At 71.1% G+C, this 115,343-nt stretch carries 99 protein-coding genes and 1 other RNA gene (2 of these 100 running past the window's edge); 60 read left to right on the top strand and 40 right to left on the bottom strand.

All coding sequences use genetic code 11. The features are described from left to right. Positions 1–702, top strand: the 3' portion of a protein-coding gene (locus ACH34S_RS03875) for a glycosyltransferase family 4 protein (RefSeq protein ID WP_395950966.1). 390 nt of this gene lie to the left of the window's left edge; only the last 702 of its 1,092 coding nucleotides appear in the window; its start codon lies off the left edge, out of view; the stop codon is at positions 700–702. Here ACH34S_RS03875 and trxA read toward each other — a convergent pair. Next, positions 683–1,006, bottom strand: coding sequence for a thioredoxin (gene trxA / locus ACH34S_RS03870; RefSeq protein ID WP_132178201.1), 324 nt, complete (start codon positions 1,004–1,006; stop codon positions 683–685). The two genes, ACH34S_RS03875 and trxA, sit on opposite strands and share 20 nt — an antisense overlap. Continuing rightward, positions 1,003–1,983 carry a YbhN family protein gene (locus tag ACH34S_RS03865; protein WP_395951431.1) on the bottom strand — a complete coding sequence of 327 codons (981 nt, stop codon included), beginning with the start codon at positions 1,981–1,983 and terminating at the stop codon, positions 1,003–1,005. Before ACH34S_RS03865 ends, trxA begins: the two co-directional genes overlap by 4 nt. Positions 1,984–2,048: 65 nt before the next feature. On the opposite strand from ACH34S_RS03865, the gene ACH34S_RS03860 reads away from it, so the two are divergent. From ACH34S_RS03860 to ACH34S_RS03840, 5 genes are all read left to right on the top strand, one after another. Further along, entirely contained in the window at positions 2,049–2,753 is a 705-nt protein-coding gene (locus ACH34S_RS03860) for a class I SAM-dependent methyltransferase (protein ID WP_395950965.1), read from the top strand. Positions 2,754–2,884: 131 nt separating this feature from the next. Further along, complete coding sequence (locus tag ACH34S_RS03855; protein WP_395950964.1) at positions 2,885–4,018, top strand: glycosyltransferase family 4 protein; 1,134 nt, start codon at positions 2,885–2,887, stop codon at positions 4,016–4,018. Positions 4,019–4,046: 28 nt separating this feature from the next. Further along, positions 4,047–5,114 (top strand): sugar phosphate nucleotidyltransferase, encoded by a 1,068-nt coding sequence (locus ACH34S_RS03850; protein WP_395950963.1) that lies wholly within the window; start codon positions 4,047–4,049, stop codon positions 5,112–5,114. 49 nt (positions 5,115–5,163) lie between these two features. After that, positions 5,164–6,075, top strand: a complete 912-nt coding sequence (locus tag ACH34S_RS03845) for a DNA-3-methyladenine glycosylase family protein (RefSeq protein ID WP_395950962.1) — start codon at positions 5,164–5,166, stop codon at positions 6,073–6,075. 311 nt (positions 6,076–6,386) lie between these two features. After that, positions 6,387–7,307, top strand: a complete 921-nt coding sequence (locus tag ACH34S_RS03840) for a LysR family transcriptional regulator (RefSeq protein WP_395950961.1) — start codon at positions 6,387–6,389, stop codon at positions 7,305–7,307. On the opposite strand, the gene ACH34S_RS03835 is transcribed toward ACH34S_RS03840, so the two are convergent. The 3 genes from ACH34S_RS03835 to cofD form a co-directional block, all read right to left on the bottom strand. Further along, the gene (locus ACH34S_RS03835) at positions 7,308–9,857 is read right to left on the bottom strand and encodes a bifunctional FO biosynthesis protein CofGH (RefSeq protein WP_395950960.1); all 2,550 of its coding nucleotides are present in this window, start codon (positions 9,855–9,857) and stop codon (positions 7,308–7,310) included. Positions 9,858–9,948: 91 nt separating this feature from the next. Continuing rightward, positions 9,949–11,235, bottom strand: coding sequence for a coenzyme F420-0:L-glutamate ligase (locus tag ACH34S_RS03830; protein WP_395950959.1), 1,287 nt, complete (start codon positions 11,233–11,235; stop codon positions 9,949–9,951). Then, entirely contained in the window at positions 11,232–12,185 is a 954-nt protein-coding gene (gene cofD / locus ACH34S_RS03825; protein ID WP_395950958.1) for a 2-phospho-L-lactate transferase, read from the bottom strand. The genes ACH34S_RS03830 and cofD overlap by 4 nt, the downstream gene beginning before the upstream one ends. Before the next feature lie 260 nt (positions 12,186–12,445). Here cofD and ACH34S_RS03820 point away from each other — a divergent pair, with 260 nt between their 5' ends. From ACH34S_RS03820 to ACH34S_RS03805, 4 genes are all read left to right on the top strand, one after another. Then, positions 12,446–13,441 (top strand): hypothetical protein, encoded by a 996-nt coding sequence (locus ACH34S_RS03820; protein ID WP_395950957.1) that lies wholly within the window; start codon positions 12,446–12,448, stop codon positions 13,439–13,441. A 246-nt stretch (positions 13,442–13,687) separates the two neighbouring features. Further along, positions 13,688–13,903, top strand: coding sequence for a WhiB family transcriptional regulator (locus ACH34S_RS03815; protein ID WP_171064042.1), 216 nt, complete (start codon positions 13,688–13,690; stop codon positions 13,901–13,903). A gap of 288 nt (positions 13,904–14,191) precedes the next feature. Further along, entirely contained in the window at positions 14,192–17,476 is a 3,285-nt protein-coding gene (locus ACH34S_RS03810) for a glycosyltransferase family 2 protein (protein ID WP_395950956.1), read from the top strand. Next, a complete protein-coding gene (locus tag ACH34S_RS03805) occupies positions 17,473–19,008 on the top strand; it encodes a DUF5719 family protein (RefSeq protein WP_395950955.1) in 1,536 nt (511 codons plus the stop codon). Before ACH34S_RS03810 ends, ACH34S_RS03805 begins: the two co-directional genes overlap by 4 nt. Before the next feature lie 2 nt (positions 19,009–19,010). On the opposite strand, the gene ACH34S_RS03800 is transcribed toward ACH34S_RS03805, so the two are convergent. Continuing rightward, positions 19,011–19,439: a metallopeptidase family protein gene (locus tag ACH34S_RS03800; RefSeq protein ID WP_395950954.1), complete on the bottom strand. Its 429-nt coding sequence runs from the start codon at positions 19,437–19,439 to the stop codon at positions 19,011–19,013. Positions 19,440–19,606: 167 nt separating this feature from the next. On the opposite strand from ACH34S_RS03800, the gene ACH34S_RS03795 reads away from it, so the two are divergent. The 7 genes from ACH34S_RS03795 (at position 19,607) to ACH34S_RS03765 (ending at position 26,561) form a co-directional block, all read left to right on the top strand. Then, positions 19,607–19,987, top strand: coding sequence for a DUF3499 domain-containing protein (locus tag ACH34S_RS03795; RefSeq protein WP_132173385.1), 381 nt, complete (start codon positions 19,607–19,609; stop codon positions 19,985–19,987). A 114-nt stretch (positions 19,988–20,101) separates the two neighbouring features. After that, positions 20,102–21,457 (top strand): phosphomannomutase/phosphoglucomutase, encoded by a 1,356-nt coding sequence (locus ACH34S_RS03790; protein ID WP_395950953.1) that lies wholly within the window; start codon positions 20,102–20,104, stop codon positions 21,455–21,457. Between the two features lie 61 nt (positions 21,458–21,518). Then, on the top strand, positions 21,519–21,701 hold the full coding sequence (locus ACH34S_RS03785) for a Trm112 family protein (RefSeq protein WP_395950952.1): 183 nt from the start codon (positions 21,519–21,521) through the stop codon (positions 21,699–21,701). Beyond that, positions 21,698–22,852 (top strand): SIS domain-containing protein, encoded by a 1,155-nt coding sequence (locus ACH34S_RS03780; RefSeq protein ID WP_395950951.1) that lies wholly within the window; start codon positions 21,698–21,700, stop codon positions 22,850–22,852. The genes ACH34S_RS03785 and ACH34S_RS03780 overlap by 4 nt, the downstream gene beginning before the upstream one ends. A 2-nt stretch (positions 22,853–22,854) precedes the next feature. After that, the gene (locus ACH34S_RS03775; protein WP_395950950.1) at positions 22,855–23,814 is read left to right on the top strand and encodes a cation diffusion facilitator family transporter; all 960 of its coding nucleotides are present in this window, start codon (positions 22,855–22,857) and stop codon (positions 23,812–23,814) included. Positions 23,815–24,260: 446 nt separating this feature from the next. After that, positions 24,261–25,847, top strand: coding sequence for a sensor histidine kinase (locus ACH34S_RS03770; protein WP_395950949.1), 1,587 nt, complete (start codon positions 24,261–24,263; stop codon positions 25,845–25,847). Between the two features lie 42 nt (positions 25,848–25,889). Further along, positions 25,890–26,561, top strand: a complete 672-nt coding sequence (locus ACH34S_RS03765; protein WP_395950948.1) for a response regulator — start codon at positions 25,890–25,892, stop codon at positions 26,559–26,561. A gap of 4 nt (positions 26,562–26,565) precedes the next feature. Here the strand turns inward: ACH34S_RS03765 and ACH34S_RS03760 are convergent, their stop codons facing one another. Further along, positions 26,566–26,919: a MerR family transcriptional regulator gene (locus tag ACH34S_RS03760; RefSeq protein WP_395950947.1), complete on the bottom strand. Its 354-nt coding sequence runs from the start codon at positions 26,917–26,919 to the stop codon at positions 26,566–26,568. A 169-nt stretch (positions 26,920–27,088) separates the two neighbouring features. Between ACH34S_RS03760 and ahcY (ACH34S_RS03755) the strand changes: the two genes are divergently transcribed. The 3 genes from ahcY (ACH34S_RS03755) (at position 27,089) to ACH34S_RS03745 (ending at position 30,611) form a co-directional block, all read left to right on the top strand. Further along, positions 27,089–28,519 carry an adenosylhomocysteinase gene (ahcY, locus tag ACH34S_RS03755; protein ID WP_395950946.1) on the top strand — a complete coding sequence of 477 codons (1,431 nt, stop codon included), beginning with the start codon at positions 27,089–27,091 and terminating at the stop codon, positions 28,517–28,519. A gap of 253 nt (positions 28,520–28,772) precedes the next feature. Next, positions 28,773–30,029 carry an adenosylhomocysteinase gene (gene ahcY / locus ACH34S_RS03750; protein ID WP_395950945.1) on the top strand — a complete coding sequence of 419 codons (1,257 nt, stop codon included), beginning with the start codon at positions 28,773–28,775 and terminating at the stop codon, positions 30,027–30,029. Between the two features lie 3 nt (positions 30,030–30,032). Further along, complete coding sequence (locus tag ACH34S_RS03745; RefSeq protein WP_395950944.1) at positions 30,033–30,611, top strand: hypothetical protein; 579 nt, start codon at positions 30,033–30,035, stop codon at positions 30,609–30,611. A gap of 8 nt (positions 30,612–30,619) precedes the next feature. Here ACH34S_RS03745 and ACH34S_RS03740 read toward each other — a convergent pair whose 3' ends face one another. From ACH34S_RS03740 to ACH34S_RS03725, 4 genes are all read right to left on the bottom strand, one after another. Beyond that, positions 30,620–31,255 carry a hypothetical protein gene (locus ACH34S_RS03740; RefSeq protein WP_395950943.1) on the bottom strand — a complete coding sequence of 212 codons (636 nt, stop codon included), beginning with the start codon at positions 31,253–31,255 and terminating at the stop codon, positions 30,620–30,622. Further along, a complete protein-coding gene (locus ACH34S_RS03735; RefSeq protein ID WP_395950942.1) occupies positions 31,252–31,941 on the bottom strand; it encodes a putative 2OG-Fe(II) oxygenase in 690 nt (229 codons plus the stop codon). The genes ACH34S_RS03740 and ACH34S_RS03735 overlap by 4 nt, the downstream gene beginning before the upstream one ends. 218 nt (positions 31,942–32,159) lie before the next feature. Next, positions 32,160–32,657, bottom strand: coding sequence for a bacterioferritin (bfr, locus tag ACH34S_RS03730; RefSeq protein ID WP_395950941.1), 498 nt, complete (start codon positions 32,655–32,657; stop codon positions 32,160–32,162). A 445-nt stretch (positions 32,658–33,102) separates the two neighbouring features. Further along, positions 33,103–34,209: an RDD family protein gene (locus ACH34S_RS03725; protein ID WP_395950940.1), complete on the bottom strand. Its 1,107-nt coding sequence runs from the start codon at positions 34,207–34,209 to the stop codon at positions 33,103–33,105. Between the two features lie 74 nt (positions 34,210–34,283). Here ACH34S_RS03725 and ACH34S_RS03720 point away from each other — a divergent pair, with 74 nt between their 5' ends. After that, positions 34,284–35,279: a stage II sporulation protein M gene (locus tag ACH34S_RS03720; RefSeq protein WP_395950939.1), complete on the top strand. Its 996-nt coding sequence runs from the start codon at positions 34,284–34,286 to the stop codon at positions 35,277–35,279. An 8-nt stretch (positions 35,280–35,287) separates the two neighbouring features. Here ACH34S_RS03720 and ACH34S_RS03715 read toward each other — a convergent pair whose 3' ends face one another. The 5 genes from ACH34S_RS03715 to ACH34S_RS03695 all read right to left on the bottom strand — a co-directional run bounded on the left by ACH34S_RS03715 (position 35,288) and on the right by ACH34S_RS03695 (position 40,704). Next, positions 35,288–36,580, bottom strand: a complete 1,293-nt coding sequence (locus ACH34S_RS03715; protein WP_395950938.1) for a DUF58 domain-containing protein — start codon at positions 36,578–36,580, stop codon at positions 35,288–35,290. Next, positions 36,580–37,548, bottom strand: coding sequence for an AAA family ATPase (locus ACH34S_RS03710; protein ID WP_395951430.1), 969 nt, complete (start codon positions 37,546–37,548; stop codon positions 36,580–36,582). The genes ACH34S_RS03715 and ACH34S_RS03710 overlap by 1 nt, the downstream gene beginning before the upstream one ends. A gap of 68 nt (positions 37,549–37,616) precedes the next feature. Further along, a complete protein-coding gene (locus ACH34S_RS03705; RefSeq protein ID WP_395950937.1) occupies positions 37,617–38,834 on the bottom strand; it encodes a DUF4350 domain-containing protein in 1,218 nt (405 codons plus the stop codon). Continuing rightward, positions 38,828–39,535 (bottom strand): DUF4129 domain-containing protein, encoded by a 708-nt coding sequence (locus tag ACH34S_RS03700; protein ID WP_395950936.1) that lies wholly within the window; start codon positions 39,533–39,535, stop codon positions 38,828–38,830. The genes ACH34S_RS03705 and ACH34S_RS03700 overlap by 7 nt, the downstream gene beginning before the upstream one ends. Further along, a complete protein-coding gene (locus ACH34S_RS03695; protein WP_395950935.1) occupies positions 39,532–40,704 on the bottom strand; it encodes a hypothetical protein in 1,173 nt (390 codons plus the stop codon). The genes ACH34S_RS03700 and ACH34S_RS03695 overlap by 4 nt, the downstream gene beginning before the upstream one ends. Before the next feature lie 477 nt (positions 40,705–41,181). Between ACH34S_RS03695 and mtrA the strand changes: the two genes are divergently transcribed. The 7 genes from mtrA (at position 41,182) to ACH34S_RS03660 (ending at position 50,136) form a co-directional block, all read left to right on the top strand. Continuing rightward, complete coding sequence (gene mtrA, locus ACH34S_RS03690; protein WP_021598338.1) at positions 41,182–41,859, top strand: MtrAB system response regulator MtrA; 678 nt, start codon at positions 41,182–41,184, stop codon at positions 41,857–41,859. A gap of 32 nt (positions 41,860–41,891) precedes the next feature. Then, positions 41,892–43,517 (top strand): MtrAB system histidine kinase MtrB, encoded by a 1,626-nt coding sequence (gene mtrB, locus ACH34S_RS03685; RefSeq protein ID WP_395950934.1) that lies wholly within the window; start codon positions 41,892–41,894, stop codon positions 43,515–43,517. Further along, positions 43,514–45,319, top strand: coding sequence for an LpqB family beta-propeller domain-containing protein (locus tag ACH34S_RS03680; RefSeq protein WP_395950933.1), 1,806 nt, complete (start codon positions 43,514–43,516; stop codon positions 45,317–45,319). The genes mtrB and ACH34S_RS03680 overlap by 4 nt, the downstream gene beginning before the upstream one ends. Before the next feature lie 77 nt (positions 45,320–45,396). After that, positions 45,397–46,065: a ComF family protein gene (locus ACH34S_RS03675; protein WP_395950932.1), complete on the top strand. Its 669-nt coding sequence runs from the start codon at positions 45,397–45,399 to the stop codon at positions 46,063–46,065. 861 nt (positions 46,066–46,926) lie between these two features. Further along, positions 46,927–47,583: a ribosome hibernation-promoting factor, HPF/YfiA family gene (hpf, locus tag ACH34S_RS03670; protein ID WP_395950931.1), complete on the top strand. Its 657-nt coding sequence runs from the start codon at positions 46,927–46,929 to the stop codon at positions 47,581–47,583. A gap of 549 nt (positions 47,584–48,132) precedes the next feature. Beyond that, entirely contained in the window at positions 48,133–48,789 is a 657-nt protein-coding gene (locus ACH34S_RS03665; protein WP_230421412.1) for a response regulator, read from the top strand. A 54-nt stretch (positions 48,790–48,843) separates the two neighbouring features. Continuing rightward, positions 48,844–50,136 (top strand): winged helix-turn-helix domain-containing protein, encoded by a 1,293-nt coding sequence (locus tag ACH34S_RS03660; RefSeq protein WP_395950930.1) that lies wholly within the window; start codon positions 48,844–48,846, stop codon positions 50,134–50,136. Positions 50,137–50,473: 337 nt separating this feature from the next. On the opposite strand, the gene ACH34S_RS03655 is transcribed toward ACH34S_RS03660, so the two are convergent. Further along, a complete protein-coding gene (locus ACH34S_RS03655) occupies positions 50,474–50,854 on the bottom strand; it encodes an HGxxPAAW family protein (RefSeq protein WP_395950929.1) in 381 nt (126 codons plus the stop codon). A 181-nt stretch (positions 50,855–51,035) separates the two neighbouring features. Between ACH34S_RS03655 and secA the strand changes: the two genes are divergently transcribed. Then, positions 51,036–53,900, top strand: a complete 2,865-nt coding sequence (gene secA, locus ACH34S_RS03650; protein WP_395950928.1) for a preprotein translocase subunit SecA — start codon at positions 51,036–51,038, stop codon at positions 53,898–53,900. Positions 53,901–53,975: 75 nt separating this feature from the next. On the opposite strand, the gene ACH34S_RS03645 is transcribed toward secA, so the two are convergent. The 4 genes from ACH34S_RS03645 to ACH34S_RS03630 all read right to left on the bottom strand — a co-directional run bounded on the left by ACH34S_RS03645 (position 53,976) and on the right by ACH34S_RS03630 (position 58,433). Then, on the bottom strand, positions 53,976–54,458 hold the full coding sequence (locus ACH34S_RS03645; protein ID WP_395950927.1) for an Rv3235 family protein: 483 nt from the start codon (positions 54,456–54,458) through the stop codon (positions 53,976–53,978). 258 nt (positions 54,459–54,716) lie between these two features. Continuing rightward, on the bottom strand, positions 54,717–56,060 hold the full coding sequence (locus tag ACH34S_RS03640) for a PTS transporter subunit EIIC (RefSeq protein WP_395950926.1): 1,344 nt from the start codon (positions 56,058–56,060) through the stop codon (positions 54,717–54,719). 55 nt (positions 56,061–56,115) lie between these two features. Next, positions 56,116–56,859, bottom strand: coding sequence for a GntR family transcriptional regulator (locus ACH34S_RS03635; RefSeq protein ID WP_138649423.1), 744 nt, complete (start codon positions 56,857–56,859; stop codon positions 56,116–56,118). A gap of 236 nt (positions 56,860–57,095) precedes the next feature. Further along, positions 57,096–58,433 carry a PTS transporter subunit EIIC gene (locus tag ACH34S_RS03630; RefSeq protein ID WP_395950925.1) on the bottom strand — a complete coding sequence of 446 codons (1,338 nt, stop codon included), beginning with the start codon at positions 58,431–58,433 and terminating at the stop codon, positions 57,096–57,098. A gap of 178 nt (positions 58,434–58,611) precedes the next feature. Between ACH34S_RS03630 and nagA the strand changes: the two genes are divergently transcribed. The 7 genes from nagA (at position 58,612) to ptsP (ending at position 64,429) form a co-directional block, all read left to right on the top strand. Beyond that, entirely contained in the window at positions 58,612–59,781 is a 1,170-nt protein-coding gene (gene nagA, locus ACH34S_RS03625; RefSeq protein WP_395950924.1) for an N-acetylglucosamine-6-phosphate deacetylase, read from the top strand. Between the two features lie 67 nt (positions 59,782–59,848). Beyond that, a complete protein-coding gene (locus tag ACH34S_RS03620; protein WP_395951429.1) occupies positions 59,849–60,889 on the top strand; it encodes an SIS domain-containing protein in 1,041 nt (346 codons plus the stop codon). Between the two features lie 69 nt (positions 60,890–60,958). Then, positions 60,959–61,192, top strand: coding sequence for a glucose PTS transporter subunit EIIB (locus tag ACH34S_RS03615; protein ID WP_395950923.1), 234 nt, complete (start codon positions 60,959–60,961; stop codon positions 61,190–61,192). A gap of 54 nt (positions 61,193–61,246) precedes the next feature. Beyond that, positions 61,247–61,696, top strand: coding sequence for a PTS glucose transporter subunit IIA (locus ACH34S_RS03610; protein ID WP_395950922.1), 450 nt, complete (start codon positions 61,247–61,249; stop codon positions 61,694–61,696). A 4-nt stretch (positions 61,697–61,700) separates the two neighbouring features. After that, positions 61,701–62,453 (top strand): HAD family hydrolase, encoded by a 753-nt coding sequence (locus ACH34S_RS03605; RefSeq protein ID WP_395950921.1) that lies wholly within the window; start codon positions 61,701–61,703, stop codon positions 62,451–62,453. An 18-nt stretch (positions 62,454–62,471) separates the two neighbouring features. Beyond that, a complete protein-coding gene (locus ACH34S_RS03600) occupies positions 62,472–62,744 on the top strand; it encodes an HPr family phosphocarrier protein (protein WP_395950920.1) in 273 nt (90 codons plus the stop codon). A gap of 2 nt (positions 62,745–62,746) precedes the next feature. Further along, complete coding sequence (ptsP, locus tag ACH34S_RS03595; RefSeq protein ID WP_395950919.1) at positions 62,747–64,429, top strand: phosphoenolpyruvate--protein phosphotransferase; 1,683 nt, start codon at positions 62,747–62,749, stop codon at positions 64,427–64,429. Positions 64,430–64,478: 49 nt separating this feature from the next. Here ptsP and ACH34S_RS03590 read toward each other — a convergent pair whose 3' ends face one another. Beyond that, a complete protein-coding gene (locus tag ACH34S_RS03590) occupies positions 64,479–66,146 on the bottom strand; it encodes a glycoside hydrolase family 3 protein (protein ID WP_395950918.1) in 1,668 nt (555 codons plus the stop codon). Between the two features lie 284 nt (positions 66,147–66,430). Next, positions 66,431–67,894 carry an N-acetylglucosamine kinase gene (locus ACH34S_RS03585; protein ID WP_395950917.1) on the bottom strand — a complete coding sequence of 488 codons (1,464 nt, stop codon included), beginning with the start codon at positions 67,892–67,894 and terminating at the stop codon, positions 66,431–66,433. Between the two features lie 61 nt (positions 67,895–67,955). Here ACH34S_RS03585 and ACH34S_RS03580 point away from each other — a divergent pair, with 61 nt between their 5' ends. The 9 genes from ACH34S_RS03580 to ACH34S_RS03540 all read left to right on the top strand — a co-directional run bounded on the left by ACH34S_RS03580 (position 67,956) and on the right by ACH34S_RS03540 (position 82,932). Further along, on the top strand, positions 67,956–68,960 hold the full coding sequence (locus ACH34S_RS03580) for a MurR/RpiR family transcriptional regulator (protein WP_395950916.1): 1,005 nt from the start codon (positions 67,956–67,958) through the stop codon (positions 68,958–68,960). After that, on the top strand, positions 68,957–69,853 hold the full coding sequence (murQ, locus tag ACH34S_RS03575) for an N-acetylmuramic acid 6-phosphate etherase (protein WP_132179697.1): 897 nt from the start codon (positions 68,957–68,959) through the stop codon (positions 69,851–69,853). Before ACH34S_RS03580 ends, murQ begins: the two co-directional genes overlap by 4 nt. A gap of 253 nt (positions 69,854–70,106) precedes the next feature. Next, positions 70,107–70,742, top strand: coding sequence for an HAD-IA family hydrolase (locus tag ACH34S_RS03570; RefSeq protein WP_395951428.1), 636 nt, complete (start codon positions 70,107–70,109; stop codon positions 70,740–70,742). A gap of 24 nt (positions 70,743–70,766) precedes the next feature. Then, positions 70,767–71,276 (top strand): DUF6912 family protein, encoded by a 510-nt coding sequence (locus ACH34S_RS03565; protein WP_395950915.1) that lies wholly within the window; start codon positions 70,767–70,769, stop codon positions 71,274–71,276. A 226-nt stretch (positions 71,277–71,502) separates the two neighbouring features. Next, a complete protein-coding gene (pruA, locus tag ACH34S_RS03560) occupies positions 71,503–73,134 on the top strand; it encodes an L-glutamate gamma-semialdehyde dehydrogenase (RefSeq protein WP_395950914.1) in 1,632 nt (543 codons plus the stop codon). A 145-nt stretch (positions 73,135–73,279) separates the two neighbouring features. Next, positions 73,280–73,990, top strand: coding sequence for an HAD family hydrolase (locus tag ACH34S_RS03555; RefSeq protein ID WP_395950913.1), 711 nt, complete (start codon positions 73,280–73,282; stop codon positions 73,988–73,990). 102 nt (positions 73,991–74,092) lie between these two features. Further along, the gene (locus ACH34S_RS03550; protein WP_395950912.1) at positions 74,093–76,048 is read left to right on the top strand and encodes an acetoacetate--CoA ligase; all 1,956 of its coding nucleotides are present in this window, start codon (positions 74,093–74,095) and stop codon (positions 76,046–76,048) included. A 244-nt stretch (positions 76,049–76,292) separates the two neighbouring features. Further along, entirely contained in the window at positions 76,293–77,807 is a 1,515-nt protein-coding gene (locus tag ACH34S_RS03545; RefSeq protein WP_395950911.1) for a protein kinase, read from the top strand. Between the two features lie 280 nt (positions 77,808–78,087). Next, on the top strand, positions 78,088–82,932 hold the full coding sequence (locus ACH34S_RS03540; RefSeq protein WP_395950910.1) for an NAD-glutamate dehydrogenase: 4,845 nt from the start codon (positions 78,088–78,090) through the stop codon (positions 82,930–82,932). A 72-nt stretch (positions 82,933–83,004) separates the two neighbouring features. On the opposite strand, the gene ACH34S_RS03535 is transcribed toward ACH34S_RS03540, so the two are convergent. Both ACH34S_RS03535 and prfB read right to left on the bottom strand, forming a co-directional pair. Continuing rightward, entirely contained in the window at positions 83,005–83,997 is a 993-nt protein-coding gene (locus ACH34S_RS03535) for a hypothetical protein (protein ID WP_395950909.1), read from the bottom strand. 143 nt (positions 83,998–84,140) lie between these two features. Then, entirely contained in the window at positions 84,141–85,247 is a 1,107-nt protein-coding gene (gene prfB, locus ACH34S_RS03530; protein WP_395950908.1) for a peptide chain release factor 2, read from the bottom strand. 201 nt (positions 85,248–85,448) lie between these two features. Between prfB and ACH34S_RS03525 the strand changes: the two genes are divergently transcribed. Beyond that, entirely contained in the window at positions 85,449–86,486 is a 1,038-nt protein-coding gene (locus ACH34S_RS03525) for a hypothetical protein (RefSeq protein ID WP_395950907.1), read from the top strand. A gap of 46 nt (positions 86,487–86,532) precedes the next feature. On the opposite strand, the gene ACH34S_RS03520 is transcribed toward ACH34S_RS03525, so the two are convergent. Beyond that, on the bottom strand, positions 86,533–86,718 hold the full coding sequence (locus tag ACH34S_RS03520) for a hypothetical protein (RefSeq protein ID WP_395950906.1): 186 nt from the start codon (positions 86,716–86,718) through the stop codon (positions 86,533–86,535). 433 nt (positions 86,719–87,151) lie between these two features. Between ACH34S_RS03520 and ftsE the strand changes: the two genes are divergently transcribed. The 6 genes from ftsE (at position 87,152) to ssrA (ending at position 93,411) form a co-directional block, all read left to right on the top strand. Beyond that, on the top strand, positions 87,152–87,841 hold the full coding sequence (gene ftsE / locus ACH34S_RS03515; protein ID WP_117398760.1) for a cell division ATP-binding protein FtsE: 690 nt from the start codon (positions 87,152–87,154) through the stop codon (positions 87,839–87,841). Positions 87,842–88,004: 163 nt separating this feature from the next. After that, positions 88,005–88,910, top strand: coding sequence for a permease-like cell division protein FtsX (gene ftsX, locus ACH34S_RS03510; RefSeq protein WP_395950905.1), 906 nt, complete (start codon positions 88,005–88,007; stop codon positions 88,908–88,910). 77 nt (positions 88,911–88,987) lie between these two features. Next, positions 88,988–90,277, top strand: a complete 1,290-nt coding sequence (locus tag ACH34S_RS03505) for a S41 family peptidase (RefSeq protein ID WP_395950904.1) — start codon at positions 88,988–88,990, stop codon at positions 90,275–90,277. Positions 90,278–90,281: 4 nt separating this feature from the next. Beyond that, complete coding sequence (gene smpB, locus ACH34S_RS03500) at positions 90,282–90,779, top strand: SsrA-binding protein SmpB (RefSeq protein WP_395950903.1); 498 nt, start codon at positions 90,282–90,284, stop codon at positions 90,777–90,779. A gap of 9 nt (positions 90,780–90,788) precedes the next feature. Beyond that, positions 90,789–92,735, top strand: a complete 1,947-nt coding sequence (locus tag ACH34S_RS03495; RefSeq protein ID WP_395950901.1) for a penicillin-binding transpeptidase domain-containing protein — start codon at positions 90,789–90,791, stop codon at positions 92,733–92,735. A gap of 303 nt (positions 92,736–93,038) precedes the next feature. Then, positions 93,039–93,411, top strand: a transfer-messenger RNA (tmRNA) gene (gene ssrA, locus ACH34S_RS03490). Positions 93,412–93,480: 69 nt separating this feature from the next. Here the strand turns inward: ssrA and ACH34S_RS03485 are convergent. Next, positions 93,481–93,927, bottom strand: coding sequence for a tyrosine-type recombinase/integrase (locus ACH34S_RS03485; protein WP_395950899.1), 447 nt, complete (start codon positions 93,925–93,927; stop codon positions 93,481–93,483). A 122-nt stretch (positions 93,928–94,049) separates the two neighbouring features. Between ACH34S_RS03485 and ACH34S_RS03480 the strand changes: the two genes are divergently transcribed. Further along, positions 94,050–94,364 (top strand): hypothetical protein, encoded by a 315-nt coding sequence (locus tag ACH34S_RS03480; RefSeq protein ID WP_395950898.1) that lies wholly within the window; start codon positions 94,050–94,052, stop codon positions 94,362–94,364. A gap of 430 nt (positions 94,365–94,794) precedes the next feature. Further along, complete coding sequence (locus ACH34S_RS03475) at positions 94,795–96,024, top strand: FAD-dependent monooxygenase (RefSeq protein WP_395950896.1); 1,230 nt, start codon at positions 94,795–94,797, stop codon at positions 96,022–96,024. A gap of 1,535 nt (positions 96,025–97,559) precedes the next feature. On the opposite strand, the gene ACH34S_RS03470 is transcribed toward ACH34S_RS03475, so the two are convergent. Beyond that, positions 97,560–97,697 (bottom strand): hypothetical protein, encoded by a 138-nt coding sequence (locus ACH34S_RS03470; RefSeq protein ID WP_395950895.1) that lies wholly within the window; start codon positions 97,695–97,697, stop codon positions 97,560–97,562. A 284-nt stretch (positions 97,698–97,981) separates the two neighbouring features. Between ACH34S_RS03470 and ACH34S_RS03465 the strand changes: the two genes are divergently transcribed. After that, positions 97,982–98,182, top strand: coding sequence for a hypothetical protein (locus ACH34S_RS03465; protein ID WP_395950894.1), 201 nt, complete (start codon positions 97,982–97,984; stop codon positions 98,180–98,182). Between the two features lie 198 nt (positions 98,183–98,380). Here ACH34S_RS03465 and ACH34S_RS03460 read toward each other — a convergent pair whose 3' ends face one another. Next, positions 98,381–99,493: an rRNA adenine N-6-methyltransferase family protein gene (locus ACH34S_RS03460; protein WP_395950892.1), complete on the bottom strand. Its 1,113-nt coding sequence runs from the start codon at positions 99,491–99,493 to the stop codon at positions 98,381–98,383. Between the two features lie 355 nt (positions 99,494–99,848). Here ACH34S_RS03460 and ACH34S_RS03455 point away from each other — a divergent pair, with 355 nt between their 5' ends. From ACH34S_RS03455 to ACH34S_RS03440, 4 genes are read left to right on the top strand one after another with little or no spacing between them, the layout of a single operon-like run. Beyond that, entirely contained in the window at positions 99,849–100,892 is a 1,044-nt protein-coding gene (locus tag ACH34S_RS03455; RefSeq protein WP_395950891.1) for a SagB family peptide dehydrogenase, read from the top strand. After that, complete coding sequence (locus ACH34S_RS03450; RefSeq protein WP_395950890.1) at positions 100,870–102,822, top strand: hypothetical protein; 1,953 nt, start codon at positions 100,870–100,872, stop codon at positions 102,820–102,822. Before ACH34S_RS03455 ends, ACH34S_RS03450 begins: the two co-directional genes overlap by 23 nt. Then, a complete protein-coding gene (locus ACH34S_RS03445; protein ID WP_395950889.1) occupies positions 102,819–103,082 on the top strand; it encodes a PqqD family protein in 264 nt (87 codons plus the stop codon). Before ACH34S_RS03450 ends, ACH34S_RS03445 begins: the two co-directional genes overlap by 4 nt. 10 nt (positions 103,083–103,092) lie before the next feature. Then, a complete protein-coding gene (locus tag ACH34S_RS03440) occupies positions 103,093–104,307 on the top strand; it encodes a YcaO-like family protein (protein WP_395950888.1) in 1,215 nt (404 codons plus the stop codon). On the opposite strand, the gene ACH34S_RS03435 is transcribed toward ACH34S_RS03440, so the two are convergent. The 6 genes from ACH34S_RS03435 to ACH34S_RS03410 form a co-directional block, all read right to left on the bottom strand. Further along, positions 104,287–104,430, bottom strand: a complete 144-nt coding sequence (locus ACH34S_RS03435) for a hypothetical protein (protein ID WP_395950887.1) — start codon at positions 104,428–104,430, stop codon at positions 104,287–104,289. The genes ACH34S_RS03440 and ACH34S_RS03435 overlap by 21 nt on opposite strands. Before the next feature lie 215 nt (positions 104,431–104,645). Next, positions 104,646–104,777, bottom strand: a complete 132-nt coding sequence (locus ACH34S_RS03430) for a hypothetical protein (RefSeq protein ID WP_395950886.1) — start codon at positions 104,775–104,777, stop codon at positions 104,646–104,648. Then, entirely contained in the window at positions 104,774–105,634 is an 861-nt protein-coding gene (locus ACH34S_RS03425; protein ID WP_395950885.1) for a polysaccharide deacetylase family protein, read from the bottom strand. Before ACH34S_RS03425 ends, ACH34S_RS03430 begins: the two co-directional genes overlap by 4 nt. A 33-nt stretch (positions 105,635–105,667) precedes the next feature. Next, complete coding sequence (locus tag ACH34S_RS03420) at positions 105,668–107,254, bottom strand: MFS transporter (protein WP_395950884.1); 1,587 nt, start codon at positions 107,252–107,254, stop codon at positions 105,668–105,670. A gap of 70 nt (positions 107,255–107,324) precedes the next feature. Beyond that, a complete protein-coding gene (locus ACH34S_RS03415) occupies positions 107,325–108,350 on the bottom strand; it encodes a helix-turn-helix domain-containing protein (RefSeq protein WP_395950883.1) in 1,026 nt (341 codons plus the stop codon). Positions 108,351–108,646: 296 nt separating this feature from the next. Next, the gene (locus ACH34S_RS03410) at positions 108,647–109,414 is read right to left on the bottom strand and encodes an SDR family oxidoreductase (protein ID WP_395950882.1); all 768 of its coding nucleotides are present in this window, start codon (positions 109,412–109,414) and stop codon (positions 108,647–108,649) included. Positions 109,415–109,508: 94 nt separating this feature from the next. Between ACH34S_RS03410 and ACH34S_RS03405 the strand changes: the two genes are divergently transcribed. After that, complete coding sequence (locus ACH34S_RS03405) at positions 109,509–110,366, top strand: sigma-70 family RNA polymerase sigma factor (RefSeq protein WP_395950881.1); 858 nt, start codon at positions 109,509–109,511, stop codon at positions 110,364–110,366. A 74-nt stretch (positions 110,367–110,440) separates the two neighbouring features. Here ACH34S_RS03405 and ACH34S_RS03400 read toward each other — a convergent pair whose 3' ends face one another. The 5 genes from ACH34S_RS03400 to ACH34S_RS03380 all read right to left on the bottom strand — a co-directional run. Beyond that, positions 110,441–112,081, bottom strand: a complete 1,641-nt coding sequence (locus tag ACH34S_RS03400) for an amidase (RefSeq protein WP_395950880.1) — start codon at positions 112,079–112,081, stop codon at positions 110,441–110,443. A gap of 235 nt (positions 112,082–112,316) precedes the next feature. Further along, the gene (locus ACH34S_RS03395) at positions 112,317–113,246 is read right to left on the bottom strand and encodes a peptidase inhibitor family I36 protein (protein WP_395950879.1); all 930 of its coding nucleotides are present in this window, start codon (positions 113,244–113,246) and stop codon (positions 112,317–112,319) included. Between the two features lie 62 nt (positions 113,247–113,308). Continuing rightward, the gene (locus ACH34S_RS03390; RefSeq protein ID WP_395950878.1) at positions 113,309–114,169 is read right to left on the bottom strand and encodes a peptidoglycan-binding protein; all 861 of its coding nucleotides are present in this window, start codon (positions 114,167–114,169) and stop codon (positions 113,309–113,311) included. A 159-nt stretch (positions 114,170–114,328) separates the two neighbouring features. Then, positions 114,329–114,742: a hypothetical protein gene (locus ACH34S_RS03385; protein WP_395950877.1), complete on the bottom strand. Its 414-nt coding sequence runs from the start codon at positions 114,740–114,742 to the stop codon at positions 114,329–114,331. Between the two features lie 122 nt (positions 114,743–114,864). Then, on the bottom strand, positions 114,865–115,343 hold the end of the coding sequence (locus ACH34S_RS03380) for an NBR1-Ig-like domain-containing protein (protein ID WP_395950876.1). Its footprint extends 505 nt past the window's final position; the window shows 479 of its 984 coding nt (coding positions 506–984); its start codon lies beyond the right edge, outside the window — the gene reads right to left on this strand; the stop codon is at positions 114,865–114,867.

Raw genomic sequence — 115,343 nt, 5'->3', positions numbered from 1 at the left:
TACGACGAGCCGCTGATGAAACGCCTGCTGCGCGGCGTCGACGGGGTCCTCGTCCACTCCGAGGCGCAGGCCGACCTGGCGCGGGGGCTCACGACACGCCCGGTGAGCGTCGCGGAGATGCCCGCCCACCTGCCGACGTCCGAGACGCCGCTTGAGCACGATGCCAAGGTCAGGCGCCGGTTGCTGTTCTTCGGGATCGTCCGCCCCTACAAGGGCCTGGACGTGCTGCTCCGCGCCCTCGCGGAAGGCCCGGACGATGTCGCGCTGACCGTCGCGGGCGAGTTCTGGGGCGGCCTGGACGACACGCGCGAGCTGATCACGTCACTCGATCTGACGTCCCGCGTGGAACTGCGTCCCGGGTATGTTCCGGCCGCCGACGTTCCGGGCCTGTTCGCCGCCGCCGACGCGCTCGTCCTCCCGTACCGGACGGCCACCGCGTCACAGAACGTCTGGATGGCCTACGAGCACGGGCTCCCGGTCATCGCCACCGATGTGGGCGGTTTCGCCGGGCAGATCCGCGACGGTGTGGACGGCCTGATCTGCACGCCCGACGATGCCCCGTCCCTGGCCGCGGCCCTGCGCCGCTTCTATTCGCCGGGGGAGCCGGAGCGCCTGCGCTCCGGCGTCCGCCCGGTCGACCACGGCCCGCTGTGGGCCGCCTATCTCGACGCCCTCACGGGGCTTACAGGTGGGGTTCGATGACCTTCAGCAGGGCCCGCTTCGGCTTCGCGCCGACGACCTGCTCCACGACCTCGCCCTTCTTGAAGAGCAGGAGGGTCGGCAGGCCCATCACGCCGAACTTGTTCGGCGTCTCGGGGTTCGCGTCGTAGTCCAGCTTCGCGATCTTGATCTTGCCGTCCTGCTCCGCCGCGATCTGCTCGAGCACGGGGGCGATCATGCGGCAGGGCCCGCACCAGTCGGCCCAGAAGTCGACCAGTACCGGGGTGTCGCTGCTGAGGACCTCGTCCGCGAACGTCGCGTCGGTCACGGTGATGGGGGCCGTCACGGTCCCTCCTTCGTAGGCTGCGTATCCCTCACAAGCTCTTTGGAGGGCTGTTCATTCCCGGTGTCCGGGCCCTCGTCCGGTGTGGTCCTACCCAGGAGGAACGCGATCCCGGCGATGATGAGATCGGCGGCGGTCAGCAGCACCCGGGACGCGATCGCGACCACGACCGGCGCGCCCGCCGGGAGCACCGGCGTCAGCACCACCGTCAGCGCCGCCTCCCGTGCCCCGATGCCGCCCGGCGCGATGAACACCAGGAACCCCGCGACGAACGCCAGCGCGTACGCGCCCGTCGCGACGAACGGGAGCCCCGCCCCGTCACCGCCCACCGCCAGGCAGAGCAGCCACGTGTGGACGCCGAAGAGAGCCCAGCCCAGAACCGTCCATCCGACGGCCTTCAGCGTCACGCCGAGGCTCACCGGACGCTCCAGCGGCGGACGCCGGATGATCTTGAGCATCAGCCCCAGGCACCACGTCACGACCTTCGGATGCAGCAGCACCAGCAGGATGGGCGCCAGCAGGAACAGCGGCCAGTAGGTGTCGCGCGCCGTCGTGGACGTCAGCGGCAGCGTCACCGCCGCGACCGCCAGCCCGCACGCCACGGACGTCGCCACCGCCAGCAGCGTCGACCCGAAGCTGCGCTCCGGCGGCACCTTGTGCTCGCGCGTCATCTCGATCTGCGTGACCAGCGCCCACACCTTGCCCGGCACGTACTTGCCGAGCTGGGAGATCCCCGAGATCCGGAAGATCGCCCGGACCGGCAGCGGCGAGCCGAGCCCGCCGAGGAACTCCCGCCAGCCCAGCATCCAGACGAAGAGCCCCGCCAGGCCCACGGCCAGCGCCCCGGCGAGCGTCGCCCACGACATCTGCCGGAACGCCTCCACGGTCGCGTCCCACTGCGACGCGACGCTGTAGGCGCAGAAGGCCAGCGCGAGCATGACCAGCAGCACGCGCAGTACCCGCACCGCGACGACCTTCATCTTCACGCGCCCAGCGTAGGCGAACGTGGCCGCGCGGCCCGCCGCTCGCCTTACAGTTGGGGACGATGAAGATTTCGGATGTGGTCGCCTTCATGGGCCACCAGGTGCACGTGTGCCGGTACCGCGAGGCGGGGACGCTCCTCGCCTGGATGGGCCGCGACCTGCACGGCAAGCGAGTTCTCGACGTCGCCGGCGGCGACGGCTACTGGGCCGGCCAGGCCCGCAGGCGCGGCGCCGACGCCGTCTCGATCGACCTGCACCGCGGCAAGATGGAGTACGGCCGGACGCTCGCGCACGCGCCCGCGCTGATCGAATGCGACGCGCTGCGGCTCCCGTTCGGCGACGGCTCGTTCGACGCGATCCTGTCCGTCTGCGCGATCGAGCACTTCGATGACGGCGGAAAATCACTGGACGAGATGGCACGCGTTCTCAAGCCCGGCGGTGAGATCTTCATGTCCGCCGACGTGCTGAGCCGCGCCGACGCCTGGCCGAAGCTGCGCGACGCCCACAAGGCGAAGTACCACGTCCAGCACACCTACACGCACGACAGCCTGCGCAAGCTGATGGACGAACGCGGCCTCGACCTGGTCAGGCACAGCTACCAGTTCCGCACGGCGGCGACCGAGCGCCTGTACCTGTCGCTTTCCACGTACGGCGGCAAGGTCGGTTTCAACGCGGCCGCGCCGCTGACGCCGCTGGTCGCCCTGGCCGACCGCAAGGCCCCGAACGAGCGGGGAAGCATCGTTCTGGTTCGGGCGCGCAAGAGGTAGTTCCCGGGGGTGTGGGGGTCGGGCCCCCACATTGAATCGCTGAATGAGGTCCCGCAAAGCGGGCATCCGCGGGCGTAGGCTCGGACCGTAAAGGGTGATCTACGCCACCGCGCTGGATGGGGGAGTGGACCGTGGCGCCTCGGATTCTGCTCGACGCCACCGCCGTGCCGGCCGACCGCGGCGGGCTCGGCCGATACGTCGACGGCCTGCTGGTCGGCCTGCACGAGCAGGGCGCCGATCTCGCCGTCGCGTGCCAGCGCGCCGACGAGGAACGCTACGAGGGCCTCATCCCCGGCGCCCGCGTCGTGGCGGGCCCGGCGACCCTCGTACACCGCGCGACCCGCCTGGCCTGGGAACAGTCGGGCCTGCCCCGCGTGGCCGAACTCGTCGAGGCCGACGTCATCCACCTGCCGACCTACACGATGCCGGTCAGCGCGGTCCTGCCGACGGTGGTCACGCTCCATGACGTGACGCTGTTCGCCGAGCCGGAGGTGCACGATCCCGTCCGGACCAGCTACATCAAGTCCGCGACCCGCACCGCCGCGCGCCGCGCCACCCGCCTGATCGCCCCGTCCCACGCGACCCGCGACGAGCTGGTCCGCGTCCTGTCCGCCGACCCGGACCACATCGACGTGGCCTACCACGGCGTCGACCACGAGGTGTTCCACCGGCCGTCCGAGGCGGAGATCAAGTACGTCTCCGACCGCCTCGGCCTCCACGGCCGCCCCTACGTCGCCTACCTGGGCGCGCTCGAACCGCGCAAGAACGTCCCGAACCTGATCAGGGGCTGGGTGCTGGCCTGCAAGGACCGGTCCGACCCGCCCGCGCTCGTCCTCGCGGGCAGCGGCGGCTGGGACGACGAGGTCGACGCGGCCCTCGCCACCGTCCCCCTGGAGCTGCGCGTCCTGCGCCCCGGCTACCTGCCGTGGTCGGCGCTTCCCGGCTTCTTCGGCGGCGCCGTGGTCGTCGCCCACCCGTCCCGGGGCGAGGGGTTCGGCCTGCCCGTCCTGGAGGCCATGTCGTGCGGCGCGCCCGTCCTCACCACGCGCCGTGGTCCGCTGCCCGAGGTCGGCGGCGACGCCGTCGCCTACACCGAGACGGACCCGACCGAGATCGGCGCCGCGCTCGGCGGCCTCATCGACGACCCGTCCCGCCGCGCCGAGCTGGCCGACGCCGCGCACGTCCGCGCGCAGCAGTTCTCCTGGTCGGCGTCCGCGAAGGAGCACATGGCCTCCTACCAGCGGGCCGCAGACACCTCCCGCTAGGCTCGCGCACAGCCGAGAAAGGAACCGAGTGGAAGCGATCCTCCTGGTGGGAGGGCAGGGCACCCGCCTGCGCCCCCTGACCATCTCCACCCCCAAGCCGCTGCTCCCCACGGCCGGGGTGGCGTTCCTCGCCCACCAGCTCGCCCGCGCCCACGCGGCGGGCGTCGAGCGCATCGTATTCGCCACGTCCTACCGGGCCGAGATGTTCCAGGCCGCCTTCGGCGACCACGCCCACGGCGTCGACCTCGCCTACGTCAGCGAGGACGAGCCGCTCGGCACCGGCGGCGCCATCCGCAACGCCTCCGCCGCCCTCACCTGCGGCCCGGACGACCCGGTCCTGATCCTGAACGGCGACATCCTGTCCGGCCATGACGTGCGCGCCCAGATCAAGCTGCACGAGGAGTCCGGTGCGGCGGTCACGCTCCATCTCACCGAGGTCGACGACCCGTCCCGCTTCGGCTGCGTGCCCACCGACTCCGGCGGCCGCGTCACCGCCTTCCTGGAGAAGACACCCCATCCGGTGACGAACCAGATCAACGCGGGCTGCTACGTGTTCCGCCGTTCCACCATCGACACGATCCCCGAGGGCGAGGTCGTCTCCGTCGAGCGCGAGACGTTCCCTTCGCTCATCTCGTCGGGCGCCACGGTGATGGGCCACGTGGAGTCGGCCTACTGGCTGGACGTCGGCACCCCGGAGGCGTTCGTCCAGGGTTCCCGCGACCTCGTCATGGGCGCGCTCGCCTCGCCCGCGATGCCCGGCGAACCAGGCGAGCACCTCGCCCTCTCCGGCGCGGCCGTCGCGGCGGGCGCCGTGGTGCGCGGCGGCACCACCGTGGGGCGGAACGCGGTGATCGAGTCCGGCGCCACGGTGATGGGCAGCGTCCTGCTCGACGACGCCTTCGTCGCCGAGGGCGCGACCGTCCGCGATTCCGTGCTGGGCCGCAGTGCCCGGGTCGGGCCCGGGGCCGTCCTGGACGGCGTCGTTCTCGGCGACGGCGCGGTCGTCGGCCCCGGCAACGAACTGCTCCCCGGCGTCCGCGTCTGGCCAGGCGTCGAACTCCCGCCGACAGCCATCCGCTTCTCCACCGACGCCTGACCCCCTTGTGAGCCGCACCTTGCCCGATGCATCAGTTCCCTCGTCCGGTGTGGCCGGGGAGAAGACCGCTGGGCGTCTCCCCGGCCGGGTCCGGGAGTGGCGGCCGCCGTGGCCGGTCGACTTGCTCGACGTGCTGTCACCGCATCGGCGGGGCGGGGGCGATCCGGCATCCCGCGTCGAGCGGGACGGGTCGGTGTGGCGAGCGTCCTTCACGCCGGAAGGGCCTGGGACGCTCCGGCTCTGCCTGGACGGCGTCGCCGTCCAGGCCACGGCTTGGGGCCCGGGGGCGGAGTGGCTGCTGGACGGGGTGCCCGAGCTACTCGGCGCCGCCGACGAGCCGGACGGGTTCGTCCCGCTGCACGACGTGGTCCGGGAGCAGCTGCTGAAGCGGCCGGGGCTGCGGATCGGGCGGACGCGGCGGGTCTTCGAGGCGCTCGTCCCGGCGGTCATGGAGCAGAAGGTGCTCGGGCAGGAGGCCTGGCGGGCCTGGGGATATCTGCTGCGCAGGTTCGGGGAGCCCGCGCCCGGCGCGCCCCACCTGCGGGTTCCGCCGCCGCCCGGGGTGTGGGTCCGGATTCCCTCGTGGGAGTGGCACCGGTCCGGGCTGGAGGCCGTCCGGGCCCGGACGATCATCGGCGCGGCGCGCGTCGCGGGACGGCTGGAGGAGGACGCGGGGGAGGCGCGGCTGCGGTCGCTGCCGGGCATCGGGGTCTGGACGGCCGCCGAGATCAGGCAGCGGGCGCTCGGCGATCCCGACGCCGTCTCCGTCGGCGACTACCACCTGCCCGGCCTGGTGGGCTGGGCGCTGGTGGGCCGCAAGGTCGACGACGCCGGGATGCTCGAACTTCTGGAGCCCTACGCCGGTCATCGGTACCGGGTCACCCGGCTGCTGGAATCGTCCGGCCGGCGTCCGCCGAGGCGCGGCCCCCGGCTGCCCGTCCGGGACTACCGGTCGTTCTGACCTGCTTCGGGGCCGGGCGGCGCCGCAGCCAGAAGTTGTTCGGGGTCCAGTCGAGGCCGTCGCGGCCGTCGGCGCCGAACAGGGGCCCGAGGATCGCGAGTGCGGTGATGAGGCCGAGTACGTACAGCATCGTCTGTCCTTTGGGATCGCAGTGTCTGAGCGTTCCCGCGCGGGGCGATCGGTGGGCCGGGGTCTCCGTCCTTCTCGGTCGCACCATCAGTTTGACTCCGTCTAACGTTCAGGTCTAGCGACTGTTTCTGGAGGGATTGTGTAAGAATCTCTTCACTATGCTGGATCTCGGTAGGTTGCGCGTGCTTCGGGAGCTCAAGCTGCGCGGGACGCTCGGAGCGGTGGCCGACGCGCTCGGCTACACGCCATCCGCCGTGTCGCAGCAGCTCGCCCAGTTGCAGCGAGACGTCGGCGTCCCGGTGGTCGAGCGGGCTGGGCGGCGGCTGCGGCTGACCCAGGCGGGCGAGGTGCTCGCCGAGCACGCGGACGTGCTGCTGGCGGAGGCGAAGCGCGCGGAGGAGGCGGCGCTCGCGGCGAGCGGGCGGGTCGCGGGGGTCGTCCGGCTGGTCGGGTTCCAGACGGCATTGCTGCACGTCCTGGCGCCCGCGCTGCCCCGGCTGGCGGACGCGTATCCGGAGCTTGTGGTCGACGTCCTGGACGAGGAGTTCCACCGCGTCCTCCAGGCCCTGGTGCTTCAGGAGATCGACGTGGTGCTGACCGACGAGTACTCCCACCTGCCGCGCCCACGGCGTCCCGAGCTGGCGGCGGAGGTGCTCATCACCGAGGTCATGCGGGTCGGGCTGCCGGAGGACCACCCGCTCGCGCAGGACGGCGGCCCGGTGCGGATGGTCGACCTCGCCGGCTGCCGGTGGGCGACGGGCCATGTCGGCACCAACCACGGCGACCTGCTCGAACGGACCTGCGTCGAGTTCGGCGGCTTCCGGCCGGACGTCCGGTACCGCTCCAACGACCTCATGGTCATCTTCTCGATGGTCGCGCAGGGCGGCGCCGTCTGCCTCGTCCCCGACCTGGCGCTCGCCGAGCAGGAGGAGGGCATCGTCGTCCGGGACGTGGCCGAGGCCCGCGTCGACCGCCGCATGGTCCTGTGGACGCGGGTCGGCGCGGACGTCCGGCCGTCGGTCAGCGCCGTCCTGGAGGAGCTTCGCCGTTCGGCGGACGAGCTGGTCGAGCGCCGCCCCAGCTGCATCCGGGGCGTGCGCTGATCACGTCCCGACGAGCGGCAGGCGCCTCCCGAAATCGCCGATGCCGTCCGTGCGCCGAGACGCCTCCAGCCGTTCGGCGGGCACCTCGCCATAGAGCGTGGTGCGCTGTTTGGCGGGACGGCCCGCGCTCGCCGCAATCGCCTCCAATTCGCTGATGGGCTTGAAGGACCCGTTCTCCGACCCCGCCATACGGCTGATGGTCTCTTCCATCAGCGTCCCGCCCAGGTCGTTGACCCCTCCTCGCAGGACGCGCGTGCACAGTTCGTCGCCCAGCTTCACCCACGACGTCTGGATGTTCGAGATCGAGCCGTGCAGCAGTATGCGCGCCAATGCGTGGACGGCCACGTTCTCCCGGACCGTCGGCCCCGGACGCGCCAGCCCCGCCAGATAGATGGGCGAGTTGTGGTGGACGAACGGCAGCAGCACGAATTCGCTGAACCCGCCCGTCCGGTCCTGGATCGAGCGGAGCAGCTTGATGTGCGCCACCCAGTGCGACGGGGTGTCGACGTGCCCGTACATCATCGTGGACGTCGTCGGAATGCCGATCTCGTGCGCGGTGGTGACGACCTCGATCCACTGGTCGGAGGGCAGTTTCCCCTTGGTCAGCACCCACCGGACGTCGTCGTCCAGGATCTCGGCGGCCGTCCCGGGAAGCGAGTCGACACCGGCCTCCCGCGCCGCCTCCAGCCATTCCCGGATCGACAGATCGGTGCGGGACGCGCCGTTCACGACCTCCATCGGGCTGTAGGAATGCAGATGGATGCCGGGGGCCCGGCGCTTCACCTCGCGGGCGAGGTCGAAATAGGCGGTGCCCGGCAGGTCGGGATGGATTCCGCCCTGCATGCAGACTTCGGTGGCGCCCGCGCTCCATGCCTCGTCCACTCGGTCGCCGACCTGGCTCAGGGAAAGCGTGTAGGCGTCGGCGTCCGTGCGGCGCTGCGCGAACGCGCAGAATCGGCAGCCGGTGTAGCAGACGTTCGTGAAATTGATGTTCCGGGTGACGACATAGGTGACGTCATCGCCGACCGCGTCCCGCCGCAGGTCGTCGGCGAGCCTGGCAAGCGCGTCCAGCTCCGCGCCGTCAGCGTGCAGCAGAGCCAGCGCCTCATCGTCCGACAGCCCCGCGGGGTTCTGCTCGGCCCGCGCAAGAGCAGCCTTGACATCCGCATCGAAACGCTGTGGCGCGGACATGCGGTCGCGTAGCGCGTCCCAGTCGCCGTACACCTCGTCGAAGTCGTCGCGCCGGTCGCTGCTACGCCCGGCCGTATCGATCTCGGTGTGCAACTCGGTCCGCCCAGAGGCCACGAAGCCGCCATCGGGCTCCTGCCAGGGACGTCCCTCAAGAACGGCGTCCTCCAGCGCAAGACCGGTCGCCGGGTCGGCGAGCGCGGCGACATGCCCCGCCAGCCGCGGATCGAGCCACGGCTCGCCGCGCCGCACGTACTCGGGATAGATCGTCAGCCGCTCGCGCAGCTCGAACCCCGCGTCGGCGGTCCGCGCCGCCAGCTCGTCGATCTGCGGCCACGGCCGCTCCGGGTTCACATGGTCGGGCGTCAGCGGGGACACGCCGCCCCAGTCATCGATGCCGGCCCGCAGCATCAGCGCGAACTGGTCCGCTACGAGATTCGGCGGCGCCTGCACCCGCGCCTTCGGCCCGAGGACGAGCCGCGTCACCGCGATCGTCGCGGCCAGCTCCGCCAGCTCGGCGTCCGGGGTGTCGCGCATCTTCGTGTCGGGCTTGGCGCGGAAGTTCTGCACGATCACCTCCTGGATCGCGCCGTACTCCCGCATCGTCCGCCGGATCTCGAAGATTGCGTCCGCGCGCTCCTCGGCCGTCTCGCCGATCCCGATCAGGATGCCCGTCGTGAACGGCACGTTGGTGCGGCCCGCGTCCTCCAGGACCCGCAGCCGGACGGCCGGGTCCTTGTCCGGCGACCCGAAATGCGGCCCGCCGCGCTCGCTGAACAGCCGCGTCGCCGTCGTCTCCAGCATCATCCCCATGGACGGCGCGACCGGCTTCAGCCGCTGGAAGTCACGCCAGGTCAGCACGCCCGGATTCAGGTGCGGCAGCAGCCCCGTCTCCTCCAGCACCCGGATCGCCATCGCCCGGACGTAGGAGAGCGTGTCGTCGTAGCCGTGCGCGTCCAGCCACTCGCGGGCCTGCTTCCACCGGTCCTCGGGACGGTCGCCGAGCGTGAACAGGGCCTCCTTGCAGCCCATTTCCGCGCCCCGCCGCGCGATCTCCAGCACCTCGTCCGGGCTCAGGTAGGGCGCGTCCAGCCTGTGCGGGACGGTCGCGAACGTGCAGTACCCGCAGCGGTCCCGGCACAGGCGGGTCAGCGGGATGAAGACCTTGCGGCTGTAGGTGATGACGCCCGGACGCCCGGCGGCGTCCAGACCGGCGTCCCGGGTGCGGGCCGCGTGCGCGAGCAGTTCGTCGAGCGCCGCCCCGCGGGCGCCCAGCAGTGTCGTGGCCTCGGATCGGTCCAGGGTCTTGCCGTCACGCGCGCGGGCCAGCGCCCGGCGAAGCGCGGAGCTCATGGCGTCCATGCGGGCACTCTATGCCAACCGTCATATTGGCCATCGGCCCGGACCATCGAACACCTGACTCAGCCCGGACCACCCGCCGCCTATTCCCCACTCAGCGGATCTCGATGAAATCGTCCGGGCTCCGCGGCGGCCGCTCACGCGGCGGAGCGGCCGGATGTCCGACCCCTACCGCACCCATCGGGTCCCAATCGTCCGGCAGGCCCAGCGATGCGCGGACGACGTCGCGGCAGAACATCGTGCTCGACACCCAGCACGAGCCGAGCCCTTCCACCGCCAGCGCGACCAGCAGGTTCTCCACGCCCGCACCGGCCGCGACGACGAACATCTCGCGCTCGGCCCGCGACCGGCGCTCGTCCGGATAGTCGTGCGAACCGTCCATGACCAGGCACGGCACGACCAGGTACGGGGCACGCCGCAGCACCTCGCCGCGCCGCAGCCGCTTGGTGATCGACTCCTCGGAGAAGCCGTCGCGGCGCAGGTCGGCCTCCCAGGCGTCGCGCATCGCGTCCAGGAGCCGCGTCCGTGACTCCATCGACTCCAGCAGGACGAACCGCCACGGCGTCGTGTGGTGCGGCGCCGGAGCGGTGATCGCGGCGGCGACCGCGCGCCGCACCGCCGCCGGGTCGACGGGCGCACCCGTGAACTCGCGAATGGTCCGCCGCGCCCCGAGCACCTCCGACGGCCCCCACCGGAACATGTCCTCCCCGGCCGGGCGTACCAGTGCCCGCGCGCCCGGCCCGTCCTCCCGCGTCACCAGCCCCGCCAGCCCGCGCACGACCGCGACCGGCACCCCGTCGAGCTTCCCCTTCACCAGCTCCGCCGCGGCCGCGATCTCGTCGGCGACCGCGGTGATCGTGGCTTCGAGCCGGTTCCCGTGCGCGTCGTCCTGGCCGCGCAGGTCGTGCAGCGGCTCCAGGCCCGCGATGCCGATCGCCGCGTCCGTCAGCCCGTTCCGCCAGGGCCGCCCGAGCGTGTCGGACACGATCACGGCGACGTCCACCCCGGCCTTCTCCCGCACGCCCGCGCGGATACGGCGTGCAGAAGCGTCCGGGTCTTCGGGCAGCAGCAGCACGGTCCCCGCCGCCGTGTTGGACGAGTCCACCCCGGCCGCCGCCAGCACGAGCCCCTGCCGCGTCTCCACGATCCGCGTCTCGCCCCGCGCATGGGAACGCCGCGCCACGACCCGCACGGTCTCGGCGTCGATGGCCTTCTCCCGGTCGTCCGCGACCAGGACCCGCCCCTCCGCCTTGCTGACGATCTTGGACGTCACGACGAGCACGTCACCATCTGCCAGCGTCCCATCCGGGAGCAGCGCCGCGATGTCGTCACCGGCCGCGACCTCCGGCAGCCCACCGACTCCGAAGATCTCCAGCCTCATCCGGCCTCCTCCGCCCGCTTCAGCTCCATGGCGAGATCGACGGCGGCCTGCCCGATCGCCGCCGTGGCGTCCGGGTCGCTCATCAGCAGCGGCCGCGACCGGACCTCGATGCCCTCCACCCGCACGTCCGCGTCGGCCTCGTCGACGAGCCAGCCGTCCAGCAGCCCGAGCCCGTACAGCTCGGCGACCGCGCGGGCCGACGTCTCCACGCCGATCGCGGTCAGGCAGGCGTCCGCCATCCCGCGCACGGGCGCGCCCCCGATGATCGGCGAGACCCCGACGACGGTCTTGGCCGCGATCGCGTCCCGGATCCCGGGCACGGCCAGGATCGTCCCGATGCTCACCACCGGATTGGACGGCGGAAGCAGCACGAAATCAGCGGCCCCGATCGCCTCCAAAACCCCCGGCGCGGGCTTGGACTCCTCCGCCCCCACCGCCGCGATCGACAGCGCCGGGACCGACGCCCGCAGCCGCACCCACCATTCCTGGAAATGGATCGCGCGCCGCCCGCGCTCGTCCTCGATCACCACGTGCGTCTCGACCTGGTCGTCGGTCATCGGGATCAGCCGCACGCCCGGCTTCCACCGGTCGCACAATGCCTCGGTCACCGCCGACAGCTTGTATCCGGCGGCGAGCATCTGCGTCCGGACGATGTGCGTCGCGAAATCGCGGTCGCCCAGCCCGAACCAGCCCGGCCCGACCCCGTACGCGCCGAGCTCCTCCTTGACGGTGAACGTCTCGCCGGCCCGTCCCCAGCCCTGCTCCTCGTTGATGCCGCCGCCGAGCGTGTACATCACGGTGTCCAGATCGGGGCAGACCCGCAGCCCGAACAGGGAGATGTCGTCCCCGGTGTTCCCGATCACGGTGATCTCGGCCGCGGGCACCGCCCCCCGGAGCCCACGCAGAAACCGGGCCCCCCCGATCCCGCCCGCCAATGCCACGATCTTCATAGGAAGAACTGTATTAGCCCAGGGGGACATCCCTCTTGGCCAGGACCTCAGCCGGGATTACGGGTCGTGCGGCCGGAGGGCGCCCAGCGCCCGGAGGTCGCACGACCCGACGGTCGGCGGGCCGTTTCACGAGACGCGCCAGCGGCTCGGGAAACGGTTCGCCGACCGCGACGGGGGTTCCAGGGGGTCGCCCCCCGGGGGGATAAGGTGTGCAAAGCTTTGCCGTGTAATCGGATTGCCTCGGTCTGGGAGAATTCACCGTGAACAAGGAAGCCGTCCAGCGCCTGCGCGAACCGGCCGCCTGGGGTCTGCTCGCCGCGGCGGGTTTGCAATTGCTGGCGGGGATCATCCTGCTTCTCGGCGACGACGGCCCCTTCACGCTCAGCGCGCTGATCGAGACCCGCGACGGGGTGTTCCTCCAGTTCGGGACGGTCGGCCTGCTCGTCCTGGCGGTCCTGCTGGTGACGTGGGGCGAGACGCCCACGCCGCAGGCCCGGACGATCGTCATGGGCGCGCTCGGCGTTCTCGGCGGTATCGCGCTGTTCGGCGTCATCTGCTGGCTCGCCGGAATGCTCGCCGACTCCGACACCACGAGAGCACTCACGAAATTGTCGGTGTTCCTGGTGGGCGCCGGGAAGATCGCGGTCGTGGCCGTCGGCGGATGGTACGTCTACACGGTGTTCCAGGGTCTGCAGCCGGCGCGCCCGCAGACGCCCATGCAGCCGGGCTACGGCGAATTCGGATACCAGCAGGGCCAGCCCGGCCAGCCCGGCCAGCCCGGCCAGGCCGTGCCGCCGGGGCAGCAGCAGGGCTACGGCCAGCAGGCGTACGGCCAGCAGCAGTACCAGCAGTATCAGCAGTACGGCCAGCAGCAGCCGGGCGCGGAAGGCCAGCAGGCGCCGCAGCAGGGCTACGAGCAGCAGCAGTACGAGCAGCAGCAGTACGAGCAGCAGCAGCAGTACGGCCAGGAGCAGCAGTACGGCCAGCAACAGCAGTACGGGCAGCAGCAGTACGACCAGCAGGCGTACGGCCAGGGCCAGCAGCAGGACTACCAGCAGCAGCAGTACGGCTACCAGCAGGGTCAGCAGCCCACCGAGCAGGAAGAGATGGGCGAGTGGACCCGCGCGTACGGCGGCAGCGGCGGCGGTCAGGAGCAGGGGCCGCAGGGCACGCAGCCCGCACCGCCCCAGCCGGGCGCCGGCGAGCAGGACGGCGGCGACTGGTACCGGGACAACCGTCCCCCGCCGCCCCAGTGATCCTGTCCCGGATTTTGTGATCAAGCCGTCCCGGCCCATCCCGGCATAACCCGCTTTGTCGCCCCGGAAAGCTCTATCGGCTTGACGGGGACGGCGCTACACGCGTGTAATTTCGTCGGTGTAGTTTCAACGTCTTCTCGGGGGAAGTACCGAAGGGAAGGCGTTGACCAGGGGGTTCCACGGGCAGGGAGGTGCGCTGTGAGCGAGGTGGTCATCCCGCTGGCGCACGGCACAGACGGCGAAGAGATGGGCTGGCAGGAGCGCGCCCTGTGCGCGCAGACGGACCCGGAGGCGTTCTTTCCGGAGAAGGGCGGCTCCACTCGCGAGGCCAAGAAGGTGTGCCGGGCGTGCGAGGTGCGTACGGAGTGCTTGGAGTACGCGCTGCAGCACGATGAACGTTTCGGCATCTGGGGAGGGCTCTCCGAGCGGGAACGTCGCAAGCTGAAGCGCCAGGCCGTCTGACGCCGTCGCCGGGCAGCGGCGGGAAGGGAATCGGCGGAAATCGGTGGGGAGGGGCCGGGTAGGGGAGACCCGGTCACGACCCCGCGGATCTGCGAGATACGAGGCGTGTCCCATGCGGCCGCGCGTACAGTTATCAGCCGTGTCGGCCCCAGGGCCGGCACGGCTTGCTGATGAATCAGAGCTGAACCTGTCGTCCCACAGATCGAGCGATCCTTGCCCCCCAATGAACACTTTTCCTCCTCGGTTGGCACGGACCGGTCGCCCCCCTGCGGACAGGCCGGATGAAAAATGTTCACTCTCGATCGCCACATCGTCACGGCCGTCCTCGTCGCGCACGACGGTGCGCGGTGGCTTCCGGAGACGCTCAAGGCGCTGCTGACGCAGTCGCGTCCCGCGCAGCGCGTCGTGACCGTGGACACCGGAAGCCGCGACCGCGGGCCGGCCGTCCTCGCCGAGGTCGTCGGCGCGGAGAAGATACTCACGCTGCCCCGCACCACCGGGTACGGGGAGGCCGTCGCGGAGGCGCTCCAGCAGGACGCCGCGTCCGCGCCCGTCCCCGACGACGATCCGGGCGCCGCCGGCCAGCCCCGCACCGAGTGGATCTGGCTGCTGCACGACGACTCCACGCCCGCCCACGACGCGCTCGCCCAGCTGCTGCGGACCGCGGACACAGACCCGAGCATCGCGGTCCTCGGCCCGAAGGTCCGCGACTGGGACGACCGGCGCGTCCTGCGGGAGGTCGGTGTCACCGCCGACGCCGCCGGGCGCCGCGAGACGGGCCTGGACCGGCACGAGTTCGACCAGGGGCAGCACGACGGCGTCCGGGACGTGCTGTCGGTCGGCAGCGCCGGGATGCTGGTCCGCCGCGACGTGTGGGACGGGCTCGGCGGCTTCGACGCCGACTACGGGATCTTCTGCGACGACCTCGACTTCTGCTGGCGGGTGCACGCCGCCGGCCACCGGGTCGTGACCGCGACGGACGCGGTCGTGTACCACGCGGAGGCGTCCCGGCGCGGGCTCCGCGAGATCGGCATGACCGCCGAGCATCCGGCCCGCCGCGACCGCCGCAACGCCGTCCATACGCTGCTCGCCAACCTGCCGCTCGGCGCGATGCTGCGGTCGCTGCTGCGCAACGTGTGGGCGTCCCTCGCGCACGCGCTGTTCCTGGCGGCCACCAAGCAGCCGGTCGCGGCCCGGGAGGAGCTCCGGGCGATCGGCGACGTCCTGCGCGACCCGGGCCGGATCCGGGCGGCGCGGGCGGCCCGCGCGGACGGCCGCAAACGCGTGTACCGCACCGTCCGGCGCTTCCAGCCCAGATGGGTCGTGATGCGCCGGACGTTCGAGGCGATCTCCGAGTACCTCGCCGCCCACGAACGGGAACGCGAACGCGAGAACCGCGAGGAGGAGGAGACCCCGTCCGACGCGGAGCCGGGCCCGATCCGCCGCCTCCTCGCCCGGCCCGGCGTCATGATCGTCCTGGCGCTGGCGGCGGTGACGGTCGCCGCGGAACGTTCCCTGCTCACCGCCGGCGGACGGCTCGGCGGCGGCGCGCTCGTCCCCGCGTGGGGCGGCGCGAGCGACCTGTGGGCGCAGTACCTGTCCGGCTGGCATCCGGTCGGGCTCGGCAGCGACGCGGGCAGCCCGCCGTATGTCGGGGTCCTCGCCGTCCTGTCGACGGTGACGCTCGGCAAGCCGTGGCTGGCGGTGTCGATCCTGCTGCTCGGCAGCGTGCCGCTCGCGGGCCTCACCGCCTACCGCGCGTCCCGGCTGCTGGTGACGGACGCGCCGATGCCCGAGCCATCCCGGAAACCGCGGAAGGGACGCCGCGCGCCCGCGAAGGTCCGCCGCGTCCCGGCCACCGCCGTCCGGGCCTGGTTCGCCGCCGGGTACGCGCTGCTGCCCGCCGCGACCGGCGCCATCGCGGGCGGGCGGCTCGGTACCGCCGTCGTTCTCGTGCTGCTCCCGCTGATCGCCGTGAACATCGCCCGCGTGTACGGGCTGCCGCGCTCGGAGGCCGCCGCGCTCGACGTCCGGACGCGGCGCAAGCGCGCGGGCCGGGCGGCCTGGGCGGCGGCGCTGCTGCTCGCCGTCGCGATGGCGTTCGTCCCGCTCACCTGGCTGATCGCCGTGATCGCCGCCGCGACCGGGTGGGCGCTGTTCGACCGGCCCCGGGGGCGGGCGCGCCGCAACGTCGCGATCGCGCTCGGCGTGCCGCCGCTGCTGATGCTCCCGTGGACGGCCGGCCTGCTGCTGAACCCGTCGCGCTTCCTCGTCGAGGCGGGCCTGCACCGCCGGTTCGAGCCCGCCACCGCGGCCGAACTGCTCGCGCTCGTCCCGGGCGGGCCCGGCACGCCCGAGCCGTGGGCGCTCGCCGGGCTCCTCGCCCTGGCCGTGTGCGCGCTGCCGCTGCGCGGCCGCCGCTACGCCGTGCTGGCGGGCTGGCTGCTCGGCGTCTTCGGGCTGCTCGTCGCGATCCTGATCAGCGCCGCGACCGTCGCCAAGGGCGCGGACGAGGCACCCGGCTGGCCCGGCGTCGCGCTGATCTTCGCGGGCGGCGGGGTGCTGCTCGCTGCGACGGCGGCCGTCCAGCGCGGGACGGAGGTGCTGGCGAGCGACCGGCTGATCGCGAAGGCGGGCGGCGCGGTCGTCGTGCTCGCCGCGCTCTCCGCGCCCCTGCTGGCCGCCGGGTTCTGGGTGGCGGGCGGCGCGGGCGGGCCGCTGGGGAAGATCGACCCGGACGCCGTTCCCGCGTTCGTCCACGGGGGTGGGGTGAGGACACTCGTCCTGCACAAGGAGCCGAGCGGACGCGTTTCCTACACCCTGCTCAGGGACGCCCGTCCACGGATCGGCGAATCCGAAGTCGCGGACGACAGCGAAGCCCACGACCGCCTGGACGACCTAGTAGCCGGACTGGCAGCCGGACGCGAAGGCGACGACGGGTCCGCACTGACCCGTATGGGCGTCCAGTACATCCTTGTGCCGCACCCCAAGAAGGACCCCGTCACGGGCGTCCTCGACGCGGCTCCCGAACTGACGCGCCTCAGCCGCACGGAAACGTTCGCGGTGTGGCGCCTCCAATCGCCGTCCGCCCGCATGATGCTTCTGGACGGACCCACCGTCACCCCCCTCCCCGCCGGACGGATCGACGCCCGCATGCAGATCCCGCCCGGAAACGGCACCCGCACCCTCCTCCTTGCCGAACCGGCCGACGGTGGCTGGGACGCCACCCTGAACGGCAAGGAACTCAAGGAACGTGAAGTGGACGGCTGGGCGCAGGGCTACGTCATTCCCGCCGCCGGAGGCGAGTTCGAGCTGACCAGGTCCATGACGATGCGGCACACCTGGCTCGTCGTCCAGGGCGTCGCCGTGCTGCTCGTCGCCGTCCTCGCCCTGCCCGGCGCGCAGGCGGACACCCTCATGTTCACCAGCGAGCGCGAACGGCGCCGGGGACGGCGCGGCGGAGGCGGTGGACGGCGCGGCGGGCGGCGCGGGCGCGGCCGCGGGAACCACGTCCGCGTCGAGCACGAGCCGCCGTCCTCCGCGGAGGAGCCGAAGCCGGAGGAGGTCTCGTGAACCCGCGGAAGCTCCTGGGCACGCTGAACCCGCGCAGGCTCGCGGACGCGCGCAAGCTCGTCAGCACGGACGAGCTCATGGACAGGGACCGGCTGCTGCGCGTCATCGGCATGCGGTACGCGACCGCCGCGCTCATGCTCGTCGGCGTCGCCGCGCTGTACGGGGCCGCGACCTTCTCCCGTCCTGGGGACGCCTCGGCGAACGGCCACGACGCCCCGGTCACGTCCGCGGTGCTGGTCTGCCCCGGCCACGAGGGCGGGCGGCTCGCCGTCCAGTCCCTCCCCGCTCCTGGGAGGGGCGGCCGCGTGGACATGGCGCCGACGAAGGGCGGCGCCGCGATCGGTTCCATGACGGCGCCGGGGCAGGGCTGGGAGAAGGACACCAAGTCCGGCGACGACTCCTACACCCTCCGCGCGACCGGCGCCATGGCGGCCGGGCTGGCGGCCGAGCAGACCACCTACGAGGACGAGGGCGACGACCGCGGTCTCGCGGGCGCCCGCTGCGCCGCGCCCACCACCGACCAGTGGTTCATCGGCCCCGGCCCGGTCGCCGCCGACGAGATCGACCTCTACCTCACCAACGTCGACTCCCAGCCCGCGTCCGTGGACCTCACCGCCCTGTCCGGCGAGGGCCCGCTCGACACGACCGACGGCCGCGGCACCCGCGTCGACCCCTACACCACCCGGGTCGTGAAGCTCGGCGGCTCGGCGGAGGGGCTCGGCGACATCGTGAAGCCGGCCGCCGACCTCGCGCTGCGCGTCCGGACCAACGGCGGGCGGGTCGCCGCGTCCGTGCGCGTCCGCGCCGGGGAGGAGAAGGGCATCGAGTGGCTGCCGAGCGCGCCCGCGCCCGCGTCGTCGCTCGTCGTGCCCGGCGTGCCGGGCGGGTCCGGGAAGCGCCGGCTGCTGGTCTCCGTGCCCGGCGAGGCGGACGCCCGGATCAGGATGCAGGTGATCACGAAGGACGGCGCGTTCGCCCCGCAGGGCCAGGACGTCCTCGACGCGCCCGCCAAGACCGTCACGTCCCTGGCCATCGACGGCGCTCTGGTGGCCAAGGCCGGGGCCGTCCGGCTCGTCGCGGACCGCCCGATCGTCGCGGGCTTCGCCGCCGAGCGCGGCGCGGACATCGCCTACGGGGCGGCCACGCCGCCGCTGAGCGCATCGGGGCCCGGCATCGTGGCCGGCAACCGGTTCGACTCCTCGCTCGTCCTGACGGCCCCGTCCGGCGCGGCGACCGTCGAGGTCACGACCATGAACGCCACGGGCAGGAGCGCCCCGCAGGAGGTCAGGATCCCGGCGGGACGCAGCGTCGAGACCGCGCTCGCCGTCCCGAACGGGGGCGCGAAGGACGACACCGCCTACGGCGTCGTGATCATCCCGAAGCCGGGTTCAGGGCCCGTCCACGCGTCGCGGACGCTCGCCAGGGGCAAGGACGACGACTACCTGTTCACCGTCCTGCCGATCATGCCCGCCGCGACGATCGTCCACCTGCCCGACACCGCCGGCTCCCAGGGCGCGCTGATCCCGGGCTAGGGCTAGTCGTCCGGGGAGTCGTAGCTCGGGTCGACGGACTCGGGGGACAGGCCGAGGAGATCGGCGACCTCCTCGACCAGCAGATCGCGGATCAGGCGGGCCTGCTCGGCCTCGCCCTTCGCCCGCGCCTCCACCGGACGCCGATACACGGTGATCCGGACCGGACGCTTGCCCTCCCCCGGAATCGTCCGGCCGAGCGGGACCGGGCCGTCGAACCACGGCTCGACGCTCGGCACCTCCTCGACCGTGAACCGCACCCGGGCCAGCTCGCGGCCCCAGCGGCCGCCGAGCCGCCGCACCTCGTCGTCGACGAGGTCGTCGAACCGTTCCGCGCGGGTGCGTGAGACCGGAGCCTGCGGGGGCGTCAGAGGACCACGTACGCCACGGCCGTGCCGATCGCGGCGCCGTACGCCTGCCACACGGGATCGCACGCCACAAGCGTACCTCTCCACCTCCCCGAACACAGATGCGGAGGGCCGCACGGTATGGGTTCGCTCCCACACGGAATGTAGCCGTTGTCCCGTAAATCCACCGGTAACGGCGACACGTTCGGCCCGGTGGTGGCGGAGCCGGTGGGAGGGAGGTACGGTCAGCCATCGTGAGCCCCGTCCGCACCTGCTCTCGTACCGCCTGCAAGGCGCCCGCAGTGTTCACGCTCACGTACGTCTACCGCGATTCCACCGCGGTACTGGGTCCGCTCGCCACGTACGCCGAGCCGCACTGCTATGACCTGTGCGCGGAGCATTCGGAGCGGCTCACCGCCCCGATGGGCTGGGAACTGGTGCGGCTCCCCGTCGAGGAGGAGACCGAGCCGAGCGCCGACGACCTGGAGGCCCTCGCCGACGCCGTCCGCGAGGCCGCGCGGCCCGCCCCCGGCACCGGCCACGAGCCGGTCGGGCAGGGCACGGAGGTCGGCCGCCGCGGCCATCTGCGGGTGCTGCGCTCGGAACCCGCGGGAACCCAGCCCGGCCAGGAGTGACCGCCACCTTCGCCCGGGATCGCCGGCGACGTCGCGGCGGGTCGCGTCCGGGCTTCCCGGTAGGCTCGTGAACCCCGTTTCTTTGGGACCGGGCTCAGCGAACAGGGAGCAGGAGTGGGCGACCTCGCCAAGATCTTCAAGGCGTACGACATCCGCGGCGTCGTACCGGACGAACTCGACCCCGCCGTCGCGGAGGCGGCCGGTGCGGCGTTCGTGCGGGTGACGGGCGCGGACGCCGTCGTCACCGCCCACGACATGCGGGAGTCGTCCGTCCCGCTCGCGGAGGCGTTCGCGCGCGGCGCGACGTCCCAGGGCGCGGACGTGATCGAGGCGGGCCTCGGCTCCACCGACATGCTGTACTACGCCAGCGGCAGCCTCGACCTGCCCGGCGCGATGTTCACCGCGAGCCACAACCCCGCCCGGTACAACGGGCTGAAGCTGTGCCGCTCGGGTGCCCGCCCGGTCGGCCGCGACACCGGCCTCACCGAGATCCGCGACATGATCGCGGGCGGCGTCCCGGCCTACGACGGCGCGCCGGGGACGGTCTCGCGCCGCGACATCCTCAAGGGCTACGCCGACCATCTGAAGACGCTGGTCGACCTGTCGTCGATCCGCCCGCTCAAGGTCGTCGTGGACGCCGGCAACGGCATGGGCGGCCACACCGTCCCGTCCGTGTTCGAGGGCCTGCCGATCGACCTGGTGCCGCTGTACTTCGAGCTCGACGGCACCTTCCCCAACCACGAAGCCAACCCGATCGAGCCGGAGAACCTGCGCGACCTGCAGGCCAAGGTCCGCGAGACGGGCGCCGACATCGGGCTGGCCTTCGACGGCGACGCCGACCGCTGCTTCGTCGTGGACGAGCGCGGCGAGATCGTCGCCCCGTCCGCGATCACCGCGCTGGTCGCGACGCGAGAGCTGGCCAAGCACCCCGGCTCCTCGATCGTGCACAACCTGATCACGTCGAAGGCCGTCCCGGAGATCATCGCCGAGCACGGCGGGACGCCGGTCCGGACGCGGGTCGGGCACTCGTTCATCAAGCAGACGATGGCGGAGACGGGCGCGGTGTTCGGCGGCGAGCACTCGGCGCACTTCTACTTCCGCGACTTCTGGTTCGCCGACTCCGGCATGCTGGCCGCCCTGCACGTCCTCGCCGCGCTCGGGGAGCAGGACGGGCCGCTGTCGGAGCTGCTCGGCGAGTACACGCGCTACGTCGCGTCCGGCGAGATCAACAGCGAGGTCGCCGACCAGGACGCCGCCGCCGGCAACGTCCGCGCCGCCTTCGCCGGACGGCCCGGGATCGCGATCGACGAGCTCGACGGCCTCACCGTGCGCGACGACGCCGCCGGATGGTGGTTCAACCTGCGGCCGTCCAACACCGAGCCGCTGCTGCGCCTCAACGCGGAGGCTGCCGACGACGCGACCATGGCGGCGATCCGCGACGAAGTCCTCGCCCTGGTCCGGAAGAAGTGACCGGCCGCGAAGAAGCGACGGGCCGCGCGAGAAGTCACCGAGAGGGAGAAGTGACGCTGCCATGACAATGAAGCTCGACTCCTGGCTGCTGGAGATCCTCGCCTGCCCCAACTGCGGCGGCGACCTGCGCGCCGACGAGGAGGCCGGCGAGCTGGTGTGCACCGGTTCGTGCCGCTACGCCTACCCCGTCCGCGACGACATCCCCGTCCTGCTGGTCGACGAGGCCAGGACCCCCGCTCCGTGATCTCGGGTCTCGATCCGGCGCGGCTGGACGACGCGGCGAAGGCCGAGGAAGCCGATCCCGGGGGGATGCTCCGGCAGGTCGCCTCGTCGGCGGCACAGGTGCGGGAGGCGCAGCGCGCGGCGGCCGAGGCCGGCATCGCCCGGCTCGCCGAGGACGGCAGGCCCCGCGCGATCGTGATCGCCGGCATGGGCGGCTCGGGCATCTCCGGCGACGTCCTCGCCGCGGTGTGCGGTGTGGGCTGCGCGGTCCCGGTGACGACGGTGCGCGGCTACCGGCTGCCCGGCTGGGTCGGCGCCGCCGACCTCGTCATCGCGGTCTCCTGCTCTGGGACGACCGAAGAGACCCTTGAGGTCGCCGCAGAGGCGGCCCGCCGTGGATGCAGGCTGCTGTTCGTCGGCGGGCCGGATTCGCCGCTCGCGGAGTTGTCCGGCAGAAGCCGCGGCGTGTTCGTCCCAGTGCGTTCGGTGGGGCAGCCGCGTTCGACGCTGTGGGGTCTCACGATCCCGCTGGTGGTCGCGGCGCGCACGCTGGGGCTGGCGGACGTGCCCGAGATGGTCTTCGAGTCGACGGCCGCGCTGCTGGAGGACATCGCGCACCGGTGCCGCCCGTCCAGCGAACCGTTCCTCAACCCGGCCAAGCGGATGGCGCTCGAAATCGCGGGCGACGTGCCCCTCGTCTGGGGGTCGTCCCCGCTGGCGGCGACGGCGGCGTACCGGCTGTGCTGCCAGCTCAACGAGAACGCCAAGTACCCGGGCGTGTTCGGCGAGGTCCCGGAGGCGGGCCACAACCAGGTGATGGTGTTCGACGGCCACTTCGGGCGCGGCGGCGGCGTAGCTTCCTCTGGCTCCTCCGACCCCGACGACTTCTTCCGTGACCGGGCGGACGACCCCGAGCACGGCCTGCACCTCGTCCTGATGCGGGACGTGGAGGAGCATCCGCAGATCCGCAAGCGGTGCGACGCGTCCGTCCGGATCGCCCGCGACCGGGGCGTGGCGGTCACCGAGATCGGGGCCGAGGGCGAGCATCCGCTGGAGAGAATCGCGACTCTGATCGCGCTGGCTGACTATGTCACGGTTTACTTGGCTATCGCGCTGGGTGTGGATCCCACTCCGGTGCCTGCCATTCAAGAGCTAAAAGCGAGGATTGCTTAGAGATGAGTGCTGAGGGCGGAACCAAGGCCATCGTCGCCGCGTTGGCCGCCAACCTCGGGATCGCGGTCTCGAAGATGGTCGCGTTCGCGTTCACCGGTTCGTCGTCGATGCTCGCCGAGTCGATCCACTCGATGGCCGACTCGGGGAACCAGGGACTGCTGCTCCTCGGCGGCAAGCGCTCCAGGCGCGAGCGGACGCAGCAGCACCAGTTCGGCTACGGCCGCGAGCGCTACTTCTACGCGTTCGTCGTCGCGGTCGTGCTGTTCACCGTCGGCGCGGTCTTCTCGCTGTACGAGGGCTACCACAAGATCTCCCACCCGGAGGAGGTCAAGGCACCGGGCTGGGCGTTCGGGGTGCTGATCGTCGCGATCATCATGGAGATCTTCTCGTTCCGCACCGCGATCGTCGAGTCGAACCGGGTGCGCGGCGACCAGTCCTGGTGGTCGTTCATCCGCCGCGCCAAGGCGCCCGAGCTGCCCGTCGTCCTGCTGGAAGACCTCGCCGCCCTCGTCGGCCTGCTCCTCGCGCTGTTCGGCGTCTCGATGGCCGTGGCGACCGGCGACGGCGTGTGGGACGGCATCGGCACCGTGGCGATCGGCGTGCTGCTCGCCGTGGTCGCGACGATCCTGGCGATCGAGACCAAGAGCCTGCTGATCGGCGAGGGCGTCACGCCCGAGCACGAGCGGGCGATCGTCGAGGCGCTGGAGTCGGTCGAGCAGGTCGACCACCTCATCCACATGCGCACGGAGTACCTCGGCCCGGACGAGCTCCTCATCGCCGCCAAGATCGCCGTCAGCCACGACGACACGGCCGCGGACGTGGCCCGCGGCATCGACGCCGCCGAGGCCAAGATCCGGGAGCGGTTCCCGGAGGCGAAGCTGATCTACCTGGAGCCGGCACTGGACGAGCCCGCCGGCAAGACCGTCGCGGGCACGGCGTCCCCGACTCTGGAGAAGGACTGATCCGACGCCTCGGAGCCCCGCGTCGCGCTGACCGCGGTCGTGATCCCGACCGGTCATGATCCTGACTAGCCGGCCGCGCGGGGCCGGAGGAACATGGGACCCCTCGCCGGACGGCCGATGCCGTGCCGGCCGACCCCAGCCCAGGCTAGACCGGCGTGTGCCTCCGAAGAGGCGCGAACCACGGCCGTCCGGCGAGGTGCTTTCCCATGCCTCCCCGCCCGGACCCCTGAACACCGGGCGGTTCTGGTGTGACCGCGGCAGCCGCCCCGAACCCCCTACGCCGGAGCCGCCGCCGTCGCGGTCACGGTTAGAACACTACGTTCGCGGCGGTCTCCGGCACGTCCCCCTCAAGGAGGGAAAACGGGTGGTACTCCAGACGGAGCCCGGCCGCCCGCATACATCCGCGTGGTGAGGTGAGAGCACGCCTCAGCGGTCAGTATTGAGTCGTGAGCACCGATGACAAGGCCCGGACCGGACCCGGCCCCGCGGGGTTCGGCCCTGCCGTCGCGACGCACGCGTGGCGGCTGTCCGGCCGGATCGTGGCGGGGGTCGGGCAGCTGCTGCTGTGGATCCTCACGGGGATCGGCACCCTGCTGCGTCCGCTGGCGGTGCGCCTCGTCGCGCGGCTGAACGGCGGCGCCGGACGCCGGCCGGGTCCCGGGGGCATGCCCGTCGCGGACGGGGCGACCGCGCCGCTGCCCCGCTGGATCAACACCTGGCGCGAGGTCGTCGGCTCCTGGTACTTCGCGCCGCTGACCGGCGTGGCCCTCACCATCGCCGCGCTCGCCGAGCTGGCGCCGCGCGCCGACTCGCCGCTGAGCCTCGCGGGCGGGTTCGCGGTCGCGTCCACGCTCCCGCTCGGCTGGCGCCGGGAGAACCTGCGCCCGGTCGCGGCCATCGTGCTCGGCGCGGTCGCCGCGACCCTGCTCACCGGGGAGACCCTGCTGGTCACCACCGGTTTCGCGGCCCTGTACACGCTGTACGCGCTGGGCCGGCAGCTGCCCCGCCAGTCGACCGGCGTCCTCGCGGTCGGCAGCGTGGTCACGCTCGCGGTCGTCTACCTGGCCACCTCCACGCTGGACGACGTTCCCTGGCCCGCCGTGTTCATCGCGGTGCTGGCCGCCATCGGGCTCGGCGACGCGCGCCGCGTCGTGGAGTCCGCCAGCCAGACCGAGGCGGAGGCGGCCGAGCGCACCAACGAGACCCTGACCCGGCTCACCGTCGTCCAGCGGGAGCAGGCGGTGATGCGGGAGCGCGCCCGGATCGCCCGGGAGCTGCACGACGTCGTCGCGCACTCCGTCTCCATGATCGCGGTGCAGGCGGAGACGGCCCCGTACACGATGGAGAACCTGTCGCCCGAGGCGCGCGCCGGATACACCGAGATCGCCAAGACGGCGCGGGAGGCGCTGGTGGAGATGCGGCGGCTGCTCAGCGTGCTGCGCGCCGACGCGAAACCGGAACCGGACGCGGCCACCTCCCCGCAGCCGCGCCTGGACCGGCTGCCCGACCTCATCGAGCAGCATCGCGGCGCGGGCGGGCACGTCGACCTCGCCGTGCACGGCGACCCGCGCATGCTGTCGACGACGGTCGAGCTGTCGGCGTACCGGATCGTCCAGGAGGCGCTGACGAACGCGCGCCGCCACGCGCCGGGGGCTGGGGTCCGCGTCGATCTGACGTTCTTGCCGGACCGGCTGGCCGTGCGCGTCCATGACAGCGGGGCGTCCGGGCCTGGACCGTCCCAGACCAAAGTCCTGCACCGCGACGACCCCGCAGGCCCCACCTCAGTGGACGTCGGGCGCACCCGCCTGGAGACGCCGCAGCCGGATGCCTCCCAAGAGCAAGGTGGCCTAGACGGGTCGGGTGGCGGACATGGCCTCGTCGGGATGCGGGAACGTGCGACCATGCTGGGCGGGCGGTTCTCCGCCGGCCCGGCCGCACAGGGCGGGTTCCTGGTGGAGGCCGAGCTTCCGCTGACGAGGGAAGGGAATTCCACCCGTGGACACGGCTCCGAGGCGCCTCCCGGCGGCGCCTGACCCCGTCATCGCCGCCGTCGCCGCGCCCGCGGGGCGGCAGCGGTGATCAACGTGCTGATCGTCGACGACCAGACGATCGTCCGGGCCGGGTTCGCGGCCCTGCTCGCCGCCCAGGACGACATCACCGTGATCGGCGAGGCCGGCGACGGGCGCGAGGCGGTCCGGATCGCCGAGCGCAGCCGACCCGACGTCGTCGTCATGGACATCCGGATGCCCGGCATGGACGGCATCGAGGCCACCAAGCGCATCCTGTCCCTGCCAGGCTCGGAGAACGTCCGGGTGCTGGTACTGACCACGTTCGACGTGGACGAGTACGTCTACGACGCGCTCGCCGTTGGCGCCAGCGGCTTCCTGCTGAAGGACGCCACCGCCGACGAGCTGGTGTCGGCCGTCCGGGTCGTGGCGCGCGGCGACTCGCTCCTCGCCCCGCAGGTCACCGGACGCCTCATCCGCGAGTTCACCAAGCAGCGCCGCAACCGGCCGCAGGCGCCCTCCGAGCTGGCCACGCTGACGGCGCGGGAGACGGAGGTGCTCGTCCTGATCGCGGGCGGCCTGTCCAACGGGGAGATCGCGGCGCAGCTCGTCGTCAGCGAGCACACCGTCAAGACGCACGTGGCCCGCGTCTTCACCAAGCTCGGCCTGCGCGACCGGGCGCAGGCGGTCATGCTCGCCTACGAGTCGGGTGTCGTCGTCCCGGGCGAGAACGCCACCTGACCCGTCACCGGCGGCGGAGCAGGCGCATCGCCTTCTCCTTCTCGAAGTCGAGCGCGCGGGTCGGCGGCGCGGACAGCCGCCCGATGCGCTCGCCCAGCTCGCGCACATGGGCCTGCACCTGCGGCTCGGCCAGGACGCGCAGCCCGAACGCCAGCTCCGCCGGGCCGATGTCGTAGCGCTTCTCCAGCGCGAGGGCGAGCGCGACCGCCCGCAGCTCGGCATCGCCGAACCGGCGGTGCCCGCCGCCGCGCCTGGCGATTGACGCCTCCCGGGTGACGGGCAGCAGCCCGAGGGCCTCGCGGTAGCGGAGCATGCGGGGCGAGGTGCCGAGCCGCCGGGCGGCCTCCGTGATGCGCATGAGCCGATTCTGACAAATCTGTGTTAGAAAGTCGCCTCCGACCGTGCCCGCGGCCGGTCGCCGCCCTTAGACTCGCGGACGTGACGCAGGCGCACACCCCGCGTCAACCCCGAACCTCGCGTACCGATTCGCCTACCCGCGCACCCGCGGACCAAGGAGCAACGGAAGCATGGACTACAAGGTCGCCGACCTTTCGCTGGCCGATTTCGGGCGCCGGGAGATCCGGCTCGCCGAGCACGAGATGCCGGGCCTGATGGCGGTGCGCGAGGAGTACTCCGCCGCCAAGCCGCTGCGCGGCGCCAAGATCATGGGCTCGCTGCACATGACGATCCAGACCGCCGTGCTGATCGAGACGCTGGTGGAGCTGGGCGCCGACGTCCGCTGGGTGTCCTGCAACATCTTCTCCACCCAGGACCACGCGGCCGCCGCGGTCGTCGTCGGCAAGGACGGCACCGTGGACGACCTGAAGGGCGTCCCGGTGTTCGCCTGGAAGGGCGAGACGCTCGAAGAGTACTGGTGGTGCACCGACCAGGCCCTCCAGTGGCCGGACGGCACCGGCCCGAACATGATCCTGGACGACGGCGGCGACGCGACCCTCCTCGTCCACAAGGGCGCCGAGTACGAGAAGACCGGCGTCGTCCCCACCGCGACGGAGGACGACCCCGAGGAGCTGGGCATCGTCCTCGACACCCTCCGCCGCACCATCGCGGAGCGGCCAGGCCGCTGGACGGAGACGGCCGCCGCGATCAAGGGCGTCACCGAGGAGACCACGACCGGCGTCCACCGCCTCTACGAGATGGCGAAGGCCGGCACCCTCGCGTTCCCGGCGATCAACGTCAACGACTCGGTCACCAAGTCGAAGTTCGACAACAAGTACGGCTGCCGGCACAGCGTGATCGACGGCCTGAACCGCGCCACCGACGTGCTGATCGGCGGCAAGGTCGCGGTCGTCTGCGGCTACGGCGACGTCGGCAAGGGCTGCTCGGACGCGCTGCGCGGCCAGGGCGCCCGCGTGATCGTCACCGAGATCGACCCGATCTGCGCGCTGCAGGCCGCGATGGACGGCTTCCAGGTCACCACCCTGGACGACGTCGTCGAGACCGCCGACATCTTCGTCACCACCACCGGCAACTTCAACATCATCACGGCCGACCACATGGCCCGGATGAAGCACCAGGCGATCGTGTCCAACATCGGGCACTTCGACAACGAGATCGACATGGCGGGCCTCGCCAAGACGCCCGGCATCGAGAAGATCGAGGTCAAGCCGCAGGTCGCCGAGTGGCGCTTCCCGGACGGCCACTCCATCATCGTGCTGGCCGAGGGCCGCCTGATGAACCTCGGCTGCGCCACCGGCCACCCGTCGTTCGTCATGTCCAACTCGTTCACCAACCAGGTCATCGCGCAGATCGAGCTGTTCACCAAGACCGAGGAGTACCCGGTCGGCGTGTACGTCCTGCCGAAGCACCTGGACGAGAAGGTCGCCCGCCTCCACCTCGACGCCCTCGGCGTCAAGCTCACCGAGCTGACCAAGGAGCAGGCCGCCTACATCGGCGTCCACGTCGAGGGGCCCTACAAGCCCGACCACTACCGTTACTGAGTTCATTGCATTTCTCTCCTCCTTCGGCCCTGGCGGGCCTCCATCGTCGAGAAACGCGGCGATCGCTAGCATCGCTTCGACTCGCCTGGCGGCTCGCTGCGCGATCGGTTTCTCGCTTCGCTTGAAACCGGCTTCGCACGCGATCGCGGTGATCGAGGTCGTCGCGTGGTCGCGGCGGTGGCGGGGGTGAGTGCACACGTGGGTGCTGCCGGGTGGGGACCGACCTGCCCGGCAGCGGCCTTTTAGGGGAGCGATGAGTGATATTGCGGACGCTTCGCTGGCGTATGAGGGCGTCAAGCGGATCGAGTGGGCCGACCGGAGCATGCCCGTGCTGCGGCAGATCCGGGAGCGGTTCGCTAAGGAGCGTCCTCTGGACGGCCTGAAGGTCGCCGCGTGCATGCACATCACGACCGAGACGGCGGGACTCATCCGAACGCTTCAGGCGGGCGGTGCGAGTGTCGCGCTCGCGGCGTCCAATCCCCTCTCGACGCAGGACGACACTGCGGCGGCGCTCGTCCAGGAGTACGGCGCGGAGGTGTTCGCCCGCGCCGGGATCGACCGCGAGGGCTATTACGCGCACATTCACCAGGCGTTGGAGACGGGGCCCGACCTCGTCCTGGACGACGGCTGCGACCTCGTCAACACGCTGCACATCGACCGCACGGATCTGCTTGGAACGGTCAAGGCGGGCTGCGAGCAGACGACGACCGGTGTCATCCGGCTGCACCAGATGGCGCTCGAAGGCGCGCTCCGGTTCCCCATGGTCGCGGTGAACGACACCGACACCAAGCACATGTTCGACAACCGCTACGGGACGGGCCAGTCCACGCTGGACGGGATCATCCGCGCGACCAACACGCTCCTGGCGGGCAAGACGGTCGTCATCGCCGGCTTCGGTTTCTGTGGGCGGGGCCTGGCCGAACGGGCTCGCGGCCTAGGCGCCCGGGTCGTCATCACCGAAATCGATCCTGTGAAGGCGCTCGACGCGGCGTTGCAGGGGTTCGCCGTCCAGCCCATGGCCGAGGCGGCCGTGAACGGCGACGTGTTCATCACCGTCACGGGAAACCGTGACGTCGTCAACGGCGAGCACCTCGCCGTCATGAAAGACGGCGCGATCCTTGCCAACTCGGGGCACTTCGACGTCGAGATCGACGTCCGCGCACTGGGAGAGATGGCCGTCGAGGTGCATAGTGGCAGCCGTCCGCAGACCGCCGAGTACGTCATGGCCGATGGGCGGCGTCTCGTCCTGCTGGCCGAGGGCCGCCTCGTCAACCTGGCGGCCGCCGAGGGCCACCCGGCCGCCGTGATGGACATGTCGTTCGCCGACCAGGCGCTCACGTGCGCGTGGCTGGCGACCGCCCACTCGACGCTGGACCCGGCCGTCCACGACGTCCCGAAGGACATCGACACGGAGGTCGCCCGTCTCAAGCTGGCGTCGATGTCCATCTCCATCGACCAGCTCACCCAGGACCAGGAGGACTATCTGCACTCCTGGCGACTCGGGTCCTAGCCCGTGCCGTCCGGGACGTATCTGCACACAGGCGAGGGCCTGGAGGAGCGCTTCAAGTGCGCGCCGGGCCCTGGAGGCTGGCGTTACACCTCCCAGCGTCCGGACGGCCTCCGTACGGATCTGGTCGTGGACGCACGATGGCGCCAGATCCGCGTCGAACTCGTCACCCCTACGTGGTGGGTCCGGGGCGGTGTCACCGGGCCGGAGGTCGCCTGGGTGCGCGCGGCGGAAGAGACAGGCACCGAACACGCCGAACGGGCGGCCGGCTTCATAGCCGACTCGCCCGGTTTCCTCATCGCGGTCGCCCGCTCGTTGGGTCTGGACGAGAACGCGGAGGCCGACGTCCGTCTCGTCCAGTTGGGCGGTCCGTCCCTCTCGCCGCTCACGACCCTCTGGCGCTGGCGGCGAGCGGGAACGTCCGTCCACGAAACCGAAACGGAACCGCTGCCGGTCTCGCAATACGAGGTCACGGACCTCTCCACAGGGGAAGTCGAATCCGTCCACCTGGCGGGCGATGTCGTTCTCGCCGCCCCTGGGATCGAGCTAACCGACCTGGAGTCGCCGCCCAACCTGCTGGGCTAGCCCGGTCGTCATCGGAGGCTTGAGGCAACGGCCACAAGGACGTACTGGCCACGTTCCAGAGGGACGACCGAGGACGCGACCCAGCCGGGCACGGCGACATGGGCGCCGGGCGAGGGACGCACCATGAGGTGGCGTCCCCATGGCTGTCCGGGTATGGCCGTCCGGGCGGCCGGCGGGAAGCCGGACCGGGGGTCTGCCAGGGCGATGGCGCCCGATCCGGTGGGTGCGTGGGCGGTGCCTGCGGCCAGCACCCACCACGCGACGAGGTCGGCGGCGTGCCTCGCGGCCGGGCGGTCGTAGCCGTGCCGCCAGACCTGCACGTCGATCGCGACACCGCCGACGGGAGGCGCGAGGCCGGGCCGGTGGGCGTCCACGAGCGCGTCGAACGAGCGATGGAACCGCGCCGCCAGCGCCTCCAGGTCGGTGACGACCTCGCCGGGCGGCAGGGACTCCTGCGCGGGCCCCTCGGGCCCGATCTCGGCGGCGGACGGGGACAGCAGCCCCGCCGGGTCGAGCGTGGCGAAGGCGACGGGCGTCCCCCAGTGCTGCTGAACCGGCGACACGGCGGTGCCGCAGCCGCGCCGGGCATGGCCGGACGACGGGACCGGCGAGGGGACGGGGAGCGGGGTGGTGGTGATCGTCATGACACTCGGCTCCAGCGTTCGTGGTAGGCGATGTTCCAGGCGATCGCGATCCGCAGCCGGGTGTCGGCGGCGGTCGCCCTCATCCAGTGGGCCTGCCAGCCCGGGAAGGCGATCATCCGGCCGGGGACCGGGGTGTGGCCGACCGGCCCGGGGGAGGACGTCCGCTGCACGGCGGCCGGGCGCGGGTCGAGCAGCCGCAGGTGGCCGGCGTCGCTGTCGCCGCGGGGCTCCGCGTCGACGGACAGCAGGCCCGACCAGGCCGAGTCGTGGCGGGTGTGCGGGCGCAGCGGGTCGCCGGGGCGGCAGACCAGCGCCCACGCCTCGACGCTGACGTCGTCGTCGCGGATCTCGTCGGCCGCCTCGCCCAGCACCGCGTGGGCCAGCGCGTCGCCCGCGATGCCGATCTGGCGACGCAGCCAGTCGATCGAGGGGTGCCGCCAGGTCAGCATGATCTGGGACGACTTGATCGGGCGGGCGCGGCCCGCGGCGGCGGCCTGCCGGTCGGCTTCCTCCGCCTCAAGGATGAGGTCCCTGAGGTGCGGGAGATGCTCGGCGGCGCCTGTGCAGTCGGCCTGGTAGACGGGCGTCCGCCACATCTGCAGGACGAGCCGCTCCGCGAGGTCGGCGTTGCCCGTGCCGACATCGGTCTCGCTGAGCGCGTCCTCGGCGTTTCTAGTCTCGGTCACGGTCGTGCTCCTTGTCGGTTCGGTCAGGTGGTAGGGCGCGCACCGGGCGGCAGAGGGGCGTCCGATCCAGCTTGGGATCGACCCTCGGCGCCCGGTACGCGCGTGGGGTGGTCGTGGGGGTAGGGCGCCGGGTGGCCGGGGTCACGGGTGAGGCCGGTCGGCGTGGGGCTCGGGCGGGTCAGGGCTCGGGCCGGTCAGGGCTCGGGCGGGTCAGGGACTCAGACGGGTTCGGTGAAGTCCTCTCCGGGCGCGTCGGTGAGACGCTGCAGGTAGTTGAGCGCACCGAGGGAGTCGAGGAGGCCCAGCTCGGTCTCCAGGTAGTCGATGTGCTCTTCCTCGTCGGCGAGGATCTCCTCGAAGATCCGGGCGGAGGTGATGTCACCGCGCTCGCGCATCAGCGCGATGGCGGGACGCAGCCGGCCCACGACCTCCATCTCCAGGGCGAGATCCGCCCTGAGCTGCGCGGGGACGTCCTGCCCGATGCGCAGCGGGTTGATGTCCTGGTAGTTCGGCGTTCCCTCCAGGAAAAGGATCCGTTCGGTGAGCCGGGAGGCGTGCTCCCGCTCTTCGTGCGCTTCCTCGCGTGACTTCTTGGCGAGTCGGACATAGCCCCAGTCCTGCTGCATCTTCGCGTGCAGGAAGAACTGGTTGACCGCCGTGAGTTCCGAGGTGAGCTGCTCGTTGAGCAGCCCGATGATCTCTCTGTCGCCTTCCATGCCGTTTACGCTGACACGGCCGGCGGTCGCCTTCCAGCGTAGAAAATTCGACTTTAATTTCCTTCTTGCCGCGAATTCATCGCGCTACCTGCGGAGATCGGGCCGCGCGCTCTCGGGCGGAGATCTCGGAGGTCAGCGCCGCCGGGATGCCCGGTGGGAACGCCAAGTGGCCGATGTCGGACTGACGGGCCGGATCGGTCCGCAGGTCATTGCGCCTGCCGTACCGTATTCGTGGACCGCCGGGCGGGCGCGCCTTCAATCGAGCGAAAAAGATGGCTTTAACAGAAGGGCGTCCGAGCCATTCTAAGGATTGCCTATCCTTAATTAGGATAGGCTGCCCTAAATCAATTGAGAATTGCTCGGGGAAAGAATGCGACGGGTGCTTGGGCAGGCCGTCGCCGTTCCCGGGCCCGTGCCGGACCCGGAAACGCGCGAGGTGGTCGTGTCAGCGTGCGGGCGGATACGGCCCGTGCGGCGGAGGCGCGGCCGGACCCTGCGGCGGCGCCGCCTCAGGAGGCGGGTACGGGCCGTTGGGGCCCGGGCCGGTGGCCGGGTGGCCCTCCGGCGGGTACGGGCCCTGAGCGGGCGGACGAGGAGCGTTCAGGACGTCCTGGTACGGCCCGGCGCCATAGTTGGGCGGCGGGAGGAACTGCGGCTGCCCCGCCCCGGGAGCGCTGAACGGCGGCGGCGCCGGAGGGCCCTGCCACGGCGGGCCGGACGGCGGGCCCCCGGCCATCGCCATGGCGGGCGCGGGCTGCTGGGCCCATGCCGTCCAGCCGAGGCGCTGCATGCGGCGGGCGCGGCGCTGCGCGAGCCGCTGCTCCTCGCGGTGCCGGCGCTCGGCGAGGACGGCCGAAAGCAGAATCTCTGGCCGGACACCGGGCGGCGGGGGCGGGCTCACCACCGCGACGACCTCCGACGCGATGCGCTGCCCCAGCGAGTCGCGGACCTCCGGCAGCAGCTCCCAGAAGCGCGACAGGTACTGCCGGGCCGTCATCGCCAGCTCGTCCGACAGCTGCGACAGCTCCAGGGAGCGGCCCCACCAGGCGAGCTGCGGCGGCATCACGGCGACGGGGCCGAAGAACGTCGACGCCGCGCCCCGCTCCTGGATGACGATCGTCCCGGCGAACAGGTCGCCCAGCCGCTTGCCCCGCCGGTTGCAGAACGAGGTGATGAGCGCGGGCGAGCCGTAGAACGTCCAGAACTCTATGAAGCCCGCAAGCGCGCGCACGAGGGCCTGCCGGAAACGGATCGGCCCGCCGTCGTCTGCGACGACGCGGAGGCCCACGGCCATCTTGCCCAGCGTCCGTCCACGCGACAGCGTCTCGAACGCGCACGGATACCCCACCAGGATGGCCACGACGGCGACGAGCGTCAGCCCGATCGTCCACGCATCGTCCGCGATGAGCGACGTCATCGCCGTGAAGTAGATGGCGATGTTCAGCAGCACCATCTGGAAGATCAGGTCGAGCAGAATGGCGCAGCCACGGCTGGCCAGGCGCGCGACCCGGATGTCGAGCGCGACGGCCTCGCCGGTGACGAGTTCGGCCATGTCCTGATCCTCCAATGGGCTGGGGTCCGGTCCATTTTGCCGGTTGGACGGAGCGAGGCGTTAGTCTCCCTCGGGTGGACGTCGACGCCTATGTGGCCGCGCACAACGCCGACTGGCAGCGCCTGGAGTGGCTCATCAACCGCGGCCGCAGGCTGACCGGCGCAGAAGCCGACGAACTGGTCGAGCTCTACCAGCGGACCGCCACGCACCTGTCCGTCGTCCGTTCGAGCTCTCCCGACCCTCAGCTCGTAGGCCGGTTGTCCTCCCTCGTCGCCCGAGCCAGGGCCGCCGTGGCGGGCGCGCAGGCCCCTCTCTGGCGAGACGTTACTCGCTTTGCGACGGTGTCGTTCCCGGCCGCCGCGTACAGGATGAAGTGGTGGTGGCTCGGCAACGCCGTCCTGGGCAACCTGCTGGCCCTGGCCCTGGCGATCTGGGTCGTGCACAGCCCGGACGTCCAGGCGAGCATCGCGCCGCCGGACGAGATCCGTGAGCTCGTCGAGCACGACTTCGCGAACTACTACACCGAGCATTCGGCGTCGTCGTTCGCGTTCCAGGTGTGGGTCAACAACGCGTGGGTCTCGGCGATCGCGCTGATATTCGGCATCATGCTCGGCATCCCCACCGTGTACGTCCTGGTGGTGAACCAGGTCAATCTCGGCCTGACCGGCGGGTTGATGTTCGCCTACGGCAAGGGCGACGTGTTCTTCGGGCTGATCCTCCCGCACGGCCTCCTGGAGCTCACCGCCGTCTACCTGGCCTGCGCCGGCGGCCTCAAACTCGGCTGGACGGTCATCGACCCCGGCCGTCGCCGCCGCGGCCAGGCCCTCGCAGAGGAGGGCCGTGCCGCCGTCAGCATCGCCATCGGCCTGATCGCCGTCCTGCTCGTGTCGGGCCTCATCGAAGGCTTCGTCACCGGGTGGGTGCACATCACCTGGCTGCGCATCTCCATCGGCGTCGTCGCCGAGATCGCCTTCCTCGCCTACGTGATCGTCCTAGGGCGCCGCGCCGTCCGCCAGGGCGAAACCGGCGACGCCGACCTCCGCCCCGACGTAGCCCCAGTCTCCGGATAGCCCATGGGCTAGAGGCGGCCGGCCGCCTTCAGGGCCAGGTAGGCGTCGGCTAGGGCGGGGGCTATTTCCTCGGGGGGCGCGTCCACTACCTCTACGCCGTGGCCGCGTAGTTCTGCGGTGAGGCGGCGGCGTTCGGCGCGCGCGCGTTCCGCGGCTGCGGCGTCGTAGACGGAGGCGAGGTCGCCTCGGGCGGCGGCCATCTCGCCGACCCGCGGGTCGGACACCGCGGCGATCATGACGAGGTGGCGGGCGGTGAGCTGCGGCAGCAGCGGCAGCAGGCCCTCCTCGATCGCGGCCGTGTTCAGCTCGGTGAGCAGCACGACGAGGCACCGCTGCCGGACGCGGGCCATCAGCGTCGACACCATCCCGGCGGCGTCGCACTCAATGAGCTCCGGCTCCAGCGGCGCCAGGGCGTGCACCATCGCGGGCAGCAGGTCCGTCCTGGACGCGCCTTCGACGCGGGTACGGACGCGCCTGTCGTAGGCGAGCAGGTCGACGCGGTCGCCCGCGCGGGAGGCCAGGGCGCCGAGGAGCATCGCCGCGTCCATCGAGCAGTCGAGCCTGGGAATGTCGCCGACACGGCCCGCGGACGTGCGGCCCGTGTCGAGCACGAGGTAGATGCGCCGGTCGCGTTCGGGACGCCAGGTGCGGACGACGACGTCGTTACGGCGGGCGGTGGCGCGCCAGTCGATGGAGCGGACGTCGTCGCCGTCCACGTACTCGCGCAGCGAGTCGAACTCTGTGCCCTGCCCACGGATGAGGGCGACGTGCGCCCCGGTGAGTTCGCGCAGCCGTGCGAGTTTGGCCGGGAGGTGGCGGCGGGACGGAAACGCCGGTAGGGCACGGACCGTCCAGGGCGCGGCGCGTGAAAGCTGCCGCGAGGCCAGCCCGAGCGGTCCGACAGAGCGGACGACGACGGTGACGGCTTTCCTGTCGCCGCGCCGTGTGGGCGTCAGCGTCATTTCGACGCGTCGCCGTTCACCGGCGGGCACGTCCACCTTGACGCTGCGTGGCGTCGCTCCGGCGCTGGGCGGCCATACGTCGCGCAGGCGGGCCTTGAGGCGTCGCCGTCCGAGGTTCTCCACGGTCAGCGACACCTGGGCCGTCCCGCCGAGGCGGACGTTCGTGTCGCCGGAGCGGTGGAAGCGCAGCGCGCGCACGTTCCCGGCCAGGGCCAGGTCGACGACGACGCCGAGCAGCAGGACGCCCCAGACGATGAACAGCGTCCACCAGCTCGGCGCGAACAGCGGGATCGCCGCGCTGAGCAGCGCCAGGAGCGCGAGGCGTCCGGTCAGCGCCATCAGCGCGGGGCGGGGACGTGGGCGAGGATGCCCTCCAGCACGCCGTCGGCCGTCGCGCCCTCAAGCTCCGCCTCTGGACGGAGCTGGACGCGGTGCCGCAGCGTCGGGCGGGCCAGCGCCTTCACGTCGTCCGGCGTCACGTAGTCGCGGCCCGACAGCCACGCCCACGCGCGGGACGTGGCCAGCAGCGCCGTCGCGCCACGCGGGGACACGCCGAGCTGGAGTGACGGCGACTGGCGGGTCGCCCTGCACAGGTCCACGACGTAGGCCGCGACCTTGGGATCGAGGTGGACGGCCCTTACCGCGGCCCGTCCAGCGGCAAGTTCGCTCGCGCCCGCGACCGCCTGCACCGCCGACAGGTCACGGGGGTCGAAGCCTGCCGCGTGCCGCTGGAGCATGGCGATTTCTTCGTCGCGCGTGGGCACGGGCACGGTCAGCTTGACCAGGAACCGGTCGAGCTGGGCCTCGGGCAGAGGATAGGTGCCCTCGTACTCGATCGGGTTCTGCGTCGCGCACACCACGAACGGGTCGGGCAGAGCGCGCGCGGAGCCCTCCACGGAGACCTGCCGCTCCTCCATGGCCTCCAGGAGGGACGCCTGCGTCTTCGGCGGCGTCCGGTTGATCTCGTCGGCGAGGAGGAGGTTGGTGAAGACGGGACCCTCGCGGTACTCGAACTCCGCCGTCCGGTTGTCGTACACCAGGGACCCGGTCACGTCGCCCGGCATCAGGTCAGGGGTGAACTGGACGCGCTTGAAGTCCAGGTCGAGGGCGCGAGACAGCGTCTTGATGAGAAGCGTCTTCGCCGTCCCTGGGACGCCTTCCAGCAGCACGTGGCCGCGGCAGAGCAACGCTATGACCAGGCCGGTCACCACGGAGTCCTGGCCGACGACGGTCTTGGCGACCTCGCCGCGCAGGGCCGTCAGTGCCGCGCGGGCGATCTCGGCCTGGCGCTGCGTCTCCGCGGACATCCCCGGCGGAGTATCGCTCTCGATCCCCATGCCGGGCACGTCGTCCTTCCCGAGCTCTACTGGGCGGTTCAAGACTGCCGTACCTGCCTTTCCAGGTCGTCGAGGACGTCGCTCAAGGCGATGAGCTCCGCGTCGTCCACGGGTTCAGGACCGTACAGGGCCGCGCCGACGTACGTCTCGTCGTACGTCGTGCGCCGCGCGACCGCCGAGACGATCTCCTGCACGGCGGAGGGGTCCTGCGCGCGGCTGCGGGGGAGGCCGAGCAACGGGACGAGACGTTCACGGGCACCCGATCGCAGCGCGTCGGACGCGCGGTCACGGGCGCGCCCGGCACGATACAGGCGGGCGCGTCCTTCGACCGTCTCCGCAGAGCGGACGACGACCGGCAGCGCCTCCGCGACGACCGGGCCCAAGCGGCGGGACCGCCACAGCGCGACCAGGACCACCGCGACCAGAAGTTCGAGGAAGAACAGCTTGACGCCGAACGGCAGCAGATCGGTGAGCGACTGCTGCCCCGCGCCAGTCCCGGCCTCGGGCAGGTCCGGGACGAGCCACACCACGGAGGATCCCGTGGCCGCGCCCGCCAGGTTCATGCCCAGCGCGGCGTTGCCCGCTTCGGTGAGACGGCGGTTCGTCAGCGGCGAGGCGGAACCGAGCACGGTGATGGTGTGCGAGCCGTTCTGCACCTGGACGACCCGTGGACTGCCGTACTCGGTCTTGTAGCACTGCGCGGCCGAGCCGCCCTGGACCTCGTACGTCTCCGACTCGTGGAACGCGACCGGACCCGCGAGGGTCGCCGCCTGGAGGGAGCAGCCCGGGTCGTCGGCGTCCTCGAACGTCGCGCCGTCCTTGCGTATGTTCGGGGCAAGGTCGGCCAGCGCGAACGACGTGGGCCGGACGAGCAGCAGATCACTCTGCGCGCCGCTCAGCAGGAACAGGTCCTCGTTGGTGAGCCGCTCTGTACGGGTCACCACCATGGTCGTCCCGGGACCGGCCGCCTTGACGGCGTCGTCCGCGTGCCTGGCCACGGTCACCTGCGCCCCGTTCTGCCGGAGGATCTCCGCCAGGGCGCGGCTGCCGTCCTGCTTGGGGGACTCGGGGTCGAGCGCCTGCGCCGACGTCGAGGGACGCAGCGCGGCCAGGATGATCGCGATCACGATCATGGCGAGGAGCACCGCGACGACGCCGCGGGCCGACCGCCAGCGGCGCCCCGCGACCTGCCGCGCGGACGGCTCCGCGCCCGCAGGCGCGCCCTGCCCGCTCTGCGGGGGTGTCCGCGTCACCATCGCGGGCCTCCGTCCTCGCCGGCACCGGCCGGCGTCAGGTCATCGGCCTCCAGCGGCTTCGGCTTCGCCGCCCGCAGCTTCTCGTCCACGCCCTTGACCTGCGCGTATCCCTCCGCGGTTCCCGGACGGTCGCCGTACCAGACGTCGTCGAAGATCCGCACGGCGACGCGCAGGTCGCCGGCCAGTTCCGGCACGGCCTCGCCCGTCTCCTGCGCCAGTTCGTCCGCGGTGCGCCCAGGGCGCGCGGCCAGCACGGCCCGTTCCTCCAGGTCGCGGGCTACCGCGCGGAGCCGTTCCCGGATGGCCTCCGCCCACTGCCCGGCCGCCGCGTGACGTTCTGCCGCGTCCCTGTGGTCAAGCGCGGTGGACGTCTCGTCCCCCAGCAGTGGCTCGTTTCTGGAACGCAGGTTGCGGCGGCCCCGCATCAGCCACCCGATCAGCGCCACCGCGGTGAGCGCCACGGCGACGATGACGACGATCGACAACCAGCCGCTGCCGCTCCCTTGGGATTCCGGTGACGGGGCCCCTCTGAACAGGTTCTGCAACCATTCGGAGAAGTCGTCCCAGGTGCGCTCCAGCCAGGACGGCTTGTCGCGCTGGTAGACCTGCTTCTCCAGCTCGCGGCGGGCCATCTCGCGTGCTTCGTCCCTACCGACAGGGTCGAGAGCAGCGGAATCGAGCAACGTTCGCATGCGCGTCATGGGTTCGCTCCCGTCCCCGGACGCGCCGGCTGCGGACCGTCCTCCAGCCCCCACCCGCCACCATTCAACGGACGAGCTCTGCTCGACGGGCCGGTTCGCCACAGGTCGATGAACCCTTCCTCCTGATCGCCCTGGTCGGTTTCGGTGCCGGTGCCGACGCCGCCGTCCGGGGTGGCCGAGATGGCGGCGGCGGAGACAGTGGGGGCCGAGATCGCGGTGGCGGAGCGTCCGCGCATACGCAGCTCAAGGTCGAAGCCTTCGCGGCGCATCCGCCTGTCCATGTAGAGCAAGGCGATGACACCGGCGTCGAACGGCAGCACGACAGACCAGCTCACGATCCGGCCGAGCGTGTCCACGGCGAGCGCAGCCATCGTCGAATCGCTGCCAGAAGAGTCGCCGAAGAAAATCAGCTGCACGAACAGGAACGGGATGCGCAGCGCGAAGAAACCCATGAACACCGTCACGAGCAGCGCCAGCAGAAGCGTCCCGCACGTCCGGAACCAGCGGCCCTTGGACAGTGTCACCGACCTGCGAAGCGCACCCACCACCGTCTGCCGTTCCAAGACGACCGCGGGGACACCCAACACGAACAGCAGATAGAGCCACACCATCAGCCCTATGCCTATGGAGAAGCCCAGGATCCCGGCGAGCACGATCAGCCCCGGATGCGCCTCGGCGGCGATCAGCAGGGCGAACGGCAGGATCGGCACGACCAGCGCGATGAGCGAGATCCCCATGACGGCCGCAGCGGTAGCGGCCAACCGGCCTAGGCGCGGCCTGGCGTCCCGCCAAGCCTGCCTGGGCGCGATCGGCATGCCCACCAGCTCCCGGCCGAGGATCGGCGCGAGCAGCCCGGACAGAAGCAGAATCCCGTACGCCGACAGCACAAGGCCCATCACCGTCAGCGTCAGCTGCGCCCCGAGCGACTCCATCAGCACGTCAGGGGTGACCTCGCCGCGGGCCTCGTCGCCGATGAAGAAATACGCGGCGACCGAACTCGCCACCTGGATCACCGTGCTGAACGCCACGGACAGGCCCAGGGACGTACGCGGACGCCGCCTGATCCCGGCGATCGCGCCGTCCAGCATCTCCGAGATGGACATGGGACGGAACGGAACGCCCTGCGCGTCGACGTCCGCGTCGTCGTCCCAGCCGTCCGGTCCCGGCATCTCGTGGCTCCCTGCGATCTCGCGATCTCCGGCAAATCTTTCTGCGGGTTTTTCTGGCGCCCCCCGCCCGGCGCGCGCGCCCGCCGGGTTTCTTGCGACCCGTGACGTCCACCGGTCAGGTCATCCTGTCACGGGCGAAGTGCCGCGATTGCCGTCACCGCCCTGACGGGTGGCGATCCGCACGCTCCGGCGGTCGCCGCGCCGCCGGAATCTGCCGATCCCGGTCAACCTCGCGCGCGTTTCGGGAGTCACCTCTACAATTCCGTGCCGCGCACCGGATCCCAGGGGAGCCATGTACCACGCAAACGCGGGTAACCTTGCACGCCAAGGCATATCTCTCCCTGGCGAGGTGGGGCCGGAGCATAGCGCCGCGGAGAACTTTTCACCCGACGACACGCATGAGCCGGCATCCGCCGGCCCCGGCGAGGGCGGAAAGCGCTCAGTCCACCGAACCCCGACTTTGTGACGATGAGGGCCATGAGAGGACGTGTACTGGTCGTCGACGACGACCTCGCGCTCGCCGAGATGCTGGGCATCGTGCTGAGGGGCGAGGGCTTCGAGCCGTCGTTCGTCCACGACGGCGACAAGGCGCTCGAGGCGTTCCGGGAGACCCGGCCGGACCTCGTGCTGCTCGATCTGATGCTGCCCGGGGCCGACGGCATCGACGTGTGCCGCCAGATCCGCGCCGAGTCCGGCGTGCCGATCGTCATGCTGACGGCCAAGAGCGACACCGTCGACGTCGTCCTCGGCCTGGAGTCCGGCGCCGACGACTACATCGTCAAGCCGTTCAAGCCGAAGGAGCTGGTGGCGCGCGTCCGCGCACGCCTGCGGCGCACCGACGAGCCCGCCCCGGAGACCCTCCAGATCGGCGACATCACCATCGACGTGGCCGGCCACTCGGTCAAGCGCGGCGACAGGCACATCCCGCTGACGCCGCTGGAGTTCGACCTCCTGGTGGCGCTGGCCCGCAAGCCCCGCCAGGTGTTCACCCGTGAGGTGCTGCTGGAGCAGGTCTGGGGCTACCGCCACGCCGCCGACACGCGGCTGGTGAACGTCCACGTGCAGCGCCTCAGGGCCAAAATCGAGAAGGATCCTGAACGTCCCGAGATCGTCGTCACCGTGCGCGGTGTCGGCTACAAGGCCGGGCCCGCCTGACCTGGCGGCGTCCCGGTGCCATGAGAGCCGACATGAAGAGGGCGCTTCGGCCCGCCCGGCGTGGTCTGCGAGCGGTCCAGCGCGTGCTGCGCACCGCCGCCCGTACGGGGTACACGAGGTGGCGCCGTTCGATCCAGGTACGCATCGTCACCTCGACCCTGTTCATTTCTGCGATCGTCGTGGCGATCCTGGGCGCGTTCCTGATGCAGCAGGTGTCGTCCGCGCTCATGGACGGGAAGGTCAAGGCGGCACGCCTCCAGCTCGACGACGGCCTGGCGCAGGTACAGCGCGACTTGGGGAACTCGCCCGGTGACGGCAGCAGGCTCAATTCGACCATCGAGCGGCTGAAGTCCCGTAGCGGCCCGTCCGGGTTGTACGAGGTCTACATCCGCGACACCACGGAGCAGTACTTCGACGGGTACACGACCAACGAGCTGCGGCAGGAGAGCGTCCCACGGCGGCTGCGGGAGGAACTGAAGAAGGCTCCCGCGGGCGCACGGGCCTACACCTACGGCAAGCTCTCCTACGTCGATGACCGTCCGTCTGAGAGCGGCCTCATCGTCGGCGGCAAGACCGGCCAGTTCGAGCTGTACTACCTGTTCCGGCTTGAGGAGGAGCAGCGGACGCTGACCAACGTGGGGCGCTCCATGGCCGGGGTGGGCATCGTCCTGGTGCTGCTCTTGGCCGCGATCGCCTCGCTGGTCACGCGGCAGGTCGTCATTCCGGTGCGGCTGGCCGCCCAGGGTGCGCAGAGGCTGGCGGCCGGACGGCTCGAAGAGCGCATGAGGGTCCGCGGTGAGGACGACCTGGCCCGCCTCGCCCGCTCGTTCAACGACATGGCCGCGAACCTTCAGGAGAAGATCGGCGAACTGGAAGACCTGTCACAGGTGCAACGCCAGTTCGTCTCGGACGTCTCCCATGAGCTACGCACGCCCCTGACCACCATCAGGATCGCGGCAGACATGCTCTACGAGAACCGAGATACTTTCGACGATCCCGCAGTGGGGCGGTCTGCGGAGCTGTTGCAAAGCCAGCTGGAGCGGTTCGAGTCGCTACTGGCAGACCTGCTGGAGATCAGCCGCCACGACGCGGGCGCTGCGACGCTGGACGTCGAGTCCCTCGACATGCGCGACCTCGTCCTGCGCGTCGTGGGCGACATCCAGGGGCTGTCCGAACGCAAGGGCAGCAAAGTCGTCCTGCAACTACCGGGCGAGCCCTGCATGGCGGAGGTCGACCGCCGCCGGGTCGAGCGCATCCTGCGCAACCTGCTCGTCAACGCCGTCGAGCATGGCGAGGGCGAGGACATCATCGTGTCCGTCGCCGCCGACCGGGACGCCGTCGCCGTCGCCGTCCGCGACCACGGCGTGGGGCTCAAGCCGGGGGAGGGCCAGATGGTCTTCGACCGCTTCTGGCGCGCCGACCCCGCCCGCGCCCGCACCACCGGCGGCACCGGCCTCGGCCTGTCGATCTCCCGCGAGGACGCGCAGTTGCACGGCGGGTGGCTGCAGGCGTGGGGAGAGCCCGGTGCGGGCTCCCAGTTCCGCCTCTCGCTGCCTCGCACGGCCGGGGCCGAACTGAGGGGCTCCCCCCTCCCGCTCGTCCCTCCAGGGGCCGGTGACGCCCGCCCGCTGTTCGCCGAACTGGAGGCCGGCGAGTGACCCCCCGCGCCCCCGCCGGGCCGGGACGGGCGGCCTTCCGGGTGGCGGCAGCCGTCGCCCTCCTCCTCGGCGGGGCGGGGTGCGCGTCCGTGCCCAGCGGCGGCCAGGTCATCACCGGCAAACCCGCCGAACGGGCCGAACGCGTCGACGACCCCTACGTCCGGCTGATTCCGGTGAAGCCGCGTCCAGAGTGGGGGCCGGCCCAGATCGTCTCCGGGTTCCTCGCCGCCTCCGCGAGCTTCGACGACGGCCACGAGGTCGCCCGGATGTATCTCAGCGGCCGGAGCTCCTGGAATCCGGGGTTCCGGCCGTCCGTGACCGTCCTGACCAGCCGTATCACCGAGCCGCAGGTCGTCAAGGCGTCCGCGAACCAGGCGACGGTGAAGGTCACCGGGGAAGAGCTCGGCACCATTTCCACCGACGGCCAGTACACCGCGTCGCCGAAGAGCCTGGAGGCCACCTTCCAGCTCACCAAGACGCCGCAGGGCGTCTGGCGCATCACAGGAGTGCCCGGCGACGACAAGACAGGACTGTTGCTCTCCCAGGACGACGTAGAGCGCGCCATGCGCACCGTCAACCTGTTCTTCTTCGCACCCGACCGGCAGACCCTCGTCCCCAACGGCATCTTCCTGCCCGTGGTGAACCGGCAGACGCTGCCGACGCAGCTCGTCCAGGCTCTGCTGGACGGCCCGACGTCCTGGCTCAACGGCGCCGTCCGCACCGCCTTCCCGGCCGGGACGAAGCTGCGGCACGGCGTCCATGTCGACAAGGAGGTCGCCACGGTCGACCTCACCAAGGAGGCCCGCGCGGGCAACGTCGACCAGATGTCGGCACAGCTCAGCTGGACGATCCGGCAGCTTTCGGAAATCAAGCGCTGGCGGCTGAGGATCGACGGAGAGACCGTCACTGCCGAGGGCATGGAATCCACCCAGCCGGTGCACGCCTGGGAGGCCAACTCGCCCGACGGTCAGGTTCCGCATGGGGAGTCCCACCAGAACGCTTACGTGGTCGGCCCGTCAGGCTTCCTCGGCACCCTGGAGAGCGACCGTGCCCAGCCCGTCGTGACCGGTGCCGCCGGACGCCTCTCCCGTCCCGCCGTGGCTCCCGACTACCGGGAGTTCGCCGGTCTCAGCCCTTCGGCAGACCAGGTTCTGGTGGGCACACCCCTCACCGGCACGCCGACCCCGCGCGTGGTGCTCAACGCGCAGGAAGGTGCCCGCTTCACCGCCCCCACCTGGAGCCGCGACGGCACCCTGTGGGTCGTGGAAACCAGGAAGGACGAATCGTGGCTCTGGGTGCGCCGGCGTGGCAAGCCACCCGTCCGCGCCGCGCACTGGGGGCTGGGCGGCCGCGAGGTCCGCGCCTTCCGCGTGGCCCGAGACGGGGTCCGCGCCGCCGTCATCGCCCACATCGACGGCCGCCCCCAGGTGCAGCTGGGCCGCATCGCCTACGCGCCCGACGGGTCCCTGGACGTCGGCTCCTTCCTGCCCGTGAGCTCCGAACTCCAGGACGCCGTCGACCTCGCCTGGCGTGACTACAACACCTTCGCCGTCCTCGGACGCGCCAAGCGCGACTCGCAGACCCTCCCGTTCCTGATGCCGATCAGCGGCAGCGCCATCACGTCCCTCGGCGTCGGCTCCCTCGGCGAGCCCCGCACGATCGCCGCCGCCCCCGGCGCCCCGATCCTGATCGGCACCCGCTCGTCCGGGAAGGACCAGGTCTGCCGCCAGCGCGCCCCGAGCAACTCCTACAGCCCGTGGATCTGCCCGACCCCGGCAAAGGACCCCAACTACCCCGGCTGACCCGCGCTTTTTCGAGGGTTATCCACAGACGTCGAAAGCCGGGACGAGCACGCCCCGGCACAGGCATCGTCGACCACATGAACCTGCTCGCCGACCTGATCGACCTGCTGCTTCCCGAACGCTGCGCCGGATGCGGCGGGGAGCCCGTCCTGCTCTGCGACGCCTGCGCGATCCCCCTCCAAGGCCCCGCCAGACCCGCGGAAACGGCCCCGCACGGCCTCCCGCCCCCATGGACGGTCGCCACCTACGACGGCCTCTTACGCGCGATCCTGTCCGCCTACAAGGAACGCGGCCGAACAGCCCTAGCCGTCCCACTTGGCGAGGCCCTGGCAACAGCCATCCAAGCCGCGCTGACGGGCCTGGACCCACCACAAACAGTGGTCTGGGTCCCCTCAAGACGCGGTTCAGCCAAGCGCCGGGGCCACGACCCCTTACGCGGAACAGTCGCCGTCGCCCTGCACCGCCTACGCGTCAACGGCCTACCGGTAACCGCCCTCAACGCCCTCAGCCAACGAAGACGGGTAGACGACCAGGCAGGCCTAACAGCCGCACAACGCCTAACCAACCTCGACGGCGCCCTCGAAGCGACAAAACCCGACCTAGCCGGCCGCCAGGTGATCCTGGTGGACGACGTCGTCACCACCGGCGCCTCCTTAGCCGAGGCGGCCCGCGCCCTACGCGCCGCAGGCGCCACCCCCGCAGCCACCGCCACCATCGCCGCAACCCCCCGCCGCCACCCTCGCTAACCCGCCACCCTCGCTAACCCGCCCACCGCTCGCCCTCCCTCACCTGCACGTCCGCCGTCGTCTCGGCCCTCCTCCGCTCGGCCTCGCCGACGGCGGTTGCTGAACGGCAGGCGTGGGGCTCGCTTCGCTTCGTCTGCATTGGGGCGGGTGTTGAGAACTTTCTTCAACTTCGATTACACGGTAGGTCGTCACCTTCCGTAGCCGGATCGGGTGGTTGGGGGTGAGGTGATTCGGGTCGCATCGTGTGATGTGGGGGTAGAGATTTCCAAAACTCACTGGGAGGTCAGTCTCGGCTGACCTGGGCGAGCTTGAGGCGCGCAACGCGCGTGCGTGCCGGGGCTTGCGGCATGTGCTGGGGCGTTCGCGAGGAGGGTGGGGTACCCGCTGGGGCAGGGTGTGATGACGTTCAGTGAGCAATTCCTCGGCGCACCCCCCTGACATTCGAGGCGTAAGGGGTTAGCGTTCCTGACATGGCACCCGCCCGGGTCCGTGGTTGCGTCGGATCGCAGTGCTCGTCAGGAGTACGACAGCCGGTCCGGCTAGCCGATGCCAGGCGCAGGCGAAACGGCCCACGTAAGGCGACTTCTCGTCGACCGATCACGGTGCGCCTTAGAGGTAAGTCCTGCCCCGCCGGGGGATCCGACATCCCCCGAACAGGGAGAAGGGCAGTAGTGGCGAAAGCGCCGCGAGCCCCTCGGCAGGCGGATGTGGGGACGAAGACCAGGTCGGCCGGGCGGGTGCGACCCACCGTCCTGTGGTGTCCGTCCGGGGCAGTGCACAGTTCTCCGCCGACGATGAAAGGTGTTTCGATCAGGCGTCCCGGGCAGGGCCGGATCACAACCGGGAGAAGGGGGGTCCCGCGTGAACATCACCGTGAGGGGCCGGCACACCGACGTCAACGAGCGATTCCGACGCCACGTCGACAACAAACTCACCAAGATCGAGCGGCTCGACCAGAAGGTCATCCGCGTTGATGTGGAGGTGTCCGAGGAACGCAACCCACGGCAGGCCGACCAGCGCGAACGGGTCGAGCTGACGATCCGCTCCCGTGGCCCGGTGATCCGGGCCGAGGCCGCCGCCGACGACCGTTACGGCGCACTCGACCTGGCGCTGGACAAGCTGGAGTCACGGATGCGCCGGGGCGCAGAACGACGCAAGGGCCACGGCGGCAAGGGCCGTGCCAAGCTCGCGACGATGGAGACACTCCCCGAAGCACTCCCCGAACCGCCGCAAGCCGCAGAACCGCCACCGCCCGCGAGGGACGAATCCGAGGCCGAGCCGGTGAAGGTCTCGCCGGACGAGAACCTCGTCCCGATCCCCATGGACGGAGACGGCCCCCTCGTCGTACGCGAGAAGTTCCATAAGGCCGAGCCCATGGGCATCGAGCAGGCCCTCTTCGAGATGGAACTCGTCGGCCACGACTTTTTCCTGTACCGCGACAAGGCCACCGGGCATCCCTCGGTCGTATACCGGAGAAGAGGCTGGGATTACGGAGTGATCAGGCTCATCGAAGAGTGACCGTTCTTCAACCGGCCCGTCCGTGCGGGCGTGGCCTGCGCAGACCTACGAAGATGAGACCGTTCCGTGATGCGGCACTCGCGTCACGTCACCGTCCGAACCGTGTCATGATCTGAAAAGGCGTTCCAGCCGATCCGCGGACGCGGTGGTCCGGGGGGAATCCGGTGCGGAGCCGCACAGCCGGCCGCCCCGGATCCGACCGGTCACCGCGCCGCGGCGGTGGTCCCGCGGGTCGCACGATTCGCGGGCCCCGCAGCGGCCCACCCGGGAACCTCCCGGGACGCACAGCAGTTCACCGGGGGACACCCCGGCCCGAAATCCCCCGGGTCCGCCCCCGGAACCCGTATCTTCCCGAGGACGACCCGCCGGAGAGCACCCCTCCGGTGGTTCCAGATCGCTGAATAGTGAAGGGGGGAAGCGGCGTCTTCCCACGCCGCGACTCTGGTGAGCGAGAATCCCGAGGCTCGCGACGCCGCGGCGGTACCCCGCCAGGCCGGTGCCGCCCCCGCCGGCCGGGAGGCGGCCCGGCCGGCCGGGACGGCCGACCCGATCCGCGTGCTCATCGTCGACGACCATGCGCTGTTCCGCAGGGGTCTGGAGATGGTCCTCCAGGGGGAGGACGACATCGAGGTCATCGGCGAGGGCGGCGACGGTCACGAGGCCGTCGAGATGGCCGGCGATCTGCTGCCCGACGTCGTCCTGATGGACATCCGGATGCCGCGCCGCAGCGGCATCGAGGCCTGCACCGCGATCAAGGACGCGGCCCCCAGCGCGAAGATCGTCATGCTGACCATCAGCGACGAGGAGGAGGACCTCTTCGAGGCGATCAAGGCCGGGGCCAGCGGCTACCTGCTCAAGGAGATCTCGATCGACGAGGTGCCGCAGGCCGTGCGGGCGGTGCACGGCGGGCAGTCGCTGATCAGCCCGTCGATGGCGTCCAAGCTCATCACCGAGTTCGCGGCGCTGGCCAAGCGCAGCGAGGAGCGCACCCAGCAGGTCCCCGCGCCGCGCCTCACCGATCGCGAGATGGAGGTCCTGCGGCTCGTCGCCCGCGGCCTCGGCAACCGGGAGATCGCCCGCGAGCTGTTCATCTCCGAGAACACCGTGAAGAACCACGTCCGCAACATCCTGGAGAAGCTCCAGCTCCACTCCCGGATGGAGGCCGTCGTCTACGCCGTCCGCGAGAAACTCCTGGAGATCACCTGACCCGGCGCGACCGGCAATCCGGTTTTGTCGGTGTTGTGTCGTAGCATCGCGGGCGTGGTTGGCACAGCAGACGGCGCAGCAGGCAGCACGGCGGACGGCACGGCACCGGCGGTGGAACTCGGCGCGGACGAGGCGCGCCGGCTCCAGCTGCGCGCTCAGGGTTTCCTGGGCGCACAGCCCAGAGGCGGCGTGCCGGCGATGCTGGAGCGGCTAGGCGCCGTCCAGCTCGACACGATCTCCGTCCTCGCCCGCTCTCACGAGCTGGTCCCCTACGCCCGGCTCGGCCCGGTCGGGCGCGGCGCGGTCGAGGCCGCCTACTGGGGCAGCGTGAACGGCCACCGCAAGGGCGACGCCCAACGCAAGGGCGGCACCCCGGCCAAGGGCGGCGGGTACAGGGCGTTCGAGTACTGGGCGCATGCCGCGTCGATCCTCCCCATGGCCGACTGGCCGCTCTTCGCGTTCCGCCGGCGCGCCTACCAGCGCCGTGGCTGGCGCTGGCACAAGGTGCCCGAGGGCGTCTGCGACGAGGTCCGCGCCCGCCTGAAGGCGGACGGCCCGCTGACCACCAAGGAGCTCGGCGGCGCCAAGGCCAGCGCCGAATGGTGGGACTGGAGCGACCACAAGATCGGCATCGAGTGGCTGCTGGACGTCGGCGAGGTCGTCTGCGTCGAGCGCGTCGGCTGGCGGCGCGTGTACGACCTGGCAGAACGGGCCGTCCCGGCCGAGCTCCACTCCCACGAACCGGACGACGACGCCTGCCTGACCGCGCTCGTCGCCTGCGCCGGGCGGGCCCTCGGCGTCGCGACGCGCGGCGACCTCGCCGACTACTACCGGATCAGGCAGGACCAGGTCGACCAGGTCATCGAGGCGACCGGGCTCGTCCCCGCCACGGTCGCCGGCTGGCCCCAGCGGGCCTGGGCCGACCCCGAAGCCCTGGCCGCAACGCCGCGCGGCAGGCACGCCACGACCCTGCTCTCACCGTTCGACTCCCTCGTCTGGGACCGGGCCCGCGCGTCCCGCGTCTTCGGTTTCGACCACCGCCTGGAGGCGTACGTCCCGAAGGCCAAGCGCGTCCACGGCTACTTCGCGATGCCCCTCCTCGCCGGAGGCCGCCTGCTCGGACGCGTCGACCCCGCCAGAGAAGGCCGCACCCTTGTCGCCCGCCAGGCGTCCCTGGAGCCGTGGGCCACCCGCACCTCCGCACGCATGGAGACCTCGGCCACCGCGCTGGCCACCGCCCTCTGGCGCGCCGCCGCCTGGGTCGGCTGCGACGACGTCCGCATCGAACGAACCGACCTGCCCAGGCCCCTCCTCGAATCGGCCATCAAAACCGCCACCCCGGCCTGATCGACCGCACGCCCCGAGCCACCGCCGCCCCGAGCCACCGCACGCCAACAACCCGCATAGGCCCGCCTAGCCGATGGCGTGGGGTTTGGTGCTCGGGCTGCCTCACGGCTCTCCGGCAACCCGGTGCCGCGTGCACGGCTTGTTGTGGTGCCCGTGAATCGCGGTTCGCCTGCGGGAATTGGCCACGCCGTGCGACCCGGTTTTCACTCAGGGTTCAAGGTGGACGGCCGGAATGGACGGGGTTTCGGCCTTGTTGTTATTCGTAGTTGCCGCTGTCCTGATTCAGTGGCATTGCGGGCGTTCAGCGTCCCGTGGCGAAGGCCGTGAATTGGGCGTGTCAGCCGTGCGGGGTCTGCTCCGGGTCGGTGGCGACCGGACGATCCAGGGCCTCGCCCGCCTCGCCGCCGCGGCGTTTGGCGGTGCGGGTGCCGAACAGCGAGTAGTCGACGATCTCGGGGATGACCCTGGGCGCGTCCACGACGACGTCGGCGAACAGGTGCACGAAACCGCTGATGATCATGCCGAGGACGATGATCCCGGCGCCCACCCAGAACAGGATCCACGTGGGCCCCAGGCAGAGCGCCACGCCGCCTACCACGAAGCCGACGAAGATGATGGTGACCGCGAACCACGATCCCGGCCGTCCGGCGTGCGATCCGTGCGCGTGGTCAGCTTGCGGCTCTGCCGGCCGCTCTTCGGGGTGCGACTGTTCCGACACCGGGCCTCCCTCCGGATGCTGTGGACATCCTCTCCGGGAGCCGGAAAATCAAACGGGGCGCGCTGTGGATTGCGCTCCAGAGTGACCTAGACCATTCTGGGTCTCGCCTACGATGGCATCGTACGTGTGGTGTGCGCGCCGCCTGGAGCGGTGAACCACGATCTGCAAGGAGCCTCCGAGAGTGCCGCCAGTCATCGACAAGATCCTTCGTGCGGGCGAGGGCAAAATCCTGCGCAAGCTCAAGAAGCTCGCGGATCAGGTCAACTCGATCGAGGAGGACTTCCTCGAGATGAGCGACGCCGAGTTGCGCGAGCTGACCGACAAGTACCGGGAGCGGCTCGCCGACGGCGAGACCCTGGACGACCTGCTCCCCGAAGCCTTCGCGACCGCCCGCGAGGCCGCCAAGCGCGTCCTCGGCCAGCGCCATTTCGACGTCCAGATCATGGGCGGCGCCGCCCTCCACCTGGGCAACATCGCCGAGATGAAGACCGGTGAGGGCAAGACCCTGACCGCGGTGCTGCCGGCCTATCTCAACGCCCTGTCGGGCGACGGCGTCCATATCGTCACGGTGAACGACTACCTGGCCAAGCGCGACGCCGAGTGGATGGGCCGCATCCACCAGTTCCTCGGCCTCGAGGTCGGTGTCGTCCTCGCGCAGATGACTCCCGAGGAGCGTCGCGCCGCCTACAACGCCGACATCACCTACGGGACCAACAACGAGTTCGGGTTCGACTACCTGCGCGACAACATGGCCTGGACCCTGGACGAGTGCGTCCAGCGCGGCCACAACTTCGCGATCGTGGACGAGGTCGACTCGATCCTCATCGACGAGGCCCGTACCCCGCTGATCATCTCGGGTCCGGCCGAGCAGAACTCCAAGTGGTACTCGGAGTTCGCCAAGATCGTCCCGCGGCTGAAGCGGGCCGAGCTGGTCAGCACCGCCGGGCAGGTCGACGAGTACGGCCCCGGCGACTACGAGGTCAACGAGAAGAAGCGCACGGTCGGCATCACCGAGGCCGGTGTCGAGAAGGTCGAGGACTGGCTCGGCATCGACAACCTCTACGACTCGGTCAACACGCCGCTGGTGAGCTTCCTCAACAACGCGCTCAAGGCCAAGGAGCTCTACAAGCGCGACAAGGACTACGTCGTCATGAACGGCGAGGTCCTGATCGTGGACGAGTTCACCGGCCGCATCCTCCACGGCCGCCGCTACAACGAGGGCATGCACCAGGCCATCGAGGCCAAGGAGGGCGTGGCGATCAAGGACGAGAACCAGACGCTCGCCACGATCACCCTGCAGAACTACTTCCGCCTCTACTCCAAGCTGTCCGGCATGACCGGTACGGCCGAGACCGAGGCGGCCGAGTTCAACAAGACCTACAAGATCGGCGTCGTGCCGATCCCGACGAACAAGCCGATGATCCGCGAGGACGTCGCCGACGTCGTCTACAAGACCGAGCAGGCCAAGTTCGAGGCGTGCGTCGACGACATCGCCGAGCGGCACGAGAAGGGCCAGCCCGTCCTCGTCGGCACGACGTCGGTGGAGAAGTCCGAGAAGCTGAGCAAGATGCTCAAGCGGCGCGGCATCCCGCACCAGGTGCTGAACGCCAAGAACCACGAGCACGAGTCGGCGATCGTCGCGGAGGCGGGCCGCAAGGGCGGCGTCACCGTCGCGACGAACATGGCCGGGCGCGGCACCGACATCATGCTCGGCGGCAACCCCGACTTCCGCGCCGACCTGGAGCTGCACCAGCGCGGCCTGTCCCCGCTGGAGACGCCGGACGAGTACGAGGCGGCGTGGCCCGAGGCGCTGGAGAAGGCCAAGGAGGACGTGAAGGGCGAGCACGAGGAGGTCGTCGACCTCGGCGGTCTCTACGTCCTCGCGACCGAGCGGCACGAGTCGCGGCGCATCGACAACCAGCTGCGCGGCCGGTCCGGCCGGCAGGGCGACCCGGGCGAGTCCCGGTTCTACCTGTCGCTCGAGGACGACCTGATGCGGCTGTTCAACTCCGCCCGCGTCGAGTCGATCATGAACCGGCTGAACATCCCGGACGAGCAGCCGATCGAGTCCAAGATCGTCAGCAATGCGATCAAGTCGGCGCAGAGCCAGGTCGAGCAGCAGAACTTCGAGATGCGCAAGAACGTCTTGAAGTACGACGAGGTCCTGAACCGGCAGCGCAAGGTCATCTACGCCGAGCGCCGCAAGGTCCTCGAAGGTGAAGACCTGAACGAGCAGGTCCGCGGCATGATCGACGAGGTCGTCGCGGGCTATGTCGCGGGCGCCACCGGCGAGGGCTTCGCCGAGGAGTGGGACCTCGACAAGCTGTGGAAGGCGTTCCAGCAGCTCTACCCGATCTCGATCACGGTGGACGAGCTGATCGAGGACGCCGCGGACGGCGACATCTCCGGCCTCGACGCCGAGACCCTCGCCGCGAAGATCCGCGAGGACGCCCAGGCCGCCTACGACAAGCGCGACGAGGAACTCGGCGCCGAGGTCATGCGGGAGCTGGAGCGCCGCGTGGTGCTGAACGTCCTCGACCGCAAGTGGCGCGAGCACCTCTACGAGATGGACTACCTCCAGGAGGGCATCGGCCTGCGGGCCATGGCGCAGCGCGACCCGCTGGTGGAGTACCAGCGCGAGGGCTACGACATGTTCAACGCGATGCTCGACGGCATCAAGGAGGAGTCGGTCGGCTACCTGTTCCACCTTGAGGTCGAGGTGGAGGAGCAGCCGTCGGCGCCGACGGTCGGCGCCGCGCCCGTCTCGGTCGCCAAGACGGCCCCGGACGCGGAAGACGCCCCCGCCGACGAGATCGAGGAGGCCGACGAGGCCCCGGCGATCAAGGCGAAGGGTCTCGACGCGCCGAAGCGTCCGTCCAAGCTGGAGTACTCGGCCCCGACCGTTGACGGTGACGGCGGCGTCGAGCACCACAGCGAGGAGACGAAGGACGAGTACGCGGGCGTGAACCGCAACGACCCGTGCCCCTGCGGCTCGGGCAAGAAGTTCAAGCGCTGCCACGGCGACCCGCGCAGCAAGGCCAAGTAACAAGCGGCGAGCAACACGAAAGCGGCCTCCCGGCTTACCGGGAGGCCGCTTCCGCATGTGAGAGCCCTTGCGGGTTCAGGGGGCGGTCGTTTCCAGGGCCGTGCAGCGCCAGCGGCCGCGGGTGTGCTCCAGGCGCAGGGCCAGGGCGTGGACGCGTCCGGCCACGATCACCACCGCCACCGTCTCCGCCACGGTCGGTGCGGGGCGCTGCAACCGGGTGGACAGCACCTTGGGCGGGACGATCCGTCCGCCACGGCTCGCCGGAATGCTGCGCGCCTGTAGGTGGTGGAGGACTGCTCGGCATACCGCCGGGACGGCCACCAGCGAGAGCTGGTGTGGTGGGCGGGCGCCCGCCAGGATCTCCGCGACGAGCCGGACGGTGGCGTTCGCGACGGCCCGGACCTCGGCGTCCACGCCGTCCTCCGGCCGGACCAACCGCAGGCCGGGCGGCTGTACGGGAGCCGCCGCCGGTTGCAGCGCCAGCGCTCCCCGGCTGGCCGGCGCCGGACGGTACCGGACGAATCGCGCCGCACCTGACTTCCCCGTACGCCCTTGCATGAAAAGACCTCCTGTCTCGTTTAACGACAGGAGTCACGGAAGGCGCAGAAAATACATTCTGACCACATGCGGCCCAACAGCCACAAAGGGCCGGAAAGGGGAAGGCGGCGGGACGCTGGGCGTCCCGCCGCCTTCGGGAGCGAGTCCCGGGCGAGGGTGCGGGGTTGATCCGGGACTCTCGGGAGCCGGGCCGGGGGGCTGGACCGGCCCGGGGTGGGGCGCCGCGCTAGTGAGGGGCTCGCGGCGCCCCCATGAGGGTCAGGCGCCTGCGGCCTGCGCGTCGCCCTTCCTGTCGCCGGCCATCTCCGGGTCGGCCGCGGGGTCGACCGCCGCGGTCTCCTCGCCTTCCGGCTCGCGTCCCGGAGTCGCGAAGTTGAACTTCTCGATCAGGAACTTGAAGACGAAGTAGTAGACGAAGAAGTACACGACGCCCAACCCGAGGATGAGCGGTAGCTGCTCTGTGTTGTCCTTCGTCGCGTTCAGCAGCAGGTCGATACCGCCTGCGGAGAAGCTGAAGCCGAGCTGGGCTCCGGCGGCCTCCAGCACCGCCATCGAGATACCGGTGAGGACGACGTGCACCCCGTACAGGACGGGCGCGACGAACATGAACGAGAACTCGATCGGCTCGGTGACGCCGGTGACGAACGCGGTGAGCGCGGCCGAGAACATCAGGCCGCCGACCGCGGGACGACGGTGCGCGGGGGCGGCACGCCACATGGCGAGGGCCGCGCCGGGCAGGCCGAACATCAGGACCGGGAAGAACCCGGCGAGGAAGCCGCCCGCGTCCGGGTCGCCGGCCAGGTAGCGGTTGATCTCGCCGTTGACGGCGCCGTCGGGGCCCTGGTACTCGCCGAACACGAACCAGACGAGCGAGTTCGGGATGTGGTGCAGGCCGAACGGGATGAGCAGGCGGTTGATCATGCCGTAGATGCCGGCGCCCGCCGCGCCCGCACCGGTGATCCACTCACCGAACTCGGTGAGCCAGCTGCCGAGCACCGGCCAGAGGAAGCCGATCAGGATGCCGAGGATCAGGCCCGCGAAGGCGGTGATGATCGGGACGAACCGGCGGCCGCCGAAGAAGGCCAGCCAGGTCGGCAGCTTGATCCGGTAGTAGCGCTGGTAGAGCAGCGCGGCGGTGAGGCCCATCAGGATGCCGCCGAGCACCTGGGTCGGGTTCGTGGCGCCCCAGTCGATGACCGGGGTCGGCTGGCCGGCGACCACCTTCTCGATGGTGACATTGCCCTTGAGCTCTTCGGAGTGCGAGAACATGATCTTCGAGACGCGGTCGAAGACCAGGTAGCCGACCACCGCGGCGAGCGCGGTGGAGCCGTCGGACTTCTTGGCGAAACCGATCGCCACGCCGACGGCGAAGAGCAGGGGCAGCGCGGCGAACAGCGCGTTGCCGGCCTCGCCGACGACCTCGGCGACCCGGTTCCATTCCAGGCCGTCCTTGCCGAGCATGTCGGGCTGTCCGAAACGCAGCAGGAGACCGGCGGCGGGCAGGACGGCGATCGGCAGCATGAGGCTGCGGCCGATGCGCTGCAGCTGTGCGAGGATGCTCGACCCTCTGCGTGGTGTGTTATCCACTGTCGTGGCGGTCATCGTGAGGTTCCTCCTCAGGGGATTCAGGAGTTCTCAGGTGTAGGGGGCTGGGGGATCATGACTGGGGCGGCGGGGGATTTCCGAGTGCCGTGTGGATCTGGTAGCGGTCCGCCCTGTAGGTCGACACGCCCAGCTCCGCACACACACCACCGGTGTACGAGCGGCGTTGGAGGAGCAACACAGCGCTGCCCCTTGGAATTTGCAAATGCCTGGCATCCGCGGCATCGGCCAGACTTGCGTCGATTGTCTGATCGCCCGCGTCGAAGACGAGACCGTACACCGCTTCGAGGACGCCGTACAGAGAGCGATCCGCGAGGCGACGATCGAGCAAGTCGGGCGCGAGCGACGCGAGGATGTGGGCACGTTCCAGCGCCATCGGCTCGCCATCCGCGGTTCGCAGACGTTCGATGACATGGATTTCGGTTCCCGGTTCGACTTCGAAGATCCGGGCGAGGCGGGCGTCCGCGTAGACGGTCCGCCGGTCCAGGTCTATCGCGCCGGGACGCAGGCCGCGGCTCAGCATGTCCTCGGTGAACGAGACGAGCCGCAGCGGCATCTCGATCTTGGGCCGGGCCACGAAGGTGCCCTTGCCGGGGACGCGGTACAGCCGGCCCTCGGAGACGAGCTGGTCGACGCCTTGCCGCACGGTCATGCGGGACAGCCCGTACCGGACGCACAGCTCGCGCTCCGATGGGATCGGGGCGTCGACGGGCAGTTCCGCGCTTTCGATCAGGTCGAGCAGGATCGCGCGGAGCTGGAAGTACTTCGGTACCGGACTGTGCGGGTCGATGGTCGTCACGGGGGTTTCCTCGATGGCCGGGGGCCGGATCGATGGGATTCGCCGGGTTTCGACGGATGGGGTGGGGTTCGTGGGCCTGCAGATGTTGGTGGTGGGTAAGGGATGGAGGACGGTATTGGATTTGGTTCGGACTGGTCTAGGCCGGACTAGACCACAGGACCGAAAGGCATGTCAATGCACGAATTCGTAACGACCGGGTCACGCCAGGAGGGGACCAAGATCGACGTACCCGCAGGTCAGGGAGCCCGCTCGGAGGGCGTGTCGGGACGGGCCTCCGGCGGCATGTCCTCTTCCGGCTCCCGGCCCGGGGTCGGCAGGTTGAAGCGCTTGATCACGAAAGTGAAGATCGCGTAATACAGCACGAAGTAGACCAGCCCCAGCGCGATCACCATCCACAGATGCCGGGTGTTGCTCTTGGTCGCGTTCAGCAGCATGTCGATCAGCCCGGCGGAGAAGCTGAAGCCGAGCTGCGCGTCCGCCGCCGCGAGCAGGCCCAGGGACACGCCCGTCAGCACGACGTGGATGCCGTACAGGACGGGCGCGACGAACATGAACGAGAACTCGATCGGCTCGGTCACCCCGGTGACGAACGCGGTGAGCGCGGCCGAGAACATCAGGCCGCCGACCGCGCCGCGCCGGTGCGGGGGAGCGGCGCGCCAGATGGCGAGGGCCGCGCCGGGCAGGCCGAACATCAGGACGGGGAAGAACCCGGCGAGGAACGTCCCGGCGTGCGGGTCGCCGGCGAGGTAGCGGTTGATCTCGCCGTGGACGACGCCGTCCGGCCCCTCGTAGGTGCCGAACACGAACCAGATCAGCGAGTTCAGGATGTGGTGCAGCCCGAACGGGAGCAGCAGCCGGTTCGCGACGCCGTAGACGCCCGCGCCGAACGCGCCCGCGCCGGTGATCCAGTCGCCGAAGCTGTCGATCCAGCCGCCGAGCGTCGGCCACACGAACCCGAAGACCACGCCGAGCAGCAGCGCGGCGGCGGCGCTGATGATCGGCACGAACCGGCGGCCGCCGAAGAACGCCAGCCAGGACGGCAGCTTCACCCGGTAGAACCGCTGGTAGAGCAGCGCGACCATGACCCCGACGACGATGCCGCCGAGTACCTGTGTCGGGTTCGTGAGCCCGTAGGCGACCGTCTCCTCCAGGCTGCCGTCCTCCGCCTGGACCTTCTGGACGACCGTCCCCTTCAGCTCGCTGGTGTGGGAGAACATCACCTTCGAGACGCGGTCGAAGACCAGGTAGGCGGCGACGGCGGCGAGCGCGGTGGAGCCGTCGGACTTCTTGGCGAAGCCGATGGCGACGCCGACCGCGAACAGGATCGGCAGGTTGTCCAGCAGCGCGCCGCCCGCCGCGGCGAAGACCTCGGCGACGCGGTCCCAGCCGAGACCGTCCACGCCGAGCAGGTCGGGCTGGCCGAGACGGAGCAGGATCCCGGCGGCGGGCAGGACGGCGATCGGCAGCATGAGGCTGCGGCCGATCCGCTGTAGCACCGCGAACGTCGCCGACCAGGCGCCGCCGATGCCGCGCCCGCCGCCCCCGCCGCCGTGGGCGGTGGCCGCGGCGCTCATGACTGATCACCTTCCGGACCGGCGGCTTTTCCGGCAGCCGATACCGGACGAGTTCGGGGCTGCATCTTCATCTACATCCGATTCGTGGAGTATGGTGCGTACTGGTCTAGTCCGGACTAGACCAGTTGGACCGGGCGTTAACGACCAGCGACCGTAGTGTCACGGAGAGTGCGCATTCATGGCATCACTACTGCTCACGGCCTCCAACATGATCATTACCCCCGCGGGCAGTCCTACCCGCGTCCTCTCCCCGGGATACGTCCGGGTCGAGAACGGGGTGATCGCGGAGGCGGGCGGGGGCCGTCCACCGGCCACGCTCGGCACGCCCGACGTCGACCTCCAGGACGGGCTGCTGGCCCCCGGCCTGGTCGACATCCAGGTCAACGGGTTCTTCGGCCACGACATGGTGGACGCCGACGAGGCCGGCTGGCACACGGTCGTGTCCCGCCTGCCCGAGACCGGCGTGACCGCGTTCCTGCCCACGTTCATCACCGCGCCCGTCGAGGTCCAGGCCGCCGCCCTGCGCCGCGCCCGCGACCTCATCCCGAACCTCCCCGACGGGACCCGCGTCCTCGGCGTCCACCTCGAAGGACCGTTCCTGTCGGAGAAGCGCAAGGGCGCGCACAACGCCGGATTCCTCACCGACCCGGAGCCCGGCGCGATCGAGACGCTGCTGGAGACCGGGCTGGTCAAGCTCGTCACCCTGGCCCCCGAGCGGAACGGCGCGCTCGACGCGATCCGCACGCTGACCGAGGCCGGGGTGGTGGTCAGCGTCGGGCACAGCGACGCGACCGCCGACCAGGTCGCCGCCGCCGCCGACGCCGGGGCCCGCAAGGTCACCCACATCTTCAACGCGCAGACCGGCGTCCACCACCGGGACCCGGGCGTGGCCGTCCAGGCGCTCATCGACGACCGGCTGAGCCCCGGCCTGATTCTCGACCTGCACCACGTCGCGCCGAAGGTGGCCGAGCTGGTGTTCCGGGCCGCGCCGGGACGGGTCGTGCTCGTCACCGACGCGGCCTCGTCCGCCGGGATGCCGCCCGGCACCTACGAGCTCGGCGGCGAGCCGATCACCATGCCCGAGGAGGGCCCGCCGCTGCGCGCCGACGGCACGCTGGCCGGGTCCGGCCTCCGGCTGGACGAGGCGGTCGGCAACGCCGTCCGCATCGGGATCGACACGGTCACCGCGGTGGACGCCGCGACCCGGGTCCCGGCCGACCTGATCGGCCGTCCCGATCTCGGCCGCATCGCCCCAGGCGCCGCCGCCGACCTGGTCTGGCTGGGGCCGGACCACCGGGCGCGTACGACCTGGGTCAACGGGCAGAAAGTCTTCGGAGGGGGATCATGACTAATGAGCAGATTTCATCCTCGGTGAGACGTAAAGGGTCACGCACGTACGGAAAGGCCGGATGAAAATGTTCAGCAAGATGCGCGCCGAGATCGGTGAGCAGCCCGAAGCGCTGCGCCGGACGATCGACGCGCTGCTGCCGCGCACCCCCGACCTCGCGGCGCTCGCCCGCGAGACGCGGCAGGTGCTGTTCATCGCGCGCGGGTCGTCCGACAACGCCGCGGTGTACGGCCGCTACCTGGTGGAATCGCATGCCGGACGGCTGGCCACGCTCGCCGCGCCGTCGATCGCGACCACCTACAGGCGCAAGCTGGACCTCTCCGGCGTGCTGGCCGTGGCGATCAGCCAGTCCGGCAAGACGGAGGAGATCGTCGAGACCCTCGGCTGGGCCGGGGACTGCGGCGCCCGGACGGTCGCCGTCACCAACGGCGCCGGTTCCCCGCTGGCCGAGATCGCCGAGGTCGCGCTGCTCACGGAGGCGGGCGACGAGATCGCCGTCCCGGCCACCAAGACCTACACCACCCAGCTCGCCGCGCTGTCGGTGCTGGGCATCGGGCTCGGCGCGGACGTCGCCGAGGATGACCTGCGCCGGGTCCCCGACGAGGTCGTCCGGATGATCGAGCTGACCGAGGCGTCGGACGCCCTCCCCGAGATCGTCGAGGAGCTGGCGAAGGTGCCCGGCACGGTCGTGTCCGGGCGCGGTATCGCGTTCGGCACCGCGCTGGAGCTCGCACTGAAGATCAAGGAGGCGTGCTACCTGCACGCCATGGGCCTTTCCTATGCCGACCTGCTGCACGGGCCGATCGCCGTCGTCGACGACCAGACCCCGGCGCTGCTCGTCGCCGCCGACTCGGGACCGACGCTGGCCGGCACGGTCGCGCTGGCCCGCCGGGTCGAGGGCGCGGGCGCCCGCGCGTTCGGCGTCGGCGGCGGCGACGACCTCGCGGCGGCGTGCTCGGCGGCGCTCCCCGGCCCCGCCCTCCCCGAGTGGACCGCCCCGCTCGGCCTCATCGTTCCCGGCCAGATCCTGGTCGAGAACCTCGCCCGCCGGCTCGGCATCGACCCGGACGTGCCCCGCGGGCTGAACAAGGTCACCCAGACAGACTGAGACATACCCTCTGCAAAAGCCCGGGCGACGAGAGCCGGACCGGGCCCACCCCGGACCAGGAGAAGGAACATGGACAAGGCCGAGGCCATCATCGCCGGACTGGGCGGTGCGGACAACATCATCGAGATCGAGCCCTGCGCCACCCGGCTGCGCACCGAGGTCAAGGACGGTGGCAAGGTCGACGAGGCCGCGCTGAAGAAGGCGGGCGCGTTCGGCGTCATGCGCAGCGGCACCGTCGTCCAGGTCGTCGTCGGCACCGAGGCCGACACCCTCTCCAGCGACATCGAGGACATCCTCGAGTAACCCCTCCACCAGACTCGACGCAACTCGACCGACTCTTAAAGGAGACCCCCGCTGATGACCCGAGTACTGTCACCGGTCTCCGGCCGGGTGGTCGGCCTTGCCGGCGTGCCCGACCCGGTGTTCGCCCAGGCCATGGTGGGCCCGGGCACGGCGGTCGACCCCGAGCGCGCCCCCGGCCATGCCATCGCGCCCGTCACCGGGAAGATCGTCAAACTGCATCCGCACGCCTACGTCGTCGTGGACGGCGAGGGCCACGGCGTCCTCGTCCACCTGGGCATCGACACCGTCAAGCTCAAGGGGCAGGGCTTCGAGCTCCTCGCCGCCGAGGGCGACGAGGTGACCTCCGGCCAGCCGGTCGTCGCCTGGGACCCGGCGCTGATCGAGGCGGGCGGGCGCTCGCCGGTCTGCGCGGTCGTGGCGCTGGACGCCAACGCCGACGCCCTCACCGACATCGTGGAGTCGGGCGAGGTGACGAAGGGCACCGAGCTGTTCACATGGAACTGATCGGATGGCGGTGATCGGGCTGGGTGCCGCGGTGTTCGACCTCGACGGCACCCTCATCGACACCGAGCCGCGCAGCCGGGCCCAGTGGTCGCGGCTGTTCGGCGCGCACGGCGTCCCCCACGACGACGCGCTGATCGCCTCGTTCGCGGGGCGGCGCGGGCTCGAGGTGCTCGGGGAGCTGTCGCACCTTTTCCCCGGCCGGACGGTCGAGGAGCTGTTCGAAGAGGTCGTCTCCTACCAGAAGGCGCCGGGGATGCCGGTCTCCGAACCCGTCCCCGGCGCGGTCGAGCTCGTCCGGGCGCTCGCCGGGAGCGGCGTCCCGCTCGCGGTGGTGACGTCGGCCGAACGCTCGTACGCCGAGAGCCTGCTGGACGAGCTGGGCGTCCGCGGCCTGCTGGACCTCGTGGTGACCGCCGGGGACGTCGGCACCGGCAAGCCCGACCCGGAGGGCTATCTCGCCGCCGCGCGGGATCTCGGCGTCCCGGCCGAGAACGCGGTCGGTTTCGAGGACACCCCGGCGGGCGTCGCGGCCGTGAAGGCCGCCGGCATGACGTGCGTGGGCGTCGGCACCACGCAGCCGGCGGGCGCGCTGGCCGGGGCCGACCACCTGGTCACCGACTTTGAGAACGTCGACGTCGTGCCGGGCCCCGCGCTGCGGGTGCCCGGCCTCAGGCAGAGCCGGCCGGATCAGCAGGGCCGGACAGGTGAGCATGGCCGGCCGGATCAGCATGGCCGAAGCCAATCTGGACAGAACTAAGCCAAAGAGGAGTGTGCCGTGACCGAGCGCAATGTCAAGATCCAGTCGAGGGTGGGGCTGCATGCGCGGCCCGCCGCGCTTTTCGTCCAGACCGCGGCCAAGGCCCCGATGGACGTGACCGTGGCCAAGCCCGGCGGCACCCCGGTGAACGCCAAGAGCATCCTCGCGGTGCTCGGCTTGGACGCCCGGCACGGGGAGGAGATCGTCCTGTCCGCGGAGGGCGCGGGCGCGGACGAGTTGCTCGACGACCTTGAGAAGCTGCTTGCCGAGCCGGAGTCCGAGGAGTCCTGACCGTGCCGGAGGTTCTGCAGGGCGCGGGGGTCAGCCCGGGTGTCGGCGCCGGTCCGGTGCGGACGATCGCCGGGGCCGTTCCCGAGCCGCCCGCCGAGTCCCGGCACGGCGGCGACGCCGAGGCCGAGCGCGCGACGGCGCTCGCCGCGCTGGAGGCCGTCGCCGCCGAGCTGGAGGAGCGCGGCACCCGCGCCGCCGCGGTCGGCAACCCCACTGGGGAGGAGGTGCTGGGCGCGCAGGCGCTGATGGCCCGCGACCCCGGCCTCGCCGACGACGTCCGCGCCCGGATCGGCCGCGGCACCGGTGCGGCCCGCGCCGTGTTCGAGGCGTTCGGCGTCTACCGGGACCTCCTCGCCGGCGCCGGCGAGTACATGGCGGGCCGGGTCACCGACCTGGACGACATCCGCGACCGCGCGCTCGCCCGGCTGCTCGGCCTCCCGATGCCCGGCGTCCCCGAGTCGGACGAGCCGTTCGTGCTGGTCGCCCGCGATCTCGCGCCCGCCGACACCGCCGTCCTCGACCCGGCGCAGGTCATCGCGTTCGTGACCGAGGAGGGCGGGCCGACCAGCCACACCGCGATCATCGCCCGGACGATGGGCGTCCCCGCCGTGGTGGCGCTGCCCGGCGCGACGTCGCTGGCGGACGGCACCCGCGTCCTCGTCGACGGGGCCGCGGGGACGGTGCGTCCCGACCCGTCCGACGCCGACATCGACGCCGCCCGCGCCGCTGCCGCCGCCCGCGCCGCGGCCCTGGCCGACTCCACCGGGCCCGGCGCCACCAAGGACGGGCACCGGGTGCCGCTGCTGGCGAACATCGGCGGCCCGAAGGACCTCGACGCCGCGAAGGCGAACGGTGCGGAGGGCGTCGGCCTGTACCGCACCGAGTTCCTCTTCCTCGACCGGCAGAAGGCGCCGTCGGACGAGGAGCAGGAGGCGGCGTACCGGGCCGTCCTGGAGGCGTTCCCGGAGGGCCGCGTCGTCGTCCGGACGCTGGACGCGGGCGCCGACAAGCCGCTCGCGTTCCTGCCGCCGCCGGGTGAGGAGCCGAACCCCGCGCTCGGCGAGCGCGGCCTGCGCATGTCGCGCCGTTACCCGGAGGTCCTGGCCGCCCAGCTCGCCGCGCTCGCCCGCGCCGCCGCGGGGCTGACCGCGAAGCTGCAGGTCATGGCCCCGATGGTGACGGACGCGGCGGAGGCCGCCTACTTCACCGCCGCCTGCCGCGAGGCGGGCATCGCGCATCCCGGCGTCATGATCGAGGTGCCCGCCGCCGCGCTCCGCGCCCGCGACATCGCGCCGGAGGTGGAGTTCTTCAGCATCGGCACCAACGACCTGACGCAGTACGCGTGCGCGGCCGACCGGCAGATCGGCGGTCTCGCGCATCTCCAGGACCCGTGGCAGCCCGCCGTCCTCGACCTGATCGCCCCGGCCGCCGGCGCGGGCGTCTCGTGCGGCGTCTGCGGCGAGGCCGCCGGCGACCCCGCGCTCGCCTGCGTGCTGGTCGGCCTCGGCGTGACGTCGCTGTCGATGAGCGCGCCGTCGCTGCCGCTGGTGCGGGCCGCGCTCGTCCGGCACACGGTGGACGAGTGCCGCCGGGCCGCTGCCGCCGCCCGCGCCGCGCGCACCGCCGCGCAGGCCCGCGAGGCCGCCCGCGCCCACCTGCCGGGCCTGGCGGAGCTGGGGGTATGACTTCCTGAGCCGGGTGTGTGCGAGAGGGCTCGGCTACCGGTAGGTCCGGCTACCGGTAGCCGAGGCCGTGGCCGACCCGCTTGCCGGCCACGGGCACCGGCAGCCGGCCCGCCGGCTTGACGTCGCCGCTCAGCACCCGGCCGAGGGCGTTGACCGACACCGCGCTGGAGGAGTACGTGGCCAGTGCGGCCGCCGCGCCCCCGGCGGAGTCGAGGTCGTAGGGACGGCCCAGCGCCGCGACGACGACCGGTTTCGCGCCGAGCGCGCGGATCTTGGCGGCCGTGGCCCGGCCCGCGTTCAGCGTGGTCAGTATGGTGACGTCCGCCGAGCCGCCGGAGGTCACCGTGACCCCGTGGCGGCGCAGCGACGCGCGCAGCGTCCCGGCGCCCGGCCCGGAGACGGCGACCTTCTTGCCCTTGAGCGGCAGCACGTTCCCGTCGTTGCGGACGAGCGTGACCGCGCGTTCGGCGACCTGGCGCGCGATGGCCTTGTGCGCGGGCGTCCCGATCACCGCGTCGGCCTTGGCCGGGTCGGAGGCGGTGTCCTGGAACAGGCCGCGCCGCTGCTTGAGCTTGAGGATGCGCGTGACGGAGCCGTCCAGCCGGTCCTGCGGGATCTTCCCGGACCGGACGGCCGCCAGCACCGCCTTGTAGGCGCGCGGCAGGTTCGGCGGCATCAGCAGCTGGTCGGCGCCCGCCGCCAGCGCCCGGACCGGCACGGCCGCGTCGCCGTACTTCTCCCGCACGCCCGCCATCTCCAGCGAGTCCGTGGTGATCACGCCGCGGTAGCCGAGCGCGTCGCGCAGCAGCCTGACCAGCACGTTCCGCGACAGCGTGGACGGGTCGCCGGACCCGTCGAGCTTCGGCACGACGATGTGCGCGGTCATGACCATGTCGACGCCCGCCTCGATCGCGGCCCGGAACGGGGGCGCGTCCAGCCGGTCCCACATCGGCCGGGTGTGCTTGATCACCGGCAGGCCGGTGTGGCTGTCGGTGGCGGTGTCGCCGTGCCCGGGGAAGTGCTTGGCCGCGGCGGCGACCCCGGCGGCCTGGTAGCCCTCGACGGCCCCGGCCGTCAGCTTCGCCACCAGGCCCGGGTCGGCGCCGAACGAGCGCAGCCCGATCACCGGGTTGCGCGGGTTCACGTTCACGTCGGCGTCGGGCGCGTAGTCCAGGTTGATCCCGACCGCGCGCAGCTCCGTGCCGGTGACCCGCGCGGCGGCGCGGGCGTCGGCGGGGTTGCCGGTTGCGCCGAGCGCCATGTTGCCGGGGAACGTGGTGATGAACGGCGTGCGTGACACGATGCCCTGCTCCTCGTCCACGCCGAGCAACAGCGGGATCTTGGACGCCTTCTGCAGCGCGTTCGACTGCGCGGCCGTCTTCGCCGGGGCACCGAAGTTGCCGGGAAAGTAGATCAGCCCGCCGACGTGGTACTTCCTGATCTTCGTGAGGGCGTCGGAGCGGCTGGAGAACCGCGTCACGAACAGCTGCCCGACCTTCTCCTGCACGCTCATCTTCGCGACGTGGCCGGGGATCCAGGCGTAGGGGTCCTTCGGCTGGGCGCCCCGCGAGCCGGGCGCGCCGGAGGCCCGCGGCCCGTCGCCGCGGTCGTCTCCGCCGCCGCAGCCCGCGGTGACCGCCAGGGTCAGCGCCGCCGCGAACGCGAGTGGACGGGTAGCACGCACCTGACCAGGCCCCCCGACATGGTCTCGGTTCATCGGTCGCATCGGACCGTCGCGACGTTAACCGCTCCCGGTCCCCGCTGTCGACCCGGCCCGCGCAACGGCGGGCCGGGGGCGAATGGGGCGGGCAGGGCGCAACGGCGGACTCCCCTTCCACCGCCGCCCCCCGCGTCACAGCACGATCACGATGGACCCCAGGACCACGGATGTGGATCTTGTGGGGTCCATCGCGATGGACCCTGACGGACGGATGCCGTCCGTCTCGGGATCGGCCGGGGCTGGAACGGGACAGCCCGGGGGCCGGTCCGGCCGGGCGAGGCTCAGCCGGGGAGGGGGTGGCCGAGGCGGCGCAGCGCCATCCCGGCCGCGCCGACGGCTCCGTCGCCCGCGCAGCGCGGCGCCGCGGCGAAGCGGTCGCGCAGCCCGGTGCGGACCGCGTCGGCGACGGGGCCTTCACGGAGCACCGAGCCGTGCATGACGACCGGTGCGCAGGGATCGGACAAGGCCGGGCGCACCGCGTCCACGTCGCGGAGCAGCCACTGCGCGGCCTCTTCGGTGATGCGCCTGGCCACCGGGTCACCGGCGGCCGCGGCGGCGGCGACGACCGGGCCGAGCCGGCCCAGCGCCGCGGGCGGGCGGCCGTACACCTCCTTGATGATCGCCTGGGCGAGGCGGGGGTTGGGCGGGGTTCCGGGCATCTCGGGGTGGCCCGCCGGTGCCGGATCCCCGCGCGGGCCGTGCGCGCCCGGATCGTCGCGCGGCCCGTGGCCGCCGGGATGGCCCGGCGGCCCGTGCGTGCCCGGATGGCCCGGCGGCCCGTGGGAGCCGGGCGGTCCGTGCGACCCGTGGGAGCCGGGACCGTGGGAGCCGTGCGAGCCCGCCGCGCCGGGCGGGCGGTGCGGACCCGGCGGGCCCTCACCGGACGCCGGATGCGGCATGTTCCCGGTGGGCGGGTAGCGCCCGTTGCCGGGCGGCGGACTCGGCCCGTCGCCGTGCGGCGGGCCAGGAGGGTCGGGGACCAGCACGGCGGTGGCCGTGCCGCTCCTGAGGGACGAGGGGCCGAGGGGGGTGCCTGCTCCGGAGGAGAGCATGACGGCCTGCGACAGCAGCTGGGCGCCCGGTGTCGACGCAGGGGCGCCGGCCATGGCCAGCGCCCGCGCCCGGCGGAGTCTCCGCCGTTCCGCGTCGATCTCCGCGACCACGGTGGCGCCCAGCAGCGCCCGGGGAACCGAGTCGGTGAGCAGCGTCGGGGAGCCGCGGCCGTCGTAGGCGGCGAGCGCGGCCCGGACGGCCTCCTTCCCGAGCCATACCGCCGAACCCTCGTCCCCGACGAGCCAGCCGTAGCCGTCCGCGCGCTGCACGATCGTCCCGTCGTTGATGACCGCCGCGCCGGCGCCCGTGCCGGAGAACACCACGATGCCCTTGGGCTCGCTGGTTCCGGCGTGGAACGCCACCGCGATATCGGTCACCACCGCGGGCGAGCCGCGCAGGCCGACGGCCTGCCAGGCCTGCCGCGCCGCCGTGACGGCCGCGGGCCGCCCGGCGGAGCCGGCGCCGGCGATGCCGAACACGCCGGTGAGGATGTGGGTACGGTCAAGGTCCCCGAGCGCCTCCCGCAGGGCGGTGGTCAGCGCCCCTGCGGTGTCGCCTCCAGAGTTGGGATTTGCTCCCGGGCCGGTGCCGGAACCGGCCAGAGCACCCCCCAGCGTCAGCACGACGCAGCGGGTCTTCGTGCCACCCGCGTCGATACCGACCACGTAAGGACCGGCCAAATGGGTCAACACATGGCGACCGTAGCCTTTTCTACCGTTGACGTGACATCTCGCGCGTAAGAAAATTTCCATCATGAGGAAACCCATCGGCTCCGAACGGAGCCACGAGCAGGGCCCCGAGCGGGGGATCGCGGGGGAGCCCGGTCCACCACGGGACGAGGCGGCGGGCCAGGCCCCGGAGCGGGACCGGGACAGCACGCCGCTGAGCACAGTGGTCCGGGTCCGCTCGCTGCTTCCCTCGCTGCCCCCCGCGGAGCGGCGAGTCGCGCAACGCGTCATCGACGACCCCGAAGGGGTCGCCAATTCAACCATCACCGAACTCGCGCAGACGTGCGGTACCTCCGAGACCACGGTCATCCGGTTCTGCCGGGCGATCGGGTTCCACGGGTACCCAGAGCTGCGGCTGACCCTCGCCACGGAGGCCGGACGCGCGCAGAGCGCGGCCGGAGGCAGGGTCATCGGCAGCGACATCAGTCCCGACGACTCCCTGGAGCAGATCGTAGAGAAGGTGACCTTCGCCGATGCCCGGGCCGTGGAGGAGACCGCCTCACAGCTCGACATCAAGATGCTGGAACAGGTCGTGGACGCGGTCGTCGCCGCGGACAGGGTCGACGTCTACGGCGTGGGCGCCAGCGCGTTCGTCGCGGCCGACTTCCAGCAGAAGCTGCACCGCATCGGACGCATCTGCTCCGCGTGGGCGGACGCCCACATCATGCTCACAAGCGCCGCCGTCCTGGGCCCCACGAGCGTGGCGATCGGCATCTCGCACACGGGCTCGACCGTGGAGACGATCGACGCGCTGGAGGTCGCCAAGAGCAGGGGCGCCAAGACGGTGGCGCTGACCAATTTCCCCAAGTCCCCGATCGCGGAGGTGGCCGACCTGATCCTGACCACGGCGGCCCGGGAGACGACCTTCCGCTCCGGCGCCACCGCGAGCCGGTTGGCCCAGCTCACGGTGGTCGACTGCCTCTTCGTCGGAGTGGCGCAGCGCACCTACGGGCCCACCCGCAAGGCATTGGAAGCCACATTCGAGGCGGTTCGCGGCCGGACCGTGCGACCCGACCGGAGGCGTCGGTGATCGATTGCGAGCTCCCCACCGAGGGGCGGAACCCCCGCACCCTCGACGTCGACACGCTGCCGACCCTGGAGGTGCTGCGCCTGATCAACTCGGAGGACGCGACCGTTCCGATGGCCGTGGCGTCCGTCCTGCCGGAGGTTGCCCGGCTGGTGGACCTCGCCGTCGAGTCGCTACGCGCAGGAGGGCGCGTGCACTACTTCGGCGCGGGCACGTCGGGACGGCTCGCGGTGATCGACGCCGCCGAGCTGCCACCCACCTTCGGCATCTGGGGGCGGGTGGTCGCCCACCACGCCGGTGGGCCGGGCGCGCTGTCCCAGGCGATCTCCGACGTCGAGGACGACGTCGAGCTCGGCCGCCGGGACTCCCGCGACGTCCGGCCCGGCGACATCGCCGTCGGCATCGCGGCGAGCGGCCGCACACCCTATGTGGTGGGCGCGCTGCGCGCCGCCCGCGCCGTCGGCGCCCGCACCGCGCTGATCAGCTGCAACCCGCACACCCCCTACGGGGACGAGGTGGATGTGCACATCGGCCTCGCCACGGGGCCGGAGGTGATCAGCGGGTCCACCCGGATGAAGGCGGGCACGGCGACCAAGCTCGTGCTCAACTCCTTCTCCACCACACTGATGATCAGGATGGGCCGGACCTATTCCAACCTGATGGTCAGCGTGAACGCGCTGAACGGCAAGCTGCGCGCCCGGCTCGTCCGCATCCTCACGGAGGCGACGGGCATGGACGCGCGGACCTGCGAGAACGCGCTGACGGAAGCCGGAGGGAACACGCGTGTGGCACTGGTCTCACTTCTCGGTGAGGTGCCCGCGGCACGCGCGTCGGTGGTTCTCGAAGAGACCGATGGGGGCGTGCGGGAGGCTCTTCAACGGCTCAGATCAGCCTGATCGATGATCCGGGGGCCGGCCGGTAGTTGGGGCCGGCGGCCTTTCGGACGGGGATCGGACGGGGACCGAACGGGGGATCGGACGGGGTGTAAGCAGAGCGACGGGGCGTAAGACAGAACGGGGTTCGGGGGTTTGGTCCGGAATCGCCTACGATCGGGCCGTGCCAGTTCACGAAAGCGCGACGGTGCATGCCGTGCAGGTCAAGAGCGCGCAGGTCAAGAGCGCGCAGGTCAAGGGCGCGCAGGTCAAGGCCGTGCCGGTGAAGGCCGTCATCACCGACTGGGGCGGGGTGCTGACCTCCCCGCTCGCCGAGGCGATCGACGTGTGGCTCACCACAGAGCGCATCGACGTCCAGCGCTACAAGGACGTCATGCGCGCCTGGGTGAAGCAGGCGTACGACGGCGCCGGGACCAACCCCATCCACGGGCTGGAGGACGGCAGCCTCCCGACCGAGGAGTTCGAGCGCCTCCTCGCCGCCGAGCTGCTCACCGCCGACGGTGAGCCGGTCGCGGCGGCGGGGCTCATCGCCCGCATGTTCGGGGCGTTCACCCCCGTCCGGCCCATGTACGACGCGCTCCGCGCGGCCCGCGCCGCCGGGGCCCGTACGGCCGTCCTGTCCAACTCGTGGGGCAACGACTACCCGCGCGACCTGTTCGCCGAGGTCTTCGACGCCGTCGTCATCTCCTCCGAGGTCGGCCTCCGCAAGCCCGACGAGCGGATCTTCCGGCACGCGCTCGACCTCCTCGGCCTGGCCGCCGCCGAATGCGTCTTCATCGACGACATCGAGCACAACGTCCGCGCTGCGCAGGACCTCGGGCTGCGCGGCATCCACCACACCGGGCCCGACACCACCATCGCCGAACTGCGCGCGTTGAAGCTCCTGCCCTGACCGTCTGGCAGACTGGCTGACCTCATGCGCGTCTACCTGCCCTCCACGCTCACGCTCCTCGCCGGCGTCCACGCCGCCCAGGAGATCGGCCCCGCGCCGGTCGCGGCGCACGCGGTCACGCCCGCGCTGCGCGAGTGGTACGCGGGCGGCGACCTGGAGGAGCTGGAGTACGCGGCGATGTCCGCCGCCGCCCGCGCCTCCCTGCGCCTCCTCGCCGCCGACCCCGCCGTGCCGCGCCGCCGCGTCGTCCTCGCCGCGGAGGTCCCCGACCAGCTGGTCACCTGGCCGCGCGGCGACGCAGCCCTCGGCAACGACGACCGCGCCGTGGTGACGCTGACCGAAGCCGTCCCGTGGAAGAAGATCGCGTCCGGCCATGTGGACGACGCGAACGCCGCCGCCGACATCGCCGCGGCCGTGGACGCCCTCCCGGCCGCCGACGCGGGCGACGACGACGCCCGCTTCACCGTCGACGGCGCCGAAGGCCACGAACTCCTCTGGTACGCCACCCAGGAACTCCCTCACCTGCTCGACTGACCGTCCTCCAGCCCCCGCCCACCACCATTCAACGGACGAGCTCCGCTCGACTGACCGTCCTCCAGCCCCCGCCCACCGCCATTCAACGGACGAGCTCCGCTCGACTGACCGTCCTTCAGCCCCCGCCCACCACCGTTCAACGGACGAGCTCCGCTCGACTGACCGGCATTTGGGCGGGTAGGTCCCGGCACATCGGACAACGCCGTCGGAACCGCAGGGAGCCGCCATGGACGCCGCCACCACTGTGCCCATCCCGGTGAACGAACCGGTCAAGACCTACGCGCCCGGCAGCGGCGAGCGGGCCGCGCTGGAGGCCAGGATCAAGGAGCTCGGCGGCGCGCAGACCGAGCTGACCATGACGATCGGCGGCGAGCAGCGCATGGGCGCCGGGACGCCGATCGACGTCGTCGAACCGCACAACCACGCCCACGTCCTCGGCCGGATGGGCGACGCCACCGAACCGGACGTGGCCGAAGCGGTCTCGGCCGCCCGCGAGGCGGCGCCCGCCTGGCGTGCCATGGCCTTCGAGGACCGCGCCGCGATCTTCCTCCGCGCCGCCGACCTCCTCGCCGGGCCGTGGCGGTCGACGGTGAACGCCGCCACGATCCTCGGGCAGTCCAAGTCCGTCCAGCAGGCCGAGATCGACGCGGCCTGCGAGCTGATCGACTTCTGGCGGTTCAACGTCGGCTATGCGCAGCAGATCCACGAGATCCAGCCGCTGTCGAGCCCGGGCGTGTGGAACCGGCTCGAATACCGGCCGCTGGAGGGGTTCGTCCTCGCGATCACGCCGTTCAACTTCAGCGCGATCGCCGGGAACCTGCCGACCTCGCCCGCGCTGATGGGCAACGTCGTGGTGTGGAAGCCGTCCCCGACGCAGCAGCTCGCCGCGCACTTCACGATGCGGCTGCTGGAGGCCGCCGGGCTCCCGCCCGGCGTGATCAACCTCGTCACCGGCAACGGGCAGGCCGTCTCGAACGTCGCGCTGCGCCACCCCGACCTCGCCGGGCTGCACTTCACCGGCTCCGCCGCCACCTTCCAGGCCCTCTGGCGGACGATCGGCGAGCACATCGCCGCCTACAAGGGCTATCCGCGGATCGTCGGCGAGACCGGCGGCAAGGACTTCATCGTCGCCCACCCGACGGCCGATCCCGCGATCCTCAAGACCGCGCTCGTCCGCGGCGCGTTCGAGTACCAGGGGCAGAAGTGCTCCGCCGCGTCCCGCGCCTACATCCCGCGCTCCCTCTGGGGCCGGATGCGGGACGACTTCCTCGCCGAGACCGAGTCCCTCACCATGGGCAACGTCGCCGAAGACCTCTCGCTGTTCATGGGCGCGGTGATCGACGACCGCGCGTTCGCCAAGCACCGCCGCGCCATCGAACGGGCCCGCGACGTCGACACCATCAAGATCCTCACGGGCGGGGAGCTGGACGACTCGCGCGGCTACTTCGTCCGCCCGACCGTGCTGGAGTCCGCCGACCCCACCGACGAGATCTTCACCACCGAGTACTTCGGCCCGATCGTCGGCGTGCACGTCTACGACGACGGCGACTACGACGCCGTCCTGCACCAGATGGAGAGCGTGTCCCAGTACGGCCTGACCGGCGCGATCATCGCCGAGGACCGTGCCGCGATCGCCGCCGCCACCGAGACGCTCCGGTTCGCCGCCGGGAACTTCTACATCAACGACAAGCCGACCGGGTCGATCGTCGGGCAGCAGCCGTTCGGCGGCGCCCGCGCGTCCGGCACCAACGACAAGGCCGGCTCGGTGTTCAACCTCACCCGCTGGACCAGCGTCCGGTCGATCAAGGAGACGCACGTCCCGCCGACCGACTTCCGCTACCCGCACATGGGCCCCTGACCCGGCGGCGGACTCCCGTTGAACGACATGGTTGCGGACGGCACGCGGAAGGCCGGACGATAAGCTCGCCCCGCCGCTCCGGTGGGGCGGGCCGGTGCCGGGGACGCCGCCCCTCCACGCTCGTCCAACCTCGCATGGGAACGGGATGTCGACGCTGAACCGTCTGGTGCTGTGGAACATCGATCACACCCTGGTCGACGTCGCGCGGGTCACCCGGGACGCCTACGCCGAGGCGTTCCAGCGCACGATCGGGCGCCCCCTGGTCCGGCTGGCGCCCACCCCCGGCCGCACCGAGTCCGAGATCATCTTCGAGACCCTCGCGTTCAACGACGTCGTCACCACCGACGACCATCTGCCCGCCTTCATGACCGCGCTCGCCGAGGCGTTCGCGACCCGCCGCGCCGACGTGCGCGCCCACGGCCGCGTCCTGGCCGGGGCACGCGAGGCCGTCGAGGCGCTGTCCCATGTGCCCGGCGTCGTCCAGTCGGTCCTTACCGGGTCCGTCCAGCCGAACGCCGTCGTGAAGGTGACCGAGCTGGGCCTCGCCCCCCACCTCGACCTGGACGCGGGCGGCTACGAGAACGGCGTCTACAGCAAGGCCGCCCTCCTTGAGCTGGCCCGCAGCCGCGCCGGGGAACGGCACGGCGCCCGCTACCCCGAGGCCGCCACCGTCTACATCGCCGACTCGCCGCGCGACGTCCAGGCCGCCCACATCGCCGGGTCCCCGATCATCGCCGTGGCCACCGGCAGCGCCACCGAGGCCGAGCTGCGCGCCGCGGGCGCCGATCGCGTCGTCGCGACGCTCGCCGACACCAAGGCCGTGGTCAGCGCCATCGCCGACCTGACCCGCATCTGACCGGGCGACCCGCGGCGCGTACGCTCGGGACCGATCTGGGAGCTTGCGCCGTGTGCGGCCCGGACGGATATTGGGATCGCCATGCGCCTGGGAGGGAGAGAGATGTCCCGTGAGGTTGCCGAAGGTTCGCCGCTGTGGGAGCCGTCGGAGGAGGTCGTCGCCAACGCGCGGGTGACCCACTTCGTCCACTGGCTGTGGGACCGGGGCGTCCTCACCGAGACCTACGACGACCTCTGGCGCTGGTCGGTCACCGAGGTCGACGCGTTCTGGGACGCGATCTGGTCCTACTTCGAGGTCGTCGGCGAGCGCGGCGACGGCCCGGTCCGGACGGGCGGCCCCATGCCGGTGGACGGCCTCAAATGGTTCCCCGGCGCCACCCTCAACTACGCGGCGAACGCCCTTCGCCGGGCGGAGCAGACCCCTGACGAAACAGCGGTGATCTTCCGGTCGGAGGCGGGCGGGCACCGCGTGCTCACGTACCGCGAGCTGGCGCTGCACGTCGCCGAGGTGCGCGCGGGCCTCGCCGAGCTGGGCGTCGGCAAGGGCGACCGGGTCGCCGCGTACGTCCCGAACATCCCCGAGGCGCTGATCTGCTTCCTGGCCACGGCGTCGCTCGGCGCGATCTGGTCGTCGTGCTCCCCGGACTTCGGCTCCTCCTCGGTCATCGACCGGTTCGCGCAGATCGAGCCGAAGGTCCTGCTCGCCGTGGACGGCTACGCCTACAACGGCAAGCGGTTCGACCGGCGCGCGGTCGTCGCGGAGATCGAGGCCGCGCTGCCGACCCTCGCCGCGACCATCCTGATCCCCTACCTCGACCCGGCCGCGACCCCGGACGGCCTGCGCGCCGGCATGCACTACGGCGACCTGCCGCGGCCCGGCCACGACGAGCCGCGGTTCGAGGACGTCCCGTTCGACCATCCGCTGTGGGTGGTCTACTCGTCCGGGACGACCGGGCTGCCGAAGCCGATCGTCCACGGCCACGGCGGCGTCGTCCTGGAGCACCTCAAGGCGCTGTCGTTCCACCAGGACCTCGGCCCCGGCGACGTGTTCTTCTGGTTCACCACCACCGGCTGGATGATGTGGAACTACCTCATCGGCGGCCTGCTGGTGGGCTCCACCGTCGTCATGTACGACGGCGCCCCCCTCGACCTGTGGACGCTCGCCGCCGAGAACGGCGTCACCTACATGGGCGTCGGCGCGCCGTACATCACGGCGTCCGCGAAGGAGGGCCGCCGGCCCGGCGCGGAACACGACCTGTCGGCGCTGCGCGGCATCGGCTCGACCGGCTCGCCGCTGCCGCCCGAGGGGTTCGCCTGGGTGTACGAGGCGGTCGCGGGCGACCTGCTGCTCGGCTCGTTCTCCGGCGGCACCGACCTGTGCACCGGCTTCGTCGGCCCCTCGCCGCTGCTGGCACTGCGCGCGGGCGTCATCCAGTGCCGCGGCCTCGGCGCCAAGGTGGAGGCGTTCGGCGACGACGGCAAGCCGGTCATCGACGAGGTCGGCGAGCTGGTCATCACCGAGCCGATGCCGTCCATGCCCGTCTTCTTCTGGAACGACGAGGACGGCGAGCGGTACCGCGAGTCCTATTTCGACATGTACCCCGGCGTGTGGCGGCACGGCGACTGGTTGAAGATCCTCCCGGACGGCGGCTGCGTCATCTACGGGCGCTCCGACTCCACGCTGAACCGCGGCGGGGTCCGGATGGGGACGTCCGACTTCTACCGCGTCGTCGAGGCGTTCGAGGAGATCGCCGACAGCCTCGTCATCGACACCGGGCGGCTCGGCCAGGAGGGGCGGCTGCTGCTGTACGTCCAGCTCGCGGAGGGCGCGTCCCTCACCGACGACCTGCTCGGACGGCTGAAGCGCGAGATCCGCTCGGCGCTGTCGCCGCGGCACGTCCCGGACGAGGTGCACGCCGTCCCCGGCATCCCGCGGACGCTGTCGGGCAAGAAGCTGGAGGTCCCCGTCCGCAAGATCCTGCAGGGCACCCCGGTGGACGAGGCCGCCAACCGCGACTCGATGGCCAACCCCGAAATCCTGTCCCATTTCACGCCGTAGATCCTGTTCACCGGACGTTCGATTTCGCTTGGGTGACGGCTCGCTCACCCGTACCGCTGTCGGACGTGACGGCATTAGGGTGGTGCTCCGGTCCAAACGCCTCCGATCGGCGGCGTGTAGGGCATATCACGCCGTATGGTCTCAGGGCCGGTGAACTTCCCCTCGGTCTCGGGCGTCACACAGTCGGAGGGGTGATCCGGGCCTGCTCATGGGCCCCGTGATCGAGAGAGGGACGGTTCCACGCATGGAGGTTGGGGCGCTGCGGTCCGGTGACCCGGATCGGCTCGGGTCGTACGCCCTGATCGGCCGGGTGGGCGAGGGTGGCCAGGGCGCCGTGTTCCTCGGTGTCGGCGACGACGGCCGCCAGGTCGCGATCAAGCTGCTGCACGCGGACCTGACGTCCGACGAGAAGGCCCGCGCCCGGTTCCTGCGGGAGCTGGAGGTCGCCAAGCAGGTCGCCCCGTTCTGCACCGCCCAGGTCATCGACGCGGACGTGGACGGCGACCGGCCCTACATCGTCAGCGAGTACGTCGCGGGCCCGTCGCTGAACCAGCAGGTCCTGGGCCAGGGCCCGCTCGACGGCGCGGCCCTCGACCGGCTCGCCGTCGGCACCGCGACGGCCCTCGCCGCGATCCACCAGGCGAAGATCGTCCACCGTGACTTCAAGCCGCACAACGTGCTGATCGGCCCGGACGGCCCCCGCGTCATCGACTTCGGGGTGGCCCGCGCGATTAGCGGCGGCACCACCCTCACCAGCCGGGTCATCGGCACTCCGTCCTACATGGCGCCCGAGCAGATCAGCGGCGACGAGGTCGGGACGCCCGCGGACGTGTTCTGCTGGGCCGCGACGCTGGTGTTCGCGGCCGCCGGGGAGCCCCCGTTCGGCCAGGACACCATCCCCGCCGTGATCAACCGCATCCTGAACGAGGAGCCCGACGTCGGCGACCTCGAAGGGCAGCTGCGCGAGCTGGTCCTCGACTGCCTGGAGAAGGACCCGGCGCGCCGGCCGAGCGCCCGGCAGGTGCTGATGCGGCTGCTCGGCCACGAGGGGACCTCGCGGATGGACGCGCCCGCGGCGGCGCCCCGCCCGGCCGCCGACACCGACGAGACCGCGATGCTCGCCGCCGGATCGGTCCGCGCGGCCGAGCTCGACGACGGCGAGCTGTTCCCGCCCGACGCGGACGACGACGCCCCCCTCTTCGAGGACGAGCCGGCCGCCTTCCACGACGAGCCCGGCGACGGGCGGCTGTCCGGCGCCGGCGACGGCTGGCCCGCCGAGAGCACGCTGCCCCGCGACCTCGTCACCGTCCGTCCCGGCGACGACGATTACGCCGACGATGACGACGACCGCGGCAGCGGCGGCATACTGCAGCGGGTGCTCGCCGGCTCGGGCCGCTCGGCCGCGCTGGCCGGGGTCGCCGCGCTGTTCGTGGCGATCGTGGTCGTCTCCTCCGTCCTCGCGCTCGGCTCCCGCGACAACGGCAAGGCGGGCCAGAAGGTCAGCGACCCGAGCGGGCCGCCCGGGTCGGCGGACGTCCTGCCGAGCATCCCGACGACGAGCCAGGAGCCGACCAGGTCCCGCACGCCCTCGTACCGGCCGACGACGCCCACCTGGACGCCGTCCGAGAGCCCCAGCGAGAGCCCGACCGACACCGGCAGCCCGACGCCGTCCGCCTCGACGAGCACCACACCGCCCCCGGACCCGTCCGGCTCGCCCGACCCGCCCGACCCGTCCACCGGCACGCAGCCCGGTACCTAGACCGGTACCCGGAAGGGGCGCGGCGGCGCCCGAAGCGGCGGCGGGTCGGCGTTCCGGCCACCGCCGCGCGTGTCCGCCCGGCCCGGCCGCGCGGGGTTCGGCGATCCCCCTGGACGGCCCCGCGCCGCCTGCCATGGTGGCCTGGCGAGCGGCCAGGAGGGTGGGCAAAGCCACGTCCACGTCGCTGTGGAGCAGGTCGGCTTTGCGGCGATTCCTGGCTACGCTGGCGCAGTGAGCGGCGCCACAACGAGGTGGCGAATGGTCTCTAGGGGAGTAGTCGATGAGCGGCATGCTCGATCAAGCGAAGGACGATCTTCTCAGGCGGGCGGCTGAGACGTGCGCGCAGCGCCCGGGGGCGCGCGGCGGGGAGGTGGAGGACGCCTTCACCTACCTCCGGCTGTACTACCGGCACGTCGCCCGCGAGGACCTGCTGGACAGGGACCCGGCCGACATCTGCGGCCCCGCGATGGCGCACCGGGCCCTCGGCGAGGAGCGGCCGCAGGGGCGCGCGAAGGTGCGCGTCTTCACGCCGTCGCTGGAGGAGTTCGGCTGGGACCCGGGCCACACGGTCGTGCAGGTCGTCACCGACGACATGCCGTTCCTGGTCGACTCGGTCACGATGGAGCTGACCCGGCACCAGCTCGCCACGCACCTGATCGTCCACCCGCTGCTCGGCGTGGACCGCGACGTCGCGGGTCACCTGAAGGCGTTCCGCGGCAAGCTCGACAGCGACGACGACGTCGACGAGTCGTGGATGCACATCGAAGTGGACCGTACCAGCGACCGGTCCGTCCTGGACGCGCTGGAGAAGGACCTCCTCCGCGTGCTGCAGGACGTCCGCGTCGCCGTCGAGGACGAGCCGAAGATGCGCGCCCGCGCCGGGGAGATCGCCACCGCGATCCAGGAGTCCGCGCCGCCGCTGCCGGGCAAGGAGCTCGCCGAGGGCGTCGAGCTGCTCGACTGGCTGGTGGACGGCCACTTCACCTTCCTCGGCTACCGCGACTACACGCTCACCGAGGGCGGCACCGCGCTCAAGCCCGAGCCGGGTACCGGCCTCGGCATCCTGCGCAGCGACAAGCAGGAGTCCGACAGCTTCGCGGCCCTGCCGCCGGAGGTCCGCGAGAAGGCGACGGAGAAGCGCCTGCTCGTGCTCACCAAGGCGAACTCGCGCTCCACCGTCCACCGCCCGCTCTACCTCGACTACATCGGCGTCAAGAAGTTCGACGAGTCCGGCGCGGTCATCGGCGAGCGCCGCTTCCTCGGCCTGTTCACGCACGTCGCCTACAGCGAGTCGCTGTCGCACATCCCCGTCCTCAAGCGCAAGCTGGAGGAGGTGCTGGAGCTCGCCGGGTTCACCCCCGACAGCTACGACGGCCAGGACCTCATCGAGATACTGGAGAGCTACCCGCGCGACGAGCTGTTCCAGATCTCCGTCGACGACCTGCTCCCGATCTCGCTCGGCGTGCTGCGGCTCCGCGAGCGCCGCCAGCTGAAGCTGTTCCTGCGCAAGGACCTGTACGGCCGCTACATGTCCTGCATGGTCTACCTGCCGCGCGACCGCTACACCACCAAGGTCCGGCTCCGCATCCAGGACCTGCTCAAGGACGCGTTCGAGGGCGTCAGCGTCGACTACAGCGCCAACGTGACCGAGTCGATGCTGGCGCGGCTGCACGTGGTGGTCCGCGGCGAGCGCGGCCGTCCGCTGCCCGACGTGGACGTCCCCGAGCTGGAGGGACGCCTCGCCGCCGCCATCCGCTCCTGGGAGGACGACCTCGGCTCCGCGATCGTCGAGCAGTGCGGCGAGGAGCGCGCCCGGGCCCTCGTCCGCCGGTTCGGGGAGGCCTTCCCCGAGGGCTACAAGGCCGACTTCCCCGCCCGCACCGCCGTCGCCGACCTGCGCCGCCTGGACGACCTGACCCCCGACCCCGGCAACGACACCTCCATCAACCTGTACGAGCCCTACAGCGCCGAGCCGGGCGAGCGCCGCTTCAAGATCTACCGGCTGGGCGAGCCGATCTCGCTGTCCCGGGTGCTGCCGCTGCTGCAGAACATGGGCGTCGAGGTGATCGACGAGCGGCCCTACGAGATCAGGTCCGCCGACGGTCACCGCTTCTGGATCTATGACCTGGGCCTGCGGTACGAGCCGCCGCCCGGCGCCGCCGACGAGTCCATCAAGGGCCCGTTCCAGGACGCGTTCACCCGGCTGTGGCGCGGCGAGATCGAGAACGACGGGTTCAACGCGCTCGTCCTGCACGTCGGGCTGAACTGGTGGCAGGCGATGATCCTGCGCGCCTACGCGCTCTACCTGCGGCAGACCGGCACCACGTTCTCCAAGCGCTACATCGAGCAGGTGCTGCTGCGCAACGCCTCCATCACGCGGCTGATCGTCCGGCTGTGGGAGAGCCGCCTCGACCCGACCCTGCAGGGCGGTGAGGAGGAGCGCAGCGCGGGCATCACCGAGGAGCTCCAGGGCAAGCTGGACGACGTCGCCAGCCTCGACGAGGACCGCATCCTCCGCGCCTACCTCGCGCTCGTCCAGGCCACCCTGCGCACCAACCACTACCAGGGCAAGCCGTACCTGTCGATGAAGTTCGACCCGCACGCCATCCCCGACCTGCCCGAACCCCGCCCCACCTACGAGGTCTTCGTCTACTCGCCGAAGGTCGAGGGCGTGCACCTGCGGTTCGGGACGGTCGCGCGCGGCGGGCTCCGCTGGTCCGACCGCCGCGAGGACTTCCGCACCGAGATCCTCGGGCTGGTCAAGGCGCAGGCCGTGAAGAACACCGTGATCGTCCCGGCGGGCGCGAAGGGCGGGTTCGTCGGCAAGCAGCTGCCCGACCCGTCCGCCGACCGGGAGGCCTGGCAGCAGGCCGGGATCGCCTGCTACAAGGACTTCATCTCCGGCCTGCTCGACATCACCGACAACCTGGTGGACGGGAAGGTCGTGCCGCCGCCGAACGTCGTCCGGCACGACGGCGACGACACCTACCTCGTCGTCGCCGCCGACAAGGGCACCGCGACGTTCTCCGACCTCGCCAACGGCGTCGCCGCCGAGTACGGCTTCTGGCTCGGCGACGCGTTCGCGTCCGGCGGCTCGGTCGGCTACGACCACAAGGGCATGGGCATCACCGCCCGCGGCGCCTGGGAGTCGGTGAAGTACCACTTCCGCTCCCTGGGCGTGGACGTCCAGAACGAGGACTTCACCGCCGTCGGCATCGGCGACATGTCAGGCGACGTGTTCGGCAACGGCATGCTCCTGTCCGAGCACACCCGGCTCGTCGCCGCGTTCGACCACCGGCACATCTTCATCGACCCCGATCCGGACGCCGCGACCTCGTTCGCCGAGCGCCGCCGCCTGTTCGACCTGCCGCGCAGCAGCTGGGCGGACTACGACACCGCGCTGATCTCCAAGGGCGGCGGCGTGTTCCCGCGCACCGCCAAGTCGATCGCGGTGACCCCGCAGATGCGGGCCGCGCTCGGCATCGACGACGCGGTGAAGGCGCTCACCCCGTTCGACCTGATCAAGGCGATCCTGAAGGCGCCCGTCGACCTCCTCTGGAACGGCGGGATCGGCACCTACGTGAAGTCGTCCATCGAGAACCACGCCGACGTCGGCGACAAGGCGAACGACTCCGTCCGGATCGACGGCGCCGAGCTGCGCTGCCGCGTCGTCGGCGAGGGCGGCAACCTCGGTGTCACCCAGCTCGGCCGGATCGAGTTCGCCCGCACCGGCGGCCTGATCAACACCGACTTCATCGACAACTCGGCGGGCGTCGACACCTCCGACCACGAGGTCAACATCAAGATCCTGCTCGACCAGGCGGTCCGGGACGGCGAGCTGACCGGCAAGCAGCGCGACGGGCTGCTGTACGAGATGACCGACGAGGTCGGACGGCTCGTCCTGCGCGACAACTACGCGCAGAACGTCGTCCTCGCCGGGGCCCGCGCCCAAGCGCCCGCGATGCTCCACATCCACGCCCGCTACCTGCGCAAGCTCGAACGCGACGGCCGTCTACAGCGGCGCATCGAGTTCCTCCCGGACGACAAGGCCCTCGCCGAGCGCCGCCAGGCGGGCCTCGGGCTCACCAGCCCCGAGTTCTCCGTCCTGCTCGCCTACGCCAAGCTCGCCCTCGACCACGATCTCGTCGAGTCCGACCTGGCCGACGACCCGTACCTGGAGGCGTGGCTGGTCGACTACTTCCCGACCCCGCTGCGCGAGCGGTTCCGCCCCTACATGGACCGGCACCCGCTGCGCCGCGAGATCATCACCACCGCCGTGGTGAACGATCTGATCAACGCGAGCGGCTCGACGTTCGTGTTCCGGATGAACGAGGAGACGGGGGCGTCGTCGTCCGACATCGCCCGCGCCTACCTCGTCGCCCGCGACGTGTTCGAGATGCCGAAGTTCTGGCGCTCGGTCGAGTCCCTCTCGCACCAGGTCGACGAGTCCACACAGATCGCGATGCTCCTGGAGGCCCGGAAGCTGACCGAGCGCGGCGCCCGCTGGCTCCTGCACAACCGGCGCCCGCCGTTCGACATCCGCGAGACGATCGACTTCTTCATCGGCAGCGCCACCACGCTGAGCACCCACCTGTCGAAGCTCCTCGTCGGCCTGGACCTCGCCGCGTTCGAGCAGCGCCGCGACGGCTTCGCCCAGCGCGGCGTCCCCGACGAGCTCGCCGAACGCTGCGCGACGTTCGTCCCCGCGTTCTCCACCTTCGACCTGGTCGGCATCGCGCACGACACGGGCCGTCCGGTGGAGGAGGTCGCGGAGGTGTACTTCGACCTGGCCGACCGCCTCCAGCTGTCCCGGCTGCGCGAACGCATCATCGCGCTGCCCCGCGACGACAAGTGGCGCTCCATGGCCCGCTCCGCGCTCCGCGACGACCTCTACACCGCGCACGCGGCCCTGACCAGGGACGTCCTCGTCACCAGCGAGCCGGGCGGCCAGCCCGAGGAGCGCATGGTCCTGTGGGCGGACAAGAACAAGCCGGCCGTCCAGCGCGCCCAGCAGACTCTCAGCGAGATCTGGGAAAGCGACAGCTTCGACCTGGCAACACTCTCCGTAGCCCTGGGCGCGATCCGCACCCTGGTCACGGCGAGTTCTCTTCCATCTGCTGAATAAAGCACCGTCGAGTGCCGGGCTGGTCTCGCTGCAGCGGTCAGAAGCGCGGGACCGCCCGGCACCCGACGGAGATCAGGCGCCGTGCGCGGTGACGGCCTTGCGGTACATCCCGGTGACCGTGGCGCGGCCCTTCGGCGGGACGGCGGCCAGGTACTGCACGAGGACGGTCGTGTCCATGCGCGTCCTGGCGGCCTTGACCGGGGCGAGCCCGAGAAGGTCACCGCCCACGGCCAAGCGTCCCCGCTTGACCGAGGAGTACGCCTCGTTCTGCTTGAGGACGTACCAGACGAGGGCTCCCTTGTCCTTGGTGCGGAGCGCGTACACCCGGTACTGGGTGGGGGAGAACCTGGACGAGAGCGTGACGCCGCGTCCGGCCAGGGACTTCTCGCCCTGCTTCAGTGCCTTGAAGGTCTCGCTGGTCTGCGCCCCGTCCGCCAGGAGGGACGCCTTCGGCGCGGTGGGCCCGTCGGTGAGGAGCGCGGCGTGCGCCTCGGGCAGCTTGCCGGGCGCGGTGGCCAGGCCATTCCGCTCGTCCGGGTCGACCGTGGTGGCGTAGCCCTCCGAGTCGAGCGCGACGGTGCTCAGCGCATCGCTCGTCGGGTACGGGTTGGCGGTCAGCAGCCAGGGCGCCCCCGCCTTCTCCTGCGTGAACAGCAGCGCGTGGCGCATCGAGCGCTTCCCCTGCCCGGTGACCGCGGCGGCGGCGAACCAGTGCGGGTATCCGCTGACCCGCGGGATGTAGAACGAGGTGTTGGTGAACCTCACTTCCGGCGGCGGCCGCTTGATGACGCGGCGGAGCTTGAGCGAGGCGTCGTCCATGGACAGCTGCGGGTCGGCCTCGATGGCGGCCAGGGCCCTGCGGTCGAGCTTGTGCCTCAGCTGGTTGGCCCCGGCGGCGTAGGAGTCGATGACCTGCTGGGCCTGCTCCTTGCTGAGCGCCGGCGCGGCGGAGCGTTTCTCCGCCTCGGCCGAGGATGGCGAACGTCCCGAGCAGCCGGTGCCCATGGCGGCCGTGAGCAGGCAGGACGTGAAGAGTGAAGCGACGGTGATCGTGCGTGCGGGCATTGCGAAAAGCCCCCCGAAAGTGGTGACGGAGATCCGGACCGCACGCCATCCTCGCAGAGTGACCGCGTAGTCACTCTATGAACACGAAACCTCGCAGCGCAAAACTTGGTGGGGACGGGCGAAGGACGCCCAGGTCAGGCGGTCTACTGCTCCTGCTGCCGCAGCCAGCGGATCTCGGCCTCGATGAACTCGTCGATGTCGCCGTCGAGCACCGCGGAGGGGTTGCCGGCCTCGATGCCGGTGCGCAGGTCCTTCACGATCTGGTACGGGTGCAGCACGTAGTTGCGGATCTGCGTGCCCCAGCTGCTGGTGCCCTCGCCCCGCAGCGCGGACATCTTCTCCGCCTCCTCCTGCCGCTTGCGCTCCAGCAGCTTGGCCTGCAGCACGTTCATCGCCGTGGCCTTGTTCTGGATCTGGCTGCGCTCGTTCTGGCAGGACACGACGATCCCGGACGGGAGGTGGGTGATCCGCACGGCCGAGTCGGTGGTGTTGACGCCCTGCCCGCCAGGGCCGGACGACCGGTACACGTCGATGCGCAGGTCGTTCTCGTCGATGTCGACGTGGTCGCTCTGCTCCACCACCGGGACGACGTCCAGGCCCGCGAACGACGTCTGGCGGCGGCCCTGGTTGTCGAACGGGGAGATCCGGACGAGCCGGTGCGTGCCGTGCTCGCCGCGCAGCGTCCCGTAGGCGTAGGGCGCCTTGACGGTGAACGTCGTCGACTTGATGCCCGCCTCTTCGGCGAAGGACGTCTCGTAGATCTCGGTGGGGTAGTTGTGCCGCTCCGCCCAGCGCAGGTACATGCGCTGGAGCTGCTCGGCCCAGTCGGCCGCGTCGACCCCGCCCGCCTGGGCGTTGATCGTGACGAGCGCCTCGCGCGCGTCGTATTCACCCGACATCAGCGTGCGGACTTCGAGCTGCTGGACCGACTTGTGCAGCGCCGCGAGCTCCGCGTCGGCCTCGGTGCGGGTGTCGGCGTCGTCCATCTCCTGGGCGAGCTCGTACAGGGTCGCGGCGTCGTCCAGCCGCTGCCGCAGGCCCTCGACCTTGCCCAGCTCGCTCTCCAGGTACGACAGGCGGCGCGTCACCGACTGGGCGCGCTCCTGGTCGTTCCACAGGTCAGGGTCGGCCGACTGCTCGCGCAGCTCGGCGATGTCGCGCCGCATCGCGTCGAGGTCCAGCACCTGCTCGATGCCGGCGAGAGTCGAGCCGAGCTCCTTGAGCTGCTCTTCGGGTTCGATGCCTGCCACGCCTTCGAGCTTATCGCCGTCCGGGCACCGGTCGGGCGTCCGAGGCCGGGCGGCCGATCTTCCGCACCGGGGCAGCGGGGAATGCCCGGCCCGTCCGGCCAATACCATGTGATGGCAGAATCACGGGCCGAGGAGGCCCGCCGAGGACGGCGGGCCGTGGAGTTCGGTCCGGGGGACGGGTCTGTGCACAGGTTCTCGCGGGTGATCGCGGCAGCGATGGTCATCGTCATGCCGCTGGCCGCGGGCTGCGCCGAGGGCAAGGCCAAGGCGCGGCCGAGTGCCGCCATGCCCACGACGGCGCCGCCCGAGCCGGTCCCGCTGACGCCGGAGGTCGCCGAGCGCGCGTTCCGTACCTACGTCACCGACGAGGACGTCGCCAGGGCCGCCGGCGACGAGCGGCTGGCGCTGACGTGGACGTCCGACGGCCAGTCCCTGCTCACCGCCGCCGAGTTCCGCAAGGCCGCCTACGACGGCGACCCGGTGCGGCGCTTCGTCTACGGCGAGCCCAAGCTCTACGTCCCGAAGCTGAAGGACGCCCATTTCCCGCAGTGGTTCCTTGTGTCGGTCGACCGGTCCGTCGTAGGCGAGGCAAAGAGCAAGCGCAGGGCGCTGATGGGGTTCATGCTGCGCGGCCCGTCCGACGACTGGAAGCTGACGATCGCGACCCTCCTGCAGCCGAAGGCGAAGGAACCGGCGGTCCTGATCGGCAAGGACGGCTACGCGACCCCGCTGAGCAGCGACGACAGGTCGGTGCTGATCCGTCCCCGCGACGTCGGCGGCATCCAGGCGACGATGGCCGCGGAGGGCGGGCGGAGCGTGGCCGCGAAGGTCATGAAATCCGGCGCGGTCACCACGGGCTACTACAAGGCGGCCAGGCGCGCCAAGAAGAAGGCCAGACAGCAGGATCTCACGCTCCAGGTCGTCTACACGGCGACGCCCTTCCCGTACTTCGGGGTGCGGACGAAGTCCGGCGGCGGCCTGATCATCTATTCGCTGTTCCGCAACACCTCGCTCGTCGCCGAAGACCCGGAGACGCCGAAGCCGGAGATCCCGGAGGAGGCGGAGCATCTGCTCGACGGGACCGTCGAGGGCAACACGGTCACCACGGCGACGACCCTGCATTTCGCGGCGTACGACCCGGCGCGGGCCGAGAAGGGCGAGCCGCAGCCGAAGGCGCATCTGATCGCCGACGACGGGGCGATCTCCAAGGCCGCCACCCCGCCGCTCAAGAAACCCTAGGGAGCCACGGGCACCGGGCGAGGAGGTTCGCTCGTGTGGAGCGCTCCTAGCCGTAGACCCGCTGGAGGACGAGCGCGGCGAAGAGCAGCGCGACGAGCCCCGCGAGGACGATGGCGGGCGGTACGGACGGGCCGTGCCGGTGCAGTTCGGACCGGGCCTCCCGGCAGGTGGCGCAGCGCCCTTCCACCACCGGGTTCGAGCACCGAGCGCAGATCAGATGTTCGCAGCTCATGTCGTGGCCCCAATCTCCGAGAACGGGACGCCGGCCCCATGGCGGGGAACGTCGAGGTGTCTGGTGTCCGTCGAGCTTGTCGGGTGTCCGTTCACCTATTAGGTATCTTTCTCCATCATCCAGCCTAGCCGGACTGTATGGTCGTTCCGGCAAGTCCGGGAGCTTGACGGTACGAAACGACCGGACGTCGGGAGACGGTTCGCATGGCACTGATCCGACAAGGCAGCCTGATCGGGCGATGCGGCGGCCCTGCGCGTTCGTACCACGTCGAGTGGGACGAGACAGTTGACTCTCCCCTCTACACTGCTCGAAGGCTCCGCGTCCTCCCCGGTCGCGAAGCCGGGCGGCGCAGGCCGGAGACCGTGGGCGAGCAGCCCGCGGCCGCGGTCCGGGCCGCTCCCCAACCCCTAGACTGAACCGCCGTGATGCAGCCGTGATCCATTTCGACAACGTCACCAAGGTCTACCCGAGCCAGAACCGGCCCGCCCTGGCGCACGTGAACGTCGCCATCGAGAAGGGCGAGTTCCTGTTCCTGGTGGGGCCCTCCGGCTCCGGCAAGTCGACCTTCCTGCGACTCATCCTGAAGGAGGAGCGTCCTTCCCAGGGTCACGTGCACGTGGCGGGCAAGGACCTGAGCAGGCTGAGCAACTGGAAGGTGCCGCACCTGCGCCGCAGGATCGGCTGCGTCTTCCAGGACTTCCGCCTTCTCCCCAACAAGAACGTCTTCGAGAACGTCGCTTTCGCCCTCGAGGTGATCGGTAAGCCGCGGCGTTTCATCGGCAAGGTCGTCCCCGAGGTCATCGACCTCGTCGGCCTTGAGGGCAAGGCCCACCGGATGCCGGACGAGCTGTCCGGCGGCGAGCAGCAGCGCGTCGCGATCGCGCGGGCGTTCGTCAACCGGCCGATGATCCTGCTGGCGGACGAGCCGACGGGGAACATCGACCCCGCGACCTCGATCGGCATCATGAAGGTGCTGGACCGTATCAACCGGACCGGCACCACCGTCGTGATGGCCACCCACGACGCCGCGATCGTCGACGCGTTCCGCAAGCGCGTCGTCGAGCTGGAGGACGGCCGTGTCGTCCGCGACCAGTCCCGCGGCGTGTACGGGCAGGCCTACTGACCCTCCACGGCACATCCATCTGAACCATCGATTCCTTCCGGGTCGTACGACACCGAGTACGGTGTCGGCCCACAGGTAGGAACCGCCCGCATACGGCCGCGTTCCACGGTACGGAGACGGCCCAGGCTTCCGGCGGGTCACAGGCGATCAAGGACAGCGAGGCATGCGCGTACAGTTCGTTCTCCAGGAGATCTGGATCGGTCTCCGCCGGAACATGACGATGACGATCTCCCTCGTCATCACCGTCGCCATCGCCATGGCGCTCTTCGGTACCGGGCTGCTCCTGCGCGAGCAGGTCCGGGCGTCCAAGAGCTTCTGGTACGACAAGATCGAGGTCTCGATCTTCCTGTGCGCCAAGACGAGCTACAACGAGGCCTGCCAGAAGCAGGACGTCACCGAGCAGCAGCGGCAGACCCTCAAGGCGCAGCTGGAGAAGATGCCGCAGGTCTCGAACGTCGAGTACGAGAGCAAGCAGCAGGCCTACACCCGGTTCAAGGACAACTTCGCCGGCGCGCCGGGCTTCGTGCAGAGCACCAAAGAGGGTGACATCCCCGACTCCTTCCGGGTGAAGCTGAAGAATCCCGAGGAGTACAAGGCGGTCGCGCAGGCGATGCTCGGCCAACCCGGGGTCGACTCCGTGATCAATGAACAGGAGATCCTGAAACGGTTCTTCAGGATCCTGAACGGCCTCCAGGTGGCCGCGCTGACGATCGCGTTGATCCAGGTGGTCGCGGCGGTGATGCTGGTCGGCAACACGGTCCGGCTGTCGGCGTTCAACCGGCGCCGGGAGACGGGCATCATGCGGCTGGTCGGCGCGTCCAACACCTATATCCAGATGCCGTTCATCCTGGAGGGTGCGATCGCCGGGCTGATCGGTGGACTGTTCGCGTCCGTCCTGCTCATCTTCAGCAAGAAACTACTGGTCGACAGATTGGCGGGAGACGTCCAGCTCGTCAGCCAGCTCGGCTGGAGCATTGTGATCGCCGTCATAGTCGTGTCGATCTGCTTCGGCGTGCTGCTATGTGCCCTCGCATCGTTCCTCACCTTGCGAAGATATTTGAGAATCTGACGCGGCCGATCCGGCGGCGTGACCGGATCCGGCTGAAGCGCCGGGTCCGGCATGGTCCGCCGCCCTACACTTGCCGCATGCTCCGGTCCCGCTTCTGGTGGGGGGCCGACCCCCCACACTCCCGGGAAAGGTCCCTGGGGCTTCGGGGAGGGCGGCCCCGGCGAACCCCCCGTGACAGGCCTTCCCATGCCAGGAAGACCGGGCGGCTGCTGCGGGGCACCGCCATCGCCGCCGCGATCCTCAGCGCCTACGGGCTCGGGATGGTGAGCGGCTCGGGGACGGAGCGGCACACCGCCGTCGCGGGCGGCGGGTCCGTCCTCGACGAGGCCGCCGCGAAGATCAGCGGCCAGGCCGCGAAGCCGGTCGGCCGCGCCGAACTCGACCGCGCCGCCATCGAGGGCATGCTGCGCGGGCTCGGCGACAGGTGGGCGCAGTACTACTCCGCCCGCGAGTACGACGACGTCGAAGGACGCCTGACCGGCCACTACAGCGGCGTCGGCCTGTGGCTCGGCGGCGACTCCGAGGTCCCTGCCGGGGGCTCGGGCGTGCTGGTCGCGAGCGTCCAGCCGGGCAGCGCCGCCGCCCGCGCCGGGGTGCTGCCCGGCGATGTCATCACCGGTGTCGGGACCGCGTCCACGGCCGGCTGGGGCGCCGATCGGGTCGCCGGTGCGCTGCGGGGACGTCCGGACCAGCCCGTCGAACTCACCGTCGAGCGCGACCGTCGAACCAAGCGGTTCCACCTCGTCCGCACACCGGTTCCCGCAGGAGACGTCACCGTGACCGACCTCCCCGAGCAGGCGCGGCTGATCCGGATCGGCGCGTTCACGCGCGGCACCGGGCAGCGGGTCCGCGCCGCCGCCGGACGCTCGGCGGCGGGCGGTGTCCTGCTCGACCTGCGCGGCAATCCGGGCGGGCTGCTGGACGAGGCCGTCGAGACGGCGTCGGCGTTCCTGTCCGGCGGGCCCGTCGTGACCTACGAGCCGCGCGGGCGGCCCGTCCAGAACCGGGTGGTGACCCTGCCCGGCGACGGCCGCACACCGCTCGTCGTGCTGGTCGACGCGGGCACCGCGAGCGCCGCGGAGATCGTCGCGGGGTCCCTGCGCGACCGCGACCGCGCGGTGATCATAGGATCGCGTACGTACGGGAAGGGGTCGGTGCAGGAGCCCATCCGGCTGGCGGACGGGTCGGTCATCGAGCTGACCGTCGGTCGCTACCGCACCCCGAGCGGCCGTAACCTCGACGGGGTCGGGATCGAACCCGATGTGGCGGTCTCCGCCGACCGTCCACCCAAGGAGGCCGAGCGACGGGCCCGGACGGTGCTGCGCGGCCTGCGCGCCGCGCAACCCAATGAGAACGACGAGGACTGAGAACGTGGCACGGGACACGGGGCGCAAGAAGGACAAGGACACCGGGCGCAGGCTCATCGCCCAGAACAAGCGCGCCCGCTACGACTACCACGTCGACGACACGTGGGAGGCGGGCATGGTGCTGATGGGCACCGAGGTGAAGGCGCTGCGCGCCGGCCGCGCCTCCCTCGCCGACGGCTTCGCCCACGTGCGGGACGGGGAGGTGTGGCTGGAGAACGTCCACATCCCCGAGTACACCGAGGGCACCTGGACCAACCACGCCCCCCGCAGGCGCCGCAAGCTGCTGCTGCACCGCCGCGAGATCCAGAAGATCATCGCCAAGTCGGAGGAGCCGGGCTGGACGCTGATCCCGCTGTCCCTCTATTTCAAGGACGGGCGGGCGAAGGTCGAGATCGGACTGGCCCGTGGTAAGAAGGCGTACGACAAGCGCCAGGCCATCGCAAAACGCGAAGCCGAGCGGGAGATGCAGAAGGCGACGGCGGCCCGGTTCAGGAGACGGTGAAGGGTGCCGATGACTAGGCGGATTGCGCGCCGCGCGCGCGCGGTACGGGGCGCGCGTACTCGCAGGCGCCGGGCGGCGTCCCTCGCGGTCTCCGGCGCGCTCGTCGCGTCCGTGACGACGGGCTGCTGGGCCGAGCCGTCGGCGATGCCCGCCGTCCGCGACTTCCTCATCGCCTGGCAGGTCGGCAACTACGAGGCGGCCGCCGGCAAGACCGTCGGCATCGACCGCCGGCAGGTCGAGGACGCGCTCGGCCGCGTCCGCCGGCAGTTGGACGCCGCGTCCCTGCGGCTGTCGCTCGGAACCCAGGTCAAGGGGAGCGACGTCGACCAGATCGTCAAGAAGGGCGACGAGGCCGACGCGCGCTTCACCGTGAAGATCGACCTCGGCGAGAACGGCCAGCCGTGGGAGTATCCCGGGCTGATGCACCTGAAGCGCGTCGGCGGCAAGTGGAAGGTCGTCTGGAGCCCGTCCATCATCCACACGAGGCTGAAACCCGGCCAGCGGCTCGCCGTGGTGACGCAGGTACCCAAGCGGGCGCCCATCACCGACACGCAGGGCCGCCCCATGCTGCGGGAGGTCGACGCCTACATGGTCGGCGTGTTCCCAGGGCAGCTCGCCGACCCGCAGAAGACGCTCGACCTGCTCGCCAAGCAGACGAAGATCGACGGCGGCCGCCGGCTGGACGCCGAACGCCTCCTCGGCCGCGTCCAGTCGGCCCCGCCGCAGGAGTTCCTGCCGCTGCTGACCCTCGAGGTCCCCCTGCACACCAAGCTGATCCAGCGGCTCAACCGCGTCCCGGGCATCCAGTTCCAGGGCATCAAGGCCCCCATCGCGCCCGCGTACGCGCCCGAGCTGATCGGCGGCCTCGGCCCCGCCACCGCCGACCGCCTCCAGCAGGTCGGCGCCCCCTACCAGCCGGGCGACACCATCGGCGTCAGCGGCATCCAGCTCCTCCAGCAGCGCCGCCTCGCCGGGACACCCACCATCCGCGTCGTCGCGCAGGACGAGACCGGCAAGAACACCGAGGAGCTGCGCTCCTGGCCCGGCCAGGAGCCGCAGGGCGTCCGGACGACCCTCGACCCCGGCGTCCAGCGCCGCGCCGACTTCGCCCTCGCCGGGCTGCCGTACCCGGCGTCCATGGTCACCGTTCGCCCGAGCACCGGCGAGGTCCTGGCCGTCTCCAACCACGGGACGAAGGGCAAGAACGTCGCGTTCGAGGGCCACTACCCTCCCGGGCTGACGTTCGGGATCGTGTCCGCCGAGGCCCTGTTCTCCCAGGCCGGGATGAACCAGCTGTCGCGGACGACCTGCCCCGGCAAGGTGACCGTCGGCAATCAGACGTTCAGCAACAAGGCCCGTTCCGCCAGCACCTTCGCCAACCACTTCGCCATGTCCTGCAAGACGGCCTTCGCGCAGCTGAGCAGCAGGCTGGACGCGCAGACCCTCGTCCAGGAGGCGGGGCAGCTCGGCCTGGGCCAGAACTGGGGCCTCCAGGTCCCGGCGTTCGCCGGCTCCGTCCCGACCCCCGCCGACGACGGCGAGAAGGCCGCCGCGATGATCGGCGAGGGCAGGGTCGAGGTGAGCCCCCTCGCCATGGCCCTCGTCGCCGCCGCCGCGCACAACGGCACCTGGCGGCCGCCCTACGTCCTCTCGGACGTCCCCAAGGCCGTCCCGCCGCCCCCTCCGCAGAACCTGCGGCCAGAGTCCATCGCCAGCCTCAAGAAGCTCCTCGGCCGCAACGCCAAGGTCGGCAACGCCCGCGAGGCCCGCGTCTCCGGCGACGTCGTCGGCGTCGCCGCGCTCGCCACCTACCAGCAGGACGGCGTCACGAAGACCGTCTCCTGGTTCGTCGGCTCCAGCAACGACCGCGCCTTCGCCATCGCCGTCGAGGGCCGCGTCAACACCCCCCAGCTGGCCGCCAGGTTCCTGACCGGCTCTGCCACAGGCCGCGGCTGAGGGTTGACGACTTTGTCATCCTTTTAAGCACCGAGCGCAACTAACCCATGCCCCCCACGCGTCTTTACGGGTGGACTGAGACTCCGCTTGGGGGGTTGCGGACTCAGTCGCCGTGATGAGACCAGAGCCTCGTCTCGGGGGAGGCTCTGTCGTCTGGACCGGCCCGACCCTGCCGGTCGACCCCGGTGGGCGCGACCAGTTCGCGCCCACCGGGGTCCACGGGAATCACGTTGCCCTTCCACGCGTTATCCCTGTAACGTCATCGTGCGGACGTCCCCGGACGGCCGTTTGACAACTCAACATGGGGGTGACCGGCTTCGACTTCGGTCGTTAGAGCCAGGGGAAGCGGGTCGAGGGTTGCTGTCGTGACCTCGTAAATCCTGTGACAGCAAACCAATAACTGCCAACACGAAGCAGTCCGAGTTCGCCCTCGCCGCCTAAGCGAGGAGTGAACTCTGTCAGCCCGGGTGAGTCTCCGCCCCGGGGTCTGGCATCGTAAGGAGACTTCACCTTCCGGCCCGGTCGCGGGGCCGGTAGGGACAACCAACAGCGACTGAGTCCGTCGGCGACACGCCTGCGTGAGCGCCGGGACTGAGAAAACGCTAAGCAGGCTGCACCCGGAGAAGCCCTGACCCATCACCGAAGGACGCGGGTTCGATTCCCGCCACCTCCACGGCATACGAAGCCGCTGATCAGACGAGTTCTGGTCGGCGGCTTCCGCGTTGCAGTCCCGAATACTCCCGATTTACGCGCGTTCGCTGGCGAGGATCTCAGCCGCCCGGGCGGAAGCCACGCCGCGCCCCATGTAGACGTCCTGCGTCATGCTCGGCTTGGCATCCCCGAGGTGGTCGGCGATCGCGCGGGCACTCAGGCTGGCCTCGTCGAGCCGGGTGGCGACGGTCTTCCGGAACGTGTGCGAAGTGACCCATCCGAACCGCTCGGCGTCGATGCGGGCGAGTACCTCCTTGACGTCCCGGTTGGCGTTGGACGGATTCCGCATCCCGCCGAACAGGCCCGGGAACAGTAGCTCGTCGTCCCCGGCAGGGCGCTGGGTCTCCTCGTCGTCCTCGCCGATGACCGTGATCTGCCGGTCGCCGTGCGGCCACGACATCGCCATGCGGCGTCGGCACAGCTCCACCAGGTGCGGCGGGAGCGCGATCACCCGCCAGCCCGCCTCGGTTTTGGGGCGCAACTGGAGACAGGTCCCTTTCCCCTTCAGGCGCACGCTCGTCGCGTTGACCTCCAGCACTACGGTGGGGGCCGCCCCGGGGCAGAAACGTCGATATGAACGCTTGTCAGGAGCACCCGCGCCCGGTGACACTGCTGGTCAGCGACTGGCTGCAGGTCGACGCGGTCCTCGAGGAGGACGAACCGCCCGTCCGTCGTCTGGACGAGGTCGGGCTCGGGATGCCCGGCTTCGACACGTTGGGCGCGGTCGCGCCCGTACGTCGCTTCGGGCCGCTCGACGAAGGCACACGGCGCCCGATGTGCGGCACGATGCCCTACCTTGTTGAGGCCCGAGGCGCCCGGCTCCGCCAGCCCACCGCTCACCAACGCCGCACACCAGCGAAGGCACGGCTCACTTCGGTATGCGTGCTCGGTCCCCGTGCGGGCGGTGGTGTCCGGTGAGCCGAGCGCACTCCGCTACTTGATGACGGGTCAACCGCACCCCCACGCCTGGCCCGCCCTCGAGTGAGGCATCTGCGCAGGAACTCGGTCATTCTGAGGATGGGGAGCGGTACCCGTGCCGCAGTCGCCGCGCGCTGGATCTCGTAGTCGCCACGTGGTCGGTCTCTCGACTAGCACAGCTCACTGGCTGGGCACGTGCGCATGTGGATGGGTGACAACGTCCGCTCATGCCGAGTTCAGGGTGTGTGCGGGAGCGTGGACGATTTCGGTCGTGCCGATGAGTTTTGTGGGGATACGTGGTCGATACGGCTGGACACCGACAGCGTTGGGCCTGTGCTGGAGACAGCGCGGGGGGATGCACATGGAGGCAGTGATGAGCGGCGACTCCCAGCAGGAGCACACCATTCGGACTGGCGAGCAGGGTACGCGGGTGAGTGGTCCCCGGGTGTTGGTGGCGGGGGCGAGCATCGCGGGACCCGCGCTGGCCCACTGGCTGCGCCGGTGGGGGGCCGAGGTGACCGTGGTGGAGCGGGCTCCTGAGCTGCGTCGCGGTGGGCAGGCGGTGGACGCGCGCGGGGTCGCCAGAGAGGTCATCGGGCGCATGGGGCTGGACGCGGCGGTGCGCGCGGCGTGCACCGACACCGCAGGCGCGCACACCGTGGACGCGGACGGGCAGGTGCTGGAGACCTTCCGTGCCGACGACGACGGCGGCGACGGGTTCATCGCGGACATCGAGATCCTGCGCGGGGACCTGTCCCAGGTGCTCTATGACGACACCCGCGACGGCGTCGAGTACGTCTTCGGCGACCGGATCGCCGGGCTCGTCCAGGACGCGGACGGGGTCGGCGTGGTCTTCGCGGGCGGCGACCGGCGGCGCTTCGACCTGGTGGTCGGGGCCGACGGGCTGCACTCGGAGCTGCGAGCGATGGTCTTCGGGCCGCATGAGCGTTTCCTGCGCCACCTCGGGCACGTGCTGGCCTTCTACAGTGTGCCCAACGAGTTCGGGCTGGACCGCTGGCTGCTGGAGCACCAGGACCCGGAGTCCGGGCGCTCTGTCCTCCTGCGGCCCTTCCAGGACGCCACCCGGGCGATGGCGATGTTCTACTTCGCCGCGGCCGACTTCGACGTCGACCACCGTGACGTCGCGGCTCAGAAGGTTCTGCTGCGTGAGCGGATGGCGGGCCTGGGCTGGTTGACCCCGGGCGTCCTCGCGCGCCTGGACGACACCCCGGACTTCTACCTCGACCAGGTCGCCCAGGTGGTGATGGACCGCTGGTCGAGTGGACGGGTAGGGCTGCTGGGGGATGCGGCGTTCAGCTCTTCGCCGATGTCGGGGCAGGGCACCGGGCTGGCGCTGGTCGGCGCCTACGTGATGGCCGGAGAGCTGGCCGCCGCCGGATGGGACCCCGCCGCCGGGTTCGCCCGCTACGAGGCGCGGATGCGCTCGTTCGTCGAGGCCAACCAGGAGATCGGCCGGTTGAACGCCCGCAGCCGCGACGTCCCCGGGGCGGACGCCGAGCCGCGCCCCGATTTCGCCGGCGAGTGGTTCACCGAGCTGGTCGGGCGCGCGATCAACGGCGTCGAGCTGCCCGACTACGCGAGGGTGCCGGACTCTGCGGCCCCGGCCGGATCGCCGATCACCTCGCCGGCCAAGCCGTAGGTGCCACATGACGTGTCGGGAGGGATTCACGCGGCATGCCGTGCCTCGCTTTCGACGATCGGGAACGGGACGGGCCGCACACAGCTTCTGCGGACACAAGGCACACCGCTGCCGCCCGGCCCGCAAGCGATCCGCAGATGGGTCGGCGCCTCCCATTGTGGCGAGCCGCCGGCTGCGGGCGGGGCCCGGGTAGACGGACTGCTCAGCGGGCGAGGTGGCGGGAGATGACAAGACGCTGGATCTGGTTGGTGCCCTCGAAGATTGCATGACCTTAGGGGGATAGGACGGCACGACGGCCTCGGCGTCCCTTTTCATGCTCATGGAGATGGTCGGTACGGCCCTGTTCACCTGCGCATATCGAGAGGGCGTTAGCGTCATGCGCTCTGGGTGGGGGTAGTGCGGGAGGTGGGCCGGACATCGGTTGCCGCCTTTCCTGGACGTTTCGAGAGATGATCGAGCTCTCGTCTTCCGCGACGCTCGGTCAGCAGCGCGTTCACTAACGGCACGGATGACCCCGGTGCGAGAGCGAGGCGCTCGTTGAGGGGGCGGAGGCGGGTTGCCGAGCCTCAGCAGGGAAAGTGAGCTGGACATTCAGCCAGCAGTCGTGTTCCCGGGGGACCGTGACGTGGATGCGGGTCCGGTGTGGCGTTCAGCGTTGTCGAGCAGATTGTTCAACAAGCGCGTCAGCCGGACGGATGAGGCGTCCACGGTAACGCCGGCCTTGGCGTCGACGGCGACGGACACGTCCGGGAGCCGGTAGCCCTCGGTGCGGCGGGCGATCTCGGTCCAGACGAGCTGCGCCAGGTCGACCCGCTGCGTTGCAATGGGTGTTGGCCTCCAGCCGGGCCAGTTCCAGCAGGTCGGAGACGATGTCGCGGATCCGTTCGGCGTCGTGCAGTGTGCAAGGAGATCTGGCGGGAACCTGGCCGCCGTGCAGGCCGCCTACCAGCAGGCGCTGCCTGGACCGAGGCATCCCCCGTCGTGCGGAGGCCTGGCTCTGTCATCCGCTTGCCGAGCTCGTTCGACTTGGCGGAGTTCACTCGGGTCCGACACTGTGGTGGCCCTGCGGGGAGGCAGTGTGACTGGGCAAGGCAAGGCGGCCAAGCTGGCCGTTCGTGCTGGGGTATCTTGGGGTGACGTGGGACGACGCGATGTATCGGCCGGGACATCGTAGGTACACGGATACTTTACGTGACAGCGTTCGGATTACTTCTTCTGCCATTGAGGCGATCATCGAGTTGACTTCTAAGAGACGGCGTACGTCAAAGAACGGCCCTGTCGAGAGCCGAAACCACCTGGAGGATCTGAGCCCGTCGCTGCGGGATTACGTCTTGGAGCGCTGCAAGCGCGAGGGGATCCTCGTCACGTCAGTTCGTGTCGTCTCCTCAACCGAGGTCATCATTCCCTGATCGCCGAATCGGCCAACGGACCAGCGCGCAAGCGTGCCGACCGGAAATCCTCGCTCGGAACTTCAACCGTGTGGGGCCGGGACCGGCGTGGATGAGCGGGTGAGGGGCCGGTGCCGCACGGTCTCCTCACCTGGGTCGGGGGCCGTCGAGTCCGATGATGTTGCCGAACGGGTCGGTGATCTGGGCGATGCGGTGTCCAATGCCGTCGCCGGGAGTGCAGAGGCCGCGATGGCGGGTGCAGCCGCCGGCCACCAGTTCGGTCAACGCCGGCTCCGCCACCATCCTCCGACCCTTCAGTGCGAGCCCCGGACTTGTTCGGGACTCGCGCACGTATCCGCTGGGTCTACCGGTTGACCGAGATCGATTCGGGTATCGTTCCCACGTGCCGACCTATGATCGGTTCCGCAATGACGTGACCCACCTTCAATCCGTCCATCCAGATGTCGAGCTGCGTCTCGTCTGGACGGGCCCCGGTGAGCCGGTCACCGTCGACCTGGTCGGCACGCCGCCCGACGTGCGCAACCATGGCCTGGCTGAGGCGGCGCTACGTGACCGCGCTCGCCGACGCCTGGGGCGTCCCGCTGCGCCTGGTGGTCGAACCGGTGCGCGGCGACCAGGACGTCGATCCCGCGCGGCTCATCCGCTGGTACGCCCGACATGCGATCCAGGAACCGGCCGGTCTGCTCCGGTGTCCACACCATGAACTTGCTCGGCCGGTTGGCGGGTCCGGCGGATCCGGAACACATTGACAGGACGGTGACCGGCACGCTGCTTGGTCTCAGCGAGGCGTTCCAGGTGGCCCCTGCGCCAGGCGTCGACGCGAGGGGCGGTCCACACCAGCGCCTTCTGCTTCCTGGCCGTGGGGATTAGCGCGCAGGGAGTGCTTTCGCCCGGGAGGGCAATCGCAGATCGGTTTGAGCGGAGCGAGTGCTGGGTGCAGACCGTTCCTACTGTGCCGCCTCACGTACTTGCAGGTCGTACCGGAAGGGCGGGCGCGACAACGACCACCGGGCGGACCCGCGCGGTGAGGTGTCGGCCAGGCGTGCCGTTATCTGCAGGTCGGCGGGGTCGAGCGGTTCAGCTGCCTGCGCGCGGGTGCGGAGTTCGGCGGATAGGGCGGCGGCGTCGCCGTATCCGAAGAGCCGCTCGTCACGGATCACCGCCAGGGCCCCAGCCCGCTGGTCGTACAGGCCGGACGACGTTTGGCCGAGGTGCAGGGAGAAGATCTGAAGCGCGCGTTCGTCCGCCAGCGCCAGCGAGGGGAACCAGCCGCGCGCCAGGCCGGGCACGGCCTCCTCGACCGTGGGCTTCTCGTTCAGGAGCCGCCCCAGCCGCGCGGTGCCCGACGGGTCGAGGAAGTCGGCGGTGACGAAGTGGCCGTCGCCCAGCGGACGGTAGCCGTCCGGACCGGCGTGCGCCCCCCGCAACCGCAGGAAGGCGCACGGCTCGCAGCTGAGGCCGCGCAGGACGTCGCCGTGACGTTCGAAGGCGACGCTCACCTCCAGGCCCGGTCGCAGCCACAACGGGACGACCAGCCGGCCGCCCGGCGCGAGCTGCTCGAACCAGGCGGTGGGCAGGTCCCATACGCCCACGGTCGCCTGGATGCGGTCGAACGGGGCGGCGTCGGGCGCGCCGCCGGCGCCGTCGACCGCGCGCACGTCGACCGCCGGGCCCAGCCGCCGCGCCGCCCGCTCGGCGAGCGCGGGATCGATCTCCAGCGAGACCACTCGGGCGGCCAGGTGCGCCAGCAACGCGGCGTTGTAGCCGCCGGCGGTGCCGATCTCCAGGACGCGGTGCCCCGGCCGGACGTCCAACTGCTCCAGCATCCGCGCCACGATCGTCGGCTGGCTCGCGGTGCTGGCCGGAAAGCCGTGGCCGTCCTGGGTGAGGGTGACGGCGCGGTCGGCGTAGGCGTCCTCGGGCGGCAGGCCGGTGGGCAGGAACCGTTCCCGCGGCACCTGCCGCATCGCCTCCTCGACGGACTGGGAACGCACCGCCCCGGACGCTTTGAGTTCGTCGACCATCGCGCCCCGCCATGCGGTCGTATCTCCTGTCACCACTCGCTGACCTCCCATTTTCGCTCCCGTCAGGGACGGTAGTCGCGAACACTTGAGAACGCCGGGATTTTACCCCTGATTTACCTGATTCCGTTTTATGATCGCGGTGGAGTAGCGGGGCAGAGGATTTTCGGAACCATCTGCACAGTGAGTAGTCAGAAGGAGGCCTCATGAAGCGTTGGGAGAAGCCCACGATTCGTGAACTGTCCATCACCGAGCTGGAGAGCATAGCCGAACTTGACATGGCCTTCGCCGTCATCACGTTCTGCACTGACTTCGCATGACCGCGACCGCCGAATAGGCGGTTGACGGGCGTGACCCACCGCCCCCTACTCCGCCATCGTCCAAGGAGCGTGATGTGGCGTCGACTACCGTTGTGCGCACCCCGCATGTGGTGGTGGAATGGCGGGAACAACGGCTGGTGGCCACCGATGGGGCGACCGGCCGCAGACACGCGGTCACCGTCGAGGCGCTGCGCGTCCTGGACGTGGCCGGAGCGCCCGCCACGGCCGCCGACCTGGCGGTACGCGCCGGGGTCGAGCCCGCTGTCGTCGTCGCCCTCATCGCCGCCCGGCTGCTGGTGCCACATGACCGGGTTCCCGAGCGTCATTACTGGTCAGCGGCCGAACTGGTGGTCCAGCGTACGACGAGAACGGCGCGACCGGTAGCCGACCGCGAGGCCACACGGGACCTGATGGAACCACCGGACAAGGACACCGCGGGGCCGTCCCTGGAGCTGCCCGTGGCGGAGCCGGCGGACGATCCCCCGTTCAGCCAGGTGCTGGCCGAGCGCAGATCATGCCGCAGATTCGGTGACACGCCCATCGACGCGGCAATGCTCGGACGCTTTCTGGAGATGGCCTGCGCGGTCCGGCAGGACGCCCGGAAGTTCGGCAGCGGGGTGTCGTGGCGGCCCCATCCGTCGGGCGGCGGGCGGCATCCCCTGGAAACCTACGTATATCCGCTGAACGTCACCGGTCTTGAGCCTGCCGTCTACCGTTACGACCCTTTCCTGCGTCATCTGGAGCAGGTCGACAAGGCCGACGAGTCGTTTTTCGAAACGGTGCGCAACCTTCATGAGCATACCGAACTAATGGAAGGCGATCCCGCCGTCCTTCTGGTGGTCACCAGCGTCTTTGGGCGAACGATGTGGAAGTACGACAATGGCGGTCTGCTGATCGTGCACCAGGACGTGGGGGCCCTTTACCAGACGTTCTATCTGGTGGCGACCGCCCTCGGGCTCGGGGGCTGCGCCATCGGCGGAGGAAGCGAGGCCCTCATCGCCGGCGCATTGAACATCGATCCGTTGCGGGAAGGGCACGTCGGCACCTTCCTGCTCGGTGTTCCCGCCGACGACCGGTACCGGGATCCGCTGCGTGATGTCTTCGCAGAAACGCTTTGAGCGAACCCGCGCCGGGCGGGGTCACGCCCGGCGCAGATACGGCGGTCTCGTCTCGCGTGCCGCGTTCTCGCTGGTCCGAGACGGCCGCGTGCCCCGCGTCGTCGAGGCCGACCGGCAGGCCGCCGATCAGCGCCAATGGTGCGCCGACGCGGTCCGCGCCGAGGCCCGGCGGCGGCTGGACGTCGTCCTGACCGCGGCCGGGACGGCGCCGTTCTACCAGCGGGAACCATGGTGGGACCGGCTCGCCGACCCCGAGCTGCGCGACCTGCCCGACCTGACCGGCCTGCCCGTACTCGAACGCGACGAACTGCGCCACCACACCGCGCGGCTCGCCGCGTCCACGGCCGATCCCGGGCAGCTGGACCTGACATTCACCTCGGGGACGAACGGCGCACCGAGCCACATCCTCCGTCCCCGCGACGTGCCGTCCGACCAGGGCGCCTGCGAGGCACGCTGGTACAGCGGGCTCGGCCTGCCCCGCGTCTTCGACCTCACCGCGGTGACCCCGTGGCCCGGAACCGGCCGGGTCAACGCGGCACTACGGGACCTCCGGGTGGGGTACCACGAGCTGGGAGCCCGGGACGTCCTGCGCCGCCTGGAGCACCGGCTCGGGGCCGGAGACCTGCTGCTGTCGAGCCCCGACGTTCTCGCGCTGCTCCGCGACCGGGTACGCGACTGGAACGACGTGCGCGTACTGGCCTCCTCGTTCGAGGTCTCGCACTCTTGGCCGACGGACGGGGCATCGCCGCCGACGGCGGAGATGTACTGCGCGGCCGAGGTGGCGACGCCGATCGCCTTCTCCTATCCGGGGTGCGCGGGCATGCACGTCAACGCGGACTTCGTTCATGTCGAGGTCGTCGGCCCTGACGAGGCACCGCGGCCGTACGGCAGGGCAGGGGCCATTGTCGTCACCGATCTGGTCAACACCGCGATGCCGATCCTGCGCTACCGGATAGGCGACGCCGGTACGCTCCAGGAACCCGGCGCCTGCTCCTGCGGGCGCGCGTTGCCGCTGCTACGCGTCCACGGACGGCTGGTGACGACGGTGCGCGGCGAGAACGGCCCGGTCCCGGCGAAAGCGCTCCGCTCGCTGCTCGGCCCCGGCATGCTCGAACAGCGCACCACCACGGAGTTCGTGTTCCACGGCACCGTTGAACCCGGCCGGTACGAGACGGCGGCAGAGGGGTTCGCGCGACTGCTCGGGCCCGTCTCGATCTCCACCGGACCCGAGGCGCACCAGGACCTGGCTCCCTGGGACGGCGCCGTACTGTCGACGGCCCCACGGCACCCGGTGAAACGGCACTTCGCCGGACCGGCCCCCACCCGCTGGGCCTATCTCCGCCAGGACTCCTCGCCCCCCGCCGCATCGTCCGTTCGCACCGCCCGTGATACGGCGCGCCGCGTCCTCCGAGAGCGGTACGCCGCCGAGGGACGGATCACCGACGTCCCCATCGTGGACACCTCACGCAGCATGTATCCCCTGTTCGAGGAGGGCACGCGGGTGCGCGTCCGCTGGGGACGGCCGCACGGCGCGGGGCTGCGCGGCCGGGTCGTCCTCCTCCAGCTTCCCCAGGACCTGCTCGCCGCGCACCGGGTCGCCGACGTCCGGACGACCCCCGACGGCCGCACCGAGATCCTCCAGTTCGCCGACAACTACGATCCGCACAACCCGTTCTGCTACTTCTGGGTCTCGATCGACGATGTGCTGGGCACTGTCATCGGCCTGCGCACGGCGCACGGCCGCACCGTCGACCTCGGGACCCGGCCGGCTCACCTCGCGGGACGGCTCGTCGCGGCGGCCGATCGCGCCGTCACGGGCGCAGGGCGGCCGGACCGGTTCGCCGTCCTGCCCCTTCTGCTCGTGCAGAAAGCCGTCTTCCGCATCTCCTCCCGCCTTCTCCAGAAGACCAGTAGAGGAACCACCCCATGACCGTCTACGCCCATGCCGGTGACGTCGAGAGCAACGACCTCGGGGAGCAGATCCTGCTCACCACCCCGTCCGGAAAGTACCTGGTGCTCGAGGGCACCGCCGCGCTGCTGTGGCGGCTCATCGACGGATCGCGGTCGCTGGGTGACCTCGCCGCCGCCTGCGGCGCGGAGTACGAAGGGGACGCGGCGCGGATCCGCGAAGACCTGGCCGACGTACTCGACGACTGGGCCGGCCGCGGCCTGGTGACGGCCGCGGTCTGACGGGGCGCCGATGCAGGAACGCCTCAGGCTGCGCGTTTTCGGGACACCCGCCCAACTCGCCGCGGTCCGGCCCGAGCTGGACGAGCAGTTCCGCCGCTGGGCCCCGCTGTGGCGGCCTCCCGCCGATGTCGACCTGCGCCACCACTTCGCCCTCCCGGAGCTCCTCGGCCACGTCCTCGCCCTCGGCAGCCTCGAACGCGACGACGGCGATCGCCCGATCGAGTTCGCGGGATGCGCGACGTCCACCGCCGAAGCGATCACCGCATGCGTCGGCGAGCTGGTCGAACGCGTCGCCGCCCGCCGATGGCGCCCGGACGGCGTCCGGGCCACCGCGGCCGAGCTGGCCGCCGCGGGGGAACCGGTCCTGGACGTGCCGGGCGTGATCGGCCGTCCCGTCTTCCCCGCGCGATGGCCCTTTCCCGACTACACCCCGGACCGCCCGCTGACCTGGACGCGAGGAACCGCGGTGGACGACGGGCGGCCCGTCTGGATCCCCGAAGCCCTGATCGCCCTCCGTGACGTCCCGTCCGATGGCCGGCTCAGCGAGATCACCACCATTGGCCTCGCCGCCGGGCGGGACCCCGCGTCGGCGGTGCGCCATGCCACCGCCGAACTGCTGGAGCGCGACGCCGTGATGCGGGTCTGGGCGGGCGAGGCCCACTTCACGCCGATCGACGGCATCCCGCCGGAGATCGCCGAGGCCCTGGAACGCGACGCCCGGCTAGGCTGGACCACCGAGCCGCTCCAGACCACGGCCCTGACCGGACGACCGGTCGCCGCGGTCCTCACCCGCAGACCCTCCACCTACTCGTTCGGGATCGGTTTCAGCGCCCACGACGACCCGGCCCAGCGGCTGCGGCACGCCCTGGCCGAGGCCGTCCAGGTACGGCTGCTCGCCGCGCTGTACGGGAACCGCCGGGTGGACGACGTCACCACGTTCCAGGACCATCTTCTCTACTACTGCAATCCCGACCGCTTCGCCCTGCTCGACCGCCTGACTCACGACGACGGCCGCGGGCGCGGCGGCGGCCGCGTCGCCTCGCCCCCCGCCGCCCCCGGCATGTCAGCGGCATGGGTGAGACTCGACGGAGAAGACGACGGCCCATCGGTCGTGCGCGTCGTGGCGCCGGGCCTCCACCACATGGAGGTCCGCTCATCCTGCGCCCGCACCCCCTTACCTCCGTCCGCTCCCACCGGCGACTACCTACCCCACCCCTACCCGTGACGGCACACCCGAGCGCAGATAGATCTCGGTGACGACGAAGAGTTCGCTCCGGCGGCGAGCCAGCGACGCCGTCGAAGCCTCGACCAGTTCCTGCCGCTCCAGCAGCAATTGGGTTTCGACCATGGCCAGCGTCGCCGGCGGAACCTAGACCTTGCGCGCCATTTTGTACTTCGCGCACTTCTGCAGCTCGAACTCCACCGGCTGTCCCCGCCGACGCACCCCTTCGCCAGCTCGGGCATCAGCATCGTGGACCACTCCTGAAGCCGCATCCCGGTCAGCACCGCCAACTCCAACGCCGCCCGGCTCCGATGCGGCGCCCACCCGCGAAACCCCCTCGCTCACGCTGCCATCCGGCAGTCCTGGGTGATCGCAGGGAGGGTGAGGGGCGTCATCATCCTGTCCAGGCCGATCAGCGAGGAGGACAGAGTGGCGGCGAGCAGGGCGAGCGGGCCCTTGGTCCGCACGGTCATGCCGGTGGAGCGGCGTAGTGCCGGGCGATCTCGTCGCTGGTGGTCAGCCATACGTTGGAATGGCCGGCGATGTATTCGAGGGCCTGGTCCAGGTACTTGGCACGGAATGCCTGTCCGGTGACGAACGGGTGGAGGGCCAGCGCCATGACCCGCCCGCTTTCGGAGGAATCGGCATAGAGCTGGTCGAACTGGTCGATGACGGTCTGGAGGAACTCGGGTCCGGTGAGGCCGTTCATGGTGAACAGGCACAGGTCGTTCAGTTCGAGGGAGTACGGCACGCTCAGCATTCCGGGAACGTTCAGCCGGTACGGCTGGTCGTCGTTGGTCCAGTCCAGCAGGTAGTGCACGCCGAGTTCGGCCAGGAGCGCCGGGGTCTGGAACGTCTCGGTGAGCGCCGGGCCGAGCCAGCCCCGGGGGCGGTGGCCGGTGGCGTTCTCGATGGTGCCGACGACCTCTGTCAGGAAGGCGCGTTCCTCGTCGGCGGACATGCCGGTCTGCAGGATGGAGTTGTTCCTGCCATGTGCGAGCCAGGCCCAGTCCCGTTTCCGTCCCGCCTCGATGATCTGCGGGTAGCGGTCGGCGACGTCGGAGTTGAGCAGGACACTGGGCCTGATCCCGTGACGGTCGAAGATCTCCATCAGCCGCCATATACCTACGCGGGGCCCATAGTCGCGCCAGCCGTAGTTCAGCGGATCGGGCGCCAGGGCCGCCGTCGCCTCGTTGAGGCTCGTGGAGGGACGGTCGATGAGGAAATGCTCGACGTTCAATCCCACGTAGAACGCGACGCGGGCGCCGCCGGGCCATCGGATCGGCTCTCGTCCGACGATCGGGGTGTAGTCGAAGAGTTCGTTCTCCATCGCTGTTCTCCTTCGTCTAAGGGCAGGTACGGGTCATCGAACGGCTGGAGCCGTATCGGCATGGTCTGGGGCTTCGGGGCGGGGCTCTCCTGTGGCGACCGGGCTTTGCCGCCGCAGTGCCGTCAGGGCGACGGCGAGGACGACCACCGCCAGCGCGGCGGCGACCGTCGCGGCGACGTGGAAGCCGGAGACGAACGCGTCCCGGGCCGCGTCGGTCAGCCGGTGGGCGAGCGGTGCGGGAAGGTTCTCGGCCGCCGAGATCGCGCCGCCGAGGGTGTCGTGGGCGGCCTGCTCGGCTTCGGCCGGTGTTCCGGCCGGGACGCGGGAGGCGACCCGGTCCCGGTAGACGGCCGTGGCGACGCTGCCGGTGATCGCGATGCCCATGGCCAGGCCCAGGTCGTACGCCGTCTGCCCCGCCGCCGCGGCCGAACCCGCCTTCTCGGCGGGCGCGGCGGTGACCGCCAGGTCCGTGCCGAGCACGCTGATCGGGCCGATGCCGAACATGATGACCGTGATCGCCGCGGCGGCGGCGACCGGGCCCGCCGCCTGCGCCGCCAGGACGTAGCCGGCCAGGGAGACCAGCGTCCCGGCCACCAGCACGCGGGCGGGCCCGGCGCGCCGGACCAGCGGCGGGGTGAGCTGGGAGCCGAGCAGGAACGCGGCGGCCGAGGGCAGCAGCCAGAGCCCGCCCGCCATCGGCGACAGCCCGCCGACCATCTGCAGGAACGGCGGGACCAGGTATTCGACGCTGTTGAGCGCCATCATGCCCAGGAACAGGATCGCCAGCGCGGCCGAGAAGGTGCGGTCGGCGAACAGCCGCAGGTCCAGCAGCGGGGCCGCGAGCCGCCGCTGCCGCCGGACGAACAGCCACCCGAACAGGACTCCGGCGACGCCGGCGGCGGCGACGGGCGCGTGCCAGCCGTGTTCGGCGATCCGCTTGATCGCGTACACGACCGGCAGGACGGCCAGCAGGAACAGCGGCACGCTCGGGACGTCCAGCCGCCCGGCCGAGACGTCCCGGAACTCCGGCAGCACCGACCGCCCCGCCGCGAGCACCACGACCATGACCGGGGCGCCCAGCAGGAACACCCACCCCCACCACAGCTCCGACAGCAGCAGCCCGCCGAAGACGGGTCCCAGCCCGACGCCGAGCGCCAGCGCCGTGGACCACAGCGAGATCGCCCGGGTCCGCTGCCCCGGGTCGGTGAACATGGCGCTGATCAACGACAGGGTGGAGGGCAGGATCGCCGCTCCGGCGACGCCGAGGAGGGCGCGGGAACCGATGAGCACCTCCGGGCTGCGCACCGCCGCGGCCGTCAGCATCAGGAACTCCACCAGCAGGTAGAGCGCGGCACCCGCCAGCAGCAGCCGGCGGCGTCCGATGCGGTCTCCCAGGGTGCCCATGACCACCAGGAATCCGGCGGTCATGAACCCGTACACGTCGGTGATCCAGAGGAGTTCGGCCCCGCTCGGCCGCAGGTCGGCGGTGAGGTCCGGCGTCGCCAGCCACAGCACCCCGAGGTCGGCGGTGAGCAGCATGGTCGGCAGGAGCAGCACCGCGAGCCCCAGCCATTGCCGCGCACCAGCCTTGGCCGCAGGCTTGTCGTGTCTATCGTCCATGCCTGGGACGGTAGGAGCGCGGCAAGGGCCGCCGGGAGGACCGCGGACGCCGCCGGGAGGACCGAACGCGTCAGGTTCGGCCGGCCCGGTCGCCCCGTGACGACGTCCGGAGCGCGGCCGGGCCGAAGCCGTACCATCGGTGGACGGCCCGGCGCAGTGCGCGCGGATCGGAGTAGCCGGCCCGTGCGGAGATCGCCTCCAGGGTCATCGATGTTTCCCGCAACAGGTGCTCCACTCGCTGCCGCCGGAACCGTTCCAGTTCGTCGCGCCAGCTCGTGCCCTCGTCGCTGAGGCGGCGTTGCAGTGTTCGCGGCCCCATCGCGAGCCGTCGCGCCACGTCGGCCAGCTCGGGTGGTCCCGCTCCGACCGCGTCCTCCAGCGCGAGGTGGAACCGGCCGAGCCAGTCCAGGACCGGGCGGGCGGTGGCGACCGTGACCCGCGCGTGCTCGTCCAGGATCGCCGCCAGAGCCGGGTCCGCCCCAGGGAGCGGCGCGTCGGCGTCGGCCTCCGAGAACGTCACCGCCGGCGGGCCCGCCTCGAATTCGATCTGCCGGGTCCCGTACACGTCGGTCAGCAGGTCGTGCTGGGGCGGCGCGCGGTGGGGCAGCCGTACCCGCACCGGGACCAGCCGGCGTCCGGCGCCCGAGCCCGCCGCGCCGAGCAGCATGGCCGGCACGAACTCCGCGATCAGCGGGAACGACGGATGCTCCCGGTACGGCCCGTGCCAGGTGACCGTGACGCCGTCGCCGTCGCGGGTGACGCCGAGGGAGTCGGCTGGGTCGGCGATGGTCGCGAAATGGCGGCCACAGGCGTGCAACGCGTCGTGGAGCGTGTCGGCGGCGGTGAACAGGTAGTCCCACACACCGAGCCGGCCGGGCCGCCACAGCTCCATCACCCGCGCCCCACCGCCCGCCTCCGCCATCGGCCCGGAGATCGCCTCCCACACGCGCAGGAGGGTCGCCGTGGGGATCCGGACATGCTCCTCATCCACCACGGTCAGGCCGGGGACGCGGCCGAGCTGTGACCGGTGCACCCCCGACCGCCGGCCCGCCTCAAGCAGCATCCGCGTGAGATGCGGCGAGACACCGTGCAACATCCGGTCCATCCCTGTTCGCTGCCCCCTGCCAAGCGTCCAGCCTTCCATGATCAGGACCGGCGACCCGCTGGTGAGGTCCCCGTCTCGGCGGGCGCCGGTGCATCGTTCTTCGCATGAGCAAGTCGCGTCCACGGGTCGGGGGCGTCGAGCGGCTCTTGGGGCCCGCTGGTCCCGGCTCTCGCCGGCCGCCATCACCTCGTCGCCCCCCGGTCGATCCGGAGGTCGCCCACACCTGGCGGCGCGCCATGGCTCGCGATCGACGACGTCGCGTGGCCGGCTTCATCCCGGACGGGCATCTAGGAGCCCGCGGTCTGGGCGGCCAGGAACTCCTCCCAGGTGTGGCTGCCGGCGGGCGCGTCCAGGCTGAGGTTGGCTCCCGACCGGTAGGCCTTGCCGATCTTGCCGGGGACGCGGACCGGGAGCCTCATCCGGCGCTTGCCCACCGCGGCGAGGTAGCCGCGCTGGAGCTCCTCCAGGGTGTAGACGCGCGGTCCGACCAGGTCGGGGACGCGCCCCGACGGAGCGCCCAGGGTCAGCTCGGCCAGCCGGGCCGCCACATCGCCGGACGCGACCGGCTGCCAGCGGATCCCGCCGGGCGCCGGCAGGACCGGCGCCTTCGCCATCGCCCGCACGGTCTTCAGCGTCAGCTCGTGGAACTGCGCGGCACGCAGGATCGTGTACGGGATGCCGGAGGCGGCCACGATCTTCTCTGCCGCCGCCTTCCGGGCGAAGTAGCCGACCGGTACGGCGTCGGCACCGACGACCGAGATCAGCAGCAGGTGTTCCACGGAGCCGGCGCGCTGGGCGGCCTGGACCAGGTTGCGGGTGCTGACGTCATCGCCCTTGGGGCCTCCGGCCAGGTGCAGCACGGTCGACACACCGTTGAGCGCCGCGTCCAGGCCCTGGCCGGTCATCAGGTCGACGGCGACGTACTGCACGCCGTCCCCGGGTTCGCGGTCGTGCCGGCTCAGCACCCGGATCGTGTGCCCGGCCCGCCGCAGGAGCGGAACCACCTGCGCGCCCAGGAGTCCCGTGCCGCCGGTGACCAGGATGGTGGAGGACATTGGTCGATCTCCCTCTTGTAGGTTTGACGCTGTAACAGGGCTACGACCCGGGCAAACGCAGGAATGTGACAGGGTGACCCAAGATTTTTCGGCGTTGGACGGCTTCGAGGCCGAGCGTCCCCGGCTGCGGGCGCTGGCCTACCGGATGCTGGGCTCCGCCGCCGAGGCCGACGACGCGGTCCAGGAGGTCTGGCTGCGGTATGACCGCACCGACCTGGCACAGGTGGAGAACCTGGCCGCGTGGCTGACCACGGTGGTCACCCGGGTCTGCCTCAACCTGCTGCGGGCGCGGCAGACCCGGCGCGAGGAGTCGCTGGAGAGCTTCACCTCCGACTGGCTCGGCGCGGTCGACCACGACCGCCTCCCGCAGGAGGAAGCCGAGCTGGCCGACTCGATCGGGCTGGCGCTGCTGGTCGTCCTCGACCGGCTGAGCCCGGCGGAGCGGGTCGCGTTCGTCCTGCACGACATGTTCGACGTGGGCTTCGGCGACATCGCGCACATGATGGAGCGCAACCCCGCCGCGGTGCGGCAGCTGGCCAGCCGGGCCCGCGCCAAGGTCCGGGGCGGCGCCGGAACGGAGACCGCGGACGCGGCCCGCCGCCATCAAGCGGTCCAGGCGTACCTGACGGCGACCCGGACCGGAGACTTCGAGGCGCTGCTGACCCTGCTCGATCCCCAGGTCGAGTTGCGCGCCGGTCCGGAGGTCACCGGCGCCGCCGGACCTCTCACCCTCCAAGGCGCCCTGGTCGTGGCCAAGAGCGCCGTCGCCTCGTCGGCCCGCGCGCGCTACACCGTCCCGGCCCTGGTGGACGGCGGCCCGGCGCTGGTCATGGCCCCGCTCGGCCGGCTCTCCCTGGTCATCCAGTTCACCTTCACCGGCTCCACGATCACCGCCATCGACATCACCGCAGCCCCGAGCCGCCTCCGCGCCTTCGACATCACCCTGGACTGACGCACGTCGACCCGCCCCGGCAACTAGCGCGCGGCTTTGTTCGGTGTGGGCAACTCGGTCAACTCGGCGGTGGGTCAGTTCAGGGGCGGGGTGCTTGCCGGTGGTCGTCGGTGCTGTGTCGCCTGCTGGTAGTCGAAGGCGAGCCCGAGCAGTGTCGGCTCGCTGAACGGACGTCCCAGCAGTTCGACTCCTACCGGCATGCCGCCGGGTGTGAAGCCGGCCGGGATCGTCAGGGCGGGGAACCCGGTGTTGGCGGCGAGGGCGCAGATCCTGAGGCCCACCTGAGGCTGCCCGATCGGCGCGGCTTCCTGCGAGACCGCCGGGTAGACCAGTGCGTCCAGATCGTGGTGCTTCATCAGGTTGTGGAGCAGCTGTTGCGCCTCCAGGCGGCGGACCAGCTTTTGGCGGTAGGCGTCCTGCGGGCCGGTCGAGGTGCCGAGCCGTTCCTTGAGCCGCGTCAGGACGGTGGGCGTCACCTGGCCGGAGGTGACGATGTCGGCCAGCGTCACGATGTCGGACGGGGGCTCCAGCCGGGCCAGCGAGCGGGGGAATCGTGAGCCCGGCGCCGCCAGGTAGCGGTTGAGGTCGCGCTCCATCTCGTCGACGAACACCCAGGAGGCGTCGACCGCCGACATCAGCGCGGGTTGGGCGGGCACATCGACGATGGTCGCGCCCTGCGAGGCCATGTCCCTGGTGGCCGCCCGGACCAGCGCCGTCGTCGCCTGCGCGGGCGCCGAGGTGCTCAGGTAGTCGGTGAACACGCCGATGCGGGCGTTGACCAGGGCGGTGTCGTTCAGAGCTGTGGTGTAGGTGCGGGGGATCCGTCCGATGGACGCCTTGGTGGACGGGTCGTCCGGGTCGTACCCGGCGGTGGCGTCCAGGATCAGCGCGATGTCGCTCACCGACTTGGCCATGGGGCCGCCGGTGTCCTGGGTGTCGGAGAGCGGCGCGATGCCGTCCCGGCTGGACAGGCCCTGGCTCGGCCGCAACCCGACCAGGCTGTTGTGCGCCGCCGGGCTGCGGATGGAGCCGCAGGTGTCCGAGCCGAGGCCGGCCGCGCCGAAACCGGCCGCGACACCGGCGCCCGTGCCGCCGCTGGACCCGCCAGGGTTGCGGGCCTGGTCGTAGGGGTTGCGGGTCTGCCCGCCGAGCGAGCTGATGGTCTCGACGCCGGAGGCGAACTCGTGCAGGTTGGTCTTGGCGACGACGATCGCCCCGGCCGCGCGCAGCCGCGCGACCTGCTCGGCGTCGTCGGCGGTGCGCCAGTGCCTGAGCGCGAGCGAGCCGTTGGTCGTGGGCAGGTCCGCGGTGTCGTAGTTGTCCTTGATCAGGAGCGGGATGCCGTGCAGCGGCCCGCGGACGCGGCCCTTCCGGCGTTCGGCGTCGAGCCGGGCGGCATCGGCGACCGCCGTCGGGTCCCTGCGGATGACCGCGTTGACACCGGGCTGGTCGGCGTACGCCCGCTCGTAGGCATCGATGCGTGCTTGGTATGCCTTGACCATCTGGACCGAGGTGACCCGGCCGCTCGCCAGCAGTCCGCGTAACTTGGTGGCGTCCATTTCCACGACCCACTCGGCGATGCCGGCCGGTGCAGCCCGATCGCCCGTGTCGCCGAGCGCGGCGCCGTTCGCGCTGATCACGGGCGCCGTCAGGACGCCGATTCCGGCCACCAGGGCCGCTGCTCGGGTACGCAGGTTCCGCCTTCGCCTTGCCATATCGGCCTCCTCGTCGCCGCCTTGAGTATGGCCCGGGACGCCACAGCGACCACCCGCTAAACGACGTATGGCGATCGGGGTGGTGTTATCCAGTTCGAGACCTCTGGTGAGGGGCCCTGACTTCACGTGGCTCCCCCGGCTGGTCCGTCCGCATGGCGAGCGAGAAGGGTGTCCGGTGCGGCGGTCACGGTGTGAACGCGCGCTCCGGACACCCCTGGTCAGACGTTCTCCGGGGTCAGGACTGGAGAGCGATCGACCTGTAGTAGTGCTTCAGGATTCTGGAGTAGGTCCAGCCGGCGTTGGCCTTGTCGCGAGAGCCGTACTGCGACATCCAGTCGCCGTCGACCCAGGCGCCGCACGCCGTCGTGTTCTGGCAGTAGTGCGCCTCGAGGATCTTCCCGCCGCGGGTCATGCGGGTGCCCCACGTCGCGTCCACCGCGGCGCTCGTCGCGGCGGTCGCGGAGCCGGGCTTGTACACCTGGCTCGACGTGCTGTCGTAGACGTCGAAGCAGGCGCCCCATGACGTCTTGCGCGTCGAGTGCAGGGCCCAGTACCAGCCGAAGTTCTTCACGGCCATCGCCCCGGCCCGCAGGGACTCCCGCGGCCAGCTCGGGATCCACTCGTTGGGCAGGACGTTCTTGACGTAGGTCTTGAACGCCACCCGCTCCACGCGACCGGCGGACACCCGGTACACGAGGATCGACGAGGGAAGCTTGCTGTGCGTGCCGTCGGTCTTGCACTGCGTCGTCCCGGTGAGGAACCGGTGCGAGGCGTTCTGGTTCTTCAGGGTGGAGTTCAGGTTGCCCTTGGCCCCGGCCTTGAAGTCCTGGTACGAGCCGCCGTAGTTGCTGTTGAAGTACACCCGGACGGTCTTGCTACTGCGGTTCCAGACCGACGCGGCATTGTTCTTGACGCATTTGCCCTTGCCGTTGCCGGCGCCCTTGAAGTCGTAGCAGGAGGGCTGCTCGGTGCCGTAGTCGGCGACCGAACTGGTGAAGTCCGAGATCGACCCGGCGTTGCCGCTGTTGTAGTAGTAGCAGAACTCGCCGCTGTCGCATTTGCCGTCGCGGGCCGCCGCCGAAGCGGGCGACACGGTGGCGAGCATCGTCCCGCCGATCGCGGCCGTGGCGGCCGTCACGGTGAGGACCTTGTTGAGCTTTCCCATTGCCGTGCTCCTTTTCCTCTTGCTTTTTCTCAGCGGGGTCTTGGATTTCCGGATCGGTCAGGTCAGCGGCGCTGGTACTCCTCCCAGGTGCGGATGGGCACCTTCGGCCCGTCGTCCGGGCCGCGGCCGGCGAGCCCGTTCAGGCCGAGGTAGTAGTCGCCGGTCTGGTGCTGGGCCTGGGCGGACAGGTCGGTGTCGCTGATGGCGGCGGCGTGGATGTGCCACGGCCAGTCGCCCTGCCGGGGGCTGCGCACCCAGGCCGCGAAACCGACGCGGCGCAGCGCGCGGGCGGCCGACTCGCGGGTGGCCGCGCTCATCCCCTTGACCGAGATGTCGACGACGCCCCCGCCGTCGTGGGTGCCTGCGGACGTGGGGTCGCCACCGGGGTTGTAGGAGCCCTGCTCCAGCACGAGGTCGCGGCCGAGCAGCCGCTCCGCCTCGGCGAGCATGCTGCGGGTGCGGGTGTTGAGGACGAAGCCGCCCTCCACGGTCACCCGGCTTCCCGGCGTGATGACGCGGGTGACGGTGAACCGGCCGGCGCCGAGCTTGGCGAGCGAGGTCTTGCCCGGCATGCCGTTGGCGTCCAGGCCGGTGTAGCCGAGGGACTTCTGGAACTTCGCGTAGGCGGTGACCGTGGTGGTGCCGAAGTAGCCGTCCACCCACTTCTTGTCGAGCAGCCTCCGGTCGCGCAGCGCCTGCTCGACGAGGAGCACGCCGGCCTTGGCGCCGGGGGTCAGCGTGTCGTCCGGCCGGCGCGGGTCGATCTGCGCGGCCTTGACGAGCGCTTCCATGTTCACGCTCGGCAGGGCCCGGACGCCGGCCGCCGGAGCCGCGGCCTGCGCCGCCGACGTCGCGGACACCACGGTCAAGGGGGTGATCAGTGCCGTCGCCACGAGGGCGCCGGCGTATGCGGGCAGCTTCATCGTTCTCCCGTCTCTGCTGGGGTGTCGGGCGGGCTTCCGCGCAGGCTTCCGCCCAGGGGCGTACGCCGCCTGACAGGTGGGTGATGGGTGGTGGAACGCCGCGGTGGGCGGATCGAGCCGTGGCGGGACGGTCTCAGCCGTCCCGGCCGCGCGCCGCCGTCAGCAGCGCTCGCCGGTCATGGCGCGGGGGCCGTTCGGGATCCAGCCGGCCGCCTGGGTGCAGTGCGCCAGCGTGTTGGCACCGAGGGACCAGATCTCCTTTTTCTGGGTCCGGCACTGGGTGCCCTGAAGGGTGCGGTTGGAATTGTCGGCGACCGCGACGCAGGCGTTCCAGGTGCGGTGCGAACTGCGGTAGCCGGCCCAGACGAAGAGATAGGCCCAGTTCTTTCCGCATCCCTTGAACTGCTTCACCGATGCGAAAGTCTGTCCATCGTGACGAATGTGGGCGGTCGATCCGATCTGGACGGCGCTGCCGCAGCCGGGTGGGGTCTCGGCGTGTGCGACGGCCGGAATCGCGACCATCGCCGGTACCGCGAGAAGCGCGGCGAGCGTCCCCTTGGCGATGCTCATCATCGTCGCATCCCCCTCGTGTCACTGCCCGCCGGAGTGCGGGCAGTGACCACCATGCCGAGGGGGTGCGGCTGTCAGGTACCCCGTGTGACAGGTTCTGACATGCTCTTACACGGCCGGCCGCGCTACCTGCGGACGTTCACCACGAAGTAGATGGGACGCGCGCCGGGCAGGAGCTGGCGCCCGCTGCCGTCGACCATCTTCCAGCCGACCCAGCACGATCCGGGAGAGGACGGAGCGGTGACGCGAACGCTGACCCGTACCCGGGCGCCCGGCTCGGTATCGGGAATCGGGACCTTTCCCGGAGTCATGCACGTGCCGTTGTCGGCGGGCAGCGTGGCGCGTGCCAGAAAGCGCCCGCGCCACGGAACGGTGCCCGCGTTGGCGATTTCCCAGGTCTTGGTGAATTGCTGCCCTGCGTTCACCACCATGCCATCGGGAATCGTCACGTCGGCGATGAAGACGCTCCTGTCGCCGGGGACCACCGGGCCGCTCGCCACAACCGGTTGCGGGGCCGCCTTCGCACCGGACTTCGGCTTCCCCTCGCCGTCGTCCTGCAGCATGGACACGCCGACCGCCGCGCCGCCCAGCGCCCCGCAGCCCA

Source organism: Actinomadura sp. 3N508 (assembly GCF_044326375.1).
Lineage (GTDB): Bacteria > Actinomycetota > Actinomycetes > Streptosporangiales > Streptosporangiaceae > Spirillospora.
This window is presented reverse-complemented; position numbering and strand designations above follow the sequence as displayed.

Bases quoted from the DNA above. Each gene is read 5' to 3' on its own strand.
- ACH34S_RS03785 (WP_395950952.1), top strand. From the start codon at position 21,519: ATGACAATGAAGCTCGACTCCTGGCTGCTGGAGATCCTCGCCTGCCCC.
- ACH34S_RS03815 (WP_171064042.1), top strand. From the start codon at position 13,688: ATGGGCTGGCAGGAGCGCGCCCTGTGCGCGCAGACGGACCCGGAGGCG.
- ACH34S_RS03505 (WP_395950904.1), top strand. From the start codon at position 88,988: ATGCTCCGGTCCCGCTTCTGGTGGGGGGCCGACCCCCCACACTCCCGG.
- ACH34S_RS03605 (WP_395950921.1), top strand. From the start codon at position 61,701: ATGGCGGTGATCGGGCTGGGTGCCGCGGTGTTCGACCTCGACGGCACC.
- ACH34S_RS03725 (WP_395950940.1), bottom strand. From the start codon at position 34,209: ATGGCCGAACTCGTCACCGGCGAGGCCGTCGCGCTCGACATCCGGGTC.
- ACH34S_RS03555 (WP_395950913.1), top strand. From the start codon at position 73,280: ATGTCGACGCTGAACCGTCTGGTGCTGTGGAACATCGATCACACCCTG.
- ACH34S_RS03390 (WP_395950878.1), bottom strand. From the start codon at position 114,169: ATGAAGCTGCCCGCATACGCCGGCGCCCTCGTGGCGACGGCACTGATC.
- ACH34S_RS03410 (WP_395950882.1), bottom strand. From the start codon at position 109,414: ATGTCCTCCACCATCCTGGTCACCGGCGGCACGGGACTCCTGGGCGCG.
- ACH34S_RS03435 (WP_395950887.1), bottom strand. From the start codon at position 104,430: ATGGTCGAAACCCAATTGCTGCTGGAGCGGCAGGAACTGGTCGAGGCT.
- ACH34S_RS03615 (WP_395950923.1), top strand. From the start codon at position 60,959: ATGGACAAGGCCGAGGCCATCATCGCCGGACTGGGCGGTGCGGACAAC.
- ACH34S_RS03695 (WP_395950935.1), bottom strand. From the start codon at position 40,704: ATGCCGGGACCGGACGGCTGGGACGACGACGCGGACGTCGACGCGCAG.
- ACH34S_RS03705 (WP_395950937.1), bottom strand. From the start codon at position 38,834: ATGGTGACGCGGACACCCCCGCAGAGCGGGCAGGGCGCGCCTGCGGGC.
- ACH34S_RS03580 (WP_395950916.1), top strand. From the start codon at position 67,956: ATGAGGAAACCCATCGGCTCCGAACGGAGCCACGAGCAGGGCCCCGAG.
- ACH34S_RS03675 (WP_395950932.1), top strand. From the start codon at position 45,397: ATGAACCTGCTCGCCGACCTGATCGACCTGCTGCTTCCCGAACGCTGC.
- ACH34S_RS03430 (WP_395950886.1), bottom strand. From the start codon at position 104,777: ATGACCGTGCGGACCAAGGGCCCGCTCGCCCTGCTCGCCGCCACTCTG.
- ACH34S_RS03420 (WP_395950884.1), bottom strand. From the start codon at position 107,254: ATGGACGATAGACACGACAAGCCTGCGGCCAAGGCTGGTGCGCGGCAA.
- ACH34S_RS03385 (WP_395950877.1), bottom strand. From the start codon at position 114,742: ATGATGAGCATCGCCAAGGGGACGCTCGCCGCGCTTCTCGCGGTACCG.
- ACH34S_RS03565 (WP_395950915.1), top strand. From the start codon at position 70,767: ATGCGCGTCTACCTGCCCTCCACGCTCACGCTCCTCGCCGGCGTCCAC.
- ACH34S_RS03450 (WP_395950890.1), top strand. From the start codon at position 100,870: ATGTCTTCGCAGAAACGCTTTGAGCGAACCCGCGCCGGGCGGGGTCAC.
- cofD (WP_395950958.1), bottom strand. From the start codon at position 12,185: ATGAAGATCGTGGCATTGGCGGGCGGGATCGGGGGGGCCCGGTTTCTG.
- ACH34S_RS03810 (WP_395950956.1), top strand. From the start codon at position 14,192: ATGTTCACTCTCGATCGCCACATCGTCACGGCCGTCCTCGTCGCGCAC.
- ACH34S_RS03395 (WP_395950879.1), bottom strand. From the start codon at position 113,246: ATGGGAAAGCTCAACAAGGTCCTCACCGTGACGGCCGCCACGGCCGCG.
- ACH34S_RS03520 (WP_395950906.1), bottom strand. From the start codon at position 86,718: ATGAGCTGCGAACATCTGATCTGCGCTCGGTGCTCGAACCCGGTGGTG.
- ACH34S_RS03645 (WP_395950927.1), bottom strand. From the start codon at position 54,458: ATGCAAGGGCGTACGGGGAAGTCAGGTGCGGCGCGATTCGTCCGGTAC.
- ACH34S_RS03715 (WP_395950938.1), bottom strand. From the start codon at position 36,580: ATGGCGCTGACCGGACGCCTCGCGCTCCTGGCGCTGCTCAGCGCGGCG.
- ACH34S_RS03540 (WP_395950910.1), top strand. From the start codon at position 78,088: ATGAGCGGCATGCTCGATCAAGCGAAGGACGATCTTCTCAGGCGGGCG.
- ACH34S_RS03610 (WP_395950922.1), top strand. From the start codon at position 61,247: ATGACCCGAGTACTGTCACCGGTCTCCGGCCGGGTGGTCGGCCTTGCC.
- mtrA (WP_021598338.1), top strand. From the start codon at position 41,182: ATGAGAGGACGTGTACTGGTCGTCGACGACGACCTCGCGCTCGCCGAG.
- ahcY (WP_395950945.1), top strand. From the start codon at position 28,773: ATGAGTGATATTGCGGACGCTTCGCTGGCGTATGAGGGCGTCAAGCGG.
- nagA (WP_395950924.1), top strand. From the start codon at position 58,612: ATGGCATCACTACTGCTCACGGCCTCCAACATGATCATTACCCCCGCG.
- bfr (WP_395950941.1), bottom strand. From the start codon at position 32,657: ATGGAAGGCGACAGAGAGATCATCGGGCTGCTCAACGAGCAGCTCACC.
- ACH34S_RS03545 (WP_395950911.1), top strand. From the start codon at position 76,293: ATGGAGGTTGGGGCGCTGCGGTCCGGTGACCCGGATCGGCTCGGGTCG.
- ACH34S_RS03445 (WP_395950889.1), top strand. From the start codon at position 102,819: ATGACCGTCTACGCCCATGCCGGTGACGTCGAGAGCAACGACCTCGGG.
- ACH34S_RS03775 (WP_395950950.1), top strand. From the start codon at position 22,855: ATGAGTGCTGAGGGCGGAACCAAGGCCATCGTCGCCGCGTTGGCCGCC.
- ACH34S_RS03535 (WP_395950909.1), bottom strand. From the start codon at position 83,997: ATGCCCGCACGCACGATCACCGTCGCTTCACTCTTCACGTCCTGCCTG.
- ACH34S_RS03860 (WP_395950965.1), top strand. From the start codon at position 2,049: ATGAAGATTTCGGATGTGGTCGCCTTCATGGGCCACCAGGTGCACGTG.
- ACH34S_RS03425 (WP_395950885.1), bottom strand. From the start codon at position 105,634: ATGGAGAACGAACTCTTCGACTACACCCCGATCGTCGGACGAGAGCCG.
- ACH34S_RS03830 (WP_395950959.1), bottom strand. From the start codon at position 11,235: ATGAGGCTGGAGATCTTCGGAGTCGGTGGGCTGCCGGAGGTCGCGGCC.
- ACH34S_RS03550 (WP_395950912.1), top strand. From the start codon at position 74,093: ATGTCCCGTGAGGTTGCCGAAGGTTCGCCGCTGTGGGAGCCGTCGGAG.
- ftsX (WP_395950905.1), top strand. From the start codon at position 88,005: ATGCGCGTACAGTTCGTTCTCCAGGAGATCTGGATCGGTCTCCGCCGG.
- ACH34S_RS03495 (WP_395950901.1), top strand. From the start codon at position 90,789: ATGACTAGGCGGATTGCGCGCCGCGCGCGCGCGGTACGGGGCGCGCGT.
- ACH34S_RS03630 (WP_395950925.1), bottom strand. From the start codon at position 58,433: ATGAGCGCCGCGGCCACCGCCCACGGCGGCGGGGGCGGCGGGCGCGGC.
- ACH34S_RS03640 (WP_395950926.1), bottom strand. From the start codon at position 56,060: ATGACCGCCACGACAGTGGATAACACACCACGCAGAGGGTCGAGCATC.
- ahcY (WP_395950946.1), top strand. From the start codon at position 27,089: ATGGACTACAAGGTCGCCGACCTTTCGCTGGCCGATTTCGGGCGCCGG.
- mtrB (WP_395950934.1), top strand. From the start codon at position 41,892: ATGAAGAGGGCGCTTCGGCCCGCCCGGCGTGGTCTGCGAGCGGTCCAG.
- ACH34S_RS03835 (WP_395950960.1), bottom strand. From the start codon at position 9,857: ATGGACGCCATGAGCTCCGCGCTTCGCCGGGCGCTGGCCCGCGCGCGT.
- ACH34S_RS03400 (WP_395950880.1), bottom strand. From the start codon at position 112,081: ATGGCAAGGCGAAGGCGGAACCTGCGTACCCGAGCAGCGGCCCTGGTG.
- ACH34S_RS03440 (WP_395950888.1), top strand. From the start codon at position 103,093: ATGCAGGAACGCCTCAGGCTGCGCGTTTTCGGGACACCCGCCCAACTC.
- ACH34S_RS03740 (WP_395950943.1), bottom strand. From the start codon at position 31,255: ATGACGATCACCACCACCCCGCTCCCCGTCCCCTCGCCGGTCCCGTCG.
- ACH34S_RS03590 (WP_395950918.1), bottom strand. From the start codon at position 66,146: ATGAACCGAGACCATGTCGGGGGGCCTGGTCAGGTGCGTGCTACCCGT.
- ACH34S_RS03700 (WP_395950936.1), bottom strand. From the start codon at position 39,535: ATGACGCGCATGCGAACGTTGCTCGATTCCGCTGCTCTCGACCCTGTC.
- pruA (WP_395950914.1), top strand. From the start codon at position 71,503: ATGGACGCCGCCACCACTGTGCCCATCCCGGTGAACGAACCGGTCAAG.
- ACH34S_RS03620 (WP_395951429.1), top strand. From the start codon at position 59,849: ATGTTCAGCAAGATGCGCGCCGAGATCGGTGAGCAGCCCGAAGCGCTG.
- ACH34S_RS03865 (WP_395951431.1), bottom strand. From the start codon at position 1,983: ATGAAGGTCGTCGCGGTGCGGGTACTGCGCGTGCTGCTGGTCATGCTC.
- ACH34S_RS03760 (WP_395950947.1), bottom strand. From the start codon at position 26,919: ATGCGCATCACGGAGGCCGCCCGGCGGCTCGGCACCTCGCCCCGCATG.
- ACH34S_RS03710 (WP_395951430.1), bottom strand. From the start codon at position 37,548: ATGTCCGCGGAGACGCAGCGCCAGGCCGAGATCGCCCGCGCGGCACTG.
- ACH34S_RS03415 (WP_395950883.1), bottom strand. From the start codon at position 108,350: ATGTTGCACGGTGTCTCGCCGCATCTCACGCGGATGCTGCTTGAGGCG.